At 71.2% G+C, this 88,141-nt stretch carries 75 protein-coding genes, 2 tRNA genes and 2 pseudogenes; 47 read left to right on the top strand and 32 right to left on the bottom strand.

What is annotated here, in order from left to right; all coding sequences use genetic code 11:
• Positions 1-921 precede the first annotated feature (921 nt).
• The 5 genes and pseudogenes from IPQ09_23950 to IPQ09_23930 all read right to left on the bottom strand — a co-directional run bounded on the left by IPQ09_23950 (position 922) and on the right by IPQ09_23930 (position 7,319).
• Positions 922-2,058: a hypothetical protein gene (locus IPQ09_23950; GenBank protein ID MBL0197224.1), complete on the bottom strand. Its 1,137-nt coding sequence runs from the start codon at positions 2,056-2,058 to the stop codon at positions 922-924.
• Positions 2,055-3,264 (bottom strand): annotated as a pseudogene (locus IPQ09_23945) (hypothetical protein). Before IPQ09_23945 ends, IPQ09_23950 begins: the two are co-directional and overlap by 4 nt.
• Positions 3,257-4,681 carry a DUF1016 family protein gene (locus IPQ09_23940; protein MBL0197223.1) on the bottom strand — a complete coding sequence of 475 codons (1,425 nt, stop codon included), beginning with the start codon at positions 4,679-4,681 and terminating at the stop codon, positions 3,257-3,259. The pseudogene IPQ09_23945 and the gene IPQ09_23940 overlap by 8 nt, the downstream one beginning before the upstream one ends.
• Before the next feature lie 389 nt (positions 4,682-5,070).
• Positions 5,071-5,146 (bottom strand) — tRNA-Asn (locus IPQ09_23935).
• Between the two features lie 103 nt (positions 5,147-5,249).
• Positions 5,250-7,319: an Hsp70 family protein gene (locus tag IPQ09_23930; protein MBL0197222.1), complete on the bottom strand. Its 2,070-nt coding sequence runs from the start codon at positions 7,317-7,319 to the stop codon at positions 5,250-5,252.
• A 279-nt stretch (positions 7,320-7,598) separates the two neighbouring features.
• Here IPQ09_23930 and IPQ09_23925 point away from each other — a divergent pair, with 279 nt between their 5' ends.
• Genes IPQ09_23925 through IPQ09_23915 form a run of 3 tightly spaced genes read left to right on the top strand, consistent with a single transcriptional unit; the run spans position 7,599 to position 9,825 of the window.
• Positions 7,599-8,291 (top strand): hypothetical protein, encoded by a 693-nt coding sequence (locus IPQ09_23925; protein MBL0197221.1) that lies wholly within the window; start codon positions 7,599-7,601, stop codon positions 8,289-8,291.
• Positions 8,288-8,659: a hypothetical protein gene (locus IPQ09_23920; protein ID MBL0197220.1), complete on the top strand. Its 372-nt coding sequence runs from the start codon at positions 8,288-8,290 to the stop codon at positions 8,657-8,659. The genes IPQ09_23925 and IPQ09_23920 overlap by 4 nt, the downstream gene beginning before the upstream one ends.
• Complete coding sequence (locus tag IPQ09_23915; GenBank protein ID MBL0197219.1) at positions 8,656-9,825, top strand: hypothetical protein; 1,170 nt, start codon at positions 8,656-8,658, stop codon at positions 9,823-9,825. The genes IPQ09_23920 and IPQ09_23915 overlap by 4 nt, the downstream gene beginning before the upstream one ends.
• A 37-nt stretch (positions 9,826-9,862) precedes the next feature.
• Here IPQ09_23915 and IPQ09_23910 read toward each other — a convergent pair whose 3' ends face one another.
• Positions 9,863-11,224: a sigma-54-dependent Fis family transcriptional regulator gene (locus tag IPQ09_23910; protein ID MBL0197218.1), complete on the bottom strand. Its 1,362-nt coding sequence runs from the start codon at positions 11,222-11,224 to the stop codon at positions 9,863-9,865.
• A gap of 144 nt (positions 11,225-11,368) precedes the next feature.
• Here IPQ09_23910 and IPQ09_23905 point away from each other — a divergent pair, with 144 nt between their 5' ends.
• Positions 11,369-12,565 carry a DUF1343 domain-containing protein gene (locus tag IPQ09_23905; GenBank protein ID MBL0197217.1) on the top strand — a complete coding sequence of 399 codons (1,197 nt, stop codon included), beginning with the start codon at positions 11,369-11,371 and terminating at the stop codon, positions 12,563-12,565.
• A 25-nt stretch (positions 12,566-12,590) separates the two neighbouring features.
• Here IPQ09_23905 and IPQ09_23900 read toward each other — a convergent pair whose 3' ends face one another.
• Positions 12,591-12,944 (bottom strand): hypothetical protein, encoded by a 354-nt coding sequence (locus tag IPQ09_23900; protein ID MBL0197216.1) that lies wholly within the window; start codon positions 12,942-12,944, stop codon positions 12,591-12,593.
• A 91-nt stretch (positions 12,945-13,035) separates the two neighbouring features.
• On the opposite strand from IPQ09_23900, the gene IPQ09_23895 reads away from it, so the two are divergent.
• From IPQ09_23895 to purF, 14 genes are all read left to right on the top strand, one after another.
• Positions 13,036-14,079, top strand: a complete 1,044-nt coding sequence (locus tag IPQ09_23895; protein ID MBL0197215.1) for an NAD(P)-dependent glycerol-3-phosphate dehydrogenase — start codon at positions 13,036-13,038, stop codon at positions 14,077-14,079.
• Between the two features lie 71 nt (positions 14,080-14,150).
• Positions 14,151-15,002, top strand: coding sequence for a phosphodiester glycosidase family protein (locus IPQ09_23890; GenBank protein ID MBL0197214.1), 852 nt, complete (start codon positions 14,151-14,153; stop codon positions 15,000-15,002).
• Between the two features lie 26 nt (positions 15,003-15,028).
• Positions 15,029-17,557, top strand: a complete 2,529-nt coding sequence (locus tag IPQ09_23885) for a CehA/McbA family metallohydrolase (protein MBL0197213.1) — start codon at positions 15,029-15,031, stop codon at positions 17,555-17,557.
• 117 nt (positions 17,558-17,674) lie between these two features.
• The gene (locus IPQ09_23880; protein ID MBL0197212.1) at positions 17,675-18,748 is read left to right on the top strand and encodes an alkaline phosphatase family protein; all 1,074 of its coding nucleotides are present in this window, start codon (positions 17,675-17,677) and stop codon (positions 18,746-18,748) included.
• A gap of 117 nt (positions 18,749-18,865) precedes the next feature.
• Complete coding sequence (locus IPQ09_23875; protein MBL0197211.1) at positions 18,866-20,080, top strand: adenylosuccinate synthase; 1,215 nt, start codon at positions 18,866-18,868, stop codon at positions 20,078-20,080.
• Positions 20,077-21,219 carry a phosphoribosylformylglycinamidine cyclo-ligase gene (locus IPQ09_23870; protein MBL0197210.1) on the top strand — a complete coding sequence of 381 codons (1,143 nt, stop codon included), beginning with the start codon at positions 20,077-20,079 and terminating at the stop codon, positions 21,217-21,219. Before IPQ09_23875 ends, IPQ09_23870 begins: the two co-directional genes overlap by 4 nt.
• Positions 21,216-24,203: a phosphoribosylformylglycinamidine synthase gene (locus IPQ09_23865; GenBank protein ID MBL0197209.1), complete on the top strand. Its 2,988-nt coding sequence runs from the start codon at positions 21,216-21,218 to the stop codon at positions 24,201-24,203. Before IPQ09_23870 ends, IPQ09_23865 begins: the two co-directional genes overlap by 4 nt.
• A complete protein-coding gene (locus IPQ09_23860) occupies positions 24,200-25,045 on the top strand; it encodes a phosphoribosylformylglycinamidine synthase subunit PurQ (GenBank protein ID MBL0197208.1) in 846 nt (281 codons plus the stop codon). Before IPQ09_23865 ends, IPQ09_23860 begins: the two co-directional genes overlap by 4 nt.
• Positions 25,042-26,700 carry a bifunctional phosphoribosylaminoimidazolecarboxamide formyltransferase/IMP cyclohydrolase gene (gene purH, locus IPQ09_23855; protein ID MBL0197207.1) on the top strand — a complete coding sequence of 553 codons (1,659 nt, stop codon included), beginning with the start codon at positions 25,042-25,044 and terminating at the stop codon, positions 26,698-26,700. The genes IPQ09_23860 and purH overlap by 4 nt, the downstream gene beginning before the upstream one ends.
• Positions 26,701-26,897: 197 nt before the next feature.
• Positions 26,898-28,310, top strand: a complete 1,413-nt coding sequence (locus IPQ09_23850; GenBank protein ID MBL0197206.1) for an AIR carboxylase family protein — start codon at positions 26,898-26,900, stop codon at positions 28,308-28,310.
• Positions 28,307-29,686, top strand: coding sequence for an adenylosuccinate lyase (gene purB, locus IPQ09_23845; GenBank protein MBL0197205.1), 1,380 nt, complete (start codon positions 28,307-28,309; stop codon positions 29,684-29,686). Before IPQ09_23850 ends, purB begins: the two co-directional genes overlap by 4 nt.
• Positions 29,683-30,951, top strand: coding sequence for a phosphoribosylamine--glycine ligase (gene purD / locus IPQ09_23840; GenBank protein MBL0197204.1), 1,269 nt, complete (start codon positions 29,683-29,685; stop codon positions 30,949-30,951). The genes purB and purD overlap by 4 nt, the downstream gene beginning before the upstream one ends.
• On the top strand, positions 30,948-31,559 hold the full coding sequence (locus IPQ09_23835; protein MBL0197203.1) for a phosphoribosylglycinamide formyltransferase: 612 nt from the start codon (positions 30,948-30,950) through the stop codon (positions 31,557-31,559). The genes purD and IPQ09_23835 overlap by 4 nt, the downstream gene beginning before the upstream one ends.
• Before the next feature lie 3 nt (positions 31,560-31,562).
• On the top strand, positions 31,563-32,996 hold the full coding sequence (purF, locus tag IPQ09_23830; GenBank protein ID MBL0197202.1) for an amidophosphoribosyltransferase: 1,434 nt from the start codon (positions 31,563-31,565) through the stop codon (positions 32,994-32,996).
• Positions 32,997-33,003: 7 nt separating this feature from the next.
• Here the strand turns inward: purF and IPQ09_23825 are convergent, their stop codons facing one another.
• Together IPQ09_23825 and IPQ09_23820 are read right to left on the bottom strand one after the other, a co-directional pair.
• Entirely contained in the window at positions 33,004-33,426 is a 423-nt protein-coding gene (locus IPQ09_23825) for a hypothetical protein (GenBank protein MBL0197201.1), read from the bottom strand.
• 85 nt (positions 33,427-33,511) lie between these two features.
• A complete protein-coding gene (locus IPQ09_23820; protein MBL0197200.1) occupies positions 33,512-33,841 on the bottom strand; it encodes a DMT family protein in 330 nt (109 codons plus the stop codon).
• A gap of 97 nt (positions 33,842-33,938) precedes the next feature.
• On the opposite strand from IPQ09_23820, the gene IPQ09_23815 reads away from it, so the two are divergent.
• A complete protein-coding gene (locus IPQ09_23815) occupies positions 33,939-35,228 on the top strand; it encodes an MFS transporter (GenBank protein MBL0197199.1) in 1,290 nt (429 codons plus the stop codon).
• Between the two features lie 12 nt (positions 35,229-35,240).
• Here IPQ09_23815 and IPQ09_23810 read toward each other — a convergent pair whose 3' ends face one another.
• Entirely contained in the window at positions 35,241-36,632 is a 1,392-nt protein-coding gene (locus tag IPQ09_23810) for an MHS family MFS transporter (protein ID MBL0197198.1), read from the bottom strand.
• Between the two features lie 128 nt (positions 36,633-36,760).
• Positions 36,761-38,014: a porin gene (locus IPQ09_23805; protein ID MBL0197197.1), complete on the bottom strand. Its 1,254-nt coding sequence runs from the start codon at positions 38,012-38,014 to the stop codon at positions 36,761-36,763.
• A gap of 106 nt (positions 38,015-38,120) precedes the next feature.
• Here IPQ09_23805 and IPQ09_23800 point away from each other — a divergent pair, with 106 nt between their 5' ends.
• Together IPQ09_23800 and IPQ09_23795 are read left to right on the top strand one after the other, a co-directional pair.
• Positions 38,121-39,206, top strand: a complete 1,086-nt coding sequence (locus tag IPQ09_23800) for a hypothetical protein (GenBank protein MBL0197196.1) — start codon at positions 38,121-38,123, stop codon at positions 39,204-39,206.
• A 512-nt stretch (positions 39,207-39,718) separates the two neighbouring features.
• A complete protein-coding gene (locus tag IPQ09_23795) occupies positions 39,719-40,504 on the top strand; it encodes a Uma2 family endonuclease (GenBank protein MBL0197195.1) in 786 nt (261 codons plus the stop codon).
• An 87-nt stretch (positions 40,505-40,591) separates the two neighbouring features.
• Here IPQ09_23795 and IPQ09_23790 read toward each other — a convergent pair whose 3' ends face one another.
• A complete protein-coding gene (locus tag IPQ09_23790) occupies positions 40,592-43,420 on the bottom strand; it encodes a penicillin acylase family protein (GenBank protein MBL0197194.1) in 2,829 nt (942 codons plus the stop codon).
• 145 nt (positions 43,421-43,565) lie between these two features.
• Here IPQ09_23790 and IPQ09_23785 point away from each other — a divergent pair, with 145 nt between their 5' ends.
• Positions 43,566-44,813 carry a hypothetical protein gene (locus IPQ09_23785; GenBank protein MBL0197193.1) on the top strand — a complete coding sequence of 416 codons (1,248 nt, stop codon included), beginning with the start codon at positions 43,566-43,568 and terminating at the stop codon, positions 44,811-44,813.
• Between the two features lie 7 nt (positions 44,814-44,820).
• On the top strand, positions 44,821-44,997 hold the full coding sequence (locus tag IPQ09_23780; protein MBL0197192.1) for a hypothetical protein: 177 nt from the start codon (positions 44,821-44,823) through the stop codon (positions 44,995-44,997).
• Positions 44,998-45,762: 765 nt separating this feature from the next.
• On the opposite strand, the gene IPQ09_23775 is transcribed toward IPQ09_23780, so the two are convergent.
• From IPQ09_23775 to IPQ09_23755, 5 genes are all read right to left on the bottom strand, one after another.
• Entirely contained in the window at positions 45,763-46,455 is a 693-nt protein-coding gene (locus IPQ09_23775; GenBank protein MBL0197191.1) for a hypothetical protein, read from the bottom strand.
• Positions 46,452-46,991, bottom strand: coding sequence for a hypothetical protein (locus tag IPQ09_23770; GenBank protein MBL0197190.1), 540 nt, complete (start codon positions 46,989-46,991; stop codon positions 46,452-46,454). Before IPQ09_23770 ends, IPQ09_23775 begins: the two co-directional genes overlap by 4 nt.
• Positions 46,992-47,220: 229 nt before the next feature.
• Positions 47,221-47,799, bottom strand: coding sequence for a hypothetical protein (locus tag IPQ09_23765; GenBank protein ID MBL0197189.1), 579 nt, complete (start codon positions 47,797-47,799; stop codon positions 47,221-47,223).
• A gap of 138 nt (positions 47,800-47,937) precedes the next feature.
• Entirely contained in the window at positions 47,938-48,411 is a 474-nt protein-coding gene (locus tag IPQ09_23760; GenBank protein ID MBL0197188.1) for a hypothetical protein, read from the bottom strand.
• A gap of 17 nt (positions 48,412-48,428) precedes the next feature.
• Entirely contained in the window at positions 48,429-49,184 is a 756-nt protein-coding gene (locus IPQ09_23755) for a recombinase family protein (GenBank protein ID MBL0197187.1), read from the bottom strand.
• Between the two features lie 176 nt (positions 49,185-49,360).
• Between IPQ09_23755 and IPQ09_23750 the strand changes: the two genes are divergently transcribed.
• Complete coding sequence (locus IPQ09_23750; GenBank protein MBL0197186.1) at positions 49,361-49,540, top strand: hypothetical protein; 180 nt, start codon at positions 49,361-49,363, stop codon at positions 49,538-49,540.
• Positions 49,541-49,567: 27 nt separating this feature from the next.
• On the opposite strand, the gene IPQ09_23745 is transcribed toward IPQ09_23750, so the two are convergent.
• Positions 49,568-49,816, bottom strand: coding sequence for a helix-turn-helix transcriptional regulator (locus IPQ09_23745; GenBank protein ID MBL0197185.1), 249 nt, complete (start codon positions 49,814-49,816; stop codon positions 49,568-49,570).
• Between the two features lie 347 nt (positions 49,817-50,163).
• Here IPQ09_23745 and IPQ09_23740 point away from each other — a divergent pair, with 347 nt between their 5' ends.
• Positions 50,164-51,015 (top strand): hypothetical protein, encoded by an 852-nt coding sequence (locus IPQ09_23740; GenBank protein ID MBL0197184.1) that lies wholly within the window; start codon positions 50,164-50,166, stop codon positions 51,013-51,015.
• A gap of 112 nt (positions 51,016-51,127) precedes the next feature.
• On the opposite strand, the gene IPQ09_23735 is transcribed toward IPQ09_23740, so the two are convergent.
• The gene (locus tag IPQ09_23735) at positions 51,128-52,378 is read right to left on the bottom strand and encodes a hypothetical protein (protein MBL0197183.1); all 1,251 of its coding nucleotides are present in this window, start codon (positions 52,376-52,378) and stop codon (positions 51,128-51,130) included.
• A 419-nt stretch (positions 52,379-52,797) separates the two neighbouring features.
• Here IPQ09_23735 and IPQ09_23730 point away from each other — a divergent pair, with 419 nt between their 5' ends.
• The 5 genes from IPQ09_23730 (at position 52,798) to IPQ09_23710 (ending at position 56,438) form a co-directional block, all read left to right on the top strand.
• Complete coding sequence (locus IPQ09_23730; protein MBL0197182.1) at positions 52,798-53,370, top strand: hypothetical protein; 573 nt, start codon at positions 52,798-52,800, stop codon at positions 53,368-53,370.
• 318 nt (positions 53,371-53,688) lie between these two features.
• Positions 53,689-54,159, top strand: coding sequence for a helix-turn-helix domain-containing protein (locus IPQ09_23725; protein ID MBL0197181.1), 471 nt, complete (start codon positions 53,689-53,691; stop codon positions 54,157-54,159).
• Positions 54,156-55,001, top strand: coding sequence for a transposase (locus tag IPQ09_23720; GenBank protein ID MBL0197180.1), 846 nt, complete (start codon positions 54,156-54,158; stop codon positions 54,999-55,001). The genes IPQ09_23725 and IPQ09_23720 overlap by 4 nt, the downstream gene beginning before the upstream one ends.
• Positions 55,001-55,798 (top strand): AAA family ATPase, encoded by a 798-nt coding sequence (locus IPQ09_23715; GenBank protein ID MBL0197179.1) that lies wholly within the window; start codon positions 55,001-55,003, stop codon positions 55,796-55,798. Before IPQ09_23720 ends, IPQ09_23715 begins: the two co-directional genes overlap by 1 nt.
• 166 nt (positions 55,799-55,964) lie before the next feature.
• On the top strand, positions 55,965-56,438 hold the full coding sequence (locus IPQ09_23710) for a hypothetical protein (GenBank protein ID MBL0197178.1): 474 nt from the start codon (positions 55,965-55,967) through the stop codon (positions 56,436-56,438).
• 315 nt (positions 56,439-56,753) lie between these two features.
• Here IPQ09_23710 and IPQ09_23705 read toward each other — a convergent pair whose 3' ends face one another.
• Positions 56,754-57,269 carry a heavy metal-responsive transcriptional regulator gene (locus tag IPQ09_23705; GenBank protein MBL0197177.1) on the bottom strand — a complete coding sequence of 172 codons (516 nt, stop codon included), beginning with the start codon at positions 57,267-57,269 and terminating at the stop codon, positions 56,754-56,756.
• Positions 57,270-57,462: 193 nt separating this feature from the next.
• A tRNA-Val gene (locus tag IPQ09_23700) sits at positions 57,463-57,534 on the bottom strand.
• 154 nt (positions 57,535-57,688) lie between these two features.
• Between IPQ09_23700 and IPQ09_23695 the strand changes: the two genes are divergently transcribed.
• The 6 genes from IPQ09_23695 (at position 57,689) to IPQ09_23670 (ending at position 65,819) form a co-directional block, all read left to right on the top strand.
• The gene (locus tag IPQ09_23695; protein ID MBL0197176.1) at positions 57,689-59,779 is read left to right on the top strand and encodes a bifunctional aldolase/short-chain dehydrogenase; all 2,091 of its coding nucleotides are present in this window, start codon (positions 57,689-57,691) and stop codon (positions 59,777-59,779) included.
• 47 nt (positions 59,780-59,826) lie between these two features.
• On the top strand, positions 59,827-60,612 hold the full coding sequence (locus tag IPQ09_23690) for a crotonase/enoyl-CoA hydratase family protein (protein ID MBL0197175.1): 786 nt from the start codon (positions 59,827-59,829) through the stop codon (positions 60,610-60,612).
• A 117-nt stretch (positions 60,613-60,729) separates the two neighbouring features.
• A complete protein-coding gene (locus IPQ09_23685) occupies positions 60,730-61,746 on the top strand; it encodes a hypothetical protein (GenBank protein ID MBL0197174.1) in 1,017 nt (338 codons plus the stop codon).
• A gap of 71 nt (positions 61,747-61,817) precedes the next feature.
• Positions 61,818-63,227: a DUF4331 domain-containing protein gene (locus IPQ09_23680; GenBank protein MBL0197173.1), complete on the top strand. Its 1,410-nt coding sequence runs from the start codon at positions 61,818-61,820 to the stop codon at positions 63,225-63,227.
• 79 nt (positions 63,228-63,306) lie between these two features.
• Positions 63,307-64,680: a hypothetical protein gene (locus IPQ09_23675; protein ID MBL0197172.1), complete on the top strand. Its 1,374-nt coding sequence runs from the start codon at positions 63,307-63,309 to the stop codon at positions 64,678-64,680.
• A complete protein-coding gene (locus IPQ09_23670; protein ID MBL0197171.1) occupies positions 64,677-65,819 on the top strand; it encodes a HupE/UreJ family protein in 1,143 nt (380 codons plus the stop codon). The genes IPQ09_23675 and IPQ09_23670 overlap by 4 nt, the downstream gene beginning before the upstream one ends.
• Positions 65,820-65,859: 40 nt before the next feature.
• On the opposite strand, the gene IPQ09_23665 is transcribed toward IPQ09_23670, so the two are convergent.
• Positions 65,860-66,885: a hypothetical protein gene (locus tag IPQ09_23665; protein ID MBL0197170.1), complete on the bottom strand. Its 1,026-nt coding sequence runs from the start codon at positions 66,883-66,885 to the stop codon at positions 65,860-65,862.
• Positions 66,886-66,984: 99 nt separating this feature from the next.
• Between IPQ09_23665 and IPQ09_23660 the strand changes: the two genes are divergently transcribed.
• Entirely contained in the window at positions 66,985-67,422 is a 438-nt protein-coding gene (locus IPQ09_23660; GenBank protein ID MBL0197169.1) for a hypothetical protein, read from the top strand.
• A 16-nt stretch (positions 67,423-67,438) separates the two neighbouring features.
• Here IPQ09_23660 and IPQ09_23655 read toward each other — a convergent pair whose 3' ends face one another.
• The 3 genes from IPQ09_23655 to IPQ09_23645 form a co-directional block, all read right to left on the bottom strand.
• Positions 67,439-69,325, bottom strand: a complete 1,887-nt coding sequence (locus IPQ09_23655; GenBank protein MBL0197168.1) for a hypothetical protein — start codon at positions 69,323-69,325, stop codon at positions 67,439-67,441.
• 39 nt (positions 69,326-69,364) lie between these two features.
• The gene (locus IPQ09_23650; GenBank protein MBL0197167.1) at positions 69,365-69,949 is read right to left on the bottom strand and encodes a TlpA family protein disulfide reductase; all 585 of its coding nucleotides are present in this window, start codon (positions 69,947-69,949) and stop codon (positions 69,365-69,367) included.
• A 62-nt stretch (positions 69,950-70,011) separates the two neighbouring features.
• A complete protein-coding gene (locus IPQ09_23645) occupies positions 70,012-70,749 on the bottom strand; it encodes a redoxin domain-containing protein (GenBank protein MBL0197166.1) in 738 nt (245 codons plus the stop codon).
• Between the two features lie 186 nt (positions 70,750-70,935).
• On the opposite strand from IPQ09_23645, the gene IPQ09_23640 reads away from it, so the two are divergent.
• Positions 70,936-71,988: a hypothetical protein gene (locus IPQ09_23640; protein MBL0197165.1), complete on the top strand. Its 1,053-nt coding sequence runs from the start codon at positions 70,936-70,938 to the stop codon at positions 71,986-71,988.
• Positions 71,989-72,159: 171 nt separating this feature from the next.
• Positions 72,160-73,383 (top strand): saccharopine dehydrogenase NADP-binding domain-containing protein, encoded by a 1,224-nt coding sequence (locus IPQ09_23635; protein MBL0197164.1) that lies wholly within the window; start codon positions 72,160-72,162, stop codon positions 73,381-73,383.
• A 7-nt stretch (positions 73,384-73,390) separates the two neighbouring features.
• Here IPQ09_23635 and IPQ09_23630 read toward each other — a convergent pair whose 3' ends face one another.
• The 5 genes from IPQ09_23630 to IPQ09_23610 all read right to left on the bottom strand — a co-directional run bounded on the left by IPQ09_23630 (position 73,391) and on the right by IPQ09_23610 (position 78,576).
• Positions 73,391-74,572: a hypothetical protein gene (locus tag IPQ09_23630; GenBank protein ID MBL0197163.1), complete on the bottom strand. Its 1,182-nt coding sequence runs from the start codon at positions 74,570-74,572 to the stop codon at positions 73,391-73,393.
• Between the two features lie 28 nt (positions 74,573-74,600).
• Positions 74,601-75,305 (bottom strand): ATP-binding cassette domain-containing protein, encoded by a 705-nt coding sequence (locus tag IPQ09_23625; protein ID MBL0197162.1) that lies wholly within the window; start codon positions 75,303-75,305, stop codon positions 74,601-74,603.
• A complete protein-coding gene (gene modB, locus IPQ09_23620; GenBank protein MBL0197161.1) occupies positions 75,298-75,963 on the bottom strand; it encodes a molybdate ABC transporter permease subunit in 666 nt (221 codons plus the stop codon). The genes IPQ09_23625 and modB overlap by 8 nt, the downstream gene beginning before the upstream one ends.
• 149 nt (positions 75,964-76,112) lie before the next feature.
• Positions 76,113-76,781 carry a molybdate ABC transporter substrate-binding protein gene (gene modA / locus IPQ09_23615; GenBank protein ID MBL0197160.1) on the bottom strand — a complete coding sequence of 223 codons (669 nt, stop codon included), beginning with the start codon at positions 76,779-76,781 and terminating at the stop codon, positions 76,113-76,115.
• 124 nt (positions 76,782-76,905) lie between these two features.
• Complete coding sequence (locus IPQ09_23610) at positions 76,906-78,576, bottom strand: TonB C-terminal domain-containing protein (protein ID MBL0197159.1); 1,671 nt, start codon at positions 78,574-78,576, stop codon at positions 76,906-76,908.
• A 184-nt stretch (positions 78,577-78,760) separates the two neighbouring features.
• Between IPQ09_23610 and IPQ09_23605 the strand changes: the two genes are divergently transcribed.
• The 8 genes from IPQ09_23605 to IPQ09_23570 all read left to right on the top strand — a co-directional run bounded on the left by IPQ09_23605 (position 78,761) and on the right by IPQ09_23570 (position 83,638).
• On the top strand, positions 78,761-79,114 hold the full coding sequence (locus IPQ09_23605; GenBank protein ID MBL0197158.1) for a hypothetical protein: 354 nt from the start codon (positions 78,761-78,763) through the stop codon (positions 79,112-79,114).
• Positions 79,115-79,160: 46 nt separating this feature from the next.
• The gene (locus tag IPQ09_23600; GenBank protein MBL0197157.1) at positions 79,161-79,580 is read left to right on the top strand and encodes a hypothetical protein; all 420 of its coding nucleotides are present in this window, start codon (positions 79,161-79,163) and stop codon (positions 79,578-79,580) included.
• A gap of 84 nt (positions 79,581-79,664) precedes the next feature.
• Positions 79,665-80,777, top strand: coding sequence for a glycine cleavage system aminomethyltransferase GcvT (gene gcvT, locus IPQ09_23595; GenBank protein MBL0197156.1), 1,113 nt, complete (start codon positions 79,665-79,667; stop codon positions 80,775-80,777).
• Positions 80,778-80,880: 103 nt separating this feature from the next.
• Positions 80,881-81,279: a glycine cleavage system protein GcvH gene (gene gcvH, locus IPQ09_23590; GenBank protein ID MBL0197155.1), complete on the top strand. Its 399-nt coding sequence runs from the start codon at positions 80,881-80,883 to the stop codon at positions 81,277-81,279.
• Positions 81,272-81,694 carry a zf-TFIIB domain-containing protein gene (locus tag IPQ09_23585; GenBank protein MBL0197154.1) on the top strand — a complete coding sequence of 141 codons (423 nt, stop codon included), beginning with the start codon at positions 81,272-81,274 and terminating at the stop codon, positions 81,692-81,694. The genes gcvH and IPQ09_23585 overlap by 8 nt, the downstream gene beginning before the upstream one ends.
• Before the next feature lie 85 nt (positions 81,695-81,779).
• Positions 81,780-82,340: a DUF697 domain-containing protein gene (locus IPQ09_23580; protein MBL0197153.1), complete on the top strand. Its 561-nt coding sequence runs from the start codon at positions 81,780-81,782 to the stop codon at positions 82,338-82,340.
• Position 82,341: 1 nt separating this feature from the next.
• The gene (locus IPQ09_23575; protein ID MBL0197152.1) at positions 82,342-83,331 is read left to right on the top strand and encodes a metallophosphoesterase; all 990 of its coding nucleotides are present in this window, start codon (positions 82,342-82,344) and stop codon (positions 83,329-83,331) included.
• A 25-nt stretch (positions 83,332-83,356) separates the two neighbouring features.
• Positions 83,357-83,638: a DUF4287 domain-containing protein gene (locus tag IPQ09_23570; GenBank protein MBL0197151.1), complete on the top strand. Its 282-nt coding sequence runs from the start codon at positions 83,357-83,359 to the stop codon at positions 83,636-83,638.
• Between the two features lie 69 nt (positions 83,639-83,707).
• Here the strand turns inward: IPQ09_23570 and IPQ09_23565 are convergent.
• Positions 83,708-87,056: pseudogene (locus tag IPQ09_23565) on the bottom strand (efflux RND transporter permease subunit).
• Positions 87,053-88,120, bottom strand: a complete 1,068-nt coding sequence (locus IPQ09_23560; GenBank protein MBL0197150.1) for an efflux RND transporter periplasmic adaptor subunit — start codon at positions 88,118-88,120, stop codon at positions 87,053-87,055. The pseudogene IPQ09_23565 and the gene IPQ09_23560 overlap by 4 nt, the downstream one beginning before the upstream one ends.
• Positions 88,121-88,141 lie beyond the last annotated feature (21 nt).

The following is an 88,141-nucleotide window of genomic DNA, read 5'->3' as shown; positions in this document are numbered from 1 at the left end:
TTCGCTAACGTACCGCTCGTCGGAGAGCGGGCACTTCCAAAGCAGCTGCACGGCACCGACACGAGCCCGAGCGTGGTCAGACGCTCGGGCTCACTCCTTTTGTTCCCGCATGCTCGCGCGCCCTCGCCGTCGGCGACCACTTCCCAGCGAAACCTCCCGGACTCGCCCGACGTCTCAGGTGAACGAACGGGCAGAGAGCGCGGGAGAATTCGGGCGGGCGATCATGACGGAGAGCGAGGCGCTACAGCGGGGACGACCTCCGCTCCCGCTTCGTGATCAGCTCGCCGCGAGCCCCCCCGCTTGCCGTCTTGCCCTGCCCAGTGGGTCGCGCTCCTCCGACGCCGCGCGCGCCATGTGCACCGGTTACTCTTCCTCTTCAGCGTCTGGCTGGGCAATGGTCCGCGCGGAGCCCGTCGAGCCGCCGGCCAGTTAAACGTCAGCGGCTCCGTCCCGCGAAAACGGGCTCCGCTGTTAAACGCTCTCGGTTCCTCTCTCCCCGCGGGCCAGAAGAGAGAGCGCGAACGCCGTCCAGAGCGCCCTCGTCGAGCGCTCCTTCACGCCCGCGGCGCTCTCTGCGCGAACGCTGTCCACGCGCGCGTCGTGCTCGCCGAGCGTCGAAGGTCGCGGAAACGTGGGGGAGAAACGCAACGGCCCCGGAGATCGCTCTCCGAGGCCGCTGTTAAAAAGTGCCGGGTCGCGTTTCCGCGACCCCGCGTGAATGGCTCTGGGACAGTTAATCGAACTCGCGACCGTCCCGCTAACAGCAGGCGCGACAGACGCCCGCAATATCAGCCACTTGCGCGCTCTGGACGGCGTTCGCTTATCCGCCAACCGTGGCGGATAGTTAGCGGAAGGATCCGAATGCCCGCTCTTTGTGCTCCACGTCGGGACGCCTTCTCCGCGCTCACAGCGTCCCGCCGATCATCCGCTCCCATCCCGCCCGGCCAGCGTGTAGACCGCGTTCTTCCTCGCCCCGCGCTTGGCGAGCACCCCGTCGCTGACCAGCTTCTGGAGCCGCCGCTGCACGGTGCGAAGGGGCGGCGCGTTCTTCCCGAGCCCCGCCACGATCGCCGCGCTGCCCGCCTGGCCGAGCCGCTCGACCACCTCGTACAGATCCGCGTCGAGCGCGTCGGGGGGCGCGACAACCTTCCAGGGGAGGTGCTCCTCGTTGTCCCGTACGCGCCCGAGCGCCTCGAGCCGCTCCCAGAGCACGCGCAGCAACGCCGAGGTGAACAGCTCGAAGTACTTCGTGAGGTCGCCTTCGTCGGTCTCGAGCAGGTCGATCCGCGCCGTGTCGAGAAGCTCGTGCTGCGCCACCGTCGCCTCGGTCAGCATCAAGAGCCCGTTGGCGTCGACGCGCCCGGCGCGTAGCTCGTGGTGCAGGACGACGCTGACGGAACGCCAGGCGGGATACAGCAGCTTCAGCCCCCAGTAGAACGTCGCGGCTCGCAGCACGGCCGACTTGGACACGAGCGGGTCCTGGTTCGTCCAGTCGAACATCGCCTTTACCGATGGCGGCACTTTGGTCGCATCCTTGTTCAGGTCGAGGAGCTTGCCCCGCTCACGCATCGAATACGCCAGCCAACGCGCCTCCCTCAGACTGGACGTGCCCTGGCTCGCGCGCTCGTACGCCATGGCTAGCTCCGGCGTGAGCCGGTTGTCGGAGCTGCCTCGCGCTGTCGAGTAGTGGGCGAGCGCATCCTCGACGATCGCCGCGCGACGGATCGCCTCGGCGATTGGCTCGCGCTTCTCGACGAGGCGCGCGCCACCAAGCACGGCCTCGACTTCTTCGAGCTTCACGCTCCGGAAGCTGCCGCCGACGACCCAGATGATCCGCATGAGCTTGGCCCGCGCCTCCAGCTCCTTGCGCCGGTAGTACGAGAGCGGTGCCGCGGTCATCTGGCCCGCGGCGTCCGCGATGCGGACGAGGCTGTCGACGAGGTTGGGCGTGACGGTGTACCGCCACGGCTGCGGCGGCAGCTCAGTCGGCCGCGTGAGGAGGCGGACTTCCTCCTCCGAGAGGGTGGACGAAAGGCGTCGATCGCGCAGGCGAGTCACAGCCCCAGCTCCCTGCCGAGCACCTTCGTCACGAAGCGCTCGCCTGCGCCCTCTGCTGCGACCAGCTTTCGAACGCGCTCCCGCACCTCGGCCGCGCTGCCGTGGCGCTCCGCGGCCGCGAGCGTCGCGCGGTAGGCGTCCCACACGTCGGCGCCGGTGATCTCGTAGCCGTAGCCCTGCACGAGCCAGTACAGCGACAAGAGCCCCGCGCCGACCGCGAAGGCTGGCTGCTTCTCGGTGTAGTCCCGCGCGGCGCGTGCGAGCGTCTTCGGATCACAGGGCGTGCGGCTCGCGAGGGAGAGCGCTTCGTCGTAGAGCCCTGCGTCCTTCGCGGCCGCGAACCACTTGCCTTCATCGCCAGGCGTGGTCTTTACGAGATCCTCGAGGACATCGCTCGCAGACTTGTGTGGGTACTTCTTCGAGACGGCACGGAACGTCGCGAGGTACGTGCCGCCCTGGTTCGCGCGTCCACCGTAGCGGGCGTAGGCCTCGTCGATCAGGCCGGACGAGAGGAGGATCTCTTCGCAGACCGAGTCGACCTCGTGGTCGCTCGCCCACGGGCTCCGGCAGGACTCAGCGTAACGAAGCGCCTCGGCCTTCTTGCCGCTCGCTGCCATCGCCCGCACGGCCCAGTGCTTGTACGGCCAGATCGTGTCGACGCGCAGGAGGTCGACGAGCTCGTCGAAGCGCTCGGCGCGGTAGAGCGCGCTCAGGCACGCCGAGGTCCCGTGGAAGTGGCCGCGCAGGGTCTTGTCCGGGCTCAGCGCCATGCGAGTGATGCCGACGAGCGTGTCCGCCCAGGCGGACGCGACTTCCTTCGACACGCACAGCTCGCCCCAGTGATCGGCGAGCCGCTCGATGTACGGGATCTGGTCCGCCTGATGCGCCTCGAACAGCCGCTCGAGCCAGGCGTCGCGCGTCTTCGCGTCGGCGGGCGCGTTCGCGATGATCGGCACCAGCTCCCCGATGGCGTTGCCCACCGCCGTGCCTGATAGCTCCTGACGAACTGTCGACGTGCTCGAGGGCGGGCGACACGCGCTCGAGGAAGGCGATGGCCCCCTCGGCGGCGAGTACGGGCTCCTTCTTGGCGACCTTCTTGATCTCGGTGACAGCCTGCTTGATGCGCGTGATGGCGGGCTGCGACTTCCAACCGAACGCGTGCCGGCGGAAGCGCGCCTTAAACTCCCACTTGCGAGTTTCAGCCATCGCCCGGAACCTTCACGTCCGCCGCGAGCCGCAGCGCGCGCTCCGCGGCCTCGCGCTCGCGGGCCAGCTCGGCGCGCAGCTCCTCCTCCGTGGGCAGGTACATCTGGTAGCGCGCGGCGAGGATCTGCTCGTTGTTCTCGGGCAGGGTGATCTTCGCCATCGCGTCGTTCTTCTCCGAGCAGAGGACGATGCCGATGGTCTTCGCCTCGTGCTCCGCGCGCTGGAAGCGGTCGAAGAAGTTCACGTACATCTGCATCTGCCCGAGGTCCTGGTGCGTGAGCTTGCCGAGCTTGAGATCGACGAGCACGAAGCAGCGGAGCAGGCGGTTGTAAAAGACGAGGTCGACGTAGAAGTGATCGCCCTCGAGCGTCACGCGCTTCTGCCGCGCGACGAAGCAGAAGCCCTTGCCGAGCTCGAGGAGGAAGCCCTCGATGCGATCGATGATGGCCTGCTCGAGATCGCGCTCGCGCCAGTGGGACCGCTCGTCGAGCCCGAGGAACTCGAGCACGAAAGGGTCCTTCAGCACGTCGGCGGGCACCTCGACCTCGTGTCCGCGCCGAGCGAGCGCGAGGACCTTCTCCTTGTCGCGGCTCTTCGCGAGACGCTCGAACAGGAGCGACGCGATCTGCCGCTCCAGCTCGCGGCTCGCCCAGCTCTCGCGCGCGGCCTCGATCTCGTAGAACGCGCGCGCCGTCGGGTTCGCGACCCGCATGAGGAGCAGGTAGTGCGTCCACCCGAGGTACGGCGGAAAGGGCGCGGGCACGCCGGCAGTTTCGGTCAGCGCCGCTGTCCGAATGCCTCTGCGCGATTCGCTAGGCACTGCCGAGCGAATCTTCCACGACGCCGAAACGCTAGGCAGCGCCGAGCGTTTCTCGGGGCGACTCGTCCCGCCGCCAAGCGCCCCGGGCAGCGCCGACCCCTCGGGGTACGTGAGGTAGAACTGCCGCATGTTGCGGAGGTTCGGGACGCTGAAGCCCTTGCCGACTCGCCCTGCCAGGCGCTTTGCGAGCCCCTCGATCACGCGCGCGCCGTAGCCCGCGCGCTTCTCGCCGTGCTGCTCGACCTCGACGATCTCGCGCCCGATGAGCCAGTAGGCCTGCACGGTCGCCGTGTTGACCGAGCGCGCGACGTGACCGCGCGCCGCCTCGATAATGTCGATGACGCGAGCGAAGAGCGCGTCCTCGTGGCTCGCGGTCGCTGGCTTCGTCGCCGCGACGGCCTTCTTGCGAGGCGGCTTCTTCACGACGCCACCCGGCTCGCGGCGACGCGCGCGTGGTGTTCTTCCGGTGCTGGACAGTGCTCGCTCATGCGCTGGTGACCCGATGGAGAAGGCCCCGCGCAAGTCCCCGAAGGACCGAGCGTTGGGCGTCGCTGCGCTCTTTGTTGCTCTCTGTTCGGCGACTTTATACGCCACCATGGTGGCGGACACCAGACGGAAAGAGCGCGAGCAAGGTGGCGGCGGGGACCTCGCGCGCGACGACGGAGAGCGCGTCGGCGCTCTCGCGAGGGTGGCCAGTTAAACGTTCGCCGACCCGTCCCGCCCGAAGGGGCCGAGCTGTTAAACGCACTCGGTCTCTCTCTCCCCGGTGGACAGAGTTCGACGCTGAAACGCTGTCCCGCGCGGGAGAAGCGAGCGCTCGCGAGCGCGCTCTTCGCTCTCTGTTCGAACGCCGTCCACGCGCGCGGCGGGCTCGTCGAACGCGCAAACGGGCGGAACTGTCGGGGAGAAAAAGAAGCGGCCTCGAGGATCGCTCCGCGAGGCCGCTGTTCACTGTCCGGTCGGCGAAGTTCGCACGACCGATGAAATGGCTCCGACTGCAGGACTCGAACCTGGGACCCGGCGGTTAACAGCCGCCTGCTCTACCAACTGAGCTAAGTCGGAAAATCTGCCGGTCTCTTACCCCCAAGAGCGCCACAGGGTCAAGCGCGAACGTCCGGCACCTCGGCGCGCGCACTTCCGCTCAGGGCCCGCCCTCGCCCGCCGCTCACTCCCGGCCGAAGAGCCTCATCAGCCACGCCCAGAAGCCCGTCGCCTTGGGCTTGGCGACGCCGCGCTGGGAGGGCGGCGGCCTCGCGTCAGGGCGCTTCGGCGGCAGCTTCGCGCCCACGCGGTCGCGGCCCAGGCGCTCGAGCACCTCGTCCGAGGTCTGCTGCGTCGTGAGCTCGTGCGTGGTCTCGAGGCCGGTCGCCAGGTTCTTCGTGGTGACCGTGAGGATGCACTCGTTGCTGAGGGCGAAGCTCACCTCGATCTTCTGTGGGGCGCCCGCGTCGGCGTCGCCTGCGGCGCCCCCCGGCGTGCGCGTCGAGGGCGACGCGAGCGGCTCGACGGGGCACGTGAACGCGCCCAAGAACTCGTTCGACTTCGCGTACTGCGCGTCGCCCTGGAACACGGCCACCTCGAGCGGCTCGCCGGGCGCCGCCTCGAGCTCGAGCTTCGCTTCGGCGGGCAACGTCGCGTTGCGTGCGAGCACGATCTTCATGAGCCCGTCGGGCTCGGCGACGCCGATGGGCAGCGGGAGCACGTCGGACAGCACAGGCGCGCCGGCCTTGTCGTACATGGTGGCGAGGATGGCCGCGCCGAGGGCCACCACCTCGTCGGGGTGCACGCGCTTCGACGCCTTGCGCCCGAAGTGTTCCTCCACGAGCGCGATGACGAAGGGCATGCGGGTCTGGCCGCCCACGAGCAGCACATCGTCGATGTCGCGAGGCTTGAGCCCCGCGATCGCGAGCGCGTCGTCGCAGATGCGGATGGTGCGCTCCACCACCGGCCGCGCGCGGGCCTCGAAGTCCTCGCGCTTGACGGTGTAGTTTACATCAATCGTGGTCTTCTCGACGCCGGTCACGCGGAGGTTCGGCACCGCCGCGGTCGCGGTGCGCTGCTCGGAGAGCGTGTGTTTCAGCTCCCGCGCCGCCGCCAAGATGCGCTCCTCGCCGCGGCGGTCGAGCCCCAGGCGATCGCCGTGCTCGGCGGTGAGGCGCTCGCGCAGGAGCGCGGCGAGGGCGTTGTCGATGTCGACACCACCCAGGAACATGTCGCCGGCGGTCGCGAGCACCCGGTACACGCTGCCCTCGAGCGAGAGGATCGACACGTCGAACGTGCCGCCCCCGAGGTCGAACACCAGGATCTTCTTCCGCTCGCCGCTGCCGTGCCCGAACACGAGGCCCGCCGCGGTGGGCTCGTTCACGATGCGCATGAGGTCGAGCCCGGCGCGCGCGGCCGCCGTGCGCACGGCGCTGCGCTGGTTCTCCGTGAACGCCGCCGGCACGGTGACCACCACGCGCGTGACGGGCCGCCGCAGCTCGGCCTCGGCGACCTTCTTGATCTCCGCGAGGATGCAGGCGGCGATCTCGGTGGGGGAGAGCACGCGCTCGCCGAGCTTGATCGCGACCATGCCGTCGGGATCGGACGTGAGCCCGAACTTCACGTGGGCGTTGAGCTGCGCGGCGAGGCTGCTCGTGTAGGTGCGGCCGATGATGCGCTTTGAGCCGTACACCACGTTCTCGGGCTCGAGGACCATGCGACGCTCGGCGACGTGCCCTGCGACCGGGAGGCCCTGGTCGTCGAAGGTGACCATGGACGGGATCGTGTTGTACCCGAGGCGTGAACGGATCACCTTGGGCTCACCGTCCTCGACGATGGCCGCGCACGTGAACGTGGTGCCGAGATCGATCCCCACCGCGGGCGCGCTCCCGTCGACCGGCGCGCGAGGCGGCGGCGGCGCGGGGGCGCGCTCGAGGGCGTAGCGTACGTCCTCGCCGCAGCCCACCTCGACGCGGGCCACCTGGAGAGTCATGCCGGAGCGCCCCTCGTCGGTCACCGTGCCCACGACCACCACGTCGGCCGCGCAGATGCGGAGGCGCCCCTCACGGGTGAGCGCCTCGAGCTTCATGGTCGTGCCGACGGGCGGCGGCTGCGGGTTCGGGAGGAAGATTCCCTCGGGGCTCGTGTTGCTCGTGAGGACGCGTGCGAGCTCCGCGTCGTCTGCCGCGAAGACCCGGAACACCCCCGCCGCTCGGCCGGCGTCCGCGCTGATGCGCCTCAAACTCTCGCTCACTGGAACATGGTACGGGCGTCTCGGGCTGGAGCGTTAGGGGGAAATGTGCGCCGCCGGAGCCGCAGCGCCGACGGCCCGACCGGTGCTAGACTGGCGACTTCACCGATCGCTCGCCGCCGCTCGCCGCCCGCCGGCCCGTCGCCCAGGACCCCCATGCCGTCGCTCCGTTCGCCTCGTTCGCCTCGTTCGTCTGGCTCGTCTGGCTCGTCTGGCTCGTCTGGCTCGTCCGGCTCGTCCGGCTCGTCCGGTTTCGCGCGCCTCGCTCGCCTCGCCCGGTTCGTGGCGCTCGCTCCGATGCCGCTCGCCACCGTGTACGCCTGCACCTCGAACGGTGCCGTCATCGCCGACGAAGACGCGTCGACCACCACGGTCCCACGCACCGACGCAGCGACCCCCCCGGTCGACTCCGGCCCGAGCGTCGACGCCCGCACCGACGGGCCGGCGAGCTTCGATCCGTCGAAGGTGTGCGCGCAAGAGCTCGAGTACTTCGCGGTGTGCAAGACGCCGCCGAACGACATCAACTGCACCGCCACCAAGTTCGAGGCGTGGTGCACGCTGAACCAGGCCGCGACCGACAGCGCGCAGCGCGTGCGCGCCCGCGCCGCCTGCCTCGACGCGAAACACTGCACTTCGAGCGTCCTGAAGGACTGCCTCTACAAGTCGTACGGCACCCAGCAGCAGACGCCGGCGCAGGCGAAGCTCGTGGCCGACTATTGCGCGACATGCGAGCCCGCGGACGCCACCTGCGCGACGCGCAAGATCGCCTACGACGCGGCCAAAGGCCCGAGCTCCATCGACGACGTGTACCTCGCCGCGTGGGAGCTCTCGGAGGCCCTCACCGTCGCGATCGACCAGAAGTGCACGGGGCCCGCCATCGCCGACGCGGGCGCCGACGCGGGGAGCTGCCAAAAGCGCTTCGGCAACTGCGCCGGGAGCCTCTTCGTCGACGCCCTCCCCGACTGCCCAAAGTGAGCGGTCCGGTCGACAGCGACGCGCTCTACGAGCGCCTCGCGGAGATCGCCTCCCAGCTCGTCGAGGACCCGCAGCACACCGCCGTGATCGCGCGCGTGCTCGACGGGCCGCAGGGCACGTTCGCCGAGGTGGCCGACCTCGCCGCGCCCTCGTCGATGGTGCGCATCGAGCTCGGCCGGCTACGGCGTCTGCATGGGATCCGCCTCATGGCGACCCACCTGCCCTGCCCCGACGGACAGCCGAACGGCCCCACGGAAGAGCCCCCGATAGGAGTCTCTATGGTTGTATTCTACATTCCCGAGCTCGCCGCCATCGCGGAGACCGCGCTGCTCGACCGCGCCCGCATCTTCGAGCTGACGCGCTCATGAGCGCCCTCGCGCTCGCCCCCGTGCTCGTCGATCCCTCGATCGTCGATCTCGAGGCCGCCGGGCACATGTCGGCGGGACCGAGCTTCCTGCTCGGGGTGCTGCTGTTGCTCTTCGCGGTGGGGGCCGCCCTCGCGGCGCTCTTCGCGCATGCCCGCGCCCTCGTGATCCGCGGCCGGCGAGAGGCCGACGCGATCACCCGCCCGGGCCCGCTGTTCGCGGGGCCTTCCAAGGTGGTCCGCGGCAGGGTCGCGTTCGCCGAGGGGTCGACCGAGGCCGTGCGCGTCCTCGTGAAGCAGCGGGTGAAGAACCACACCTCGAAGAACTCGAAGTGGCACACGTGGGAGGAGACCGAGCGCGTGGTGCACGCGCAGCCGTTCTACCTCACGCGGCAGGCCGACACCGAGCCCGGCGCCGACGGCGAGGCGGTGCTCGTCGAGCCGAGCCACGACGTGTTCGTGGTCGACGCCCTGGAGACGCGGGCGGCGCGCGAGTCCGTCACGCGGCGAGAGCGCGTGTGCGAAGTGAGCGAGGGCGAGGTCTTCTCGGCCTACGGCACCCTCGTCCGCGGGCCGCACCCCCGGGCGCGCACCGCGTACCGCGACGGCGCGCAGGGCTGGATCCTGAAGCCCCCTCGGACCGGCAAGATGGTGCTCGCGTCGGGCACGATCGACGAGCGGTACACGGGACGGGTCTCGTTCGTGCGCGGGTGGACCGCCGTGCTCACGGTCGTTTGGGCGGTCTTCAACGTGTTCGTCACGGTGCCGTTCCTCGCGGCCTCGACCTTCGGGGAGCACGAGATCGCCGAGGTGACGGGTGACCGCACGTGGACCACACGGAACAAGAGCTCGACGACGCACCACTACGCGGTGCAGGTGCTCACGGAGAGCGGCTACCGCTTCGAGCGCGAGATCGCGTCGCGCGGCTACTACGCCATCCAGCAGCAGCGCGTCACCTCCGGCGTCCGCGTGCCCGTAGTGCACGCGCTCGGGTGGGAGCGCGCCGCGTACCTGGGCGACAGGCCGACGATGAACGCCGCCGCCATCATCTTCGGGCTCATCGCGGCGGGGGTGAGCGCGGGCCTCTTCCGCGCGGGCTACCGGAAGGCGTACGCCTGGTACGACAAGGACCACCTCTCCGAGGAGGGCGGGAAGGGCCACCTGCCGTGACGCGTGCCTGGGCGCGAGCCCGCGCACGCACGCGCCCCTACTCGGTGATCTTGTAGTCCTTGATCTTGTAGAGCAGCGCCCGGTGGCTGATCTCCAAGATCTCGGCGGCGCGCGTGCGGTTGCCCTTGGTCTTCTGCAGTGCGCGCCGAATCAGGATCTCCTCCACCGCGGCGGAGGTCTTCTTGATGCTGAGCTCCCCGGAGGCGAGCTGGGCTTTCACCGGGTCGAGCGTCTCGCGGAGCCGCTCGGGGAGATCTCCCACCTCGATGAGATCGCCCTCCGCGAGCACCATCGCGCGTTCGATGGTGTTCTCGAGCTCGCGCACGTTGCCCGGCCACGCGTACTCGAGCATGAGCTTCCGCGCGTCGGTCGAGAGCCCCCGCAGCGAGGTGCCGAGGCGCGCGTTGTTGCGCGTGAGGAAATGCTCCACGAGCAGCGGCACGTCCTCCTTGCGCTCTCGGAGCGGCGGGATCACCACCGGCAGCACGTTGATGCGGTAGTAGAGGTCCTCGCGGAAGCGCCCGGCCTTCACCTCGGCGGCGAGGTCCCGGTGCGTGGCCGCGATGATGCGCACGTCCACCTTGGTGTCGCGCGTGTCGCCCACGCGACGCAGGGTCTCCTCCTGCAGCACGCGGAGGAGCTTCACCTGCAACGGCAGGGGCAGCTCGCCGATTTCGTCGAGCAGGAGCGTGCCGCCCGACGCCTCCTCGAACAACCCACGACGGTCGGACACGGCGTCGGTGAAGGCGCCCTTCTTGTGACCGAACAGCTCGCTCTCGAGGAGCGCCTCGGGGATGGCCCCGCAGTTGATCGCGACGAACGCCCCCGCCTGGCGCGAAGACCGCGCGTGGATGGCGCGCGCCACGAGCTCCTTGCCGACGCCGCTCTCGCCGGTCACGAGCACTGTGGTCTTGTACTCGGCGATCTTGGTGATCATCCGGAAGATGGCCAGCATCGGCGCGCTCTTCGCGAGGATGGTCTCGAAGCGCTGCTCGCTGCGGATCTGCTCGCGGAGGGCGCGGTTCTCGCGCCGCAGCGACTCGCGCTCCTCGGCCTTGCGCAGCACGAGCACGATCTCGTCTGGCTTGAAGGGCTTGCTCACGTAGTCGTACGCGCCCGCCTTCATCGCCTCGAGCGCGAGGTCGACGTTGCCGTAGGCGCTCATGACGATCACGGTCGCCGGGTTCTCGCGGGCGCGGAGGGCCGCGAGCAGGTCGAGCCCCCCCATCTTGGGCATGCGCACGTCGGTGAGGATCACGTCTGGGGCGAACGAGTCGACCAAGGCGAGCGCGCTCTCGCCGTTGTCGGCGACGGCCACCTCGTACCCGCTCTTCCGTAGGAGCGTGCGGAGCACGAGGCGGATGTTCTCTTCGTCGTCTACGACCAGCACGCGGCGCATGCGGGCAGCCTACCCGCCCGCGCAACTATTTCATAGCGAGGACACATAGGCATCAACACGTTGACTTCATTCACCATTTCGAACGCTACTCCTTGCGGTGTCGACGCTCGCGGCGCTCGCCGCGAGACGCGGTAGCCTGCGCGAGTGAAGACCGGCACTGACCGCCTCGCGGACGAACCGCGCCTCGCCTCCCGACTCCGCGACCGCGCCTTCGCGCTGCTCGCCCACCCCGCCTCGGTCACCCGAGACCTCGAGCACGTGAGCACCCTGCTCGCGCGCCTCGGGCGACGCCCCCGCGTCATCCTCGGGCCCGAGCACGGCTACGGCGGCGAGGCGCAGGACATGATCGGCGTCACCGACGCACGCGATCTGCACGGCACGCCGATCCGCAGCCTGTACGGCGCCGAGGTCGCCGACCTCTCGCCACGCGAGGAAGACCTCGAGGGCTGCGAGCTGGTCGTCATCGACCTCCAAGACATCGGCGCGCGCTACTACACCTTCATATGGACCGCGGTGCTCGTGCTCCGCGTCGCCGCGAAGCTCGGGGTGCCCACGCTGGTGCTCGATCGCCCAAACCCGCTCGGGAAGGCCCTGCGCGAGGGCCGCTCGCTCGACCCGCGCTTCCGCTCGTTCGTGGGGCTCGAACCCGTACCCGTTCGGCACGGGCTGACGCTCGGCGAGGTGTGCGCGTGGCGCGCCGAGGTCGAGGGGCTCCCGGAGGGCGCGCTCTCCATCGTCCCATGCGAGGGCGTGGACGACGCGGCGTCCGCACGTGACTGGGATCGCCCGTTCGTGATGACGTCGCCGAACATGCCCACCTACGAGACCGCGCTCGTGTACCCCGGCGGCTGCCTCCTCGAGGGAACGAACCTCTCCGACGGGCGCGGCACGACGCGGCCGTTCGAGCTCACGGGCGCGCCCTGGGTCGACGGCGAGCGCCTCGCGCGAGGCCTGCACGCCACGGGGCTTCCGGGCTTCCGCGCGCGTCCGGTGACCTTCCAGCCCACCTTCCACAAGCACGCCGGGCAGCTCTGCGGGGGCGTGCAGATCCACGTGACCGACGCGCGGGCGCTCCGCCCCTACGCGACGTACCTCGCCCTCGTGGCCCTCGCGCAGCAGGCCCACCCCGAGCACTTCCGCTTCCGCACCGAGCGCTACGAGTTCGTCGACGACATCCCCGCGTTCGATCTGCTCACGGGGCGCGACGAGGCGCGCACCCGCATCCTCGCCGGCGACGACCCGCGCGCGATCGCCGACGCCGAGAGCGTGCTGGGGCCGGACGACGTGGCGGCGCTGTCGCTTGCGGAGCGCGCCGCCCGGGCCAGGCACGTGCGCCCCTAGCTAGTGAGGGCGACCAAGCCCGACCTCACACGAGCCCGAGCTCGCGGAGAATGAGGCCCACCGCCACGCTGGCGGCGTTCGCGAGCAGCGACAACAGGCACGCGCGCCGCCACGGGATGCGCACGGCGCGCGCGAGGAACAGCGCCTCCACCGCCCACGCGAAGGCCTCGGAGATCAGCGCCATGTGGAGGTAGCTCACTCCGTGTTCTTGGAGCCGCGGGAACGCGAACCACACGAAGGGGTGCGTGATGGCGGAGGGCGCGACGGCGGCCCACACGGGGACCCGCCCGACGCGCCGGTAGATGGGCGCCTCGACCGCCTGGGTGAGCACGAAGGCGCGCGCCCAGTCCGCGATGTACGCCGGCTGAAAGAGATCCACACGCCGAGCCTACCAGACCGCGAGCGTCCGCTCGGGAGCCCGCGGGCGACGGCGACGACACCACCGCGCGCCGGGGTGGTACGCTCGCGCCGTGAGCCGCATCACCGTAGTAGGCGCCGGGGCCTGGGGAACCGCGATCGCCGCGCACCTCGCGCGACGCCGCCATGACGTCACGCTGTGGGCGCACGAGGCGGAGGTCGCGCGCGACGTGGGCGAGTCCCGGGAGAACAAGCTGTATCTTCCAGGTATCGAGCTGCCCGCCTCGCTCCGTGCGAGCGACGACTACGCGCAGGCGCTCACCGGCGCCGAGATCGTCGTCCTCGTGCCGCCCTCGGCGTTCTTCCGCGACATCGCGGGGCACGTCGCGCGGCTGCTGAGCGATGCGGCGCGCGTGCTCGTCGCGACCAAGGGCCTCGAGGAGGGCTCGCTGAAGCTGATGAGCGAGGTGCTCGCCGAATGTGCGCCTTCCGTCGACCCCTCGCGCGTCGCGTTCATGTCGGGGCCCAATTTCGCGAAGGAGGTCGCGAGCGGGCTGCCCACCGACTCGGTGGTGGCCGCGCGCGACCTCGCGTGCGCCGAGGCCCTCCAAGAGGCGCTCCACTCACCCGCGTTCCGCGTGTACACCAGCACCGATCCGGTCGGCGTGCAGGTAGGCGGCGCCATCAAGAACGTCATCGCCGTCGCGACGGGCACCTGCGACGGCCTCGGCCTTGGGCTCAACGCGAGGGCCGCCCTCATGACGCGAGGCCTCTCCGAGATGGCGCGCCTCGGAGTGGCGCTCGGCGCCGATCCCCTGACGTTCATGGGGATGGCGGGCATGGGGGATCTGGTGCTCACCTGCACCGGCGCCCTCTCGCGCAACCGCACCCTCGGGCTGAAGGTGGCCGAGGGCGTCGATCCGGCCGCCTACGTCGCCTCCCAGCGCAGCGTGGCCGAGGGCTACAACACGTCGGCGGCGGCGCACGCGCTCGGCGCCAAGCTCGGCGTCGAGATGCCCATCACCGACGAGGTCTTCGCGGTGCTCCACGAGGGGCGCCCGCTCGGCGAAGCGCTGAAGAACCTGCTCGTGCGCGGCTCCAAGTCCGAGCTTTACGGCATCGCCCTCCCAGGCGTGCTCCCTTCGTTGGTTCGTTAGACGGCCCCCCACCCCGGACGCGTCTCGCAGAAAAGGTGACCGTGGGCGCAAATCGGTCGAGAACGGGGCACATGCGCCCCGATCGCGCCGCGCCCGCCCTCCCGCATTCCCTGTCCAGCGCGACGACCGCCGTGTGGGTGCTCGCCGCCTCATGCGGCCTCTCGATGTCCGCCTGCCGCGCGGGCCGAGCCGACGACGCCGCTCCGGAGGCGCGCGCCACGAGCGTCGCGTCGGCCGACGAGGCCGCGGCGCGCCCCCAGCGGCTCACGCCCCACACGCGCGAGGACGCCGAGGCGGTAGGCGAGCGCTTCGTCGCCGACTGGTTCACGTTCTCGCTGGCCGAGGTCACGCTCGAGCTGTTCGACCTCCACGGCACGCGCGATCTCCAGGCGGCCCTCGGGGGGCGCGGCGCGCTGTTCGCCACGAACGCCGGCTTCTTCGACACGCGGGACGCGCCGCTCGGGCTCTCCGTGAGCCGCGGCGTCCGGCGCTCGCGTTTCTCGCGGCCGCTGTCCGGCGGCGTGCTCGAGGTCACCGGCGCAGAGGCCGCGGTGCTCGAGACCGAGAGCTACGACGCCGCGCGCGCGCCGGAGCTCGCCGTGCAGTGCAGGCCGCGGCTCGTCGTCGGAGGGAAGGCCAACGTGCGCCGCGACGACGGCAAGCGCGCGGAGCGCACCGCCGTGTGCCTCCGCGACCGCGGTCGCACCCTCGCGTTCGTGATCGCGAAGGACGCCGAGCGAGGCCCCTCGCTCTACGCGCTCGGCCGCTACCTCGAGGCGAAGGGCTGCAGCGACGCGCTCTCGCTCGACGGAGGCCCGTCGACCGGGGCCGCGTTCTTCGGCCCCCGCGGACGCGAGGAGCTCGCCCTACGCGGCCCCATCCAGCAAGCCATCGTCGTCTCGGCGCGCGAGCCCGCGCGGTGAGACGCCCACGTCGTGAGGAGCCCTCCATGAGCACGCGCCCGTTCCCCCGCACACTCTCCCGCAAGCGAACGCCGCTCGGTGTGACCTCGTCCATCGCCCTCGCGCTCGCCGTGCTCCACTGCCGGGACGCCCCGGCTCCGCCCCGCACGCCGCTCCCTGCCGCCGACACCGCCGCGACCCACGTCGTCGCCGGCACGCCGCCGCCCTACGCGCGGACGAGCGCTCGGCACGCGGCCCACGCCTACGGGCGGGTCGGCGACCTCGTCGTGGCGACTTCGCGTGCACTCTACACATTTTCGACCGCGCCGGACGGAGCCGGGAAGAAGCCGCTCCGCGGGGCGCTCCTCGACGCCGATCTCGACGCCCAAGACGACGAAGATCCGCTGCTGTGGCTCCGCCCTGCGTGGGTCGCGTCCGACGGCGTGGTCCACGCGCTGGTCGCCGCTGCGCGCGAGATCGCCTGCCCCGGCGGCGCGCGCGGCGTCGAGGTCGCCGGCGTCGTCGACGGCGTATCGCTCACCGCCTCCGCGTGCCCCTCGCCCGAGGGCGCGCTCACGACCACGCTCCGCGCCGACGGCCTCCCCGCGGGGGCCAAGCTCGGGCAGGAGCTCGGCCCGGGGCCCTCGCCCGTGGTGCTCGATCGTGGCGGCGCGGCGTGGGAGGGCACGCACCCGTTCGCCGCGCTCGCCGTGGAGGGGCCGCGCAGCACCCTGCTCATCGAGGGCTCGGGCCAGGCGACCCGGCGACTCGTGCACATCGCCAAGGAGGTCTTCCCGAGCCCCGTCGCGCTCACGTACGAGGGCGCCACCGCGTCGGTGCGCTTGCGCCTCGTACCGGAGAGGCCCGCCGCCGCGCTCGGCGCGCTCGCGCTCAAGACGGTCCCCCTCGCGCTCGCAATGTCGGGCACGCCAGGCTCGGCGACCTTCCTCGACGCCGACGGCACCCCCATCACCCGGCTCGACGTGCCGGCCGAGGGCGCCGAGCTGCGCGTGCCCGAGGGGTTCGCTGCCGAGATCGAGCTCCGCGACGCTTCGGGCCAGCGCTGCGCGCGCGCACGACAGGGCGATCCCGCGCTCGCCACGGCGACCTGCCCGAAGGCGGCGCGGCTGTCGCTCGCGGTGCGCCTCGCGGGCCCGGACGGGGCCGTCCCGGCGCCGTTTCACGCCCTGGTGTACGGCGAGCACGGCACGCCGGATCCCGAGCTGGTCGACCTCGGGGCTCGCGGAGAGAAGCTCGCGCGCGTGGCCGAGAGGAACAACCTCTACTCGATCGACGGTGGCGGCGAGCTCGCGCTCCAACCGGGCAGCTACCACGTGCTCGTCGCGCGCGGCCTCGAGAGCACCATGGAGGAGCGCCACCTGACGCTCGCCCCAGGCGCCACCGAGCGGCTCGCCTTCGACCTCCGCCGCGTACTGCCCGCCGACGTGCTCTCGGCCGACTTTCACCTGCACGCGGCGCCGAGCCCCGACTCGAGCGTGTCGCTCGCCCAGCGCGTGACGACGCTCGCGTGCGAGGGGCTCGCCTTCGCCGTCGCGACGGACCACAACCGCATCACCGACTACTCGCGAGCCGTGCAGAAGCTCGCACCCACACCGCCCGCGCTGCTCCCCGCGCTCGCGATCGGCGACGAGATCACCTCGTCCGGCGCGCGCCTATGGGGACACTTCAACGCCTTCCCGCTCCCCGCGGCGACCCTCGCCCCGGAGGACGCCACCATTCCCTACTTCGACGTCGCCCCACGCGAGCTCTTCGCCGGCGCGCGGCGGGCGGGCGCCGCCATCGTGCAGGTGAACCACCCGCGCATGCCGCCGCGCATCGGGTACTTCAACCAAGCCGACTTCGACTCCGAGAGCGGGCGCGCCGGCGCCGACTTCGCCGAGGACTTCGACGCGGTCGAGGCCCACAACGGCATCTGGCTCGAGTCGCCGGCGCGCGTACGGGAGGGGCTGCGCGATCTCGTCGGCCTCGCGCGGCGCGGGAAGAAGGTGGCCGCCACGGGCAACAGCGACTCGCACAAACTGGTGTTCGAGGAGCCGGGCTACCCGCGCACTTTCGTGCTGCTCGACCCCAAGACGGCGACGACCGAGCCCCTGGAGCAGCGCGTGATCTCGGCCGTCAAACAGCGCCACACCGTCGTGAGCTCGGGCGCCTTCATCGACGCGCGCCTCGACGGCCAGCTGCCCGGCGACGTGGTCACGCCCCGCGGCAAGACCATGAAGCTCCACGTGCGCGTGCTCGCGCCCGCGTGGGTGCCCGTCGAGACCGTCGAGATCTGGCTCGATGGCGGCGTCACGCGGTCGCTCCCCGTCACCGCGACGGGCGCCGGCGTGCGCTTCGAGGCCGACGTGACCCTCCCCGTGGATCGCGACCGAACGGTGACCGTGTGGGTCGAGGCGAAGCGCCCGCTGCCTCGCGTGCTCCACGAGACCGACGCGCGAGCCATCGCCTTCACGACGCCGTTTTACGTGGACGCCGACCACGACGGGCAGGTGCGCCTCGCGCCGGCGAGGGACGCGAAGGACGCGAAGGACGCGAATACGGCGAAAGTAAATTAGCCACGCCTGCGCGACGCGCCATCGTCACGAGTCCGTCGCTGCGAATTGTCCTATTTGCAGCCAAACTTCGACGCGCGCGGAATGCGAGCGTCACGTTGGCGCCTCATGCTGTGAGTCATGCGATGGCGTCCTCTCTTGGTCGGGGCTCTGGGCCTCTTCGTGGTCGGGCACGGCGCGAGCCACGCGCTCGCCGAGCCGCGGGTCTCGGAGGTCCAGTCGGCGTTCTCACGGACCGCGACCCGCGGGCGGATACGGCCACGCACGACGGCCGAGCCCGTCGTCATCGTCGCGATCGACGGCGTGCGGCCTCGCGAGGTCTTCGAGGGCGAGGATCCCGCGCGTGTTCAAGGCCACGCACCTCGCTCGGGCCGTGAGCTGCTGCCGAACCTGTACGCCCTCGCAGACGCAGGGCGCCTCATCGGGAGCGACGAGGCGGTCGTGGCGTCGGGGCCGGCGTACGTGTCGCTGCCGGGGTACACGGAGATGTTCACGGGCTCGCCGAGCCGCTGCGCCTCCAACGAGTGCGGCCGCACGCGCGCGCCGACGCTGGTGGACGCGGCGGTGCTCGCCGGTCTTCGCGCGTCCGTGGTGACCTCGTGGGAGCGAATCTGCCTCGCGGCGGCTCAGGCCCCGGAGCTGCTGGACGCGTCGTGTGGACGGCACGAGGGGCACCTCGACTCGGAGGGCGACACGCTCATCGAGTCGCTGCTCGAGCGCGACGCGGCGCTGTCGCCGTCGCCCGGGGCCGCCGACTACCGACCCGACTGGGCCACCGCGGAGCTCGCCATCCGCGTGCTCGAGGCGAAGCGCCCCGACGTGCTGTTCGTGGGCCTCGGCGACACCGACGAGCTCGCACACGCAGGGAACTACGCGGCCTACGTCACCGCGCTCGGGCGCGCCGACGCGTTCCTCGGTGCGTTGCGCGCCACGCTCGCCGCCGAGGGAGAGCGCGGACGAAACACGACCGTGATGGTGGTCACGGACCACGGGCGCTCGTACGGCTTCCGTGACCACGGCGCGGCGTTCCCCGAGTCGCGGTTCGGCTTCCTGCTCGTGTCGGGACCGCGCGTACCGCGCGGCGAGGGGCCCGGTGCAGAGGTGACGCTCGGGGACGTGGGGCGCGGCGCCGGGCGCCTGCTCGGCGTCGGTGGAGAGGACTCGCCGTTCACGACCTGGCTCTCGGGGCGCTGACGCATCTCCGAAGAAGGTACGGGTTCGTCACGAGGGCGACACATTGCTCGGGTCTATTCCGCCCGCACGGCGGTCGGCGACGGAACGTCCCAGCCCACCGCTGGCCCAGGAGTCGAGATGCCGAACGTTCTCGTGGCGGGCGCGCAGTGGGGCGACGAGGGGAAGGGCAAGATCGTCGATCATCTCGCCGCGCGCGCCGAGTTCTCGGTGCGCTTCGGCGGCGGCGCGAACGCAGGTCACACGCTGGTCGTCGACGGACAGAAGCTCGTGCTGCACCTCGTGCCGGCGGGCATCCTCCACCCGCAGTGCCGCGGCCTCATCGGCAACGGCTGCGTAATCGATCCCAAGAGCCTGCGTGGCGAGCTCGACGGCCTCACGAGCGCCGGCGTCGACGCGGGCCCCCGGCGGCTCGGCGTCTCTGCGCTCGCGCATGTCGTCACGCCGTACCACAGGCTCGCGGACCTGGCGGGCGGCAAGGCCATCGGCACCACGGGGCGCGGCATCGGGCCGGCCTACACCGACAAGGTTCGGCGCGCCGGGGTGCGCCTCGGCGACGTGCTCGCTGGGGTCCACCTGCCCATGCTCGAGGCGCAGCGCGCGCACTACGCGCGACTCCTCGGGGACGAGGCGCCGCTCCCCGACGCCGCTGACGTCGCGAAGGCGCTCAGCGACGATGTGAGCGCGCTCGCCGCGCACGTGGGCGACGTGGCCGACGAGCTCCACCGGGCCATGAGGCGCGGCGCGCGAGTCCTCTTCGAGGGCGCCCAGGGCGCGCTGCTCGACGTCGATCACGGAACCTACCCGTTCGTCACCTCGTCGACCACCACCGCCGGCGGCGTGTCGTCCGGGGTCGGCGTGTACGTCGAGCTCGCGCGGCGGGTCGCCGTGCTCAAGGCGTACACCACGCGCGTGGGCAACGGCCCGTTCCCCACCGAGCTCTCCGACGAGACGGGGCAGCGCATCCGCGACATCGGCCGCGAGGTGGGCGCGACCACCGGGCGACCTCGCCGCACGGGCTGGCTCGACCTGCCCGCGCTCGCGCACGCGTTCCGCCTGAACGGCACGACCGACATGGCCATCACCAAGCTCGACGTACTCGCGGGCTTCGAGACGCTGAAGGTGGCGACCGAGCACCGCGCGGGGGTGCCGGTGTACCGCGAGCTGGAGGGCTTCGGCTCCCTCGAGGGGATCACGCGCTACGACGACCTCCCCGAGGCCGCGCGGCGTTACCTCGAGCTCCTGTCGCGCGAGCTCGACGCCAGGCTCTCCATCCTGTCGCTCGGCGCCGAGCGCGACCGCACGCTGGTGCTCCACGAGGTGGTCGGCGCATGACGCCCCTCCCCCCGACGCGAGAGCTGGGGCAGTCGAATGCTCCGCGCCTGGGAGATCTCGACCGAAAAGCAGCGGCGTCCGCCATCGCCGCGAGGTGGGCCGAGGGCACGCAGACGCGCCGAGCCGGCAGCGACGGCGCGTGCGATCCGCAGCTCCGCTCGCACTACGCGCAGAGCACACGCATCGGAGGGGCGCGCATCGCCTCGACCACGGACGGCGTCGGCACGAAGGTCGAGATCGCCGAGCGCACCCGCACCTACGACACGATCGCGTTCGATCTCGTCGCGATGGTCGTGGACGATCTCGCGGCCGCGGGGGCGGCGCCCGTCGCGTTGACCAACGTGCTCGACGTAGACCGCATCGACGTCCCCACGGTCGACGCGCTCATGCGAGGGCTCGCCCGCGCGGCGGTCGCCGCCGACGTCGCCGTCACGGGCGGCGAGATCGCCGAGCTCGGGGCCCGCGTCGGAGGCTTCGGGGAGGGCATGCACTTCAACTGGTGCGCCACCGCGATCGGCCACTACCCCGAGGGGCGCGAGCCCCTCACGGGCCAGGACGTTCGCCCCGGCGACGCGCTGATCGCCCTGGAGAGCGCCGGGTTCCGCTCCAACGGCTTCTCCCTCTTGCGTGCCACTCTCCAGCGCGCGTTCGGCGACGACTGGCACGACGCGTCAGGGCCTGGCGCCACGTGGGGCGAGCTCGCGCTCCTGCCCTCCACGATCTATGCGCCGCTCGTGGAGCGCCTCCTCGCGTCGGGGGTCGCGCTCACCGGGGCGGCCCACGTCACGGGCGGCGGCGTTCCCAACAAGCTCGGGCGCGCGCTCCGCGCGACGGGGCTCGGCGCCCACCTCACCTCCCTGTACGAGCCCCCCCCGTACGTGATCGAGGCGCAGCGACTCGGCGACATCGACGACGCCAGCGCGTACCGCGCATGGAACATGGGCCAGGGCTTCATCCTGGTGCTCCGGCCCGGAGCGGTCGGCGACGCGCTCGCCACCTGCGCGGCCCACGGGATCGTCGGCAGGGAAGCCGGCGTCGTCGTCGACAGCGGCGCCATCCGAATCGAGTCCCGCGGCCTGCACGGCGGGAGCCTGAGCTTCCCCACGTCGGCGCGCGGGACCACGGGGGGTACGCCGTGACCCGCGTGATCGCCATCGAGAGCCGGCGTGGGGCCGAGGATCCGCGAGCCCACGCCCTCGGAGAGCACGTGTCACGCGCGCTCGGCACGCCCACGAGCGCGCGCTCCGTGAGGCTCTTCGCGACGACGCACCAAGAGGTCTCCGACCTCGAGCTCGCGGCGTTCGCCCGCGGCGCCCTCGCCGATCCGCTCGTGGACGACGTGGAGGTCAGCGCGCTGCTCTCCCCGCTGGGGGCGAAGAGTTACGTGCATCTTGCACGCTTACCCGGTCTCACCGACGACGAGGCGAGGAGCGCCGAGCTCTCGTGGGCGCTCGTCAGGGGGGAGCCCGCGACCGACGGAGCGACCTTCTTCGCGCAGGAGCTCGTCGTGTTCGACGAGGCGCTCTCCCCCGCCACGCTCGAGCGCCTCGCGCGCGACGTGCTCGGGAACCCGAACGTGCACGAGCTCTCGTGGGGACACCTGCCCTTCGTGCCGGTCGCGCCCAAGCGCGTCTCGCTCGCGGCCCACGCCCGCGTCCTGGCGGTGCCGCTCCCCGACTCCGACGAGGCGCTCGTCGCGCTCTCCAAGGCGCGCTCGCTGGGGCTCTCGCTCGTCGAGCTCCGCGCGATCGCCGCGCACCTCGCGGAGCCCGAGGTCGCCCGCGCGCGCGCCGCGAACGGGCTCCCCGAAGCGCCGACCGACTGCGAGCTCGAGATCTTCGCGCAGACCTGGTCGGAGCACTGCAAGCACAAGGAGTTCGGCGCCACCATCGCCATCGACGATCGCGAGCGTGGCGAAGCGCGCACGCTCCGCTCGCTCTTCAAGACGTGCGTCGCCGGGCCCACGCGCGAGGTGTGCGCGACGCTCGAGGCGCGCGGCCAGGGCTTCGTGGTGGTCGTGTTCGACGACAACGCGGGCATCGTCCGGGTCGACGAGACGAAGAACCTCACCCTGAAGGTCGAGACGCACAACTCGCCCTCGGCGCTCGACCCGTACGGCGGCGCCATCACCGGAGTCCTCGGGTGCAATCGCGACGCGGTGGGCACGGGACGCGGCGGCGGACGCCTCTACTTCAACACCGACGTGCTGTGCTTCGGCACGCCAAGCTACGCGGAACCGCTCCTCCCCGGTCAGCTGCATCCTGCACGCGTGTTCGAGGGCGTCGTGGCCGGCGTGCGCGACGGGGGCAACAAGTCCGGCGTGCCCACCGTGAACGGCGCGCTTGTGTTCGACGACCGGTACGCCGGCAAGCCGCTCGTCTTCTGCGGCTCGGCGGCGCTCGTACCGGCGTCCGTGTCGGTCGACGGCGTCTCCCTGCCCGCGTGGAAGAAGGACGTGCGGGTCGGAGACCACATCGTCACGATGGGCGGCCGCGTGGGCCAAGACGGCATCCACGGCGCGACGTTCTCGTCGAGCGAGCTCGGCGAGGGGCAGAGCCGCGGCGTGGTCCAGGTCGGCAGCCCGTTCACGCAGAAGCTCGTCGTGGACCTCCTCGAGGAGGCCTCGGCGCTCGGGCTCATCGCGGGGGTGAACGACAGCGGCGCGGGCGGCCTGTCGTCGTCGGCGGGCGAGCTCGCGCGGCTGACCGGCGGCGCGCGCGTCGACACGAGCCTCGTGCCGCTCAAGTACCCGGGGCTCCGCCCCTGGGAGATCTTCGTCTCCGAGTCGCAGGAGCGCATGACCCTCGCGGTGCGCCCCGAGCACCTCGCGCCGCTCCTCACCCTCGCCGCGGAGCGCGGGGTGGAGGCCCGCGCCATCGGCGAGTTCACCGCTACCGGCCAGCTCGAGGTCGTCTTCGGGACGGTGCCCGTCGCGTCGCTCTCGCTCGCGTTCCTCCACGACGGCGTGCCGCCGCTCAGCCTGTCGGCGATCGTCGAGTCGCCGCGCTCGCGCCCTTGCCAGCTCCACGCCCGGTCGCTCGGGCCCCTGCTCCTCGACGTGCTCGCGTCGCCGAACGTGTGCAGCCGCGAGGCCACCGTGCGCGCCTACGACCACGAGGTGAAGGGCAAGACCGTGGTGAAGCCCCACATGGGCGTGGCGGGGCACGCGCCGCAGGACGCGGCCGTCCTGCTCGTCGACCACGAGGGCCACGAGGGCGTGGCCGTGGCGAACGGCATCTGCCCGCGGTACGGCGACCTCGATCCGTACGCGATGGCGCAGGGCGCGTTCGACGAGGCGGTGCGATCGCTCGTGTCCGTCGGCGCGCGCCTCCCCGGCGACGCCCGTGGCCCCTTCGAGTTCTTCGCCGGCTGCGACAACTTCTGCGTCCCCGACTCGGTGTTCCACCCCGAGACGAACCCCGACGGGCGCGAGAAGCTTGGCAAGCTCGTGCGCATCGCCGAGGGCCTCGCCGAGATGGTGCGCGCCTTCGAGGTGCCGCTCGTCTCGGGCAAGGACAGCATGAAGAACGATCTTCGCGCGGGCGGGCGGAAGATCAGCGTGCCGCCGACGCTGCTCGTCACGATGGTCGCGAAGGTGCGCGACGTGCGCCGGGTCGTCACGAGCGAGTGGAAGCGCCCGGGCGACGTCGTCTTCCTCGTGGGAGAGACCCACGACGAGCTAGGGCGGTCGATCGCCCTCTCGGTGCTGCGCGACGAAGGGGGCCTCGCCCCGCGCGTGCGCGTCCCCGAAACACGTGCACTTTACACGCTCATGACCACGGCCCACGAGCGGCGGCTCCTCGCTTCGAGCCACGACCTCAGCGACGGCGGGCTCGCCGTGGCGCTCGCGGAGTGCTGCATCGGCGCGGGACTGGGCGCCCGCGTGCACAGCGGCGCTGACACGCTCCCCGCGTTCTCGGCGCTCTTCTCCGAGTCGCACGCGCGCTTCGTGGTGTCGGTGCCGGCAGCGCGGGCCGACGAGGCCTCGGCGCTCTTCGGCGACCGCGCCTCGCGCCTCGGCGAGGTCGGCGGCGACGCGCTCGAGATCACCTGGCGAGGTGAGCACACACTCCGGCTCGCCGTCGCGGACCTGGCGCGCGCCTGGCAGCGGGGGCCGCAGTGACCGCCCTCGTCATCGCGGGGTTCGGCCTCAACTGCGAGGAAGAGTCGGTCGCCGCCTATCGCAAGGCGGGCGCCCGCGCGCGCGCCGTGCACGCCGCCGAGCTGTTCTCCGGCGCGGTGTCGCTACGCGGCGTCTCGATCGTGCACCTCTCCGGGGGCTTCTCGTTCGGGGACGACCTCGGCTCGGGCCGCGTATTCGCCAATCGCCTTCGCCTTGGGCGCCTGCCCTCCGGGTCGACCGTCCTCGCCGAGCTCGCCGCGTTCGTCGCCGACGGCGGCCTGGTCTTCGGCGTGTGCAACGGCTTCCAGATCCTGGTGCGCGCGGGGCTCCTGCCCAACCTGAGCGGCGCGTTCGAGCCAGAGGTCACGCTCGCGCACAACGACTCGGGCCGCTTCGAAGATCGCTGGGTCTCGTGCGTGGCGGGTCCCTCGCCAAGCCCCGCGTTCCGCGGTGAGACGCGCTTCGACATGCCCGTACGCCACGGAGAGGGAAAGCTCGTCACGCGCGACGCCGACGTCCGCGACGCCTTGGTCCGCCAGCGCCTCGTCGCGCTCCAGTACGCCGACGCCAACGGCCCCCAAGAGGCCTCCCCGGCGAACCCGAACGGATCGACCCTCGCATGCGCGGCGCTCACGGATCCCACCGGCCGCGTGCTCGGCGCGATGCCCCACCCCGAGGCGTACCTGCGCCCCGAGCTGCACCCTGCCTGGCCTACGCGGGCGCGCGAGCGCCTCGAGCGGGGCGACGACGAGCGCAACAGCGAGCCGGCCGACGGTCTCCGCGTGTTCCAGAACCTCGTCGCGGCGGCCCGCGCGTGTGGGCGCCTGAAGGATCCCTCATGACGACCCAGCCCCTGGGGTTCGCGCCGGCTGCCGACGGCGACGTGCCCATCCGCCGCGCGCTGCTCACCGTCTGGGACAAGACCGGCCTCGTAGACCTCGCGCGCTGCCTCGCGTCGTTCGGCACCGAGCTCTACTCCACGGGCAAGACCGCCGCGCTCCTCCGCGCGGCGGGGCTCGAGGTGCGCGACGCGCAGGAGCTCACCGGCCGGCCCGAGGCGTTCGGGGGTCGCATGAAGACCCTCTCCTACGAGATCGCGTCGGCGCTGCTCTTCGATCGTGACCGCGACGCGGCCGAGGCGCGCGCGCTCGGCGTCACGCCGATCGATCTCCTGGTCGCGAACCTCTACCCGTTCGGGGAGTACCGCGACCGCGGCCTCGCCACGGGCGAGCTTGTAGAATACATCGACATCGGCGGCCCGACGCTCGTGCGCGCGGCGGCGAAAAATTTCCGTCACGTCGCCTCGGTCGTCTCCCCCGCCGACTACCCCGCGCTCATCGCCGAGCTCACCGAGCGGCGGGGCGCGCTCTCCGCGGCGACGCGCCGGCGCCTCATGACAAGCGCCTTCGAGGCGACGGCGCGCTACGACCGCGCGATCGCCGATCACCTCGCGAGCGAGCGCGAGGACCGCGAAGAGCGACCCGCGCCCAACGCCCCCCCGATGCGCTTCGGCCGAGGCGTGGCGCTCCGTTACGGTGAGAATCCGCACCAGCGGGCGCGCCTCCATCCGCGCGCGGGCAGCGCCTCCCCCACGGCCCTCCTGCTCTCCGGCAAGGAGCTCTCCTACAACAACCTGCTCGACGTGGAGGCCGCGCTCGCGGCGCTGCGCGGGCACGAGCGCGGCCACGCGTGCGTGGTGGTGAAGCACGGCAACCCTTGCGGCTTCGCGGTCGCCAAAACGCCGGGCGAGGCGCTCGAGCTCGCTTGGGCCGGCGATCCCGTCTCCGCCTTCGGCTCGGTCCTCGCGTTCTCGAGCCCCCTCACGCGGTCCTGTCTGGCCCCGCTCGCGCTCGACGCGGAGGACCGCGCCGCGCGCCGCTTCGTGGAGGTCGTCGTGGCGCCTGCGTTCGACGAGGGCGCGCGGGCCCTACTCGCCACCGCCAAGAACCTGCGCGTCCTGCCGCTCTCGGTGGACGCGCTGCCCGGCGACGACGACGCGCGGCTCTGCCTCGGCCACCTGCTCGTCCAGGACCCCGACGACACCCTCTTCGCCTCGCTGCGGACCGCCACGAGCGCGCCGTTCACGCCCGACGCAGAGCTCGCGGCGTTCGGGATCAGGGCGGCGCGGGCGGTGAAGTCGAACGCCATCGCCATCGTCCGACGGGCACCGCGCGAGGGGCTCCAGCTGCTCGGTATGGGCGCGGGGCAACCGAACCGCGTCGCCTCGGCACGCATCGCCGTGGACCGCGCGCGTGAGACGCTCCGCGCCGCCGCCGTCGACCGTGACGCCCCGACGCTCTCGGACGCGATGGGCAAAGCCTACGCCGTGTCGGACGCGTTCCTGCCCTTCGCCGACACGCTGGAGACCCTGGCCGACGCCGGGATCCGCGTCCTCCTTCAGCCCGGAGGCTCCATTCGCGACCGCGAGGTCATCGCCCGCGGTGACGCCTTGAGCGTGCACGTCGTCATGACGGAGACCCGACACTTCCGCCACTGAGCCCAGACCCCGCCTCGCCCGCCACGCCCACTACGCCCACCACTCAGGGAGACCGACCGTGAAACATGCAAGCGAGCCGCAGGCGAGCGAACGCCCATGCCTACCCACCCAAGGGAGGGCAGCGTGAACCTACACGTGGGGCCCGAAGGGGCGCACGAAGGTCGATGGCGAGCGCGCGCCGAAGGCGAGGTGTCGCCATGAAGGTGATCGCCGAAGTCCGAACGCCGCAGCTCACCAAGCTCCACGCAGGGAAGGTCCGCGACAGCTTCCGCATCGACGCGGAGCGCCGCCTCATCGTCGTGACCGATCGTATCAGCGCGTTCGATCTGCGCCTCTCGACACCCGTGCCGCAGAAAGGTGAGGTGCTGAACCGCCTCGCCGCGTTCTGGTTCTCGGCAACGCGGGACGTCGTGCCGAACCATTTGCTCGAGGCCGTCTCCGAGCAGGCCTCCCTCGTACGCGAGGCCACCCCCGTGCGCGTCGAGATGGTCGTGCGCGGGTACATGGCCGGGAGCATGGCGAGAGGCTACGCGGCCGGCAAGCGCGAGTTCTCGGGCGCGAGCGTCGGAGCCGGCCTCGAGGAGAACGGTCGCCTTCCTTCGCCCATCGTCACGCCCACCACCAAGGAAGACGCGGATCGCGAGATCACCCCCGACGACCTCGTGCGGGAGGGCCTCGCGACGAAGGCGCTCTACGACAAGATGGCGAGCGTGTCACTCGAGCTGTTCCGCCGCGGCAGCGAGGTCCTCCGCGCGAAGGGCCTCGTGCTGGCCGACACGAAGTACGAGTTCGGGCTCATCGGCGACGACCTCGTGCTCATCGACGAGATCCACACGCCGGACTCTTCCCGCATCTGGGACGCGGCCACCTACGCGAAGAGCCCGAAGGACGTGCCCCCGCTCGACAAGGAGCTCGTCCGCGCGTTCATGCTCAGGGAGCGAGAGCGAACCGGGGCCTTCCCGCTCGCGCTCCCCGCGAGCGTCGTCGAGGAGACGCGTGCACGCTACGTCGAGCTCCTTCGCAGAGTCACGGGCCACGAGCCCTCGGGCGCGCCGGACCCGCTCGCGCGGCTCTACGAGGCGCTCGTCGCGGGGGGCCACATCAAGCCCGGCTTCGTGGTCGTGTGCATGGGCTCGCCCTCCGACGTGGAGCACGCCAAGCGCGTGCGGAAGGTGCTCGCGAGCTACGGGGTCCGCACCTTCGTGCGCGTGATCTCCGCGCACAAGAACGGCGAGCGCATCCAAGAGCTCGCGGACAGCTACAACGGCGCGCTCGAGCCCGGCGCGGTCATCGCGATCGCGGGAGAGTCGAACGGCCTCGGCGGGGCCCTCGCGGCGAACCTCGAGCTGCCCGTGGTGAACGCGCCCCCCTACGGCGATAAATCTGACCTCATACTGAACCTCCAGTCGTCGCTCATGATGCCCTCGAACATCCCCGCGACCACCGCCATCCGGCCGGAGAACGCAGCGCTCGCGGCGCTGCGCTCGCTGAACCTGCGCCACCTGAAGGCGCGCTTCTCCGGCGAGATCCGGGAGATGAAGGCCCGGCTCATTCGGGCCGACGACGCGATGCAACGCGAGCTCGGCGCCGACGACGAGGCGGTCACGTGACCTCGATCGACGCGCACCGCGCTCGCGCGATCTCGCCGCTCGATGGTCGCTACGGAGCGCGCCTGGCGCCCCTCTCCGAGTACTTCTCGGAGCACGCGCTCATGCGCGCACGCCTCACCGTGGAGGTGGAGCACGCGCTCGCGCTCGACGACACCGGGCTCTTCGGCACGCTCGACGCGGAGGAGCGCGAGCGCCTTCGGGCCGCCGCCGAGCTCGACGACGCGGGTTACGGCGAGCTGAAGTCGATCGAGAGCGAGCTTCGCCACGACGTCAAGGCGTGCGAGGTGTATCTCCGCCGGCGCGGCGCCCTCCGGCGCCCGAACCGCGTCCACTTCGGCCTCACCTCCGAGGACGTGAACAACCTGGCGTACGGCGTACTCTTCGACGGCTTCCTCGGCGACGTGCAGCTCCCGCTCGTGCGGCGACTCGGCACGGCGCTCACGGTCCTGGTGCGCGAGCACGCGGCCACGCCCTTCCCCGCGAACACGCACGGTCAGCCCGCCTCCCCGACCACGGCGGGGAAGGAGCTCGCCGTATTCCTGGGGCGCGTCGTGCGCGCGCACGACGCGCTCGCGCGGCAGCGCCTCTTCGGCAAGCTGAACGGCGCGACCGGCAACCGCTCGGCCCTGCGCGCCGCGTGTCCCACCTACGACTGGGCGAGCTACGAGCGACGCGTGGTCGAGCGCCTCGGCCTCGTGCCGAACCCCGCGACGACCCAGATCGAGGACCACGACTCGCTCGCTCGGTGGCTCAACGAGGTGCGCGTCACGAACAACGTCGTCCTCGATCTCTGCCAGGACGCCTGGCAGTACGTCTCCCGCGGGTGGCTCGCCCAGCGGGCGCAGCCAGGCGAGGTTGGGTCTTCGACCATGCCGCACAAGGTGAACCCGATCCACTTCGAGAACGCCGAGGGCAACCTGCTCCTCTCGAACAGCGCCCTCGCGTTCCTCGCCGACAAGCTCTGCCGCTCCCGGATGCAGCGCGATCTCTCCGACAGCACGGTGCTCCGCAACGTCGGCGTCGCGCTCGCGCACCACGTGCTCGCCCTCGAGGAGGTGCTCGTCGGTCTTGGGCGCGTGGCGGTCGACCCTGCGGCGTGCCTCGCGGCGATCGCCGCCGTGCCGGAGCTGCTGGCCGAGCCGATCCAGACCATCCTGCGCCTCCACACCGACGGCGACCCGTACCAAACGCTGAAGGACCTCACGCGGGGGCGAGCGCTCACGCGCGCGGCGCTCGAGGCGTTCGTCGCGACCCTCGACGTGGGCGCACACGTGAAAGAGCAGCTCCTCGGGCTCGAGGTCACGGCCTACCTAGGCGACGCCGAGGCGACGGCCCGCGCGATCGCGGACCTCGCGGACGAGGCGCTCGGGCAATGAGCACGCCCTCGCGCTTGAACGCGGCGGTGCTCGGGCGTGGCGCGCGTGAGCACGCCCTCGCGCTGCGCCTCGAGGCCGACCTCGGCCCCGGCGCGGTCGTAGTGGTGCCGGGCAATCCCGGCGTGCGCGGCTCACTCGGCGACGTCTCGACGGGGGCGCTCCCCGCGGAGCTCCGCCGGCGCGACGTCTCGCTGGTAGTGATAGGGCCCGAAGCGCTGCTCGCCGAGGGCCTCGCCGACGCGCTCCGCGCCGAGGGCTTCGCGGTCGTCGGCCCTACGCGCGAGGCCGCTGCGCTCGAGACGTCGAAGGCGTTCGCGAAGTCTTTCCTCTCGAGGCACGCCATCCCGACCGCGCGCGCCCTCACGCTCGAGGCCGGCGAGTCGCTGCGCTCCGAGACGCCGTGGGGCGACGACGCCGAGGACGGCGGGGTGGTGAAGTACGATGGCCTCGCCGAGGGCAAGGGAGTCATCGTCTGCGAGAGCGCCGAGGCGGTGCGGACCGCGGTGGGCGAGCTCCGCGCGCGGTACGGCCCCGACGCGCGGCTCCTCATCGAAGAGCGGCTCCTCGGGCCCGAGCTCTCCCTCATGCTCCTCGTGTCGGACGGCGAGGCCGTGCTCCTGCCCGAGTCCCGCGATCACAAGCGCCTCCTCGACCACGACGAGGGCCCCAACACAGGCGGCATGGGCGCCTTCTCGCCCGTGCTCGCGGCCGACGATCCGCTCCGCGCGCGCCTCCTCACGGAGATCGTCACGCCCACGGTGCGCGGCCTCGTGGCGGACGGCCTGCGCTATCGCGGCTTTCTTTACATCGGACTTATTCTCACGAGCGACGGGCCGAAGGTGCTCGAGTTCAACGTGCGGTTCGGCGATCCCGAGGCGCAGGTGGTGCTCCCGCGGATCGGCGGCAGCTTCGCGGAGCTCTGCTTGCGGTGCGCCGAGGGGCGCCTCGCGGGCGCTTCGGCGGCGGCCCTCGACCACCACGCGGTCGGCGTGGTCCTCGCGCGGGCCGGCTACCCCACCACGAGCGAGGGCCCCCCGGTCTGCCTCGCCGACGCGGCGCTCGCGCCCTCCGGACGCGTCCACGTGTGCGTGGCGAGCGCCCTCCGTCACGAGCCTGCCTCCCTCTGCTTCACGCGGGGGCGCGCGCTCACCGTCGTGGGTCTTGGGCCGTCGCGGGCGGCGGCGCGCGAGGCCGCCTACGCGCGGGTCGGCTCGCTCGGGGCGCCGGGCCTCGTGCACCGATCCGACATCGGGAGCGGCTCGTGAGGTCACTCGGGGTCCTCGTGTCGGGCCGCGGCTCCAACCTGCGCGCCCTCCACGCCGCCACGGAGCCCGGCGGGGTCCTCTCGGGCGTGGCGCGCATCGCCGTCGTCGCGAGCGACAAGCCCGAGTGCGGAGGGCTCGCGTTCGCGCGCGAGCGACGACTGCCAACCATCGCGCTCCCTGTCCTCGGCCGCTCCCGCGAGGTGTGGGACGCAGCGCTCGCCGACGCGCTCGACGTCCACGAGCAGGGGGCGCCGCTCGACCTGCTCGTCCTCGCGGGCTTCATGCGCATCCTCTCGGCGGGCTTCGTCGCGCGGTACGCCGGGCGCATCGTCAACATTCACCCCGCGGACACGCGGGTCCACCAGGGGCTCGGGGGGTACGCGTACGCGCACGCCGCCGGCCTCGCCGAGACCTGGATCACGGTCCACCTCGTGGACGCAGGGCTCGACACGGGCCAGGTGCTTGGGCGGCGCGCCGTCGACCTCCGGGGCGCCGGCTCACTCGAAGAGATCGAGCGCCGCGGCCTCCAGGTCGAGCACGCGCTCTACAGTGAAACCCTCCGCGACCTCTTGCTCGGCGAGCGGGGCGCAGAGAACGCGGCGAGGTGAGCCATGTGCGGGATCGTCGGAATCTTCGGGCGCGTGCCGGTGGCGGAGCGGATCGTCTACGCCCTGACGGCGGTGCAACACCGCGGCCAAGACGCGGCGGGCGTCGTCACCTTCGATGGCCGCTTCCGCCTACGCAAAGGCCGAGGGCTGGTCGCGGACGTCTTCCGCGAGCCGAAGGACATCGCCGATCTGCAGGGGAACGTGGGCCTCGGCCACACGCGCTACGCAACGCAAGGCAGCACCGAGGTGCTCGACGCGCAGCCGTTCACCATGTCGTACCCGTTCGGGCTCGCGATGGTGCACAACGGGAACGTGACGAACTTCGAGGCGCTGCGCTCGGAGCTCCTGCGCGATCGCCAGCGCGTGATCGAGACCACGAACGACCTCGAGCTGCTCATCTACACGCTCGCCCACGAGCTCGAGCGCGTGGGCTTCAAGGAGCTCACGCCGGCGGGCGTCTTCGACGCGGTGCGGGCCCTGCGCGCGAAGGTCGACGGCGCGTACTCCACGATCACGCTGCTCGCGCACAAGGGCGTGCTCGCCTTCCGCGACGCGCACGGCATCCGCCCGCTCGTGTACGGCCGGCGGGAGACCCCTCGGGGCGTGGAGCACGCGTTCGCTTCGGAGTCGACGGTGTTCGACTACCTCGGCTTCGAGCTCGTGCGCGATCTGGCGCCGGGCGAGACGGCCTTCGTCGACGCCGACGGCGCTGTACACTTCGACGTCGAGGGGGGCGTCACTCCCGCGTTCTGCAGCTTCGAGCACATCTACTTTGCGCGGGAGGACTCGACCTTCGACGGGCACCTCGTGGCGGGCGAGCGCGTGGGGATGGGGCGTCTCCTCGCGCGCGCGGTGCGGGCGCAGGGCCTCACGCCCGACGTAGTGATCGACGTGCCGTCCTCGGCTTACTTCGCCGCCTCGGGGCTCGCCGAGGAGCTCGGGGTCCCGTACCGCCGCGGGCTCACGAAGAACAACCACGTGGGTCGCAGCTTCATCGTGCCCTCGCAGATCGATCGCGAGCGCCTCGTGCGGCAGAAGCTGAACCCCATCGGCGACGTGCTCGCCGGCAAGAAGGTCGCGATCGTCGACGACTCGATCGTTCGAGGCACCACCTCGACCCACATCGTGCGCACGGTGCGCGAGAGCGGCGCGCGCGAGGTGTATATGGTCTCGGCCGCGCCCCCCCTGCGCCACCCGTGTGTCTACGGCATCGACATCGCGCGGCGAGCGGAGCTCATCGCCGCCACCCACGACCACGAGGCCGTGCGGAGCGCGATCGGCGCCGACGCCGTCGTCTACCCCGAGGTGGCGGAGTTCCGCGCGCTGTTCGCGGGCCGCCCGCACTGCTTCGCGTGCTTCGACGGCCAGTACCCGACGCCGGTGAGCGAGGCCGAGCGCTCGTCGATCGAGCGCGAAAAGGTCGCCTCGCGACGCTGACCGCGGGCTACGGACCGCCGTCGCGAGGCGGCGGTGCGCCGTACGGAGGGACGGCCGCGTCGGGCGGGGGCCCACCGTACGCCGGGGCGATGGGCGAGTCCGGCGCCGCATCCTTCGGGGGCGACGCGTCGGCCGGCGACGCGTCTGGGCGCGACGCGTCGACCGGCGGCGGCGACGCGTCGACCGGCGCGCCGTAGACCGGCGCCGCGGTCTCCGTCGGCGAGGGGTTCGGCGCCGCGCCCGAGTCGGCGGTCTCGACGGTGCCGCCGCACGCGATCGCGGTCACCATCGTCGCCGTGCCGAAGACCATCGCCGCGCGGGTCGCGCGCGAGTGCGGCACCGGGAGCGGCACGCTCTCCGTGTCGCCGCAGAACGGGCAGAGCGACTCACGGACATGACGATTGCAGGATGCACACAGTCGAAGACCCATCGTGCGCTCATCTTCCCCTCGACGACCCCCGTCGTCGAGCGCGAACTTCGCCGCCTGGACCGCCGGCCCGCCCGCGCTGGGCCGCTCAGCGCCGAAACACGAAGAACGCCGCGCCCACGAGGCAGCACGCCGCCCAGAGGTGGTTCAGCGTCACGCGCTCGCGCATCCAGAACGCGGAGAACACCCCGAACACGACGAGCGAGATGATCTCCTGGGTGACCTTCAGCTCGGCGAGGGTGAACCTCCCGTAGCCGATTCGGTTCGCAGGCACGGCGAGGCAATACTCGAAGAAGGCGATGCCCCAGCTCACGAGCACCGCGCTCCACAGCGGCGAGCCCGCCTGGTGCCTCAGGTGCCGATACCAGGCGAAGGTCATGAAGATGTTCGACGCCACGAGGAGCATGACCGTGCGCACACGCCGCGAAGTACACCCTCTCGCGACCGGACGGAAGCGCGGGCACGAGGCGCCGTTCGACCACACTCTCGATGACGCTCTCGACTACACTCGCGCGGTGGCGAACCCAGCGCGGACGGCGGACGGCGGCGGCGCGAGCAAGCTCGTGGGCCTCGGGGCGCTCTACCTCGCCCAGGGCGTTCCCCTCGGGATCGCCGCCGAGTACCTGCCAGTCGCGCTCCGACAGAGCCACGCCTCGTACAGCCTCATCGCGGCGGTCTCGTGGCTCCAGCTCCCGTGGGCTCTGAAGGTGCTCTGGGCCCGCGCGGGCGACGCCCCGCGGCTCCGCGCGCGGGCGCGATCCGTGGTCTTCGCGCTGCAAGCCTCGCTCGCCGGCACGCTCGCGCTCTACGCGCTCCAGCCTCTGTCGCAGGCGCGCGCGCTCTGGTTCGTGCTCACGGCGGTCGCGGCGCTCCTCGCGGCCACCCAAGACGTCTTCGTCGATGGCCTCGCCGTGCGCACGCTCGCCGCCGGAGAGCGCGGCCTCGGCAACGTCGCGCAGGTGGGCGCCTACCGGCTCGGCATGGTCGCGGGCGGCGCGGGCCTGCTCTCGCTGGGGGATCGCGTCGGCGAGCGCCAGGCGATCCTAGGCCTCGCCGGCCTCGTGCTCGTGGCCTCCCTCGGGACCACGCTCGTGGGCGAGCGCGCGGACGAGGGCACGGCTCCCTCGCCTCTCGCAGCCCCGGCCGGAACCTCGAGCTCGCTCCGCGGCGAGCTCTCGGCGGCGTGGGCCGCGCTCCGCGCCATGCTGCGACCCGAGGTGCGCGCGGTGCTCCTCGTCGCGTTCGGGTACAAGCTGGGGCTTCACGCCGCAGGCGCGCTGCTCAAGCCCGTGCTCGTCGACGGCGGGTGGTCGAAGGAGCGCATCGGCGCCCTCGCCGTCACCGTGGGCACGCTCGCCGGCGTCGCGGGCTCGGTCGCCGGAGGCCTCCTCCACCGCAAGCTCGGCGACCGTCGCGCCCTCACCGTGGCCGCCGTCCTGCAGGCCGCGGCCTGCGCCCCGCTGCCCCTCCTGGTCGGCCACACGAGCGCCGACTCGGTGCCGGCGGTCACGGCGGCGCTCGCGGCCGAGCACGCCGCGAGCGGGGTCGGCACCACGGTGCTCTTCTCGGCGCTCATGGGCGCGACGAACCGCGAGCACGCGGCGCTCGAGTTCACGGTGTTGTCCACGGCGAACGCCGTCTCGCTCGCCGTCGCGGGAGGGATCGCAGGCGTCCTCGCGGACGCGCTCGGCCCGCGGGTCGTGTTCGTCCTCGCGGCGGCGCTCGCGCTCGGCTCGCTGCCGCTCCTGCCGCGGTGGGAGGGCGCCGCTCGGGCGCTGCGCGGCGACGGCGGTGGCGAGGGCTGAGCGCGAGGCCGCTCAGGGGGATACGTCCTCGTCGATGACGTGCACGTCGTGCTGCTTGCCCTCGCGGATGGTGAGCATGCCCACGACGAAGGTGAGGAGCGCCACGACGATGGGGTAAGCGAGGCCCGCGTAGATGTTACCCGTCGCCACGGTGAGCGACGACGCGATGAGGGGCAGAAAGCCCCCGAACCACCCGTTGCCGAGATGGTAAGGGAGCGACATCGAGGTGTATCGAATCTTGGCCGGGAAGAGCTCGACCAGGAACGCGGCGATCGGCCCATACACCATGGTCACGTAGGCGACCTGCAGCGTGAGCAGCGCCACGATGGCCACGTGGTTCATCTGCTTCGGATCGGGGTGCGCCACGAGGTCGGGGTTCGCGAAGTGCCTGAGCCCCATGTAAATGGGCACGTAGGTGAGCGCGGCGAGGAGGAGCCCCGCCATCATGATGCGCTTCCGCCCGACGGTGTCGGAGAGGCGCCCGAAATAGACGAAGAGCGGTGTGCCGAGGGCGAGCGATATGGCGATGTCGACCGTGGAGGTCACGAAGTCGACGTGCAGCGTGTTCTGGAGGAAATACAGCGCGTAGAACTGCCCGGTGTACCAAACGACGCCTTGGCCAGCGGCCGCTCCGAAGAGGGCTATCAGCACGTATTTCAGGTTGAGCGGGTTCGTGAAGCTCTCCTTGATGGGGTTCGCCGAGAGCTTCCCCTCGCGCTTCATCTCCGCGAAGACCGGCGACTCTTCGAGCCGCGTGCGGACATAGACCGACACGGCGAGCAGGGCCGACGAGAGCAGGAAAGGCACCCGCCATCCCCACGCCTTGAACGTGGCGTCGCCGAACGCGAGCCGCGAGACGAGGATCACCGCGAGCGACACGAAGAAGCCGATGGTGGCCGTCGTCTGGATGTAGCTCGTGTAGTATCCACGCTTCGCGAGCGGCGCGTGCTCGGCCACGTAAGTCGCCGCGCCGCCGTACTCGCCGCCGAGGGCGAGCCCCTGGAGCAGGCGGAGGCTCACGAGGAGGATCGGCGCCGCCATGCCGAACGTCGCGTAGGTGGGAAGCACGCCAATCAGCGCCGTCGAGAGCCCCATGATGACGATCGTGACGAGGAAGGTGTACTTCCGGCCGAGCCGGTCACCGAGGCGCCCGAACACGACCGCGCCGAAGGGGCGAACGGCGAAGCCCGCGCCGAACGTCGCGAGGCTCGCGAGGAAGCCCGCGGTCTCGTTGCCCTTGGGGAAGAAGAGACCGCCGAAGAACGCGGCGAGGCTGCCGTAGAGGTAGAAGTCGTACCACTCGAAGAGCGTGCCGACGCTCGACGCGAAGATCACCTGGCGGATCCGCGAGAGCTCGGCGGGCGCAACGGGGGCGGCGGACTCGGCGGACTCGGCGGGGCTCATGGCGGTTCTCTCGACGGGGCCGCGCCCGAAGGGGCCGAGCGGATCGGTCGAGACTACCGTGGATCCTGGGAGCTTTCCCACTCGGAGGCGTTCGCTCGGACGAGGGCGCGCGCCCGCGAGCCCGAGCCTCAGAGGAAGAGCTGGAACTGCAGCCGCGCGAGGTGGCGTCCGCCCGCCTCGCCGGGGCCGAAGAGGTAGCTGTAGTCGGCCTGCACCTTCAGCGCGTGCCCCGCGATGTAGTAGCTCACCGACCCGGCAGCCTCGGACCGGGAGAGGAGCCTCGGATCGGTGCTACGGAACGGCTGGAGGTGCGAGAAGCGGGTCGCCACCTGGATGTTTTCGTTCAGCATTTGGCTGAGTTGCGCGAAGTAGCCGGCCCCGGAGCGGGACCACTCGCGGAGCGGCTTGCCGTCCGCCGCCTTGCCGTCCCTCGAGTCGAGGTCCGCGTTGCGAAGCAGCGCCTCGCCCGAGAGCGCCAGGCCGCGCCACTTGAACATGAGGTCTGCGCTGCCGTGGAGGTAGTCGTAGCCCCCCAGGCGGTACGTGTCGCCGACGACGCTCTGCTGGCGGTAGCTGTTCTGGTTGTAGGCGACCGTGAGGCCGCACGCGAGGCGCGGCTTCGGGAGCCGCTCGAGGTCGCCCTCGCTGAGGTCGGTGAAATGACCGTTCGGCCACAGGTCGACGCGCGCCACCCACAAGAGCCCCGCCGACTCGGCGACGCGATTTCGACCGTCGCCGCCGAACACCCCGACCTGGTAGCCGAGCGTGTCGCCGAGCCCGAGCAGATTGCGCGAGTAGGCCACCACGCCGACGTCGCGGTGGAGGCTCAGCTCCTCGATGATGATCGACCGATCGGGGAACTCGAGGGCGCCCGACGAGATGACGCGCTGGCGGCCGAGCGGCACCTTCATTTGGCCGAAGCGGAGGCCGATGTCGCGCAGGGCCTCCCACTGCATCGAGGCGTCGCGCAGAGGCAGGCGAAGGTCGCTCTCGGTGTCCGCGTTCGAGAACGCGAGCTGCACGTAATACGTGAGCTTGGGCCCGAGCACGTTGCCCCTGAACGCGAGGCGCGCGCGGCGAATGGCGAGCTGCGTCGCCGCGTCCTCCGGCTCGATGACGGGTGAGCCCGAGGTCTTGTCGGGGTCGGTGGCGAACGCGGCGCGGACCTGCACGCGCGGCCGGATCTGGAGGCTGACGAGGTCGTCCTTCGATCGGATCGTCACGCCTTTGCCGAGCGCGGCCTCCACCTGGGGTCGCGCGGCCGGAGGCTCGGGCTCGGAGGCGCGCGCGGGCGACGCCAAGAGCCAGCACGAGACGCACGAGGCCAGGCACCCCGTGGAGATCGCCCCGACCCACCCTCTCCTGCGACGCATGAGGTTCATGGCGCCCTCCCTTCGGTCGGTTGCCATACACACGCCGCTCGCCTGCGGCTCGCTTGCATGTTCACGAGAACGACACTTAGAAGCCCAGACCGGTAAGCTCGGCAAGATGTTCGTGAAGAACGCCTGCCTTTCCGCGCTCTGCGTCCCGCTCCTCGAGCCGTTCGTCATCGCGACCGCCCGCATGGACACGACGCGCGCGGGGCTCGTGCGCCTCACGGCCGGGGAGTCCGGGGCCCGTGAGGTGACCGGCCTCGGCGAGGCGGCGTGCCTTCACCCGGTCACCCGGGAGGACCTGCCCGACCTCGAGCGCGCTTGGCCGGCCGCCGAGGCGCGCGTCGTGGGCGCCGAGGTGGGCACGGCCGAAGAGGCCCACGCGCTCGCGGCCGCGGCGGCTCCCGGCTCCCCGGTGCTCGCGGCGGCGATCGAGTGCGCCCTCGTGGACGCCCTCGCGCGCGCTCGTGGCCTGTCGGTGCGCGCACTCTTCGGCTGCGACGGGCCGGCGCCGCTCCTCGAGAGCGACATCACGATCCCGATCGCCGAAGAGGCTGAGATGCTCCGCGTGGGGCGGCGCTGGTACGCGCAGGGCTTCCGCGCGTTCAAGGTGAAGGTGGGGAAGGACGCTGAGCGCGAGGCGGCGTCCATGTGCACTCTACACGATTCTCTGCCCGGGCTCCGCCTGCGGCTCGACGCGAACGGGGGCTTCACGGCCGCCGAGGCGCTCGCGACGCTGAGGACGCTCCGCGCGCGCGGCGCCGCGGTCGAGTGCTTCGAGCAGCCCTGCGACCGAGGCGACCTCGAGGGGATGGCGCGCGTCGCGCGGGACGGCGGCGTGCCCGTGGTCGCCGACGAGTCGTTCCGCGGCCTCGACGACCTCGACCAGCTCGTGCGCGCGGGGGCCGCGACGGGCGTGAACCTGAAGCTCGTGAAGCTCGGGGGGTTCGGCCCGTCGCTCGCGCTCGGGCGCGAGGCGCGGCGACGCGGGCTCGACCTCATGGTGGGCGGCATGGTGGAGACCCGCCTCGGCATGACCTGCGCGGCGACGCTCGCCGCGTGCTTCGACGCGGTCGCGTACGCCGATCTGGACACGGCCTGGCTGCTCGCGAGCGATCCCTTCGAGGGCGGCTTCTGGTCGGAGGGGCCGCAGATCCGCGTGACCTCCGGCCCGGGATTCGATGTGCGCCAGCCCGGCTGAGCTCGCCCGGCCTGAGCTCCACGACCGGCACCGCGCGCGGCCTCGGCTACTTTCCCTTCTTGCACGTGACGCGCAAGGTCACTTCCCTCCGCTTTCGCGTCACGCTGCGGCCCGTGGTGCGTGACTCGCCCGTGAGAGCGTGCCGCGACGTGCCGCCGTAGGTAGTGGACTCCCCCCCAAGAGTATGTTGGGCGTACCCCGTGTAGGTTGTCTCAAGGTAGTCGCTCCCGCTCGTGTCGTCGAGCACGAAGGCTCCGCCGCAGGCTTCCCGAGCGTCGCGCATGCAAACCGAGGCCCCCTCCTCGCAGGCTCCCCGCTCAGGCCCCGCGGCGGCCGTCTGCGGAGCGCCCGAGCCCGCGCACGGCCAGCAGGCAAGATACCAACGTCGCACGCCCGCAATGGTAGACGTGCGGCTCTAGCGCCGCAAGGGCACTCGGGAAGCGCGAACTGAGCCACGCGCGCGCGCCTCGTCGAGCGAGCGCGCCTCGAGGTGCTACGCTCAAGGGGCCCTCATGAGCGAGCCTCATCGCACTCCACCTCCCGTGGTCTTCCCGCGCGCCCCGACCGAGGCGGAGTGGAGCGCCATGACGGTCACCGAGCAGGACGCGGCCGTCGAGCGCATTCGCCTCGCCCTCGACGCGATGCGCGAGGCGATGTCCGAAGGAACCCTCCACTCGCGCCCCAAGACGCGCGCGCTCACCACCCTCACCGATTTCTTCGAGCGGGCTCGTCGCCGAGTGTTCCTCGCGTCGGAGCTCGCGGTGCTGTATCCGGGCGAGCCTGTCTTCGTCCCGGACATCCTGGCCGTCCTCGACACCGATCCGGACAAGGAGGTCGAGAGCTGGGTCGTGGCCCGAGAAGGGCGCGGCGTCGACTTCGTGCTCGAGCTCCGAAACCTCGGCCGGAAGCACAAGGACCTCCGCGAGAACGTCGCCGAGTACGCGCGCCTTGGGGTCCGCGAATACTTCACGTTCGACGTGCGAACGAAGATGCTCCGCGGCTTTCACCTGGCCGGAAGCCAGCGCGCTTACGTGCCCGTGCTCGGCCAGGGAGGGCGCCTCCCCTCGACCGTCCTCGGCCTCGACCTCGCCGTCATCGACGGCCGCCTCCGGTTCTTCAGCGACACCGCGCAGGTGCTCGACAGCGGCGAGATCGTCGGCATGCTCGAGCGCATGGTGAGTGAGCGCGATGAGCGCCTCGAGGACGCCGAAGAGCGCGCGGCAAAGGAGGCCGCCCGCGCGGACCGAGCCGAGGCCGAGCTCGCCGAGCTTCGCAAGAGGCTCGGCCCGCTCGAATGACGACTCGGTGAGGGCGCGCCACGGCGCGGACCACCCGCTAGGCCGATAGCCAGGCTACGGCCGAGCCCGGGTGCGTCGCGAGGACGTTCAGGGCACGAAGCGCCGCCGCCCGATCTTGTTCTTCTCCGCCTCGACCTTCGCCCGCGCGACGACGTCGTTGACGCTGAAGGCGAGGTCAACGGTCTGATTTTTCACATACAAATCATAGAGATCCGAGAAGTGGGGCGAGGCCGGGTCGAACACCTGTCCGCCCGGGATCACGTTGCGCGCGATGGGCCCCTTCACCGGATCGAGCTCGGCGACGAAGCGGATCGAGGCGCCCGACGCGTACGTGTAGTCGTCGTCCTCGATGCCGTGTCCGGCGACGTCGACCGTGCCGTCGCCGCCGTGGCGCCCCACCTTCCGCTGCGCGAGCGACGGGAGCGGCAGGAAGAACTGCGGCTCGAGGGTGTGCACGGTCCCCCAGCGCCACTTGGCCGGATCGGCGCCCTGCGCCGTGAACACCGCGCCCAGCGCCTGCAGCGCGGCCTTCGCGAGGGTGAACGACCTCGTCTCGACGCCCGGCGTGTTGACGTCGTCGAAGAGGGCCTCTTTGGTCTTCAGGGTGTTCGGCGCCGACAGCAGCGCCGCGAGGAGCTTCAGCGTCGGCGCGCGGCCGAGCTTCACGCCGAGCACGCCGGCCTCGTCGGAGAGCGCCGCCTGCGCGAGCGCCGTGGCGAACGCCGCCATGATGGCGGTCGCGCGCGAGTCGGAGATCTCCTTCGGCGTCGCCGCGGCCTCGGTGCCCGCGGGGGTGTCGTAGCTCCAGCCCTCGGCGAGGGTCTTCGCTTCGGCGAGGAACGCCTTCACATTCGCGGGAGCGGCGGCGAGCAGCGGCGCGAGCTCCGCGCGTGAGCCGGGGGTGGCGAGCTCGGCCGAGAGATCGGTGACGGCCGCGACGAACGCGGGCTTCCACGCCTTTCCCCAGTTCGTGACGGCGTCGGCCTGGATGCTCGACATCGCGTTCGCGTCGAGCTTCTTGCCGCCCTCGAGGCCCTCTTTGATCCGCGTGGTGATGCGGCCCACGCGCGTCCCTGGGTCGTAGTCGGCGCCCATGTAGAGCGGGAAGCCGCCGACCTCGGGCTCGTTCGCGGGATCGTTGTCCGCGGTCAGACCGACAGGATCGGCGTTCGCCGTGACGAGGTAGCCCTTCGCAGGGTTCTTCGCGTTCGGCGCTACCTTCGGGTCGAAGTACCCGTCCCACTCCGCGGAGCCGTCGCCCGGCAGCACCTTCCACGGCTTCGTGCCCTTCGGCCTTCGCGGCACCCGGATGGCCTGCGTCCACGCGATGTTCCCGGAGTCGTCGGCAAGCACCCAGTTCTGGCCGCCGTAGGAGAAGTCCTTCTGCAGAGCGGAGACACACTCGTCGACGTTCTTCGCCACGTTCACGCTGTAAATCGCCCGGAGGAGCGGCGCGCTCTCGTAGCCCGTATAGCGAATCGAGAGCTCCTCGCCGCCGAGCGGCTCGATGTTCGAGCCCGTGATCCGCGGCACGATCGGGCCGTGGTGCGGGACATCGTAGTAGGTCACCTTGGTCTCGGTGCCGGGGCGGCCGAACCCGCTGGAGCGGAAGGTCTCCTCGCGCGGCACGAGCTTCACTTGCGCGCCCTTGAAGACGACGCACGAGCCACCTCCCGCCGTGCACGGCACGACCGTCTCGCGGTAGACGTCGGTGACGTCGACGTAGCTCACCGTGCTGCCCCAGCCCACGTGGCGGTTCATGCCCAGCGTCACGAGCGGGATGCCCGGGAACTGGACCCCCATGACGTCGAGCCCGTCTTTGGCCGACAAGTGCACGAGGTAGAAGATCGAGGGGCTCCCCAGCGAGAGGTGGGTGTCGTTCGCCACCATGGCGTGACCCGAGGCCGAGCTCTTGGGGCCGACGACCCAGTTGTTCGAGCCGCGATCGGGATCGTTGCGGCGGTCGAGCCCGACCCCCTCGAGGCTCGCGAGGTCCTTGTGAAGCATCGCGAGGGACCCCTTGCTCGCCGCCCGCCCGCGGGCGCGCGGCGGCTTGGCGAGCGCGGTCGGGCCGCCCGCGACCTCTTTCCAGCCGTCGACCGTATACACCGGCTCGAACGGGAGAAAGCGCCAGTAGTCGTCGGCGAACCCGGCGCGCGCGGCCTTCGCCGGATCGGCGTTGCCCACGAACTTCGCGGCCTCTTCCTTGTCCCACGTGGTGCGGGTGACGTCGGTGGTGCCGTCGAACGCGAGCTGGAAGGCCTGCAGCTCGCCGAGGACGATCGAGTCGAGCTCGGTCCACGCCGTGATGGAGGAGACCCCGTAGTAGAGCTCGAGTCCCCCCTTCGGGATCGTGTACTTGCCGGCGCGCAAGGCCTCTTGCCAGGCGTTCACGCCGGCCGCGAAGCTCTTCAGGGTCGCGACGAGCAGCTTGTCGGTGGGCTCGGCCGACGCCTGGAGCTTCTTCCAGCCGACCTCAGCGGTGGCGCGGAGGTGGTGGCTGCGGTACCGAATGTCGCTCCCGATGGCCGCGGAGCTGAAGTCTCCCACGATCTCGGCGAGCGTGCCCGAGGCCTGGCGGCGCCCGAAGTCCATCTCGAGCCACCGGTCCTGCGCCATCATGAAGCCCTGCGCGTAGGCCGCGTCGGGCGTGGTGGCCGCGTAGATGTGGGGGATTCCCGCGTCGTCACGGACCACGTCGACCGGCGCCGAGAGGCCCGCGCCTTTCAGCTCTTCCTGCACCGGCAGCGCGTCGAGCGGGTTCGGCGGCGGGGTCGCGTCAGGCGGCGGAGCCGCGTCGGACGGCGTGGGGACGGGCGCGGGAGCGCCGGGAGCGTCGTCTCCCGTGCAAGCACCGAGGAGCGCGAGGGCGACGAGCGGAAGGAGCGGACGAAACGGACGGAGCGAACGGCGCATGAAGGCACCCTATCCGCTCCGCGTACTTCGTCAACCTGACGCGCGTCCTCACGCGAGACCTCGAATCCGTCCTTGGCGCTGGAGTGGCGCAGTGCGGCAGAGCGCTCCGGTAGAGCAGTGCGGTAGAGTGCCGACCACTCGAACGATGAGCAAGCCGCGAACCTCCGCTCCTGCCAGCTCCGCTCCTGCCAGCTCCGCCGGTTTCGCCACGTTCGCGGGCGACTCCCACAACTTCGGTCGCCAGGTGGCGATCGGCGAGACCGAGGTCCACAAGCCTCGGACGCTCCTCTGGGAGTGGCTCGTGCTCGGTGTCGGCAGCCCTCTGCGCGCCCTCCTCCGCGTTCTGGCCGAAGAGGACCTCGGGGACGGAGACGCCTTCGCGTTCCTGCCCGAGCTGCGGTTCTCGTCGCAGGGCGCACGCGACGGGGGCACGGTGGAGCGGCTCGATCTCGCGCCGCTCGGCGCGCTCTCTCCTGCGCGGAAGCGGGAGCTCGCGGTCGTGGTCGGCCGCGCGATCGCGCTGTTCAGCTGGCTCGGGCTCTCCGACCTGCACTGGGAGAACCTGGCGCTCGGGCTCGACGCGCGCGAGCGCATCGTGTTCGCGCCGCTCGACGTCGAGATCGTCTTCGACGACCTCGCGCTCCCCACCGCGACCAAGCTCTTGCCCGAGGCCGATCCGGAGTACGGCGCGGTGAGCCGCCACGCGGCCGGGGTGCGCCGTGTGCTCCCGTTCCTCGGCAAGCCCGTCGACGTCGTCGACCTCTGCGCGATGGTCGACGCGTACCTGGGCATGCTCACGCTGCTCGAGCGTCATGGGTCTCGGATCGCCGAGGTGTTCACGCAGGTGCCAGGTCTCCGCGACGCGCCCATTCGCGTGCTGCTGCGTGGCACGGGCGACTACGTGCGGGCCCGCTCACAGCCCGTGTGGCCACCGCTTCTCGGCGCAGAGAAGACGCAGCTCGCGCGGGGGGACATTCCCTACTTCTTCCGGCTCTACGGGCGCGCCGGTATTCACTACTTCGTCGAGCCGACACTCGAGCGCCTGGGGCGACTCCCCCTCAAAGGCGACGTGCCGCAGCTCCAGGCGCTCCTGCCGCTCGCGGAGGGGCTGCGCGCGCCTTCTCGGGCCTCGCTGCGCGAGGAGGGTCTCCTCGCCATTCTCGGCGCGTTCGACCACCCGTCGTTCACGGGCACCCACACCCACGGCGAGCTGTCCGTGACGTTCTCCCCACGGAGGCTCAAGCTCGCGTTCGGGCGAGAGGGAGACGAGCTCGTCGGCAAGCGCGATCTCCGCGCCTACGTCGAGAGCGTCTACTTGCCCTGCGCGTGCGGAGAGGTCTCCTCGCCGCTCGTGCCCGCGGTGACCGTGTGCGAGCCCTCGGCGAACGGTTGACCTTGCGATGATCGACGTCCTCGGAGTGCAGGACGTCGTGACTGCCATCGAGGGCCTTCTCGACTCGCCCGAAGAGTACCTGGAGATCGGCCGGGGCGGCCAGGCGTGGTCTCGCGAGCACGTGGCGGACAAAGCCGTGGCGGAGATCGAGGACGCGATCGTTCGCCTGGCGAGGGGCCGGTGAGCCGAGGCTCCGACCGGGCCCAATCAGACGGCTGGAGGGCCTGGTCCTGCATGGCGGGATGGTGGGGAGGCCGGAGCCGCCGGCCCACCACTCGGCGCGCTCTGCGCCGGAAAGACGTACCGCAAGCCCGGCACGAGGAACTCTTGGAGGCCGCTGCGGATGAGCCGCCGCTCGCGGGGGTTGAAGAGGTGACACGCCGCGAGCCGCTTGAGACCGTGGTTCACCTCGCTCGCGCTCAGGTGAAGCGCCCGCGCGGGCTCGGGTTGCGTCCATGGCGAGGCGACGGCCGCGGAGAGGGCGACGAGCTTCAGGGCGACGACGACGTCCCGTCAACGCCACCGAGCAGCGCGAGGCGCCGCCAAGGTCATCCGCCTCTTCGACGTCCGCCCCGCCCCGCTCTCGGGCAGCGCGGCGCCAGGTGGGGAGGGAGGTGGGGAGGAACGCCGCGCCCGTGGGGAGGAAACGAAAACGGGCTGAGGCATGAAGCTCTCAACCCGCTTATTTGCCGAGCTTTCTCGGTCTATTCTGTAGGCGCGATTGGGATTGAACCAACGACCCCTACCGTGTCAAAGGCCGCGAGCGCGCTTCGGAGCGTGCGCGGGCGTTACGAAACCCCTGGATTTACTGCGATCGGCGTGACCTGAGCGTTCCACTCGTTACGTCGCGTTTCGGTTCAGGTGGGGAGGCTGGTGGGGAGGATCGTGGCGCAGGTGGGGAGGACGCTCCCGCCGAGGCGCGCCCTCGGCCCTCGCGGATCGGGGCCGGTCAGGCGCGGAGCGAGCTGAGCCACTCGAGGACGAGGTCCGCGCGCGCTTGCCCCGCGCGGTCGCCCTCGAAGTGCCCGGGGACCGCGTCGATGAACGCCTCGACGGCTCGCAGTCCGACGAGCTCGCTTCGGACAGCGCTTGCCACGCGGGAGCCGGACGTGTGGAGCTCCTCGCGTAGCAGAGGCAGCCCAGCGAGCACCGAGAGGGTGTCCTCGAGATCGTGGCTCGCCTGGTAGTCCCCACCGCCGCGCCCTCGGAACGCCTCGAGCTTCGTGGCGACGAAGTAGACGGGAGTGATGGCGCGGACTTCGATGTCGGCGAGCGAGTGCGACGCGGCCTCGGCGACGGCGTCGCGGTACCAGCGATTGGTCGGGCCGAGCCCGGTGTCCGAGGTCGCGACCACATCGACCCGAACGTCCGCGAGCACGAGGCGGCACAGCGGCGCGTTGTCGTCGGTGCACTCGCGGAAACCGCGCGTGCGGAGCCTGCCGACGAACGCGTAGTACTCGGCGGTCGTCGCGACGTCGACCACGCAGTCCACGTCGACCGTGGGCCTCACCTCCACGCCGCCCTCGAGCGGGTAGAGCGCCGTGACCGTTCCACCCACGAACACGACCGACGGGGTCTCGCCTGCGAGCGCGCGAGCCACCGCCGCGATGGCTTCGCGCGCGCTCCTCCGAGCCGTGCTCACGAGGCGAGCCGCTTCACGAGCTCGTCCTTGGCCATTGCGCGCTCTCGCGCACGGCCGACCCGGAGTGCGTCCACGAGCGCGAGGTACTCGTGCAGCACCGGATCGTCCGCCGCGGCGAGAGGCACGCTCCGGTAGAGGGGCGCGAGCAGGCGGCCGCGCACGTGGGCCCCGTCGCCCGCACCGGGAGCGAGGGGCCACACGACTTGGTCGTCCTCACCGAGCCTGAGCCTCTCGGCCAGAACGGAGGCACCGAGCGAGGTCGGCATTCCCTCGCCGAAGAGCCCGAGCTGCGCCGGAAAGACATACCGCAGGCCCGACACGAGGAACTCTTGGAGGCCGCTGCGGATGATCCGCCGCTCGCGGGGGTTGAAGAGGTGACACGCCGCGAGCCGCTTGAGACCGTGGTTCACCTCGCTCGCGCTCAAGTGGAGCGACCGCGCGAGCTCGGGCTGCGTCCATGGCGAGGCGACGGCCGCGGAGAGGGCGACGAGCTTCAGGGCGACGACGACGTCTTGGGGCTTGAGACGGAGATCCATGGCGTAGCCTCTCCGTGAGGCTAGCGCATGATTCGCATTTTGCAAATCCATCACGTTTCCGTTACTTTGAAAGCCATCTCGACCGCATCCCGGTGCGCCTCGTGGCGCCTGGGCGATTCTCGCTCCGTCCGCTGTACGCGAAGGCGCTCCGCCAGGCCCGGAGAGCTCCCTCGAGACGGAGGTCACGGTCCCACCCAAGATGAACGGGAACGCGCCGGCTCCGATGCGATCACGCGACGTGGCCGCGCGCCAGTACAAGCCGGAGCCCCGTCGCGGTCTTCACGGAGACATGACCACGCGTCGTGGCGACCACCTCCAGGCTAGCGCGCTCCTCGGGGTCGACCACCCCCTCGTACCTGGCGCCGAACTTCTCACGAAGGGCCACCCGCGCTCCGACAGGGAGTGGGCGCGACGCCGCACGCTCCTTGTCGGGCTGAAAGGCGTCGGACGTGGTCATCGCCTCGGCGAGCATTCCGGCTAGGCTCGCCTCGACCCTGGTCGCGGCCTCGCTCAGGTCGGGCGCATTCCTCCACGCCCGGACCTCGACGGCGAGGTTCGCGAACCTCGTGATGGTGCTCTGAAGCTTCCGGCGCACCTGGACGATGGGCGGGAGGCGACGCATCCGCTCCTCGTAGGTTGCCTTCCTCTTGGGGGCCTGCGGCTGGCCGGGCGGCGAGGCGGGCGCGGCCTCCAGATGCGCGGGCGTGTCGAGCGACGCGACCTCGGGCTTGGGGGAGCCAGCCGCGGTCGTGTTGCTCTGCTTCGTCTTCGTCGTGCCGGGTCGCTTCGCGTTCTCGGTGGTGCTCATGTTCGCTCCCACGGTGCCTCCGGGCGTCGGAGGTCTGTCCGTCAGATCGGAACGTCACCTCTTGCCGCCCGAGGCGCTCCTCCATTGATCACATTTTTCCGACTGACCACGCGCCCGAGCGCGCTCGCTCACGCTCGCTCAGTCGTAGGTGGCGAGCAGGTCAATCACGCGGTCGTACACCTCGCGCCGGAGGTCGGACTTGCCGACGCGATCGGGCTCGTAGTCGATCCCGAGTTCCTTGGCGCTCTTCGCGAGCTCGGAGTCGTTCCACCCCTCGAGCTGCAGATCGTACGTGTTCATCGCGCGGGGGCCGAACACGGGGAGCGGCTCGTGCTTAGCCTTCCGCACGACCAGCTCGCCATCCGGCCCGAGCTCGGTGATCCAGACGCCGGCCCACGGGCGCCAGCGGGAGCCGTCCGGACGTTCGACCCACACCTGCTCGCGCTCGCCCACATACACCACGCTCTCGATGTCGGTCGTCCGAATGAGGAGGCCGCGCAGGTGAAGGAGATCTGGAGCCGTGCCCTCGTATGTTGCGAAGGGCGGGAGCTCCGCGAGCTTCCTTGGGTGGATCGACTGGCTGAAGTTCGGGGGGTAGCGCGACGGGGTCATGGGGTGGTTCCTTGGTCCTATCTACATGACACGACAATTGTGGTGGCGCGCGGAGGCGCAGCCGCAGGCGCGTGACGGCGCAGCACCCTCATCACCGTGACCGGCTGCCACCGGCCGCCGCGCTTCGTGCGGCGTCCCTCCTCGCTCAGTCGGGCGACGATCCCGCGGAGCGACAACCCTTGCGAGCGCAGCTCCCCGATCCGAGCCACGGTCACGCGCTCCTCGTCCACGTCGACCACGGCGAGCCGGCCGGCGGCGTCGCGCTCTTCACCGCGACGCCACCCGAGCGCCGGGGGCCCAAGTCGCACGCCCTCGCCCTTGAGGTGCGCCAGCGCCTCGCGCGTGCGCTCGCCCGTGGCCTCGCGCTCCCACTGCGCGACCGACGTGAGCACGTTGAGGACGAGGCGCCCGGCGGCCGTCCTCGTGTCGATCGCATCGCCGACGGAGAGCAGCGAGAACGTCGTCCCGAAGTAACGCTCGACGAGGTCGCCAAGATCGCGAACCGAGCGGGTCAGGCGATCGAGCTTGGTCACGAGCAGGCAGGTCGCACGTCCCTCCGCGAGGTGCTCAAGGGCGCGCTGAAGCCCCGGCCGCTTCAGACTCTTCGCGGAGTAGCCCGCGTCCTCGATGATCTCGACGAGCTCCAAGTCGAGGGCGATCGCGTACGCCTTGAGCTTCTCGCGCTGCGCCTCGAGCGACACACCGCCGTCGGCCTGCCCCTCGGTGCTTACCCTCGTGTAGCCGATCACCTTCTCGCGTTGTCCTTGGGCCATGGGAGCGATCGTCACCATGATCTGTTCCTGAGACGAGCGTCTCGGTTCCACTTTTCGCAGACGACGCACGGCCAACCGCGTCACGCACCTTCGACGCGAAGAGGCAACCTCCGCGGCACGGCGCAAGATCGCGACCCGGGCCTGGTCCGGTGGCCAGGGATGGTGACGGTAGCGCGATGCCGCGAAGCCGCACCGACAAGCTCCTCACCACCGCCTTGCGCCTTGCCACGAAGGCCATCGAAGAGCGCGCAAACGCCGGGGACCTCGAAGAGCTCGCCCTGGTCGTTCTCGAGCTCGACGAGGCCATCGTGCGCGAGTCGGAGACGCCGCCGAAGCGATGGACCCGGGTGCTCTAGACCGTGGGGCGCGGCTCTAGAGCCAGCTCACTCGGGGGAGGGAGCACGCTTCTTGAAGAAGCGCGGCGCGAGGAGCTGCCACGGCTCAACCTCGAGCGCCGTCGCCACCTTCGCGAGCCAGTCCGTCGTCGGGCTCGATGTGCCGGCGAGCACGTTGAACATCTGGGCGCGCGAAACCGTCGCGAAGTCGGCGAGCGCGTTCAGCGTGACCTTCTTGCGCCTCGCGGCTCCGCGGATGTTCTCCGCGACCACAGCTCGCAAGGCGTCCGACTCCACCCCCTGACGCTAGGAAGAGTCCAGGATGGTGGACTCCAGTATATTAGACTGATCGCTGTGGTGTGTTCGAGAAGAGGGGTCATCCGATGCTCAAGAATTCGCTCCTGGTCGCTGGTTTTCTCGTCCTTTCCGTCTCCTCGTGCCGGCGCAAGGGCGACCCGAGCTTCGGTGCGGACGCTGGTTCAGGCCCCACCGCGGCGGTGTCCCCGAGCGCGTCGACGCGGGCGGCGCTTCCCCCAGAGCCCGCGCCGCCCGTCGCGGACGGGGCTGCCGACGTTCCGGACCTTGAGGCCAAGCTCGGCGCCGACAAGGCTTACGGGGCCGTTTGGAGTGGCCCGAGAGCGGACTTGAACCTCTTCCTCACCGGGGTCTCGGAGCTGCTCGCGGCGGGCGAAGCATCGACGGACATCACGAAACCGCTCCGCGACAAGAAGCTCATGGATGCGGCCATCAAGCTGCACATGATCTTCGCGAGGGTCGGACACTACCCAAGCGACTTCACGTCCAAGCTGGGCGCCCACCTCGGCAAGGTGCGTGGCGAGGCCCACCTCGGAACCTGGTCGCCTTGGAGCAAGGGGGAGCCCTTCCACGACTTCACGGCCCTTGCGGCTTGGTCGAGGCCAGAGGACGGTGTGTACCTGCGCGAACGCCTCGGGGCGAAGAGGCTCGGGCCGACGCGGTGGGCGCCATCGCTCCAGGCGCCGACGCGCCCGTGGCTCGTCTCCTCGGGCGCGGCGACCGAGCGGCTGGCGCTCCTTCTGCCGCTCGAGCCCTCGGACTGCTCGGCGATGCGACAGCTTGAGGAGCGCGTGGATCCCCAGACCGGAGCGTCGCGGGGCGTGTGCTTCCCGCGCTTCTCGGAGAAGGAGACCGATCTCCGACCCGTCAAGGATGGCACGAGGGTCAACGTCGCCAGCCCCGACTACGAGATGTCCGACGAGGAATGCGCGGAAATCATCAAGCGGGTGCGCTCCAAGGCCGGAGCCGAGGGCGCCGTGTACGTGAGTATTCCGATCGTGAATGACCGCCCCCAAGACCACGTCGGCACCGCCCGCGCCGACTGGTCCACGACGGCGGTCCTTTGCCTCGACTTGCTCGATGGGGTGCTCATCGGCAAGGGAGTGAAGCCAGGTGCCGCCCGGACGACCCAAGCGACGATAAACCGGCGGCGGCTGGCGGAGGCCGCGAAGGGGCGCTGACACTTGCGCGAGCGCGAGCGGCGACCGCAGCGCGCGCTGCCTTCGGTCAGCACGAGGCCCGGGTCGCCGAAGGCCGCCACGGAGCGCATGTCGGTCGCTTGTCGCGGCATCGTCACCCTACCCCGAAAATCTCCGTCCATTGTGGCACGCCTTGCGTACACGCCAACGCACTTGCGCCGGGCTGCCCCGCTGGGGGCGCCTGTATGGTGCTCCCAAGCACGTCGTATCGCCGCTCTCGTGCCGCGGCGACGAGGTTCTTGAAGTCGGGGTGAACTACGGCCTCCGCTACGACGCGCTCGATGCCCGCCTGCAGGTCGGGAGCGGGCGACCGCCCGACAGAGCGAGCAAGCGCCTTAACGAGGGCGCTCCCATCTCGGCGACGAAGCTCCGCTCCCTCGAGACGACGCGCTTCGGTGCGGTCGACCACGAGAATTCCCGGTAGTGCGGGCCCACCCACCTCTTGGACGTCGACCCAGCGGGGGTCGGTGGGAGCGTGCCGGAGGTCCGTTGCGTTCCCGAAGCGTCCTGGCCCAACCAACCGTAGCCGCCGCGTGGCGTGGCGCCAGAACTGCCCGAGCGCCCGGTCGTCGAGGAGCGTCGCGGGATTGGTCAGGTCGAGCGTGACGGGGGGATGAGCACCACGCAGCCGCAGCGCCCGCCCGTTGGCCCGCACTTCGACACGGCGCACCCGGGCCACGCCATCCCAGCCGTGACGATGCCATGTCGGCGAGTAGACGGACTGCGCCGGCTGCTGCTTGTCGCGGCGAAGCTTCTGGGTCTTGTCGTGGGTCCCGATTGAGAGCGCATCCCGGCGTCGCTTCCCGAGCTCGATGGTCTCTACCGAGCCGTGAGGCTTGAAGCCGTGGGAGTCGATGCGCTTCGCTCCTCCGCGAGGGCCAACGAAGCGCCCGACGTCGCCTTCCACGAACTCAAGCCCGGTGAAGTCGGCACACAGCTCGAGGTTCCGTGTCCGCCATCCGAGGGCCGCGGCGCTTTCGGGATCTGGGCATTGGGAACCCGCGAGGAGCCAGCTCGCGCGGTCGAACCACGTGGTCATCCAGTCGCGGAGGGCGCCCGACCAAACGACGCTCGCTTTCGCGATGAGGACCGCGAACCCGCCCCAGCCGTAGAGTTCGAGCTGCGCCCCGTCCGCAAAAGTGAGGGTGACGGCCCCAGAGTTCCCCCGAAGGAGATGGGCGGTCAAGATGACGCCGTCGGCGTCGGTGAATGTCACGGTGGGGGGCAACGCTTTCCCACCGCGGACTAGCGCGACGAGTTCCCGCAGCTCCACGCGCCAGAGGTCCGCCGGCGCCCTCTCGAGCTTGAAAGCGGTACCTCCGTCGACCGTCGGCGGTGCGATCATCTTGACCGAGGTGCGTCGCGCTTCGGCCTGGCGGCCTCCCTTACGCACCGACGCCTGCGGCGCCTGAGGGGCGTGCGCGCTAGCGGGGTCGGTCAACGCGACGGTGACGCGTGCGTCACCGCTCACCCGAGCGACGAAACCGTCACTCGGGTGTCCCTCCCCCGCTAACGCGCCCCTCTTAGACGGTGATGACACCGCGTCGTTCTTCCCTCGACGCCGACAGGTGTAGGGCCTCGCTCTCTGTCGTGATCGCCCGCCCGAATTCTCCCGCACTCTCTGCCCGTTCGTTCACCTGAGACGTCGGGCGAGTCCGGGAGGTTTCGCTGGGAAGTGGTCGCCGACGGCGAGGTCGCGCGAGCATGCGGGAACAAAAGGAGTGAGCCCGAGCGTCTGACCACGCTCGGGCTCGTGTCGGTGCCGTGCAGCTGCTTTGGAAGTGCCCGCTCTCCGACGAGCGGTACGTTAGCGAACGAGCGTGGGAAAGTGCAATTCTCGACAGCTGTCCGCTCCACCCGGAGGGTGGCTGCGGTCTGGAACGGCTCGGGACGTACGCGCGCGTGGCGCCGGCGGGCGCGCGGGTGCCGCGCTGGTGGTGCCCGAAGGCGGGCGTGTCGATCAGCCTGTTGCCATCGTTTCTCTCGGCGCGGCTGTCGGGGACGCTGGCGGAGGTCGAGGCCGTCGTCGCGGCAGTGGAGTCGGCGGGCAGCGTCGGTGCAGCGGTCGACGTGGTCCACCCGGCGGAGGCGGACGAGGCGATCGGGCAGGCGGGGGCCTTGCGGTCGATTCGGCGCAGGGTCACGGCGATACGGGCGGCGCTCCTCGCGATCGCGACGCTCATGGCGGAGCGCTTCATCGGGGTGCAGCCGACGCTCACGTCGTTTCGCGCGGCGCTCGGGTGCGAGGAGGTCCTGGTCCGCGTGCGAGAGCTCGGTGAGAGGCATCTCGGCGCGTTGCCGGTGCCTCTCGGATTTCGTGCTCGGGCAAGTGGGTGAAGCGGAAGCGCGCTGGTCGGTCCACACGAAGGGGGTCCTGACCTCGGAGGCGACCTCGACGAGTGTCACGGGACGCCGCTTGGAGCAGGTCCGAGCGAGCCACCGAAGGACACCGCCATGCAGACCAAGACCGAGAACATCCATCCGACCGAAGTCCCCCCCCAACCCCCCCGGCCCCCCCCCGGCCCCGGCGCCGCCGGGGGGCCCCCCCCCCCCGGGCCCCCCCCGCCCCCCCCGGCCCCCGCCCCCCCGCCCCGGGCCCGGGCCCCCCCCGGCCCCGGGGCCGGCGCCCCCGACGAGCGTCGTCGCGAGGTCGCGCTGTTTCGCTACGGCGTGATCGCCGACCTGGTGCAACTCGAGCCCCATCATCGCGGCCTGTACGCGCTGCTCACGAAGAAGGCCGAGCACGAGTACACGATCCCGGGCTCGCTTCGCCGGCACGTCGCGGCGGAGACGGTCCGCGGCTGGCTGCGCGCGTACCGTCGCGCCGGCTTCGACGGGCTCGTGCCTCGAGAGCGCGCGGACCAGGGCAGCTCGCGGTCGATCCCTGCCCACGTCGTCGACCTGCTCTGCCAGCTCAAAGAGGACGCGCCGGAGCTGTCGATTCCGACGCTGCTCAAGCTCGCGCGCACGCAGCACGGCGAGGTGGTCACGAGCGAGATCGTGCTGCCCGAGTCGACGGTGCACCGCATCCTCGCGCGACGCGGGCTGATGAAGAAGAAGCCCGCGGAGCCGACGAGCAAGGACCGCCGTCGCTTCGAGCACGAGAGCGCGGCGATCTCTGGATGAGCGACGTGATGTACGGGCCGAAGCTCCGCGAGGCCGGGCGGGTGCGGCGGACGTACCTCATCGCGCTGATCGACGACGCGACGCGGGTGGTGCCGTACGCGAGCTTCACCTTCTCCGAAGGCGCGGTCGCGTACCTCACGGTGCTGGAGCAGGCGGTGCGCCGTCGCGGCATTCCGAAGCGTCTCTACGTCGACAACGGAGCCGCGTTTCGCTCCAAGCAACTCCAGATCGTGTGCGCGAAGCTCGGCACCGCGCTCATCCACGCGAAGCCCTACTCGCCGCAGGGAAAGGGCAAGATGGAGCGATGGTTTCGCACGGTCCGTATGCAGCTGTTGCCGCTGCTCGGGCCCGCAGAGCTCGCCTCGCTCGACGCCATGAACCGCGCGCTCGCCACGTGGATCGAGGGCGAGTACCACCACGCGCCGCACCGAGGGCTCGGCGACGAGAGCCCCGCCGACAAGTGGGCGCGCACCAGCGAGGGCGTGCGCATGCCGGCCGCCGACCTCGGCGACCACTTCCTCGCCGAGCAGAAGAGAAGCGTGCAGAAGGATCGGACCGTCACGCTCGACGGCGTCGCCTTCGAAGTCGACGCGGCGCTCGTCGGCGAGCGGGTCACGCTGCGCTTCGATCCCTCGCGCAAGCCCGAGAAGCGCGCGGTCGAAGTGTGGCACCAGGGGCGCCGCGTCGAGATCGCCCGCCGTGTCGACGTCCTCGCCAACAGCTTCATCAAGCGCAACGGCACGACCAAGAACCTCGAGATCCCCAAAGGCTCCGTCGCCGACCCAAGCGACGGCATGGCGATGCGCGACCTCGTCGAGGACGACGACAAGGGGCTCTTCTGATGTACCGAAAGGCCTTCGCGCTCACGCGCCACCCCTTCGACAAGGATCTCACCGCCGACGAGCTCTTCGAGTCCGCCTCGCTCGCCGAGCTCAGCGCGCGGCTACGCCATCTCGTCGACATGCGCGGCATCGGCCTTGTCACGGGAGACAGCGGGTCGGGTAAGACCACGACGTGTCGGCGGCTCGTCGCGGGGCTGCATACCGGACTCCACCGCGTGCTCTACGTCTCGATGACGACTGGCAACGTGATGGATCTCTACAAGTCGATCGCCTGGGAGCTCGGCCTTCCGACCGAGCGCAATCGCGCCGCGCTCTTCCGGCAGATTCGCGCCGAGGTCTCGCGCCTCTGCGCGGAGAATCGCCTGCGACCGGTGCTCATCGTCGACGAGGCGCACCACCTTCGAACCGACCTCCTCGAAGACCTGCGCCTGCTCACGAACTACGCGATGGACTCCGAGAACCGCCTCACCGTGGTGCTCGTCGGCCATCCCGAACTGCGGCGGCGCATGAGCATGGCCGCCCTCGACGCCCTCGCGCAGCGTATCGTCGTCCGCGCGCACGTGCGCGGCCTGCTGCGCGAGGAAATGGGACCGTACCTCGCGCATCGGCTTCGGCTCGCCGGCACCGAACTACCGCTCTTCGAGGCGCCCACCGTCGAGGCGATCTACCAGGCGTCGAGCGGCCTACCGCGTAAGGCTAACGGCCTCGCGCATCACGCCCTCTTCGCCGCAGCGATCGCGAAGGCGAAGGCGGTCACCACCGAGCACGTGCAGATCGCGATGCAGGAAGTCGCGTAGTCGGCCGCCCAGATCGCAATGACGCCGGAGAGCTTGCGCGTGCTGCGCCGGGCTCCGGCGTCGTCTCTCTTCGTGCAAACGGGTCCTGAGCGCGGAGGCGTTTACGCACTGCGAGAAATCCTGCCGGTGGCTTCACGAGAGAGCGCGAGAGATGGGCGGTGGGATAGTGCGAGAGACAACAGCCCTCCTCCCCGAGGAGGTCGGTCCGTTCGTCGCGAAGTTCCGGGACCTCTATCCTCAGCACTTCGCGATGCTCTACTTGGGCCTCGTCACGGGCCTTCGCCCCTCCACGCTGCGGCCGCTCCGGCGCCGCGGCGCCGAGTGCGACGTGGTGTGGGAGCAAGGGCGCCTCCTCGTGCGGCGCTCGCATTCGCTCGGCGACGAGGTGATGAAGACGACGAAGCAGAAGCGGCGCTACGCCATCGAGCTCCCCACCGAGGCGATGGACGTGCTCCGCTGGCACGTCGCGACGCAGCTCAAGACCCCGGAGCAAGAGGACTCGGACCTGCTCTTCACGGAGCTGTACAGCCACCTCATCCCCGAGCACTTGGCGGAGGCCCGGAACGTCGTGTCGTTCGCAGCCGAAGCAGCGTCGGCCGCAGGGACGGTGCGAAGGGAAGGGCTCGGAAACCGTCTCTAGACGATGCCCGCAAGGGGCGGGCGTCTTCACGAGGGGCGTCATGACGGCGCGGACCAGGGAGCGTGGCGTTAGGCGATTCATCCGAGAGCGCCGCTCACGAGCAAGCGGAGGCGCAGCTCTGACAAGCCGTTGCACATGAGGAGCAGCCTGTTTTGGCGCACTCCTTTGCACAGGCTTCGCAGGCGAGCTTGCAGAGCTTCTTGGCCTCAGCAGCGAGAGGGCTGTTTCGAGCTTCGAGTTGGGCGGACAGAACGCAGGCGTCGATGCAATCCCGGCAGGCTCGGATGCAGGCCGCATGAGCGGTGGCGTCCTTCGCTAGACAGTCTTCGACGCAGCGTTCACACGCTTCGACGCACGAGAGACAGGAAGAGGTGCTGGATGACGTGGTTGTGGCGGACATGCGGACTTCCCTTTCTTGCTGGTATCCGGCTCACCAAGAGCCGCGAGGATGGAACAGTGTTCGACTGCGGTATCGCCCGAACACGTGCGGACCAGGCGGGCTACGGCATCCCGCAGCTCTCGAAGCTCGGTTAGCTTCTGTTCGATCGCCGCCAGCTTTTCCTCGGCCCGCCTACGGACCGTGCCACAAGGGGCTCCTTGGCGTGCTCGGAGCGCCAGAAGCTCTTTCGTCTCGGCCAACGTGAAGCCGAGCTGCGTCGCGTGACGAACGAATTGAAGGCGGGCCACGGCGTCGTCTCCGTAGCGCCGGTAGCCGCCCTTGGCTCGGGTCGGCTGAGGCAACAGGCCGATGCGCTCGTAGTACCGGATGGTCTGGACCCCGACCGCCGCACGCCTCGCCAGAGTGCCGATCGTAAAGGTCCCGTCGCCCATGCCGAAAGTATGGGGGCTGTAGCCGACTATAGGGTCAAGGGCTGACCGTGTTGTCGTTCGGCGTACGGCAGGCGTGGGCGCCAGAGTTGGTCACGAAGTCAGGGCCGGGAAACCATCCCTGGACCGTCCCTGAAACGAAGAAGGGCTGAGCACCCTTGGTGCCCAACCCTTTGATTTCGTAAGTGTCTGATTGTAGGCGCGATTGGGATTGAACCAACGACCCCTACCGTGTCAAGGTAGTGCTCTACCACTGAGCTACGCGCCTGGAAGAGACCCGCTTCATAGCGCCACCTCGCCCGCGGCGTCAAGCGCGTTTAGCGGGGCGCCGGCGGGGAGCACGGGCTGGGGTCTCGGCCCCTGCGCCGCGCCGTGCATCAAAAGATGGCCTCGCATCACCTCGCGGGGTAGGCGGTCCCCCCATGGATTCTCTCTACCGAGCCGATGAAGCCGAGCGTACGGTCGCCGCGGCGCTCCAGACCGGGGGCACCGAGCTCGCTCGCGACGTCGCGCTGCGCACGTACACCGCGCGCCTCCTCGGCCGCGAGCCTCGCCTGGTGCTGCACGGCGGCGGCAACACCTCGGTGAAATCGCGCGCGGTCACGCTCTTCGGGGAGACCGTCGACGTCTTGTGCGTGAAAGGCTCCGGCTGGGACCTCGCGACCATCCAGCCCGCGGGGCACCCCGCGTGCAGGCTCGACGCCCTCCGCGCGCTCGCGAGTCTACCCGCCCTCTCCGATGAGGCCATGGTCAACGGACTTCGCCTCGCGCTCCTCGACGCCGGCGCCCCTACCCCGAGCATCGAGGCGCTGCTCCACGCGATCCTGCCCGCCAAGTTCGTCGATCACACACACGCCAACGCGATCCTCGCGCTGGTCGATCAGCCCGAGTCCGAGCGCATGTGCCGCGAGGTGTTCCCGCGCGGGCTCGTGTGGGTGCCGTACGTGATGCCAGGCTTCGGGCTCGCTCGCGCGTGCAGGGAGGCGTGGGACGCGACCGTCGCCAAAGGGGAGACCCCGTCGGTGATGGTGCTCGACCGACACGGCATCTTCACGTTCGGCGAGACCGCGGAGGCGAGCTACGAGAGCATGATCGCCGCCGTGACCCGCGCCGAGCGCTACGCGGCCGACCGCACGAACACCGCGAGCGTCCACCTGGTTCAGGAGCCGCCGAGCTCGCTCGCGGCGGCGCTGTTGCCGTCGCTCCGCGGTGTGCTCGCGGAGGCTGCCGGCCTCCCCGAGGAGGCGGGCCCGGTGCTCGCGCTCCGCGACGGAGAGCGGGCCCGCGGATTCCTCGCCCGAAGCGACCTCTACGAGCTGATCCGACGCGGCTCGGCCACGCCCGACCACGTCATTCGCACGAAGCCAACGCCGATGCTGCTCAGCGCGCTCCCCGACGACCTGGGGCCCATGCGCGAGGCGATCCGCCGCGCTGTCGCGGGCTACCGCGCCGACTACCAGGCGTATTTCGACAGCATGTGCGCTGCGAAGGGCGTCACGCTGACCCGGCTCGACCCGAGCCCCGCGGTGGTGCTCGTCCCCGGGCTCGGTCTCATCGCGGTCGGCGCGACCCGGGCGCAAGCGGACGCGGCAGCAGATATCTACGAGCACACGATCGACGTGATGGAGACCGCGTGTGACGTCGGGGAATACACGCCCCTCGGGGCGGAGGATCTCTTCGACGTCGAGTACTGGAGCCTCGAACAGGCGAAGCTGCGGAAGCAGCCCGCGCCTGGCGGGGTCCTCGCGGGCAAGATCGCCGTGGTCACGGGGGCCGCCTCGGGGATCGGGCGCGAGACCGCGCGGGCGATGCTGGCCGAGGGCGCGCACGTGCTCCTCGCGGACCGCGCGGAGGCGGTCGACGACGTGCGGGCCGATCTGGCACTCATGTACTCTACACGCGTATCTTCCGCCCGCTGCGACGTCACGGCCGAAGCGAGCGTCGCGGCGCTGTTCGAGCGCGTCACGCGTGACTTCGGCGGCCTCGACGTGTGCGTCAGCAACGCAGGCACCGCGCCCGAGGGCGCCCTCGACACCGACGCGGGCCTCGCCGCGCTCCAGCGCTCGCTCGACGAGAACCTGCTGAGCCACGCGCGCGTCGCGCGGTTCGCCGCGCAGGTCTTTCGAAGCCAAGGGCGCGGCGGGTGCCTGCTCTTCAACGCGAGCAAGAGCGCGTTCGCGCCCGGCCCGGGCTTCGGCCCCTACGCGATCGCGAAAGCCGCGCTCGTCGCCCTCACCCGCCAGCTGGCCATCGACCTCGCCAGCACCGGAGTGCGCGCCAACGCCGTGAACGCCGATCGCGTCCGCACGGCGCTGTTCGGACACGGCGTGCTCGAGTCGCGGGCGAAGGCCCGCGGGCTCACCCCCGACGCGTATTTCCGCGCCAACCTGCTCACGCGCGAGGTCACCCCGAGCGACGTCGCGCGCGCGTTCGTCCACCTGGCCACGGCGCGCTCGACGACCGGCGCCGTCCTCGCGGTCGACGGCGGAAACCCGGCGGCGTTTCCGCGATAGCGGCCTCACTCCTTGCGGCCCGCGACCGCCTCGGCGACGCTCGGGCGATGAGCGAGCCTACCGTCACGACCGAGCTCCGCGGCCACGTCTTTCACATCGGGCTCGCGCGCGCGCAGAAGCGCAACGCCTTCACCACGGGCATGCTCCGAGAGCTCGCCGCCGCCTACACCGCGTTCGAGCTCGCCCCGGAGGCGTGGGTCGCCGTGCTCTTCGCGCACGGGGAGCACTTCACGGCAGGGCTCGACCTCGCGGAGGTGGGCCCCGCGGTCGCCACCGGCGCGCTCCTGTTCGGCGGCGAAGACCAGGTTGACCCTCTCGATCTCGCAGGCACTCGGCGGACCAAGCCGGTCGTGTGCGCCGTGCAAGGCATCTGTTTCACGATTGGCATCGAGCTCATGCTTGCGTGCGATCTGGTGGTCGCCGCGGAGGGCACCCGCTTCGCTCAAATGGAGGTGCGACGCGGCATCATGCCGTTCGGCGGCGCTACGCTCCGCTTCCACGAGCGGGCCGGGTGGGCGCGGGCCATGAAGTGGCTCCTCACCGGCGACGAGTTCGGGCCCGCAGAGGCCCTGGCGATGGGCCTCGTGTCCGACGTCGTGCCCGCCGGTGACGCGGTGGCCGCCGCCGTGGCTCTCGCCGAGCGCGTCGCCTCCCGGGCGCCGCTCGCGGTCCGCGCCACGCTCGCGAACGCGCGGCTCGCGCGCGAGCAGGGACGCGACGCGGCGCTCGGCGCCCTGATGGACACGGCGCGGCCACTCTTCGCGACCGCCGACGCCCAGGAGGGGGTGTTGTCCTTCCTCGAGCGCCGGGAGGCCCGCTTCGTCGGGCGCTGATCGGCGCTCATGATCACTCCGTGCGCCATCCGCGCGCGCGTTGCGAGAATGTTCTGGCCTGAGAAATCCGCGCGGGCGACCGACGCGTAGCCCGCCCTGGAAGAGGGGATACAGAACATGAACAGAAGCTCGCTCCGCCCCGTCGTCGCGGCGCTCGTGCTCGCCGCCGGCACGCTGGCCGCCGCCTGTGGGTCTGACGACCCACCCGTCGGCGGAATCACACCCGCCCCCCCCGACGGTGGGCCCAACCCCGACGCACCACCACCAACGCCGGGGACCGATTTCACCACCATCAAGCCCGCCGCGAACGACCCGTCGTTCCGCTCGCCGTTCGACGCGACGCCCGATCCGAAGGGCGAAAACGTGTATTTCACGGCGCTCACGGCGCTCGACGTGCCCGCGGTGTTCGTCAGCCCCGCCGGCGGCGGCGCCCCCCGGGTGCTCCATCAGGGCACGCCGCTCTCCGCGCCGTTCAGCATCGCCATCAGCGAAGACGGCAAGACCCTGTACATCGCCGACGGCAACGCCGAGGTCACGGCCGGTGGCGACGAGAACGGCGCGGTCCTGACGATCCCCGTCGGCGGCGGCACGCCCGCCGTGCTCCCGGGCTCCGGCGGCAAGAGCCCACGAGGCATAGAGGTCGCCGGCGACTCCGTGTATTTTACCGGCAAATCCGAGGGGCGCGCGGGCGTGTTCAAGGCCCCGCTGGCGGGCGGAGAGCCGGTCGCCCTCACGGCCGGCGGCCCGCTCCGCGAGCCCTCGGGCATCACGGTCACCAAGAAGGGGGTCGTCTACTTCGTGGACGCTTTCGCCCAGAGCGCGGCGGGCGCCGCCGTATTTCGGGTCGACGGCGGTCAGGCGGTGCTCGTGAAGGGCGGCTTCGCGGTGGGGCACCCCGCCGGCCTGGCGGCGACCTTCGACGACTCGGCGCTGCTCCTCTCGGGGATCGAGCCGAACAAGCAGACCGACGTGGTCGTGCGCATCAAGCTCGACGACGGCTCCACCACGAGCTTCACCGACACCATCGGTGGCTTCAGCGAGTCCGCCGGGCTCCACCGCGCGAAGACGACCAGCGTCTACGCGTGGGCAGACAGCCGCGCGAACGGCACGGGCACCGTCTACGTCCTCCGCTGAGGGCCCCGCGCGCTACGGATAGTCCCGGCGCGCCGTACAAGGAACTCTGACTCAGACTCTTGGAGCCTCGCATGAAACTTCGCCACACACTCCTCGCCTCCGCGTGCGGACTCGCCGTCACGGCGGTCACGGCGCTCGCCTCCGCCTCCAGCCACCGCGAAGCGCCCGCCATCGGCTTCGATCCGGCAGCCGACAACACGGACGTCTGGGCGTGGGTGACGCCCGGCACGCACGACAAGCTCAACGTCGTCGTGGCGTACAACCCCCTGGAGGAGCCATCGGGCGGACCGAACTACCACGAGTTCTCCGACGACGTGCTCTACGAGATCCACATCGCGCGTGGCGCGGCGGGCCTGAACGACGCGGTCACCTACCAAATCCAGTTCGACTCCACCGCGTATGCCCGGGTGGACGCGGCCGACCTCTCGAAGCCCCCCGGCGGCGGCAAAGAGTTCTTCTCTCAGCTCGCGGGCCGCAAGCAGACCTACACCCTCAGCAAGATCGTCTCGGGCGGACGCCGCATCGAGATCGCCAAGGGGATTCCCGTCGCGCCCGTGAACGCCGGCCCTCGCACGAGCTCCCTCGCGTACCAGATCCCGGCCCCCGGCAAGTACGACGACGCGTTCGCCGCGACGTTCATCAAGGACCTCGGCCCGGACGGGCGCGTGTGGGCTGGGCCGCGCGACGACGGCTTCTACGTCGACATCGGCCGAATCTTCGATCTCGCGAACGTGCTCACGGGCACGCCCCGCGACAACCTCGCCGGCTTCAACTGCCACGCGATCGCGCTCGAGATCCCGACGGCGCTCCTCTCGAAGGACGACCTCCCGCCGGCGCCCGGCGCGTCGAACGACAACACCCTCGGCGTGTGGGCCTCGGCGAGCCGTCGCCAGTACACGTTCCTTCGCCGCAACGGAAAGTCGGACGTCTGGGGGCCGTGGATCCAGGTCTCGCGTCTAGGGCTCCCGCTTGTCAACGAGGCGCTCATCGGCCTCCAAGACAAGGACCGCTACAACCGCAGCAAGCCGGCGAACGACGTACCCGCGTTCGGCTCGTACTTCCTGAACCCGGTCATCGTCCGCGACGCGGAGGCGGTCGGCATCTACACGGCGCTCAGCGTTCCGCAGGCGACGGTCGACGCGCTCAAGTCGAACCGACTCGACGTCATCGACACCATCAACCTCACGAACTTCCCCACGCCGGGCGCTCACTCGATCCCGCTGTCGTCGACCGGCGACGTGCTGCGCGTGGACCTCGGGCTCGACTCCGCCTTCCCCAACGGCCGCCCGATCCCGGGCCCCGCTCCCAACAAGGAAGGCGCGGACGTCACGGACGTGCTGTTGTCCGTGCTGCTCGCGAAGGGCACGCTGCCCGTCAGCGACGGCGTGAACTCGAACGACAAGAACTACCTCACGACCTTCCCGTACCTCCCGCTCCCCTGGGAGGGCTTCTCGGAAGGTCACGGCAAGCCCGCGCCGTAGGCGCGAGGTCCGGCCGCCGCGCACGTCTGGGCGACCGTTCGTCGGATCCTGCAGAGTCCCTCGGGCGTAATGTAGGCGCATGAAGGACTCGCTGACCCGAAGAGGCCTCGGCCCCCGCGAAGCGGCGCTCCTGGTGGGCGCCGCGCTCGCTTTTTTGGGGTGCGACGGCCCTGCGCCGACAGCCCAGAAGCCGCCGGCGCCCGCGCCCTCCGACGCCGCGCCGCGGGCCTCCACCCCCGAGACGAAGCCGGCGTCCCCGGAGCACCGCCTCGCGCTCCAGAAGACCGTCGGCGGCGGCGGCGCCGATCGCGCGATCGACGCGGCCCAGGCGCGCGCGCAGAAGACCCCCGACAACGCCGACGCGTGGATCCTCCTCGGCCGCGCGTGGGTCCGCAAGGCGAGAGAGAGCGCCGATCCGGGGTACTACCTGAACGCGGGCGCGTGCGCGCAGATCGTGAAGAAGACCGACCCCGAGAGCCGCCTCGCGAGGGACCTCGAGGGGCTCGTGTTGCTCACCAACCACGAGTTCGAGGCGGCCCGGCAGCTCGCGGAGAGCGTCGTGCACAAGGCCCCCGACGACCCGATGGCCTTCGGCAACCTGGCGGATGCCGAGCTCGAGCTCGGCCTGTACGACGACTGCCTCCGGCACACGCAGGCCATGATGGCGCTCAAGCCGAACCTCGCGAGCTACGCGCGCGCGTCGTACTTGTCGTGGCTACGAGGCGACGCGAAGGGTGCCAAAGAGGCTATCCGGGCCGCCATCGACGCCGGGCGCGATCGCCACGATCCGGAGCCTCGCGCGTGGGTCCTCACCCAGGCCGCGACCCTCTTCTTCCACGAGGGCGACCTCGACGGCGCCGACGCGGGGGTCGACATGACGCTCGAGTGGCTGCGTGACTATGCGCCGGCGCTCGCCCTCCGGGGGCGGATCGCCCTCGCCCGGAACCAGGGCAAGCGCGCGGTCGACGCCCTCACCAAGGCCTACGATCAGAGCCCCCTCATCGAGACCACATGGCTCCTGGGCGACGCGAAGGCGATGGCGGGCGACGAGGCCGGCGCGGCCGCGGCCTATGCCCGGCTCGAGCGCGAGGGACCCAAGGTCGACCCGCGCACGACCTCGCTCTTCCTGTCGTCTCGGGCCGAGAAGGCCGAGCGCGCCCTCGCGCTGGCGGAGGAGGAGTACGCGCGCCGCAAGGACGTGCTCACCGAAGACGCGCGCGCGTTCGCGCTCCTCCGCGCGGGGAAAGTGAAGGAGGCGAAGGCCTCGATCACGAAGGCACGAAGGCTCGGCACTCCGGACGCACGCATGGTCTTCCACGAAGGCGCCATTCGGCTCGCCGCGGGGGAAAGGAAGCCCGCGGAGGTGGTCCTGCGCGCGGCGCTGGCGAACGCGTCGCTCGACCGAGCGAGCCGGGCCGAGGCGGAGCGGCTCCTCGCCGCGAAGAAGCAGTGAGCGGCGGCGGCGGCGTGGCGCCCTCGCGTGGTGCGCGCTGGGCCCGCGCGCTCGGGCTCCTCGTCGCTGTGGTGTCGCTCCTCCTCGCGCGGGCAGCCGCGGCGCATGCCGTGGGGATGTCGACGGGCGAGTACCGCGAGCTCGAAGGCGACGGAGGGCCCCGCGCCCTCGGGGTGCGGATCGTCCTGGCGCGCGGCGAGCTGCTCTCGCTCGTGCCCTCGCTCGACGCCGACCACGACGGCGCTCTCACCCAGCCGGAGCTCGCGCGGGGGCTCGACGCGGCGCGGCCGACGTTGGCGCACCTCGCGGTCGTTCGGGGCGGCGCGGCCTGCGCCGGCAGCCTCGAGGCGCTCGCCCTCACCGAGCAAGACGGCGTGACGCTCGAGGCGCGGTTCTCGTGCCCCGCGACGGGCACCACCTACAAGGTACGCTTCGGACTGTTCGATGACCTGGCCCGAGGTCACCGCCACATCGCGCGCGAGCTCGGCGGCGGCGCGCGCGAGGACATCCTCTTCGGCGGCCACGACACGTTCGAGGTGTCGAGCGTTTCGGCGACCCCCGGCGCTCCGGAGCCGACAAGCCACGCGGCCCCAGCCACGTTCCCGGGCTTCTTGCGGCTCGGGGTCGAGCACATTCTCACGGGCTACGACCACCTCGTCTTTCTCTTCGGCCTCGTGCTCGTGCGGAGTCGGCCGCGGGCGCTGCTCGCGGTCGTCACCGCGTTCACCGTCGCTCACTCGCTCACCCTCGGGCTCGCGACGCTCGGCGTGTGGGCCCCGAGCCCGAGGTTCGTCGAGCCCGCGATCGCCCTCTCGATTGCCTACGTGGGAGTGGAGAATCTCCTCGTGAAGGACGCGAATCGGCGCTGGCGAATCACGTTTCCGTTCGGCCTCGTGCACGGGTTCGGCTTCGCCGGCGCGCTTCGCGAGGTCGAGCTCCCGCGCGCGCGCATTCCGCTGGCGCTCGTCGGCTTCAACGTCGGCGTCGAGCTCGCGCAGATCGCCGCGCTCGCCGTGCTCGTGCCGCTCGTGCTTCTCGTCAGCCGGAGACACACGGTCCCGCGGGTCACGCAGGCGCTCTCCGTGCTCGTCGCCGTCGCCGGGCTCGCGTGGTTCATCGCGCGCGTCGTCGCCGGCTGAAGCGCCGATCTTCGATTCACAATCTCGGGCTACGCAGTCGTCAGCGCAGATCGCAGCGCATCCCGCAGGTGCCGGCGCGCTGGCCCTTGGTCTTCAGACAGCCACCCCGGCACTCGAAATCGGTCTCGCACGGGGCCCCGGCGGGCTTCTTGGCGGCGCACTTGCCCCGCAGGCACTCGCTGCCCGCCTCGCACACCCCGCCCGGGCACGCCTCGCCGAGCTTGGCGGGCGCGCGCCGCTGACAAGTCTTCTGTACGCACTGGCTGCCCGGACTGCAGTTCGCGCTGAGCACACACGCCGCGCCGTCCGCGAGCGGGGCTGCGCAGCGGTGCGCGACGCAGGACTTGGCGCACTCGGGGTGCTGCGCGTCGAGCGTCGACTGCCGCGCGTAGCTCGCGAGGGCGTCGGTCGACGACCCACACGCCTCGCCGTCGGCCTTCCCGGGCCCGCACCTGCCCGGCGTCGTGGGGCCCGCCCCGTGGCAGCGTAGATCGCGCTCGCACTCGAGCGACGAGCGGCAGCGCGCGCCGGCGGGCACGAGCCCGCGGAAGAGCCCCTGGCAGGCCTCCGGCGGCCCTGGAGGAAACGGCCCCACCCAGTCGCACCCGGCCAGCGCCACGTCGAGCGCAGCCACGCAGGCGTCGACCGCCGCCGGCTCCACGCGCACCGCCTTCGCGCGGAGCGCTGCGCTCATCATGCGCACGCACTCGCTCGTGAGGACGATGCCCGGCTGCGTCTTGCAGCACTCGGCGCGGCGGGCCTCCTGACGCGCGCTCATCGCCTCGCAGAAGCGCACGGCGAGCGTCTCCGCCGCGCCCGCGTCGAGCGGGTAGACGGGCTTCACCTCGTCGTCGGTGGCCGCTCCCGCGTCCACGCCATCGCCCCCGTCCCGCGCGCCGGCTTCCGAGGCGCTCGCATCGTCGACCACGGTGGACGCGTCGGCCGGCACCGGAGGCTGGCTCTTGGGGCAACCGAGGAGCGATGCGGCCCCGACGGCCAGCGTGGCCGCGGCGACCTTCCTCATGACCGCGCGGCCGCAGAGGCGAGTGGGCAAGGTGGTTCGCACGATCCGAGCCTAGCTCTAGCAGCGCGGGTGCGTCGCGCGTGGATCGCCCACCCCTCGTTTTCCTCCCCCATCGGGGCCGCAGGGCGGTACCCTCACGGCATGAGGTTGTGTCGTGCCTCCACCGCGCTCGCCGCGCTCACCGCGCTCGCCGCGCTCGTCAGCGCCGGGTGCTTCAGGCGCTCCCCCGACGCGACCGACGACGCGAAGGCTGAGGCGCGGGAGGCGTGCGCACGGGACCCTGAATACGCCGCGGGGCCTGCGCAGAAGGCAGCGAGCGCGCTCGACGCGTACTGCGCGAAGGCGCCCTGCCCCGGCAAGGAGAAGCTCGCCGCGCTTTGCGCCTTCAAGACCAAGGGCCGGCCTCAGTCGCCGCCGATCTACGAGCTCAAGACGACGATCGCGCGCGGTGACACCGAGCGCGAGGTGTCACTCTGCAAGACCGTGCGCGCCTCGGGGGCGATCGCCTCGTTCGATCAGCTCGACCTGTACTGCTCGAACGGCAAACGCTGCATGACCTGCGGCGGCAGCAACCGCTGAGGCTGCGCGGGCAGACTCAGAAGCGCAGCGTGAGCTCGACGCGCGCCCCCGAGAAGGCGGGGAACAGGCGGCAGATGCCGCTCACGCAGCGCAGCCCGCCGCGCTGCTGACCCACGAAGAAGCGCACGTTGTTCTCCGACGTGAAGCGCCAGAGCACGCTGCCGTTGTTGTAGATGCCCGGGAACCCGTCTTGGGTGGTGTACTCGAAGCCGTGGGTGAAGACCCACTGGGGCGCGATCTTGAGCGCCGTGTAGTGCTCGCCCTGAACCCACTTCGCCTCGGTGAAGACCTCGGCGCCGGTGGCGTCCCGGGTCGTGTGCTGGTTCTCGCTGTCTTGAAGGCGGACCCGGTGGCGCCCGGCGAACTCGATGGAGTACGGGCCGCTCAGGTACTTCGTGAGCGTGTACTGCGCGGCCCGCTCCTTGTAGAAGGGCTCGCCGTTGGCGCGCACGTCGTTGCGCACGGTCGCGTTCGCGAAGAAGAACGAGCGGTTCGAGTCGAAGCGGAGCTCCATCCCCGTGAGCAGATCGGTCACGTAGTTGGTCGTGTCCTCCACGGACTGACGGCGACCGAGCTCGTCGCAGCTCCCGCCGCCCGACTCGCTCTTGGTGACGGTGTAGCCGAACGCCGAGTAGAGCAGCACGTTCTGGTTGATGCGCACGTCGACGCGATCGCGCGCGCCGTTCACGCACGCGTTGAAGAAGTTGAACATGCTGTCGTTGATGATCGGCTCGGCCGTGGGGGCCGCCGAGTACGCCACGTTCGCGAAGGCCGACGCCTTCGTGACGTTCACCGAGCCAGCGATGTTGAAGAAGTTGCGGTAGCTCTTCACCTCGACGGTGTTCGTGAACGGCCCCTTGTTGGCCGAGAGCGAGCCGTAGAGGGCATTGCCGTTCAGATTACCCTCGCGCCCCGACTCCCCCTCGCGGCGCTGGATGGCGGCCTCGAGGTAGAGGCTGCCCGAGCCCAGGAGCGAGGGGATCTCAAGGGTCTGGCTGGCGTTGAGCACGTTCCGTGACGCGAGCGTAGGCGACAGGCTCTTCGGCAGCGACGTGAGCCACGCGGAGGTGTCGTTCTCGTCGCAGGTGCCGAACGGCCGGTCGAGCATGCCGTCGATGACGTTGCCCTTCTCGTCGTAGCGGTACGGCGCGCACCGCGTGAACCTCGCCACGTTGGTGGAGAGCACCACGGGCAGCCCGCGCCCGAGCAGGATCTGGCCGCCGACCACGCGATCGGAGCCAAAGAGGGGCGCGCGCGGATCGTTCGCGAGGGGCTTCGGCAGGAACAGCGCCCGGCCCGTGGGCTCGTCGACGCGCGACGGGTTCAAGATACCGGCGACCACCGTGACGCTCGCCGGGTCCTTCTGCAGCACGACCTTGCCGCCAAACGCGGTGGTGTCGATGCCGAGCTCGTCGACCTTGCGGAGCGAGAGCACGAGGCCACGGCCGAACTGCGTGTAGGAGTCACCTGCGGTGAGCTCGACCACGGGCGTCTTGTAGGACGCGTACAGCTTCGCAGGGTAGAGCGAGTCCCGGTAGCGGCTGGCGCCGTCGACCTGAAACTGCCGAAGCGTCCGCGGAGCGATGTCGCCGTCCTCCGGCCGGAGCGCGTAGAGCGCCGAGTCGAGGCGCGCGCCCACCGTGAACTTGCCCCAGTTGAGCACCAGGTTCAGGCGATTGAGCCACGCGAAGTAGCCCTGGTTCTTGGAGTCTTCGCCCTCGCGCGACGCGAAGCGCTGCGACACGATCGACGTCTCGGTGACGTCGAGCTTCAGCTGACGCCCGAGCACGATCGGCAGGTCGACCGCGCCTGCCAAGCCCGGCCACGCGAGGCCCGCGAGCACGCAGAGCGCACCCGAGACGCTCGCGAACGTGCGCCGGGGCGCCCTGGTCCGCTCGCTCACGCGCCGCATCCTCTCACAAAAACAGCCGGGTCCGGTGCGCTACTTCGCGAGGAGCTTGTCGACTTCGACAGCGAGGACGTCTTCGTCGCCCGGGTTGTACCCTTCGCGCACCTGCGCGACGTTGCCGGTTTTGTCGATGAGGATGGTCAGCGGGCCGCTCTTCTTGGGGTTGTAGAGCGCGCAGATCGCCGAGTCCTCGTCGAGCAGAACTGGGAAGTTCAGGTTGTTGCGCTGGGCGAAGGGCTTGACCTGGGCGACCGTCTCGGGGCCATCCATCGACACGGCGAGCACGATGAGGCCCTGCGCCTTCTTGTCGTCCTGCATCTTTCGGAGGTGCGGGAACTCGGCCAGGCACGGCTCGCAGTACGTCGACCAGAAGTTCAGCAGGATGGTGCCCTTCCCGAGGTAGGTCGAGAGGCGCACGGTGTTGCCGTTCATGTCGCGCGTGGTGAAGTCTTGAGCGTGCACGCCCGCCTTCATGCCGCCCGCGGGGGCGGCCACGCCGCCGGTGGCGGCAGGTTGTCCAGGCTGCCCGGCTTCACAGCCGAACAGCGCCGTCGCCGCGAGGGCAACGACGCTGAGGGCACGAGAAGCCGAACCGAAAAGGTCAGCTTTATTCTGCACGGGCTTCCTTGCTTGGCGCGGCTTACTTGGCGGTTTACTTGGCGCGGTTTACTTGGCGCGGTTTACTTGGCCGGGGTGTAACCGTCGAGGAACTTGAGCCAGCCGTCCAGCTCGGAGCGGACGCCCTCGGCCGTGCCGGCGCCGCCGGTGCTCGCGTAGAGGATCTCCATGGTGCGGGCGTCGAGGTCGGCGTTCCACGGGATGGCGGCGGCGTCGAAGAACACGCCGAAGTTCGCGTTGTTCGGATCGAGCACGTGGCCGAAGTCCGACGGGTAGGCCGTGAGCCACTTGTCGAGGTCGCCCTGCGTGGCGGCGACGCCCTGCTTGGCGCTCTCGACCAGGGCGGTGAGCCAGGCCACCTTCTTGGTCTTCAGCTCGCCGGCCAGGGTGCCGGCCGCCTTCGCCTCGGCGTTGCACGGGCCACACCACACAGCCGCCGCCTGGATGTGGATGAGGCGGTAGTTCTTGGTCTGCGGGTCGAAGTAGTCGGCGAGCGAGACCTGCTGGAGCCCCTGGGACTTGTCGCCCTTCGGGAACCCATAGAACTTGAAGTTCTTCATGACGTTGCCCGGCGCTCCGACCTTGCCGGTCTTCGAGCTGTGGGTCGACGCCTTGGTGCCGATGTTGGTGGTGGGGTACGCCACGCCGTCGGGGTTGGTTTCCTTGCCGACGGGGCCCTGGCCCTCACCGACGAGGCCCTTGTCTTGCTCGGGTCCCGGCGTACCGGAGCCCGTGGTGGCCGACGAGCACGCGACGGCGAAGAGGGAGACGACGACCGCTGAAACTCCGACAAATCGCATGGGACACCTCTGTTGGCTGTGTGCTAGCACACCGGCCGCTCACCGTACCCCCAAACCGTGTTTCGTCAAGACGCATTGGCGAGGGGGCCGGGCGCGGCGTAACGTAACGTGCGCGCAGCCACACCGCTACGCCGCCCCTTCGCTTCGGTTTCTCACGACCCCTCTCTTTTCGTGCTGCGAGGCTCCATGAACCCCACGTCCGCCCCTTCCGCATCCGCATCCCGCTCGTCCCTCGCGCTCGCGCTCACCTTCGCCGCGGGCGCGCTCTTCGCCGGAGTGGGGGCGTTTGGGTGCTCGTCGTCGACGGTCGACCCGGGTCCGGCGCCGGCGCCGGCCTGCGACTCGGCCAAGTGTGCACCGGGCAACCAGTGCATCGCGGTGGGCGGCGAGACCAAGTGCCGCAAGACGTGCAGCTCCAACGCCGACCCGGCGAAGGGCTGCCCCTTCAATTTCACGTGCACGGCCCTCACCGCCCCCGAGGCGGAGTGCGTTGGGCCCGCGTGCATCTGCGCCGAGCTCGCCGTGAAGCTCGAGAAGAAGGACAAGGGCCAGTGGGGCGCGGGCTGCAACCCGGCCGACGGCATCGCCGCGAACAAAGCGTGCGACGCCGCGCAGGGCTTCCAGTGCTACGCGCAGAACCCGGTCGACGGCGCGGCGTACTGCACGCGCGCGTGTGCGAAGGACGCGGAGTGCGGCGGGGGCTTCTTCTGCGGCGCGGTGAACGACTCTCCGAGCGCCGAAGAGGCCAATCGCAACGGCACTGGCACCATCAAGATCTGCCAGAAGCGCGCGTACGGCTCGCCCTGCGAGTCCACCGTCGACTGCGGCGCGGGCCTCCGCTGCATCGCCGACGACAAGAACCAGAAGTTCTGCTCGAACAGCTGCGCGACGGACAACAACTGCGCGGTCGACGCGTTCTGCGCCGACGGCCTTTGCTACCCTTACGCGGGCGTCAGCGTGGGCGACGGCAACCTCTGCTCGCCTTGCCGCTCCGATCTCGACTGCGCCGCCGGCAAGGGCGTGTGTGGGGCAAACACCTACACCACCGAGCGCTTCTGCACGGTGCCCTCGGCTTCCGCGTGCAAGTCGCAAGACTGCCCCAAGGTCCCCGAGGGGGTGACGGGGGGCGGGTGCACCACCAAAGCGTTCGACGACATCCCCGCGGGGCAGTGCATCGGCCTCTTCAAGCTCGGCACGAGCAACCTGCCCGGCTGCTGGACACGCACGCGCAGGAAGTAGCCCGTTCCGCCGAGCCGCGGCACGCGTCTCGCGTGCAGGGCCCCTGCGGGCTCACCCGGAGGTTCATGGCGGCCCCTCGCCTTCCGGTCGCGCTCGCCATCCACCTTCGTTCGCGCCTGCGGGGCTCACTTGGAGGTTCGAGAATCTCGCTCGCCCACGTAGGCTGGCGGCATGGCACGCACGTACGATCTGGTCCTCTTTGGGGCGACGGGCTTCACCGGGAAGCTCGTGGCCGAGTACCTCGCCAAGCACGCGACCGGCCTCGCGTGGGCCGTGGCGGGCCGGAGCGAAGCGAAGCTACGCGAGGTGCTCGATGGCATCGATCGCGGCAGCGCGGCGGGGGGCAAGCGAGTCGGCCTCCTCGTCGCGGACGCGGCGGACGCCGAGTCCCTGAAGCGCGTCGTCACGGCGGCGCGCGTCGTCGTCACGACCGTGGGCCCGTACGCGAAGTACGGTCAGAGCTTGGCGCGGGCGGCTGCGGAGCACGGCACGCATTACTGCGACATTACGGGCGAGGTGCCCTTCGTTCGGCGCAGCATCGACGAGAACCACGCGCGGGCCCGCGAGACGGGCGCGCGGCTCGTGCACTGCTGCGGCTTCGACTCGATCCCCTCGGACCTCGGCGTGCTCCTCTTGGCCGACCGTGCGCGCGAGCTCGACACTACGCTGGAGGCGACACGCCTGGTGGTACTGAGCGCGAAGGGCGGTTTCAGCGGTGGCACCGCGGCGAGCATGATGAACCTGATGCGCGAGGCCGAGCGCGACCGCGCGCTGCGACGCCTCCTCCGCGACCCCTACTCGCTCACGCCCGATCGCGCCTCGGAGCTGACGGTCGACGGCCCCGATCCGGTGCGAGTGCGGTGGGACGAGGACGCCAAGGTGTGGACCGGACCGTTCATCATGGCAGCCATCAACACGCGGGTCGTGCGACGCTCGAACGCGCTCCTCGACCACCGCTACGGGCGGGCCTTCGGGTACGAAGAGACCATGAGCTTCTCGCGAGGGCCACGCGGTCTCGCGAAGGCCGGGGCCTTCGTGGCGGGCCTCGGCGCGACGATGCTCGCCGCCTCGAGGGAGCCCTCTCGCGCGGTGCTCGAGCGCTTCCTGCCAAAGCCGGGCGAGGGTCCGTCGAAGGCCCAGCGCGATGGCGGCTTCTTCCGCATCGCGATCTACGCCAAGACCTCGAACGGCGCGCGGCTCGAGGCCCGGGTCGAGGGCACGAGCGATCCGGGGTACGGCGAGACGGCGAAGATGCTCGCCGAGTCCGCCCTCGCCCTCGCTGGCGGCGAGCTCTCGAGCGCCGAGGGCGGCGTGCTCACCCCGGCCGCCGCGCTCGGTCAAGGCCTCATCGCGCGGCTCCGCGCGGCGGGGATGACGTTCGAGCTCAAGAAGTGACGGACGCTCAGGCGCCGTCGGGTGGTTCGCCCGCCGGCGAGGGCGTCTCGGCGACGCGGCCCTCCGCGGTGGGCTTGGGCTCGAGTGAGGCTCCCCGCTCGCGAGACGGCGCGCGCGCTCCGCGCTTCCCCTGGGCGCCCGCGTCGTCCTGGGCGAGGCGACGCGCAGAAATGAGCTCGCTCCACAAGGCGCGCTCGTCTCCCGCGGCGAGCACGAGCCACATGCCGCCCGCGACGACGGAGAGCGCGGCCAGCGGGACGTCGAACCGCCCCTGCGACGCGAGGGCCAGCGCGAGCGGCCCGACCACGGCGCCAACGGTCTGGCGCTGGAGGAGCGCGACGCACGCGAGCGCGAGGCCGGTCGGGAAGAGATAGTAGGCGATCGGCGCGATCCCGAGCGGCTCGGGGCTCGACGCGCCCACGGAGAACGCGACGTGGAACACCGCGCCCACGGGGGCGAGGGAGGGCGGCCGGCGCGTGGCGAGGAAGGTCGCGAAGAAACCGGCGATGAGCGCGGCGTTGCCGAGCACGCGCCCACGCAGCTTGCCGCGCGTCGCGAAGTACGCCACGGCGACGAGCTGGGCGAGCCCCCACAGCACGACCGCGAGGGTCGAGAGGCCCCGCGCGAGTGTGTACCCGCTCGGGCTCGCGAGCGAGAACGCCGCGACGGTCCACGCGAGGGCGCGGAAGAGGCCCGCGAGCCCTACGAACCCGAGCACCACGGCGACGGCGCGCGTGTGTACCGACCGGAGCGGGCGGGCCGCCGTGAACAGCGTGAACCCGCCCGCCGCGAGCGCGAGCACCACCTGCGCCAGCGCGAGGAGCGGGCGGGCGGCCGCCGGTGACGCCAGCCCCACGCAGACGACGGCCAGCGCCAGCGCCGCGTACCTCGACGCGCCCAGATCGACTCGGCGAATGAGCTCGTACCCGCCAAGGCCGATCAACGTCAGCAGGCCGACGAACGCCACATAGGTGAACGTGGACGTGACGCGCTCGCCCCACACGACCGCTTGCTCGCCCACGTTGCCGAGGAGCCCGGGGAGCACGAGGAGCCCGAGCACGGCGCTCACCACCGCGATCGCGACGGTCACGCGCAGCAGCGGCTCCATCGTCTCGACGCTCGCAGGAGGGGCAGGCGGCGGGGCGGGCGATGCGGGCGGCGGCGCGGGCGATGCGGGCGGCGACTTCACGGGCGCGGCCACTCTACCCTACTCCAGCCTACTCCAGCGATGGGCGTGGGGCCTCGGGCGGGTGCGGCGGTTCGGCGACCCGGCCGCCGGCGAGCCGCACGGTGCTCGAGGGGAGGCCGCCGAGCTCCTCCTCACGGTGGGTCACGCACACCACCACACGCCCCGCTCGGACCAGCTCGGGATAAATCGATGAAAACACGTCGTTTTTTGTCGCTTCGTCGAGCGCCGAGAAGGGCTCGTCGAGGAGCAAGACGGCGGGCTCACGGGCCAGCGCGCGGGCCAGCGCGACCCGCTGGGCCTCGCCGCCCGAGAACGCGCGAGGGAGGCGGTCATCGAGGTGGCCGACGCCGAGGCGCTCCAGCCAGCCGCGCGACAGATCGCGGCGCGTGGTCGCGGGCTCCGCCGCTCCATAGGCCACGTTCTCGAGCGCGGTCATGTGAGGGAACAGGGCGAGCGACTGGAACACCACGCCGAGGGAGCGGGCCTCGGGCGGGGCGAGCACCCCCGATCGCGAGTCGAACCACACCGAGTCGCCCAGCGCGATGCGCCCCTCGTCGGGGCGGTGCGCGCCGAGGAGCGCGCCGAGCAAGGTGCTCTTGCCGGCCCCGGACGGGCCGACCACGGCGGTGATGCCCGGGCGGAACGACAGGTCCACGTCGAGGGAGAACCGCCCGCGGTTCACCACGATCCGCGCGCGCAGCGAGGCATGCGAGGGAGCGGCCGCTTCACTCACGGGGGGCGTGCCCCAGGGCGAGCCGGTTCGTGACGTACAGCGCGCCGAACGACAGCGACGCGAGCACGAGCACGAGGGCGTTCGCGTCGTGCTCCCGGCCGGCGATCGCGGCGTCGTAGATCGCCATGCTCGCGGTCTGTGTGACGCCGGGCAGATCCCCGGCCACCATGAGCGTTGCCCCGAACTCGCCGAGCGCGCGGGCGAACGCGAGCGCCAGCGCCGCCACGAGCCCGCGCGCGGCGAGCGGGAGCTCCACCGTGCGGAACGCGCGGAGCGGCGACGCGCCGAGCGTCCGCGCGGCGAGGACCACGTCGCGATCGACGCCCGCGAACGCGGCGCGACCAAACTTCACCACCAGCGGGAGCGACGAGGCGGCGGCCGCGAGCACCGCGGCCTTCACGGTGAACACGAGCGGCGCGCCGGTGACGGCCTCGTAGGCGCGCCCGATCACCCCGCGCCGCCCGATCACCACGAGCAGGAAGTAGCCGAGCACCGTGGGCGGCAGCACGAGCGGGACGGAGAGCAGCGCGTCGAGCGCCTCGCGCCCGAGGAACCGCCGGCGCGCGAGCAGCGCCGCGACCGGCACGCCGACAACGCCGGCGAGCGCGGTGGCCGCGAGCGCGATCTCGAGAGAGAGGAGGAACGGGGCGACGGGCATGGCGACGGGCGAGGTCCAACGCCCCGCGCAGCCTGAGTCTTAGGCGGCCGGTCGCACTGCGTCTGCCAAATTCCATCCGGCTCGAGGCGGGGCCGGGTGCGGTCGCCCCCCGCGGCCGCGAGAGGGCGCGACGCCGCGCGCGGCGCGCGTCAAGGCGGGGCGAAGCCGTGGGCGGCGAGGACCCGCTGCCCTGGTCGGCCGCGCACGTGGGCTGCGAACGCGACGGCGGCGGCGCGATCGCCCGGGCGCCCGCCGCCCGAACAGAGCACGAGCGTCTGCACGATCGGGGCGTGGAGCGCTGGGGGCACGTCCAGCGCGCGCGAGGGCGGCTGCTCGCGGACGAGGGCCTTCGACACGAACGCGCAGTCGGCGTTTCCGCTGCGCGCGAGCTGCCAGCTCTCGCCCACGTTGCCGGCGAACACCAGCTGCGCCTTCGTGCGCTCGGTGAGGCCGAGCGCCTCGAGCGCCTCGCGGGCCGCGCGGCCGTACGGCGCATGCTCGGGGTTGGCGATCGCGATGCGCCCGAGGCCTGGCAGGCCCGCGAGCCCCTCGGCCGGGATCCCCGAGGGGCACGCGAGCGCGAGGCGCCCCTGCGCGTAGGGCGCCCGCGTGGAGTCGTCGCAGGCCCCGCTCCTCACCGCCGCCTCCGCGAACGCCACGTTGGCCGAAGCGAACAGATCGAACGGGGCCCCCTCGGCGATCTGCTTGGCGAGCAGCCCCGACGAGCCGAAGGTGAGCTCGACGCGCGCCCCCGTCTCGCGCTCGACATCGCGCGCGATCTCGCGGAAGGCCCCGTCGAGATCGGAGGCCGCGGCCACGCGCACGACGCGGGCGCCGGGGGGCGCACGACGGTCGCAGCCGACGGCCCCCGAGGCTAGCGCCGACAGCGCGCCGAGAGCGAGGACCGCACGCGCCCATTTGCATGCACCATACACGGAACAGTCAGGGGGCGCCGTGGCGCATTTCGTTCGGCGATCCAGGCGGTGGCCGCCCCTCGTCGGTGGGTGAGGTGGGGCGCGCGGGCGGGCCCTCGGCCGGCGGCGCGGCGGGCGGCAGGTTCAGGAGGAACGGGCGCGCGTTCATCGTGGAGCACGCGAACACCTCGTCGCGATGGAACTCCCAGTGGAGGTACACGTTGCCGTCGCTCGACACGATGGCCTTCGGCGCCGGCCCAAAGGGCGACGCGCGCTTCACCGAGTCGAGCGCGGCGATGTCGAAGGCGGTGACGCCGCTCGCCTTCACCACGCCCATCTTCACGATTTGGCCGTCGTGGGGGCCGACCACGATCTCGAGGTGCGTGATGAGCCGAGGGTTGGAGAGCGGGTGAGTGGAGGGCAGGCCGTCGAGGGAGCCGAGGAAGCTGTCGGCGAAGATGGGGTGCAGTCGGTTGTGGATGGTGTTGAGGTACGTGGCGAACGGCACGCGCGCCGCGTTCAGCGCGGTCTGGTTGCCCGGCTTGACGGTGGTGACGTAGTTCTCGATGGCGCTGCGCCAGCGCTCGAAGTTCGACGCCTGGAACGAGCCGCGGTGCTCGCTCTTGCGCCGCTCGCCGTCGGCCACGCGCTCGCGGTGGAGCTGGTCGTGGCCGATGGTCGCGACGACCCCGCGCTGATTCAAGTTGAGGTTCACCTGACCGGGCGCGGCCTGCGCGCCGAGGCCAAGCGAGAGCCCCGACGACGGCTTCCTCGCGGGGCCCGTGGCGGCGCGGCTCGGCGCGCTCGCGCCACCTTGATTCCCCGCGCCGAAGCCGCCTGGCCGCGCGGGGTCGAAGGTCCAGCCCTTGGCGCCCTCGGCCACCGCCGGCGTCGCCTGCGACGCGCCCCCAGGCTCGGGCGTCGAGGCCGCGCTGGACGCGGACGGAGGCCGCCCGTCGCCGCCAGCGTTCGCGGGGGTCTTCGGAGCGAGCATGGCCACCTGTCCAGCGGCCGGCCTCGAGGGGACCTGGATGTCGAACTCGGTGCCCTTGTCGCCGGGCGCACGGTTCTTCTCGCCCTTGCGATCCTCGCTGTCGGCGATGCGCGTGCGCTCACTGTCGCCGGGCTGCTTGGTGGGGCCCGAGTGCTGGCCCGCGGGGGTGGGGTTCGGGTCGTCTTGGTCGTGGGCCGTCTGGGTGGCGACGGTCTCCTTGTCGACCTTGTTGGCCTCGTCGGCGATGAACTTCGCGGTGGCGTTGTCCTGCTGCGCTGGCTTCACGTGCTGCTTGACCGCGATGCGCTGGTCCTTCTGCATCGGAGGCGGCGGAGCGACGGGCGCCGGCACGTCCGTAGGCTTCGGCAAGATCGCGATCTTCTTCGGTTCTTCCTTCTTCGGTTCGTCGGGTTTCTGGGCCTCGGGCGTGGGCTCCTTCTTCACCTCGGCGCTCGCCTTGGGGAGCGCGGGCGCGGGCACGTCGGTCTCGCTCGGGGGCACCGGTGTCTCGGCGGCGGCGCCGAGCTCGAGGGTGCTCTCGGCCTCGCGCGCCTTTCCTCGCGCCTGGTAGCCCATCTTGGCGAAGAACGACGCGTCGTCGTGGGCTCGCGCCACCTCGTTGCCGCCCTGGCCAAGGACATAGTGCGCGCACACCGCGGCGCAGACCCAAAGGATCAACGGAGTCGCGGCGTTCTCACGGGCCATGGCGAGGCACTCTCCCTCGAGAGGGCGCGGAGAATCCCACGCGCCTACACCATAACACCGCCGGGGACCGCCGGAAAGGCGGGGCCCGCCGACGCCCCGCCTCGCCTCGAACGGGGTGCGCCTCGCGGCCGGGCGCAGAGCGCGAAAATGTTGCGCGAGGCGAAGGCTCAGCTACCGTCCCTCCATGGCTCTGCGACTCTGCTCCGGCTGCGCGCGTCACGTTCGGGCGACCGATCCCCAATGCCCGTTCTGCGGCGAAGCGGGCCGCGCCGCGGTCGCTTCGCCCGTGTCCCGCGCCACCCGCGCCGCCATGGTCTTCGGCGGCGCTGCGCTGGTGAGCACGGCGGTCGCCTGCGGAGGCTCGGTCCAGCCGCTGTATGGCGCGCCGCCGGCCGACGCGGCAACAGACACGGGCGTCGACGCCTCCCCCGCCCCACTCTACGGCGCGGTCCCGCCGCCCGACGCCGGCGCCGACGCGGCGAAGGACGCCGGCCAGGACGCCTCCCCTGCGCCGCTCTACGGCCTCCCGCCCGGCTGAGCCCCGCGCTCGCTCCCCACACGCACGCGCCACCCCCGAGGAGACTATGGCCCTTCATTTATGTGCAGAGTGCAACCGCCACGTCCGGACCACCGAGGCGGCGTGCCCCTTCTGCGGCGCGCTCGGCGCCGTCGCCACGGCGAGCCCCGTGTCGAGGGCCACGCGCGCGGCCCTGGTGTTCGGGGCCACCGTGCTCGTGGCCGGCGCCGCCGCGGCCTGCTCCGACTCGGCGTCGAGCGACACGGGCCCGGTTGCGCTCTACGGCGGTCCGCCGATCGACGCGAGCGTCGACGCGGGGGCAGACTCACGCGCTGACGCCGACGCGTCGCCCGCGGCCCTCTACGGGGGCGGCCCCCCGATCGACGCCGCCCCGACCGACGCGGCCCCGACCGACGCCGCCGAGGACGCCCCCAAGGAGGCGGGCCGCGACGGCTCACCCGCCCCCGCCTACGGTCTGCCGCCGTGACGCTGGCCTGATCCGAGGCAGCGCCGACGGCCCCGCGCTTTGTCGTTTTCTCCGGTGCGCCAGACCGCGTATGGTCGCGCTACCATGACCGAGCCCGCCGCGACGCTCCGACGCACCCCCATGTATGACGCTCACGTCCGGCTCGGAGGGCGCATCGTGCCCTTCGCCGGCTGGGAGATGCCTGTACAATACAAGGGAATCGTCGACGAACACCAAGCCGTGCGCAAGGCCGCGGGCCTGTTCGACGTCTCTCACATGGGCGAGCTGGAGCTCGCCGGGCCGTACGCGGGCCAGGTGGTGAACTACCTCGTCACGAACGACGTCTCGCGGCTCGGCGTGGGGCAAGCGCTCTACACCTGCTGCTGCAACGCCGAGGGCACCATCCTCGACGACCTCATCATCTACCGCGCCGGCGACGAGCGCTTCCTCGTGGTCTGCAACGCCTCGAACCACGAGAAGATGGCCAAGGTGTTCTCGAGCGCCGCGGAGAACCACTGCGAGTTCCGCGACCTCTCCGCCGAGACCGCGCTCATCGCCCTGCAGGGCCCGAGGGCGTTCGAGGTGCTCGCGCTCGCCGGCGCCGACGCGGCCAAGCTCGTCGAGCTGAAGTCGTTCCACTTCCGTGACGCGGTCATCGCCAACGTGAAGTGCACGGCGGCGCGCACGGGCTACACCGGCGAGGACGGCGTGGAGATCTTCTGCGCGTGGGCCGACGCCGCGAGCCTGTGGGACCAGCTCATCACGCTCGGCGAGCCGCTCGGTCTCCGCCCGTGCGGGCTCGGCGCCCGCGACACGCTGCGCCTCGAGGCGCGGCTCTCGCTCTACGGCAACGACATCGACGAGACCACCAACCCGCTCGAGGCCGGCCTCGGCTGGGTGGTGAAGCTCGACAAAGGCGACTTCGTGGGGCGCGCCGCCATCGAGGCCATCAAGGCGAAGGAGCTCCCTCGCAAGCTCGTGGGCTTCCAGGTGAAGGGGCGCGGCATCGCGCGCCACGGGTACCCGCTCCGCGACGCGGACGGCGCGGAGATCGGCGTGTGCACGAGCGGGAGCCCTGGCCCCACCGTGGGCCTCAACATCGGCCTCGGGTACGTGCCCACGCGGCTCTCGACGGTGGGCTCCACCTTCATGGTGGACTGCCGCGGCAAGCTCGTCGAGGCGGAGGTCGTGAAGACTCCATTTTACAAGCGAGCCTGAGGCGCGCGGCGCGCGCGACTCCAAAGAAGCGAGACCCGGCGCCGCAGGAGCGGCCGGGCGGACTGAACGACGGACTGGCCAGCAGCGAACACGGAGAAATGCGATGAGCGATTCGTTCCCGAGCGATCTCAAGTACACGAAAGACCACGAGTGGACCCGGGCGACCGAGGGTGGCGTGCAGGTGGGGATCACGTCGTTCGCGGTGGAGCAGCTCGGCGACATCACCCTCGTCAACCTCGACGTGAAGGCCGGTGACACCCTGACCGAGGGCAAGGCCTTCGGCACGATCGAGAGCGTCAAGACGCTGAGCGATCTCTACTCCCCCATCACCGGCAAGGTCGTGCGGGTGAACGCCGCGCTCAACGACACCCCGGAGCTCGTCAACGAGGACTGCTACGGCAAGGCGTGGATGATCGAGCTCGAGCCGGCCGCCGCCTCGGGCGCGACCGACGGCCTCCTCGACGTCGCGGCGTACAAGGCCCACGTCGACGCCAGTGGCTGAGCGCGCGGGCGCCGCGGGCGTGTGCTGCCCGCGGTGCCGCTCGCGCCTCGACGACCGCGACCAAGGCCCGTATCGCCGGGTCGCGGGCGGCATGGAAGAACCGGTGCGGCTCACGCCCGCGACGCACGCGTCCGGCGCGCCCGTGTTCGGCTGTCCGGCCTGCGGAGGCCATTTCGTGGAGTACGCCAACATGTTGCGGCTCGAGAGCTCCGGCAAGCGCGCCGACGGGAGCGCCGTCGCGAGGCGAGCCTACGCCGGCGCGCGGGGTGCCGTCGTGTGCGCGAAGTGCGGCGGCGAGACCGCGCGGCGCGAGTGGAGCATCGGCACGCTCACGTACGTGGACGTGTGCGTCGATTTCGACTGCCGCGGGGTGTGGCTCGACGCGGGCGAGCTCGAGGCGATCGCGGGCAAGTAGCGCGGACACGCGGACAGAGCGGCGGCGCGCGGGCGACGGGAGTTTATCAACGGGCTGCTATGCTCTCGGCCGAAGGAGACCGACCATGTCCGACCCGACCCGCGCGCAGAGGATCATCAACGAGCACGTCGTGTGGGCTGTCGGGGCGGGGCTCGTGCCGATTCCCCTGGTGGACATCGCCGCCGTCACGGCGATCCAGCTCGACATGCTGAAGCAGCTCTCCACGCTCTACGGCACGGTGTACACCGAGTCGGAGGGCAAGGCGTGGGTCTCGGCGCTCGCGGGGGGCATCGCCGCGCGGCTCGGCGCGAACGCCCTCAAGCTCATCCCCGGCATTGGTTCGGTCGTGGGTGGCGCGGCGATGTCCGCGATGTCGGGCGCGTCCACGTACGCCCTCGGGCAAGTGGCCATGACCCAGTTCGCCTCCGGCAAGAGCTTCTCGGCCATGGACCTCGACCACGCCAAGAAGGCCTACGAGGAGCACCTCGCCAAGGGCAAGGAGGTCGCCGCGAGGATGGCCAAGGAGAAGGGCGAGTCGAAGGACGTCTTCGAGAAGCTCGAGAAGCTGAAGGCCCTGCGCGATCAGGGCGTCATCAGCGCCGACGACTTCGAGGCGCAGAAGCAGCGGCTCCTCGCGAGCGTGTAAGATGCATCTTTCTCCGCGCAGCGCCGCGCTCGCGCTCGCCGTCGCGCTCGCGGCGTGCGCCGAGCGGTCCCCGCCTGCGGCCACGAAGGCCTCGGAGTCCACGGGCGCCAAAGCGCCTCGCCCGGGTGTCGCGCCAGCACCCCCCGTGCCGCCCGCCGCGGCGCTCGAGCGGGTCATCGCCATCGGTGACATTCACGGCGATCTCCGCGCCGCGCGGCGCGCCCTCCGCACCGCCGGGGCCATCGACGAGCGGGACGCGTGGGTCGGCGGGAAGCTCGTCGTGGTGCAGACCGGCGACCAGATCGACCGCGGCAAGGAGGACCGCGAGGTGCTCGACCTCTTCGAGAAGCTGAAGGGCGAGGCCAGCCGCGCGGGCGGTCGCATGCTCTCGCTCTCGGGCAACCACGAGCTCATGAACGCGAGCTTCGACTTCCGCTACGTGGTGGCCGAAGCGTATCCCGCCTTCAACAGCTTCACGCCCGCGGGTCCGCTGGCCTCCCGCGCGGCGCGCTACGGCGACGAGAAGCGGGGCCGCGCGTCCGCGTTCGCCCCGGGCGGCGTGTACGCGCTCATGCTCGCCGAGCGGCCGGTCATCGCCGTCGTGGGCGACAGCGTGTTCGCGCACGGCGGCGTGCACCGCAAGCACGTCGACTACGGCATCGACCGCATCAACGACGGCGTGAAGGAGTGGCTCGTGGGGCGCGCGAGCGAGCCGCCCGCGATCGCGGTCGCCGAAGACGGCCCCGTGTGGACCCGGGCCTACTCGAACGGCTCTGTCAGCGCGGAGGCGTGCCGCAACCTCGGCGAGGTGCTCACCAAGCTCGGCGCGAAGCGGCTCGTCATGGGGCACACGGTGCAAGAGGGTGGCGTCACGAGCGCGTGTGAGGGGAAGGCGTGGCGCGTGGACGTGGGGATGTCCGAGCACTACGGCGGCCCCGTCGAGGTACTGGAGATCAAGGCGGGCGAGCCCCACGTGCTCCTCGCGAAGTAGCGACGAATCGCGGTAATATGAGGCCATGAGCTCACGCGTCACGGCGCCCGTCATCCCAGCCGGCGCCACCGTCAAGGGTCCCGCCTCCTACTTCCCGAGCATCGAGCAGAAGTACGGCCGCGCCATGCAAGAGTGGCTGGACCTCGTCGTCGCGCGGCTCGACGCGGGCGACAAGCACATGGAGGTTGTTGCGCGGCTCAAGAGCGATCACGCCATGGGCCACGGTCACGCGAACCTGAAAGTGAGCCCTGCAGGGGCGAACGGAGGTCGATGGCGAGCCCGAGCCGAAGGCGAGGTGTCGCCATGAACGCGATCGTCGCGTTCGTCCGCGGCGCGCTCGGCGGTTGACCGGCCGGGGCCGCCGCAGGGGCGCGCCTCACGCGAGGGCGCCGTCCGCCGCGTCCAACCCCTCGCCCGGCCCGGACGGGCGCGCGCTCGAGCCAGGCTCGGCCCCCTCGCCGTCGACCGCGGGCGCGGGGCCGGTGCGGCGCTTCGCCATCTCGTAGAGCACCGGCACCGCCATGCGGCTGATGAGGAGCGACGCGATCTCGCCCGCCATGAGCGAGAGGGCGAGCCCCTGAAAGATCGGGTCAAATAGGATCACCGCCGCGCCCACCACCACCGCGAGCGCGGTGAGCAGCATGGGCCGGAACCGCACCGCGCCGGCGAGCACCACCGCCTCGGCGAGCGGCACTCCGTCGGCCACGCGGCTCTCGGTGAAGTCGACGAGGATGATGGAGTTGCGCACCACGATGCCCGCGCCCGCCATGAAGCCGATCATCGACGTGGCCGTGAAGAAGGCCCCCATCGCCGCGTGCGCCGGCAGAATCCCCACGAGCGAGAACGGGATGGCGGCCATCACCACGAGCGGCACGAGGAACGAGCGGAACCAGCCCACGAGCAGCACATAAATGAGCACGAGCACGACGCCGAACGCCATGCCGAGGTCGCGGAACACCTCCAGCGTGATGTGCCACTCACCGTCCCACTTCACCGCGGGCTCGAGCGTGCTCGTGGGCTGAGCGAGGTTGTACGTAGTGACCGGCCCGTGCTTTCCGCCGAAGTCTCCCGCGTCGAGCCGCGCGAGGTCCTTGTTCATGTCGAGGATGGCGTAGGCCGAGCTCTCGGCGCCGCCCGCGACGTCGGCCGTCACGTACACGACCGGCATGAGGTTCTTGTGGTAAATGCTCGTGTCCTCGACGGTGCGCTCGACGCGCACCAGCTCGCGCAAGGCCACGATCGCGCCGCTCGAGCCCCGCACGCCGAGGGCGAGCAGCTCCTCCGTCGACGCCCGCGAGGCGCGCGGCAGCTCGAGTCGAATCTCCACGTCCTCGACCTCCCGAGGCACGTGGAGCAGGCCGACGGGCGCGCCGCCCACGGCGATGCGCAAGGTGGCGGCGATCGCCTCGGCGCTGATGCCGTGGAGCGCCGCCTTCTCCTTGTCGATCACGAGGCGATCCTTCGCGTGGGGCTCCTCGACGTACCAGTCGACGTCGACCACGCCCGGGGTCTTCTTGTAGACCTCACGCACTCGCTCGGCGAGCGCGCGGCGGTGCGCGGCGCTCGGGCCGTACACCTCGGCCACGAGGGTCTGCAGCACGGGCGGCCCGGGCGGCACCTCGGCGATCGCGACCCGCGCGCCGTAGCGATCGGCGATGGCCTTCGCGGCGGGTCGCACGCGCCGCGCCACCGCGTGGCTCTGCGCCGAGCGCTCGCCTTTGGGGAGCAGGTTCACCTGGATATCGGCCACGCTCGGACCCCGGCGGAGGTAGTAGTGCCGCACGAGGCCGTTGAAGTTGAACGGCGACGCCGCGCCCACGTACACCTGATAGTCGGTCACCTCCGGCTCGCCCCGCACGGCGTTACCGAGCTCCTTCGCGGCCTGCGCGGTGCGCTCGAGCGAGCTGCCCTCGGGCATGTTCAGGATGATCTGAAATTCGCTCTTGTTGTCGAACGGCAACATCTTGACCTTCACCGCGCCTGCCGGCACGAAGGCGAGCGCCCCCACGAGCAGCGCGGCGATGCCGACCAAGAACGACCAGCGCCACGCGGTGCGCGTCACGAGCCGGTGCATGAACCAGGTGTACGCGCGGGTCATGCGATCACGGGGCGCCGCGTCTCCGTGGCCCGTGGCCGTGGCTACCAAGCTTCGCCCGGAGGACACGCGCGGCCGCCCACGGGGTGACGACGAACGCCACGACGAGCGAGAAGCCCATCGCCGCGCTCGCGCCGACGGGGATGGGGCGCATGTAGGGGCCCATGAGCCCGCCGACGAACGCCATGGGCAGAATGGCGGCGATCACCGCGAGCGTGGCCAGCACGGTGGGGTTTCCCACCTCGGCGACGGCCTTCACCGCCACCTTGGCCATGCCGAGCCCTCGATTTTCGGGCAGGTCCCGGTGCCTCACCACGTTCTCGACGACGACGATGGCGTCGTCGACCAGAATGCCAATCGAGAAGATGAGCGCGAACAACGTAATTCGATTGAGAGTATAGCCCACGAGCTGAAACACGGTGAGGGTGAGCGCCAGCGTGGAGGGGATGGCCACGGCCACCACGACCGACTCTCGCCACCCCAACATGAAGAGGATGAGCAGGGAAACGCTGACGATGGCGATCCCCATGTGCATGAGGAGCTCGTCTGACTTCTCCGCCGCCGTCTCTCCGTAGTGTCGAGTGATCGACACCGTGATATCCGCCGGAATGCGCGTACCCTTCTGGGCGTCCACCTCGGCGAGCACGGCCTTGGCGACGGCGATCGCGTTCGTGTTGGGGCGCTTGGCGACGGCGAGGGTGACGGCGGGCTCCTCGCCCGGCACGCCAGAGGTCGCCGAGAACACGTACTGGGACAGCTCCTCGGCGGTGTCCTCGATGGTGGCCACGTCGCGGAGCGCGACGGGCCGGCCCTGGAAGACCCCCACGACCGCCCCGCCCACCTCGGCCGCGTCGGTGAAGAAGCCGCCGGTCTCCACGAGCACGTCGCGGTTGTCCGCGACGATCGAGCCCGCCGCGAGCTGACGGTTCGCCTGCCGGAGCATCGGCGCGAGGTCGCCCGCCGCGAGCGAGTGTGCAGAGAGTCGGTCGGGGTCGAGCTTGACGCGCACGGCGCGCCGCAGACCGCCGATGATCGTGGTCTCGGAGACCTCGGGCACGCGCTTCACGTTCGCGTCGACCTCCGCGACGACGCGTCGGAGCGCGAGGTGGTCGTGGGTCTTGCTGTGGAACGTGAGCGCGAGGATGGGCACGTCATCGATCGAGCGGAGCTTCACGAGCGGCGGAGAGACGCCGGTGGGGATGCGGTCGTGGTTCGACTGCAGCTTCTGGTTGAGCTTCACCAGCGAGCGCTCGACGTCCTCGCCCACGCGAAAGCGCACGACGGCCATCGAGCGCCCTGGCTGGCTCGTCGTGTACACGTACTCGACGCCCGGGATCTCCCACAGCAGGCGCTCCATGGGCGCCGAGACGCGGGTCTCGACCTCCTCGGCGGTGCCGCCCTCCATGGTGAGCATGACGTCGACCATGGGGACCTTGATCTGCGGCTCCTCCTCGCGTGGGAGCAGCACGATCGCGAGGAGCCCGAGCAGCACCGAGGTGACGATGAACAGCGGCGTCAGCTTCGAACCGACGAACGCGCGGGCGAGGAGCCCCGCGATCCCGAGGCCGGCCTCGCCCGCTCTTGACGCCTCGGGCGCCCCGTGCGCCGGGACGCTCTTGGCCGCGCTCACTGCGCCACCTGGACCGGCTGGCCGTCGACGAGGCCGCCGAGGCCGCCCACCACGACGCGCTCGCCCGCCGCGAGGCCCGCGAGCACGTCGACGCCCGCGTCACGCTCCCGACCGGCGCGGACGAGGCGGAGCACGGCGCGGTCTTGTTCGACGACGTAGACGAGCTCGAGCTGTCCACGCCGAACGAGGGCGGCGCGCGGGACCTCGAGGGCGCGGACCTCGCCCGTCGGCACGAGCACCCGCGCGAACATACCGGGGCGCACGGCGGAGGCGCCCTTCTCCTCGGGGAGCGCGATCTTGACCTGCACAGTCCGGCTCTGCGGATCGGCCGAGGGGCTCACCTCGTCGACCTTCCCGGCGAGCTCGCGCTCGACCGTGTCGACGCGGACGAGCAGCGACGTGCCGAGGGCCGCGTGGTGCGCGATCGCCTCGGGCACCCCCACCTCGAGCCTCAGCGCCCCCGGCTGCTCGATCGTGAAGAGCGGCCGCCCGGCCAGCGCGAGATCGCCGACCTCGCAGCGCTTGGTCGTGACCACGCCGTCCACGGGGGCGCGCACCGAGAGGTACGCGAGCATGGCCTCGGCCTCCTGAAGGCCCGCGCGCGCGATGGCGCGCTGCGACTCCGCCGCGTCGTACTCGGCCTGCGCGATCGAGCCGCTCGCCTTGAGCTGAGCGGCGCGGTCGAAGCGCACGCTCGCCTGCGAGAGCACGGCGCGGGCCTGATCGGCCTTCGCGGAGACCTCGCCGGCCGAGAGCTGCGCGAGGAGATCGCCCGCCTTCACGCGGCCGCCGACGGCCACGCGCACGGCGCGGACGGTGCCGGTGACCGAGGGCGCGACGGCCGCCTCGCTCCGCGCGCGCACGGTGCCCACCAGGTGATCCCCCGTCGGCCGGGCCACGGCGCGGGCCGCGGCGATCTCGACCCGCTGCCGCGGCAGCGGAGGCGCGGGCCTGCCGTGCGGCTCGTGGCCGCACGCGGCGAGGGCGGCGAGCGAGGCGAGCAGGGCGGCGGGGACGGCGGGCGAAAGCAGGCGCGAGGGGGACCGGCGAGGGAGGGTCTTCACGACGCGTCGGAGCCAACGGGG

Source organism: Myxococcales bacterium (assembly GCA_016720545.1).
Taxonomy (GTDB): Bacteria; Myxococcota_A; Polyangia; order Polyangiales; family Polyangiaceae; genus JAAFHV01.
Note: the sequence above shows the minus strand (reverse complement) of the source record. Positions and strands in the feature narration are given on the sequence as shown.

Coding starts and splice junctions, on each gene's coding strand:
- IPQ09_23940 (MBL0197223.1), bottom strand. CDS start 4,681: ATGGTGGCGTATAAAGTCGCCGAACAGAGAGCAACAAAGAGCGCAGCG.
- IPQ09_23915 (MBL0197219.1), top strand. CDS start 8,656: ATGAGCGCCCTCGCGCTCGCCCCCGTGCTCGTCGATCCCTCGATCGTC.
- IPQ09_23910 (MBL0197218.1), bottom strand. CDS start 11,224: ATGCGCCGCGTGCTGGTCGTAGACGACGAAGAGAACATCCGCCTCGTG.
- IPQ09_23890 (MBL0197214.1), top strand. CDS start 14,151: ATGCGCCCCGATCGCGCCGCGCCCGCCCTCCCGCATTCCCTGTCCAGC.
- IPQ09_23885 (MBL0197213.1), top strand. CDS start 15,029: ATGAGCACGCGCCCGTTCCCCCGCACACTCTCCCGCAAGCGAACGCCG.
- IPQ09_23880 (MBL0197212.1), top strand. CDS start 17,675: ATGCGATGGCGTCCTCTCTTGGTCGGGGCTCTGGGCCTCTTCGTGGTC.
- IPQ09_23875 (MBL0197211.1), top strand. CDS start 18,866: ATGCCGAACGTTCTCGTGGCGGGCGCGCAGTGGGGCGACGAGGGGAAG.
- IPQ09_23870 (MBL0197210.1), top strand. CDS start 20,077: ATGACGCCCCTCCCCCCGACGCGAGAGCTGGGGCAGTCGAATGCTCCG.
- purH (MBL0197207.1), top strand. CDS start 25,042: ATGACGACCCAGCCCCTGGGGTTCGCGCCGGCTGCCGACGGCGACGTG.
- IPQ09_23850 (MBL0197206.1), top strand. CDS start 26,898: ATGAAGGTGATCGCCGAAGTCCGAACGCCGCAGCTCACCAAGCTCCAC.
- purD (MBL0197204.1), top strand. CDS start 29,683: ATGAGCACGCCCTCGCGCTTGAACGCGGCGGTGCTCGGGCGTGGCGCG.
- purF (MBL0197202.1), top strand. CDS start 31,563: ATGTGCGGGATCGTCGGAATCTTCGGGCGCGTGCCGGTGGCGGAGCGG.
- IPQ09_23825 (MBL0197201.1), bottom strand. CDS start 33,426: ATGGGTCTTCGACTGTGTGCATCCTGCAATCGTCATGTCCGTGAGTCG.
- IPQ09_23810 (MBL0197198.1), bottom strand. CDS start 36,632: ATGAGCCCCGCCGAGTCCGCCGAGTCCGCCGCCCCCGTTGCGCCCGCC.
- IPQ09_23805 (MBL0197197.1), bottom strand. CDS start 38,014: ATGAACCTCATGCGTCGCAGGAGAGGGTGGGTCGGGGCGATCTCCACG.
- IPQ09_23800 (MBL0197196.1), top strand. CDS start 38,121: ATGTTCGTGAAGAACGCCTGCCTTTCCGCGCTCTGCGTCCCGCTCCTC.
- IPQ09_23795 (MBL0197195.1), top strand. CDS start 39,719: ATGAGCGAGCCTCATCGCACTCCACCTCCCGTGGTCTTCCCGCGCGCC.
- IPQ09_23790 (MBL0197194.1), bottom strand. CDS start 43,420: ATGCGCCGTTCGCTCCGTCCGTTTCGTCCGCTCCTTCCGCTCGTCGCC.
- IPQ09_23785 (MBL0197193.1), top strand. CDS start 43,566: ATGAGCAAGCCGCGAACCTCCGCTCCTGCCAGCTCCGCTCCTGCCAGC.
- IPQ09_23780 (MBL0197192.1), top strand. CDS start 44,821: ATGATCGACGTCCTCGGAGTGCAGGACGTCGTGACTGCCATCGAGGGC.
- IPQ09_23770 (MBL0197190.1), bottom strand. CDS start 46,991: ATGGATCTCCGTCTCAAGCCCCAAGACGTCGTCGTCGCCCTGAAGCTC.
- IPQ09_23765 (MBL0197189.1), bottom strand. CDS start 47,799: ATGAGCACCACCGAGAACGCGAAGCGACCCGGCACGACGAAGACGAAG.
- IPQ09_23760 (MBL0197188.1), bottom strand. CDS start 48,411: ATGACCCCGTCGCGCTACCCCCCGAACTTCAGCCAGTCGATCCACCCA.
- IPQ09_23755 (MBL0197187.1), bottom strand. CDS start 49,184: ATGGCCCAAGGACAACGCGAGAAGGTGATCGGCTACACGAGGGTAAGC.
- IPQ09_23750 (MBL0197186.1), top strand. CDS start 49,361: ATGCCGCGAAGCCGCACCGACAAGCTCCTCACCACCGCCTTGCGCCTT.
- IPQ09_23735 (MBL0197183.1), bottom strand. CDS start 52,378: ATGATCGCACCGCCGACGGTCGACGGAGGTACCGCTTTCAAGCTCGAG.
- IPQ09_23720 (MBL0197180.1), top strand. CDS start 54,156: ATGAGCGACGTGATGTACGGGCCGAAGCTCCGCGAGGCCGGGCGGGTG.
- IPQ09_23715 (MBL0197179.1), top strand. CDS start 55,001: ATGTACCGAAAGGCCTTCGCGCTCACGCGCCACCCCTTCGACAAGGAT.
- IPQ09_23705 (MBL0197177.1), bottom strand. CDS start 57,269: ATGGGCGACGGGACCTTTACGATCGGCACTCTGGCGAGGCGTGCGGCG.
- IPQ09_23695 (MBL0197176.1), top strand. CDS start 57,689: ATGGATTCTCTCTACCGAGCCGATGAAGCCGAGCGTACGGTCGCCGCG.
- IPQ09_23690 (MBL0197175.1), top strand. CDS start 59,827: ATGAGCGAGCCTACCGTCACGACCGAGCTCCGCGGCCACGTCTTTCAC.
- IPQ09_23685 (MBL0197174.1), top strand. CDS start 60,730: ATGAACAGAAGCTCGCTCCGCCCCGTCGTCGCGGCGCTCGTGCTCGCC.
- IPQ09_23680 (MBL0197173.1), top strand. CDS start 61,818: ATGAAACTTCGCCACACACTCCTCGCCTCCGCGTGCGGACTCGCCGTC.
- IPQ09_23675 (MBL0197172.1), top strand. CDS start 63,307: ATGAAGGACTCGCTGACCCGAAGAGGCCTCGGCCCCCGCGAAGCGGCG.
- IPQ09_23660 (MBL0197169.1), top strand. CDS start 66,985: ATGAGGTTGTGTCGTGCCTCCACCGCGCTCGCCGCGCTCACCGCGCTC.
- IPQ09_23645 (MBL0197166.1), bottom strand. CDS start 70,749: ATGCGATTTGTCGGAGTTTCAGCGGTCGTCGTCTCCCTCTTCGCCGTC.
- IPQ09_23640 (MBL0197165.1), top strand. CDS start 70,936: ATGAACCCCACGTCCGCCCCTTCCGCATCCGCATCCCGCTCGTCCCTC.
- IPQ09_23635 (MBL0197164.1), top strand. CDS start 72,160: ATGGCACGCACGTACGATCTGGTCCTCTTTGGGGCGACGGGCTTCACC.
- modB (MBL0197161.1), bottom strand. CDS start 75,963: ATGCCCGTCGCCCCGTTCCTCCTCTCTCTCGAGATCGCGCTCGCGGCC.
- IPQ09_23610 (MBL0197159.1), bottom strand. CDS start 78,576: ATGGCCCGTGAGAACGCCGCGACTCCGTTGATCCTTTGGGTCTGCGCC.
- IPQ09_23605 (MBL0197158.1), top strand. CDS start 78,761: ATGGCTCTGCGACTCTGCTCCGGCTGCGCGCGTCACGTTCGGGCGACC.
- IPQ09_23600 (MBL0197157.1), top strand. CDS start 79,161: ATGGCCCTTCATTTATGTGCAGAGTGCAACCGCCACGTCCGGACCACC.
- gcvT (MBL0197156.1), top strand. CDS start 79,665: ATGACCGAGCCCGCCGCGACGCTCCGACGCACCCCCATGTATGACGCT.
- gcvH (MBL0197155.1), top strand. CDS start 80,881: ATGAGCGATTCGTTCCCGAGCGATCTCAAGTACACGAAAGACCACGAG.
- IPQ09_23580 (MBL0197153.1), top strand. CDS start 81,780: ATGTCCGACCCGACCCGCGCGCAGAGGATCATCAACGAGCACGTCGTG.
- IPQ09_23575 (MBL0197152.1), top strand. CDS start 82,342: ATGCATCTTTCTCCGCGCAGCGCCGCGCTCGCGCTCGCCGTCGCGCTC.
- IPQ09_23570 (MBL0197151.1), top strand. CDS start 83,357: ATGAGCTCACGCGTCACGGCGCCCGTCATCCCAGCCGGCGCCACCGTC.